The 114197-nt window shown below is 68.6% G+C and carries 106 protein-coding genes, 1 other RNA gene and 1 pseudogene (2 of these 108 running past the window's edge); 59 read left to right on the top strand and 49 right to left on the bottom strand.

What is annotated here, in order from left to right; translation table 11 throughout:
* From D892_RS0102160 to D892_RS40195, 4 genes are all read left to right on the top strand, one after another.
* Positions 1-620, top strand: partial view of an ABC transporter ATP-binding protein gene (locus tag D892_RS0102160; protein ID WP_036566639.1) — the 3' portion only. 94 nt of this gene lie to the left of the window's left edge; the window shows 620 of its 714 coding nt (coding positions 95-714); its start codon lies beyond the left edge, outside the window; the stop codon is at positions 618-620.
* A gap of 5 nt (positions 621-625) precedes the next feature.
* Positions 626-3109 carry an FtsX-like permease family protein gene (locus D892_RS0102155; RefSeq protein WP_051498958.1) on the top strand — a complete coding sequence of 828 codons (2484 nt, stop codon included), beginning with the start codon at positions 626-628 and terminating at the stop codon, positions 3107-3109.
* Between the two features lie 437 nt (positions 3110-3546).
* Positions 3547-4227: a hypothetical protein gene (locus D892_RS40200; RefSeq protein ID WP_051498957.1), complete on the top strand. Its 681-nt coding sequence runs from the start codon at positions 3547-3549 to the stop codon at positions 4225-4227.
* Positions 4212-4559, top strand: coding sequence for a hypothetical protein (locus D892_RS40195; RefSeq protein WP_156959339.1), 348 nt, complete (start codon positions 4212-4214; stop codon positions 4557-4559). The genes D892_RS40200 and D892_RS40195 overlap by 16 nt, the downstream gene beginning before the upstream one ends.
* Here D892_RS40195 and D892_RS0102145 read toward each other — a convergent pair.
* Positions 4556-4855, bottom strand: a complete 300-nt coding sequence (locus tag D892_RS0102145) for a hypothetical protein (protein ID WP_024799669.1) — start codon at positions 4853-4855, stop codon at positions 4556-4558. The two genes, D892_RS40195 and D892_RS0102145, sit on opposite strands and share 4 nt — an antisense overlap.
* A 240-nt stretch (positions 4856-5095) precedes the next feature.
* Positions 5096-5776 (bottom strand): hypothetical protein, encoded by a 681-nt coding sequence (locus tag D892_RS0102140; protein ID WP_024799668.1) that lies wholly within the window; start codon positions 5774-5776, stop codon positions 5096-5098.
* 520 nt (positions 5777-6296) lie between these two features.
* Here D892_RS0102140 and D892_RS0102135 point away from each other — a divergent pair.
* The 3 genes from D892_RS0102135 to D892_RS0102125 all read left to right on the top strand — a co-directional run bounded on the left by D892_RS0102135 (position 6297) and on the right by D892_RS0102125 (position 10937).
* Positions 6297-7490: an LLM class flavin-dependent oxidoreductase gene (locus D892_RS0102135; RefSeq protein ID WP_024799667.1), complete on the top strand. Its 1194-nt coding sequence runs from the start codon at positions 6297-6299 to the stop codon at positions 7488-7490.
* A gap of 11 nt (positions 7491-7501) precedes the next feature.
* On the top strand, positions 7502-8869 hold the full coding sequence (locus D892_RS0102130) for an NtaA/DmoA family FMN-dependent monooxygenase (RefSeq protein ID WP_024799666.1): 1368 nt from the start codon (positions 7502-7504) through the stop codon (positions 8867-8869).
* A 382-nt stretch (positions 8870-9251) separates the two neighbouring features.
* Entirely contained in the window at positions 9252-10937 is a 1686-nt protein-coding gene (locus D892_RS0102125; RefSeq protein WP_051498956.1) for a class I SAM-dependent methyltransferase, read from the top strand.
* A gap of 61 nt (positions 10938-10998) precedes the next feature.
* On the opposite strand, the gene D892_RS0102120 is transcribed toward D892_RS0102125, so the two are convergent.
* Positions 10999-11877 carry a LysR family transcriptional regulator gene (locus D892_RS0102120; protein WP_024799664.1) on the bottom strand — a complete coding sequence of 293 codons (879 nt, stop codon included), beginning with the start codon at positions 11875-11877 and terminating at the stop codon, positions 10999-11001.
* 113 nt (positions 11878-11990) lie between these two features.
* Here D892_RS0102120 and D892_RS0102115 point away from each other — a divergent pair, with 113 nt between their 5' ends.
* The 6 genes and pseudogenes from D892_RS0102115 to D892_RS43385 all read left to right on the top strand — a co-directional run bounded on the left by D892_RS0102115 (position 11991) and on the right by D892_RS43385 (position 20986).
* Positions 11991-13241, top strand: a complete 1251-nt coding sequence (locus D892_RS0102115; protein ID WP_024799663.1) for an MFS transporter — start codon at positions 11991-11993, stop codon at positions 13239-13241.
* 601 nt (positions 13242-13842) lie between these two features.
* Positions 13843-15420: pseudogene (locus tag D892_RS49110) on the top strand (ArnT family glycosyltransferase); the annotation flags it as partial.
* A 1358-nt stretch (positions 15421-16778) separates the two neighbouring features.
* Complete coding sequence (locus D892_RS0102100) at positions 16779-17921, top strand: IS110 family transposase (protein WP_036566633.1); 1143 nt, start codon at positions 16779-16781, stop codon at positions 17919-17921.
* 696 nt (positions 17922-18617) lie between these two features.
* Positions 18618-18935 carry a hypothetical protein gene (locus D892_RS0102095; protein WP_024799660.1) on the top strand — a complete coding sequence of 106 codons (318 nt, stop codon included), beginning with the start codon at positions 18618-18620 and terminating at the stop codon, positions 18933-18935.
* Positions 18936-18953: 18 nt separating this feature from the next.
* The gene (locus D892_RS46300; RefSeq protein ID WP_156959337.1) at positions 18954-20189 is read left to right on the top strand and encodes a hypothetical protein; all 1236 of its coding nucleotides are present in this window, start codon (positions 18954-18956) and stop codon (positions 20187-20189) included.
* Positions 20190-20215: 26 nt separating this feature from the next.
* Positions 20216-20986, top strand: coding sequence for a hypothetical protein (locus tag D892_RS43385; RefSeq protein WP_024799658.1), 771 nt, complete (start codon positions 20216-20218; stop codon positions 20984-20986).
* A 155-nt stretch (positions 20987-21141) separates the two neighbouring features.
* Here the strand turns inward: D892_RS43385 and D892_RS40175 are convergent, their stop codons facing one another.
* Positions 21142-22242 (bottom strand): nucleoside hydrolase, encoded by a 1101-nt coding sequence (locus D892_RS40175; RefSeq protein ID WP_024799657.1) that lies wholly within the window; start codon positions 22240-22242, stop codon positions 21142-21144.
* Positions 22243-22405: 163 nt separating this feature from the next.
* Complete coding sequence (locus D892_RS0102075) at positions 22406-22912, bottom strand: hypothetical protein (RefSeq protein WP_024799656.1); 507 nt, start codon at positions 22910-22912, stop codon at positions 22406-22408.
* Between the two features lie 731 nt (positions 22913-23643).
* On the opposite strand from D892_RS0102075, the gene D892_RS0102070 reads away from it, so the two are divergent.
* From D892_RS0102070 to D892_RS0102055, 4 genes are all read left to right on the top strand, one after another.
* Positions 23644-24501, top strand: coding sequence for a helix-turn-helix transcriptional regulator (locus tag D892_RS0102070; RefSeq protein WP_024799655.1), 858 nt, complete (start codon positions 23644-23646; stop codon positions 24499-24501).
* A 10-nt stretch (positions 24502-24511) separates the two neighbouring features.
* Entirely contained in the window at positions 24512-24889 is a 378-nt protein-coding gene (locus D892_RS0102065; protein ID WP_024799654.1) for a DUF397 domain-containing protein, read from the top strand.
* Positions 24890-25380: 491 nt separating this feature from the next.
* Entirely contained in the window at positions 25381-27654 is a 2274-nt protein-coding gene (locus D892_RS49350) for a glycosyltransferase family 39 protein (protein ID WP_051498954.1), read from the top strand.
* A 286-nt stretch (positions 27655-27940) separates the two neighbouring features.
* Complete coding sequence (locus D892_RS0102055; RefSeq protein WP_024799652.1) at positions 27941-28495, top strand: hypothetical protein; 555 nt, start codon at positions 27941-27943, stop codon at positions 28493-28495.
* A gap of 101 nt (positions 28496-28596) precedes the next feature.
* On the opposite strand, the gene D892_RS0102050 is transcribed toward D892_RS0102055, so the two are convergent.
* A complete protein-coding gene (locus tag D892_RS0102050) occupies positions 28597-29235 on the bottom strand; it encodes a TetR/AcrR family transcriptional regulator (RefSeq protein WP_024799651.1) in 639 nt (212 codons plus the stop codon).
* Between the two features lie 97 nt (positions 29236-29332).
* Here D892_RS0102050 and D892_RS0102045 point away from each other — a divergent pair, with 97 nt between their 5' ends.
* The 5 genes from D892_RS0102045 (at position 29333) to D892_RS40170 (ending at position 34487) form a co-directional block, all read left to right on the top strand.
* Positions 29333-30364 carry a hypothetical protein gene (locus D892_RS0102045; protein ID WP_024799650.1) on the top strand — a complete coding sequence of 344 codons (1032 nt, stop codon included), beginning with the start codon at positions 29333-29335 and terminating at the stop codon, positions 30362-30364.
* Positions 30365-30416: 52 nt separating this feature from the next.
* On the top strand, positions 30417-30824 hold the full coding sequence (locus D892_RS0102040; RefSeq protein WP_024799649.1) for a heme-binding protein: 408 nt from the start codon (positions 30417-30419) through the stop codon (positions 30822-30824).
* Between the two features lie 154 nt (positions 30825-30978).
* The gene (locus tag D892_RS0102035; RefSeq protein ID WP_036566630.1) at positions 30979-32763 is read left to right on the top strand and encodes a thiamine pyrophosphate-requiring protein; all 1785 of its coding nucleotides are present in this window, start codon (positions 30979-30981) and stop codon (positions 32761-32763) included.
* A 142-nt stretch (positions 32764-32905) separates the two neighbouring features.
* Positions 32906-33328, top strand: coding sequence for a group 1 truncated hemoglobin (locus D892_RS0102030; protein WP_024799647.1), 423 nt, complete (start codon positions 32906-32908; stop codon positions 33326-33328).
* A gap of 298 nt (positions 33329-33626) precedes the next feature.
* Positions 33627-34487: a glycosyltransferase family 2 protein gene (locus tag D892_RS40170; RefSeq protein ID WP_024799646.1), complete on the top strand. Its 861-nt coding sequence runs from the start codon at positions 33627-33629 to the stop codon at positions 34485-34487.
* A 350-nt stretch (positions 34488-34837) separates the two neighbouring features.
* On the opposite strand, the gene D892_RS0102020 is transcribed toward D892_RS40170, so the two are convergent.
* The 8 genes from D892_RS0102020 to hpnC form a co-directional block, all read right to left on the bottom strand.
* Positions 34838-36139 carry a hypothetical protein gene (locus D892_RS0102020; protein ID WP_156959336.1) on the bottom strand — a complete coding sequence of 434 codons (1302 nt, stop codon included), beginning with the start codon at positions 36137-36139 and terminating at the stop codon, positions 34838-34840.
* Between the two features lie 88 nt (positions 36140-36227).
* Complete coding sequence (gene hpnH, locus D892_RS0102015) at positions 36228-37229, bottom strand: adenosyl-hopene transferase HpnH (RefSeq protein WP_024799644.1); 1002 nt, start codon at positions 37227-37229, stop codon at positions 36228-36230.
* A complete protein-coding gene (locus tag D892_RS43380; RefSeq protein ID WP_024799643.1) occupies positions 37230-38114 on the bottom strand; it encodes a hypothetical protein in 885 nt (294 codons plus the stop codon).
* A gap of 3 nt (positions 38115-38117) precedes the next feature.
* Positions 38118-40064 carry a squalene--hopene cyclase gene (shc, locus tag D892_RS0102005; RefSeq protein ID WP_024799642.1) on the bottom strand — a complete coding sequence of 649 codons (1947 nt, stop codon included), beginning with the start codon at positions 40062-40064 and terminating at the stop codon, positions 38118-38120.
* Positions 40065-40066: 2 nt separating this feature from the next.
* Complete coding sequence (locus D892_RS0102000) at positions 40067-41098, bottom strand: polyprenyl synthetase family protein (protein WP_036567885.1); 1032 nt, start codon at positions 41096-41098, stop codon at positions 40067-40069.
* Entirely contained in the window at positions 41080-42459 is a 1380-nt protein-coding gene (gene hpnE, locus D892_RS0101995) for a hydroxysqualene dehydroxylase HpnE (RefSeq protein ID WP_024799640.1), read from the bottom strand. Before hpnE ends, D892_RS0102000 begins: the two co-directional genes overlap by 19 nt.
* Complete coding sequence (gene hpnD, locus D892_RS0101990; protein WP_024799639.1) at positions 42456-43349, bottom strand: presqualene diphosphate synthase HpnD; 894 nt, start codon at positions 43347-43349, stop codon at positions 42456-42458. Before hpnD ends, hpnE begins: the two co-directional genes overlap by 4 nt.
* On the bottom strand, positions 43346-44200 hold the full coding sequence (gene hpnC, locus D892_RS0101985) for a squalene synthase HpnC (protein WP_084160887.1): 855 nt from the start codon (positions 44198-44200) through the stop codon (positions 43346-43348). Before hpnC ends, hpnD begins: the two co-directional genes overlap by 4 nt.
* 104 nt (positions 44201-44304) lie before the next feature.
* On the opposite strand from hpnC, the gene D892_RS0101980 reads away from it, so the two are divergent.
* The gene (locus tag D892_RS0101980) at positions 44305-45516 is read left to right on the top strand and encodes a CdaR family transcriptional regulator (protein ID WP_024799637.1); all 1212 of its coding nucleotides are present in this window, start codon (positions 44305-44307) and stop codon (positions 45514-45516) included.
* Between the two features lie 22 nt (positions 45517-45538).
* On the opposite strand, the gene D892_RS0101975 is transcribed toward D892_RS0101980, so the two are convergent.
* From D892_RS0101975 to D892_RS0101965, 3 genes are read right to left on the bottom strand one after another with little or no spacing between them, the layout of a single operon-like run.
* Positions 45539-45847 carry a DUF202 domain-containing protein gene (locus D892_RS0101975; RefSeq protein WP_024799636.1) on the bottom strand — a complete coding sequence of 103 codons (309 nt, stop codon included), beginning with the start codon at positions 45845-45847 and terminating at the stop codon, positions 45539-45541.
* Complete coding sequence (locus D892_RS0101970; RefSeq protein ID WP_024799635.1) at positions 45844-46194, bottom strand: YidH family protein; 351 nt, start codon at positions 46192-46194, stop codon at positions 45844-45846. The genes D892_RS0101975 and D892_RS0101970 overlap by 4 nt, the downstream gene beginning before the upstream one ends.
* Positions 46191-46748: a TetR/AcrR family transcriptional regulator gene (locus D892_RS0101965; RefSeq protein ID WP_024799634.1), complete on the bottom strand. Its 558-nt coding sequence runs from the start codon at positions 46746-46748 to the stop codon at positions 46191-46193. The genes D892_RS0101970 and D892_RS0101965 overlap by 4 nt, the downstream gene beginning before the upstream one ends.
* Before the next feature lie 176 nt (positions 46749-46924).
* Here D892_RS0101965 and D892_RS0101960 point away from each other — a divergent pair, with 176 nt between their 5' ends.
* Positions 46925-47467 carry a YaeQ family protein gene (locus D892_RS0101960; RefSeq protein WP_024799633.1) on the top strand — a complete coding sequence of 181 codons (543 nt, stop codon included), beginning with the start codon at positions 46925-46927 and terminating at the stop codon, positions 47465-47467.
* 8 nt (positions 47468-47475) lie between these two features.
* Here D892_RS0101960 and D892_RS0101955 read toward each other — a convergent pair whose 3' ends face one another.
* Positions 47476-47994, bottom strand: a complete 519-nt coding sequence (locus D892_RS0101955) for a dihydrofolate reductase (RefSeq protein ID WP_024799632.1) — start codon at positions 47992-47994, stop codon at positions 47476-47478.
* Between the two features lie 253 nt (positions 47995-48247).
* Here D892_RS0101955 and D892_RS0101950 point away from each other — a divergent pair, with 253 nt between their 5' ends.
* Positions 48248-48943: an HAD family phosphatase gene (locus D892_RS0101950; RefSeq protein ID WP_024799631.1), complete on the top strand. Its 696-nt coding sequence runs from the start codon at positions 48248-48250 to the stop codon at positions 48941-48943.
* Positions 48944-49027: 84 nt separating this feature from the next.
* Positions 49028-49339, top strand: coding sequence for a hypothetical protein (locus D892_RS46290; protein ID WP_156959334.1), 312 nt, complete (start codon positions 49028-49030; stop codon positions 49337-49339).
* 24 nt (positions 49340-49363) lie between these two features.
* On the opposite strand, the gene D892_RS0101940 is transcribed toward D892_RS46290, so the two are convergent.
* The 3 genes from D892_RS0101940 to D892_RS0101930 all read right to left on the bottom strand — a co-directional run bounded on the left by D892_RS0101940 (position 49364) and on the right by D892_RS0101930 (position 52388).
* Positions 49364-50662 carry a sensor domain-containing diguanylate cyclase gene (locus tag D892_RS0101940; protein ID WP_024799630.1) on the bottom strand — a complete coding sequence of 433 codons (1299 nt, stop codon included), beginning with the start codon at positions 50660-50662 and terminating at the stop codon, positions 49364-49366.
* Between the two features lie 19 nt (positions 50663-50681).
* Positions 50682-51488, bottom strand: coding sequence for an SAM-dependent methyltransferase (locus D892_RS0101935; protein ID WP_024799629.1), 807 nt, complete (start codon positions 51486-51488; stop codon positions 50682-50684).
* Between the two features lie 384 nt (positions 51489-51872).
* Entirely contained in the window at positions 51873-52388 is a 516-nt protein-coding gene (locus D892_RS0101930) for an OsmC family protein (protein WP_024799628.1), read from the bottom strand.
* Between the two features lie 192 nt (positions 52389-52580).
* On the opposite strand from D892_RS0101930, the gene trpB reads away from it, so the two are divergent.
* Both trpB and D892_RS0101920 read left to right on the top strand, forming a co-directional pair.
* Positions 52581-53831 (top strand): tryptophan synthase subunit beta, encoded by a 1251-nt coding sequence (gene trpB / locus D892_RS0101925; RefSeq protein ID WP_024799627.1) that lies wholly within the window; start codon positions 52581-52583, stop codon positions 53829-53831.
* A gap of 10 nt (positions 53832-53841) precedes the next feature.
* Positions 53842-54906 (top strand): low specificity L-threonine aldolase, encoded by a 1065-nt coding sequence (locus D892_RS0101920; protein ID WP_036567879.1) that lies wholly within the window; start codon positions 53842-53844, stop codon positions 54904-54906.
* Between the two features lie 11 nt (positions 54907-54917).
* Here the strand turns inward: D892_RS0101920 and D892_RS0101915 are convergent, their stop codons facing one another.
* On the bottom strand, positions 54918-55703 hold the full coding sequence (locus tag D892_RS0101915; RefSeq protein ID WP_024799625.1) for a maleylpyruvate isomerase N-terminal domain-containing protein: 786 nt from the start codon (positions 55701-55703) through the stop codon (positions 54918-54920).
* Between the two features lie 262 nt (positions 55704-55965).
* On the opposite strand from D892_RS0101915, the gene D892_RS0101910 reads away from it, so the two are divergent.
* The 3 genes from D892_RS0101910 to D892_RS40160 all read left to right on the top strand — a co-directional run bounded on the left by D892_RS0101910 (position 55966) and on the right by D892_RS40160 (position 59247).
* Entirely contained in the window at positions 55966-56817 is an 852-nt protein-coding gene (locus tag D892_RS0101910; RefSeq protein ID WP_024799624.1) for a DUF6319 family protein, read from the top strand.
* A 429-nt stretch (positions 56818-57246) separates the two neighbouring features.
* Positions 57247-58989, top strand: a complete 1743-nt coding sequence (locus D892_RS0101905) for a sodium:solute symporter family protein (protein ID WP_024799623.1) — start codon at positions 57247-57249, stop codon at positions 58987-58989.
* Positions 58990-59001: 12 nt separating this feature from the next.
* The gene (locus tag D892_RS40160) at positions 59002-59247 is read left to right on the top strand and encodes a hypothetical protein (protein WP_051498952.1); all 246 of its coding nucleotides are present in this window, start codon (positions 59002-59004) and stop codon (positions 59245-59247) included.
* A gap of 62 nt (positions 59248-59309) precedes the next feature.
* Here D892_RS40160 and D892_RS40155 read toward each other — a convergent pair whose 3' ends face one another.
* The gene (locus tag D892_RS40155; RefSeq protein ID WP_232235953.1) at positions 59310-59879 is read right to left on the bottom strand and encodes a TetR/AcrR family transcriptional regulator; all 570 of its coding nucleotides are present in this window, start codon (positions 59877-59879) and stop codon (positions 59310-59312) included.
* Positions 59880-59913: 34 nt separating this feature from the next.
* Between D892_RS40155 and D892_RS0101895 the strand changes: the two genes are divergently transcribed.
* Complete coding sequence (locus D892_RS0101895; protein ID WP_024799622.1) at positions 59914-60864, top strand: DMT family transporter; 951 nt, start codon at positions 59914-59916, stop codon at positions 60862-60864.
* Here the strand turns inward: D892_RS0101895 and D892_RS0101890 are convergent.
* Positions 60821-61408: a DinB family protein gene (locus D892_RS0101890; RefSeq protein WP_024799621.1), complete on the bottom strand. Its 588-nt coding sequence runs from the start codon at positions 61406-61408 to the stop codon at positions 60821-60823. The two genes, D892_RS0101895 and D892_RS0101890, sit on opposite strands and share 44 nt — an antisense overlap.
* Positions 61409-61477: 69 nt before the next feature.
* Here D892_RS0101890 and D892_RS0101885 point away from each other — a divergent pair, with 69 nt between their 5' ends.
* Positions 61478-62476, top strand: coding sequence for a YafY family protein (locus D892_RS0101885; protein ID WP_084161437.1), 999 nt, complete (start codon positions 61478-61480; stop codon positions 62474-62476).
* Positions 62477-62598: 122 nt separating this feature from the next.
* Here D892_RS0101885 and D892_RS40150 read toward each other — a convergent pair whose 3' ends face one another.
* The 5 genes from D892_RS40150 to D892_RS0101860 form a co-directional block, all read right to left on the bottom strand.
* A complete protein-coding gene (locus tag D892_RS40150; RefSeq protein ID WP_051498951.1) occupies positions 62599-63018 on the bottom strand; it encodes a methyltransferase in 420 nt (139 codons plus the stop codon).
* A 191-nt stretch (positions 63019-63209) separates the two neighbouring features.
* Positions 63210-64667, bottom strand: a complete 1458-nt coding sequence (locus D892_RS0101875) for a PepSY domain-containing protein (protein ID WP_024799618.1) — start codon at positions 64665-64667, stop codon at positions 63210-63212.
* Positions 64668-65566: 899 nt separating this feature from the next.
* A complete protein-coding gene (locus D892_RS0101870) occupies positions 65567-66151 on the bottom strand; it encodes a hypothetical protein (protein WP_024799617.1) in 585 nt (194 codons plus the stop codon).
* A gap of 29 nt (positions 66152-66180) precedes the next feature.
* A complete protein-coding gene (locus tag D892_RS0101865) occupies positions 66181-67830 on the bottom strand; it encodes an acyl-CoA synthetase (RefSeq protein ID WP_024799616.1) in 1650 nt (549 codons plus the stop codon).
* 143 nt (positions 67831-67973) lie between these two features.
* The gene (locus D892_RS0101860) at positions 67974-69617 is read right to left on the bottom strand and encodes an acyl-CoA synthetase (RefSeq protein ID WP_036567864.1); all 1644 of its coding nucleotides are present in this window, start codon (positions 69615-69617) and stop codon (positions 67974-67976) included.
* Positions 69618-70076: 459 nt separating this feature from the next.
* On the opposite strand from D892_RS0101860, the gene D892_RS0101850 reads away from it, so the two are divergent.
* A complete protein-coding gene (locus D892_RS0101850) occupies positions 70077-73193 on the top strand; it encodes an RND family transporter (RefSeq protein WP_024799614.1) in 3117 nt (1038 codons plus the stop codon).
* A 31-nt stretch (positions 73194-73224) separates the two neighbouring features.
* Here the strand turns inward: D892_RS0101850 and D892_RS0101845 are convergent, their stop codons facing one another.
* Positions 73225-73866: an FMN-dependent NADH-azoreductase gene (locus D892_RS0101845; RefSeq protein WP_024799613.1), complete on the bottom strand. Its 642-nt coding sequence runs from the start codon at positions 73864-73866 to the stop codon at positions 73225-73227.
* Positions 73867-73970: 104 nt separating this feature from the next.
* Here D892_RS0101845 and D892_RS0101840 point away from each other — a divergent pair, with 104 nt between their 5' ends.
* Complete coding sequence (locus D892_RS0101840) at positions 73971-74477, top strand: MarR family winged helix-turn-helix transcriptional regulator (protein WP_024799612.1); 507 nt, start codon at positions 73971-73973, stop codon at positions 74475-74477.
* Positions 74478-74541: 64 nt separating this feature from the next.
* Here D892_RS0101840 and D892_RS0101835 read toward each other — a convergent pair whose 3' ends face one another.
* From D892_RS0101835 to D892_RS0101825, 3 genes are all read right to left on the bottom strand, one after another.
* On the bottom strand, positions 74542-74943 hold the full coding sequence (locus D892_RS0101835) for a hypothetical protein (RefSeq protein WP_156959333.1): 402 nt from the start codon (positions 74941-74943) through the stop codon (positions 74542-74544).
* Positions 74944-75351: 408 nt separating this feature from the next.
* Positions 75352-76590 (bottom strand): acyl-CoA dehydrogenase family protein, encoded by a 1239-nt coding sequence (locus D892_RS0101830; protein ID WP_024799610.1) that lies wholly within the window; start codon positions 76588-76590, stop codon positions 75352-75354.
* Between the two features lie 28 nt (positions 76591-76618).
* Positions 76619-78010 carry an acyl-CoA dehydrogenase family protein gene (locus D892_RS0101825; RefSeq protein WP_084160883.1) on the bottom strand — a complete coding sequence of 464 codons (1392 nt, stop codon included), beginning with the start codon at positions 78008-78010 and terminating at the stop codon, positions 76619-76621.
* A gap of 182 nt (positions 78011-78192) precedes the next feature.
* Here D892_RS0101825 and D892_RS0101820 point away from each other — a divergent pair, with 182 nt between their 5' ends.
* Positions 78193-78783 carry a trans-aconitate 2-methyltransferase gene (locus D892_RS0101820; RefSeq protein ID WP_024799523.1) on the top strand — a complete coding sequence of 197 codons (591 nt, stop codon included), beginning with the start codon at positions 78193-78195 and terminating at the stop codon, positions 78781-78783.
* 155 nt (positions 78784-78938) lie between these two features.
* Here the strand turns inward: D892_RS0101820 and hisN are convergent, their stop codons facing one another.
* The 3 genes from hisN to D892_RS0101800 all read right to left on the bottom strand — a co-directional run bounded on the left by hisN (position 78939) and on the right by D892_RS0101800 (position 81346).
* Positions 78939-79721: a histidinol-phosphatase gene (gene hisN, locus D892_RS0101815; RefSeq protein WP_024799522.1), complete on the bottom strand. Its 783-nt coding sequence runs from the start codon at positions 79719-79721 to the stop codon at positions 78939-78941.
* A gap of 38 nt (positions 79722-79759) precedes the next feature.
* On the bottom strand, positions 79760-80563 hold the full coding sequence (locus tag D892_RS0101810; protein WP_024799608.1) for an SDR family oxidoreductase: 804 nt from the start codon (positions 80561-80563) through the stop codon (positions 79760-79762).
* 198 nt (positions 80564-80761) lie between these two features.
* Positions 80762-81346, bottom strand: a complete 585-nt coding sequence (locus D892_RS0101800; RefSeq protein WP_024799521.1) for an NADPH-dependent FMN reductase — start codon at positions 81344-81346, stop codon at positions 80762-80764.
* Between the two features lie 263 nt (positions 81347-81609).
* Here D892_RS0101800 and D892_RS0101795 point away from each other — a divergent pair, with 263 nt between their 5' ends.
* The 13 genes from D892_RS0101795 (at position 81610) to ssrA (ending at position 91965) form a co-directional block, all read left to right on the top strand.
* Positions 81610-82467: a helix-turn-helix transcriptional regulator gene (locus tag D892_RS0101795; RefSeq protein WP_024799607.1), complete on the top strand. Its 858-nt coding sequence runs from the start codon at positions 81610-81612 to the stop codon at positions 82465-82467.
* 86 nt (positions 82468-82553) lie between these two features.
* A complete protein-coding gene (gene prfB, locus D892_RS0101790) occupies positions 82554-83672 on the top strand; it encodes a peptide chain release factor 2 (RefSeq protein WP_024799606.1) in 1119 nt (372 codons plus the stop codon).
* Positions 83673-83826: 154 nt separating this feature from the next.
* The gene (locus D892_RS0101785) at positions 83827-84684 is read left to right on the top strand and encodes a mechanosensitive ion channel family protein (RefSeq protein ID WP_024799605.1); all 858 of its coding nucleotides are present in this window, start codon (positions 83827-83829) and stop codon (positions 84682-84684) included.
* Complete coding sequence (locus D892_RS46285) at positions 84671-84829, top strand: hypothetical protein (protein WP_156959325.1); 159 nt, start codon at positions 84671-84673, stop codon at positions 84827-84829. Before D892_RS0101785 ends, D892_RS46285 begins: the two co-directional genes overlap by 14 nt.
* A 137-nt stretch (positions 84830-84966) precedes the next feature.
* Positions 84967-85656: a cell division ATP-binding protein FtsE gene (ftsE, locus tag D892_RS0101775; RefSeq protein ID WP_024799604.1), complete on the top strand. Its 690-nt coding sequence runs from the start codon at positions 84967-84969 to the stop codon at positions 85654-85656.
* A complete protein-coding gene (gene ftsX, locus D892_RS0101770) occupies positions 85656-86561 on the top strand; it encodes a permease-like cell division protein FtsX (RefSeq protein WP_024799603.1) in 906 nt (301 codons plus the stop codon). The genes ftsE and ftsX overlap by 1 nt, the downstream gene beginning before the upstream one ends.
* A gap of 195 nt (positions 86562-86756) precedes the next feature.
* Entirely contained in the window at positions 86757-88733 is a 1977-nt protein-coding gene (gene recQ / locus D892_RS0101765; RefSeq protein ID WP_036567858.1) for a DNA helicase RecQ, read from the top strand.
* Positions 88734-88904: 171 nt separating this feature from the next.
* Complete coding sequence (locus D892_RS0101760; protein WP_024799601.1) at positions 88905-89255, top strand: hypothetical protein; 351 nt, start codon at positions 88905-88907, stop codon at positions 89253-89255.
* Positions 89256-89411: 156 nt separating this feature from the next.
* Positions 89412-89588, top strand: coding sequence for a hypothetical protein (locus D892_RS46280; RefSeq protein ID WP_156959331.1), 177 nt, complete (start codon positions 89412-89414; stop codon positions 89586-89588).
* Between the two features lie 9 nt (positions 89589-89597).
* Positions 89598-89825 (top strand): hypothetical protein, encoded by a 228-nt coding sequence (locus tag D892_RS43375; protein ID WP_024799600.1) that lies wholly within the window; start codon positions 89598-89600, stop codon positions 89823-89825.
* Between the two features lie 305 nt (positions 89826-90130).
* A complete protein-coding gene (locus D892_RS0101745) occupies positions 90131-90778 on the top strand; it encodes a slipin family protein (RefSeq protein ID WP_024799599.1) in 648 nt (215 codons plus the stop codon).
* A gap of 225 nt (positions 90779-91003) precedes the next feature.
* Positions 91004-91480, top strand: coding sequence for an SsrA-binding protein SmpB (gene smpB, locus D892_RS0101740; RefSeq protein ID WP_024799598.1), 477 nt, complete (start codon positions 91004-91006; stop codon positions 91478-91480).
* 114 nt (positions 91481-91594) lie between these two features.
* Positions 91595-91965: a transfer-messenger RNA gene (gene ssrA, locus D892_RS44400) on the top strand.
* Positions 91966-92085: 120 nt separating this feature from the next.
* Here ssrA and D892_RS46275 read toward each other — a convergent pair.
* On the bottom strand, positions 92086-93561 hold the full coding sequence (locus D892_RS46275) for a hypothetical protein (RefSeq protein ID WP_156959330.1): 1476 nt from the start codon (positions 93559-93561) through the stop codon (positions 92086-92088).
* A gap of 404 nt (positions 93562-93965) precedes the next feature.
* Between D892_RS46275 and D892_RS0101725 the strand changes: the two genes are divergently transcribed.
* Positions 93966-95444 (top strand): ATP-binding protein, encoded by a 1479-nt coding sequence (locus tag D892_RS0101725; protein WP_198036807.1) that lies wholly within the window; start codon positions 93966-93968, stop codon positions 95442-95444.
* A gap of 186 nt (positions 95445-95630) precedes the next feature.
* Here the strand turns inward: D892_RS0101725 and D892_RS0101720 are convergent, their stop codons facing one another.
* Positions 95631-96386, bottom strand: coding sequence for a DUF899 family protein (locus tag D892_RS0101720; RefSeq protein WP_024799595.1), 756 nt, complete (start codon positions 96384-96386; stop codon positions 95631-95633).
* Positions 96387-96795: 409 nt separating this feature from the next.
* On the opposite strand from D892_RS0101720, the gene D892_RS46270 reads away from it, so the two are divergent.
* The 3 genes from D892_RS46270 to D892_RS0101705 all read left to right on the top strand — a co-directional run bounded on the left by D892_RS46270 (position 96796) and on the right by D892_RS0101705 (position 100423).
* On the top strand, positions 96796-97797 hold the full coding sequence (locus D892_RS46270) for a hypothetical protein (protein WP_156959329.1): 1002 nt from the start codon (positions 96796-96798) through the stop codon (positions 97795-97797).
* 386 nt (positions 97798-98183) lie between these two features.
* Positions 98184-98813, top strand: a complete 630-nt coding sequence (locus D892_RS43370) for a TetR/AcrR family transcriptional regulator (RefSeq protein ID WP_024799593.1) — start codon at positions 98184-98186, stop codon at positions 98811-98813.
* Positions 98810-100423 carry an MDR family MFS transporter gene (locus D892_RS0101705; RefSeq protein WP_024799592.1) on the top strand — a complete coding sequence of 538 codons (1614 nt, stop codon included), beginning with the start codon at positions 98810-98812 and terminating at the stop codon, positions 100421-100423. Before D892_RS43370 ends, D892_RS0101705 begins: the two co-directional genes overlap by 4 nt.
* Positions 100424-100480: 57 nt before the next feature.
* Here D892_RS0101705 and D892_RS0101700 read toward each other — a convergent pair whose 3' ends face one another.
* Entirely contained in the window at positions 100481-101242 is a 762-nt protein-coding gene (locus D892_RS0101700) for a 3-hydroxyacyl-CoA dehydrogenase (RefSeq protein WP_024799591.1), read from the bottom strand.
* A 240-nt stretch (positions 101243-101482) separates the two neighbouring features.
* Positions 101483-101914, bottom strand: coding sequence for an SRPBCC family protein (locus tag D892_RS0101695; protein ID WP_024799590.1), 432 nt, complete (start codon positions 101912-101914; stop codon positions 101483-101485).
* A gap of 102 nt (positions 101915-102016) precedes the next feature.
* Here D892_RS0101695 and D892_RS40135 point away from each other — a divergent pair, with 102 nt between their 5' ends.
* Together D892_RS40135 and fetB are read left to right on the top strand one after the other, a co-directional pair.
* Positions 102017-102781: an ATP-binding cassette domain-containing protein gene (locus tag D892_RS40135; protein WP_024799589.1), complete on the top strand. Its 765-nt coding sequence runs from the start codon at positions 102017-102019 to the stop codon at positions 102779-102781.
* Positions 102782-102865: 84 nt separating this feature from the next.
* Positions 102866-103642, top strand: coding sequence for an iron export ABC transporter permease subunit FetB (fetB, locus tag D892_RS0101680; protein ID WP_024799588.1), 777 nt, complete (start codon positions 102866-102868; stop codon positions 103640-103642).
* 54 nt (positions 103643-103696) lie between these two features.
* Here fetB and D892_RS0101675 read toward each other — a convergent pair whose 3' ends face one another.
* Entirely contained in the window at positions 103697-104128 is a 432-nt protein-coding gene (locus D892_RS0101675; RefSeq protein ID WP_024799587.1) for a membrane protein, read from the bottom strand.
* 95 nt (positions 104129-104223) lie between these two features.
* Here D892_RS0101675 and D892_RS0101670 point away from each other — a divergent pair, with 95 nt between their 5' ends.
* Positions 104224-104790 carry a TetR/AcrR family transcriptional regulator gene (locus D892_RS0101670; protein ID WP_024799586.1) on the top strand — a complete coding sequence of 189 codons (567 nt, stop codon included), beginning with the start codon at positions 104224-104226 and terminating at the stop codon, positions 104788-104790.
* Here the strand turns inward: D892_RS0101670 and D892_RS0101665 are convergent.
* Both D892_RS0101665 and mscL read right to left on the bottom strand, forming a co-directional pair.
* Positions 104777-105664: a hypothetical protein gene (locus D892_RS0101665; RefSeq protein WP_024799585.1), complete on the bottom strand. Its 888-nt coding sequence runs from the start codon at positions 105662-105664 to the stop codon at positions 104777-104779. The two genes, D892_RS0101670 and D892_RS0101665, sit on opposite strands and share 14 nt — an antisense overlap.
* An 80-nt stretch (positions 105665-105744) precedes the next feature.
* Positions 105745-106203 (bottom strand): large conductance mechanosensitive channel protein MscL, encoded by a 459-nt coding sequence (gene mscL / locus D892_RS40130; RefSeq protein ID WP_051499423.1) that lies wholly within the window; start codon positions 106201-106203, stop codon positions 105745-105747.
* Between the two features lie 197 nt (positions 106204-106400).
* Between mscL and D892_RS0101655 the strand changes: the two genes are divergently transcribed.
* Positions 106401-107120: a helix-turn-helix domain-containing protein gene (locus tag D892_RS0101655; protein WP_024799584.1), complete on the top strand. Its 720-nt coding sequence runs from the start codon at positions 106401-106403 to the stop codon at positions 107118-107120.
* Here D892_RS0101655 and D892_RS0101650 read toward each other — a convergent pair.
* Positions 107102-107494, bottom strand: a complete 393-nt coding sequence (locus tag D892_RS0101650) for a VOC family protein (RefSeq protein WP_024799583.1) — start codon at positions 107492-107494, stop codon at positions 107102-107104. The two genes, D892_RS0101655 and D892_RS0101650, sit on opposite strands and share 19 nt — an antisense overlap.
* Before the next feature lie 235 nt (positions 107495-107729).
* Between D892_RS0101650 and D892_RS0101645 the strand changes: the two genes are divergently transcribed.
* A complete protein-coding gene (locus D892_RS0101645; RefSeq protein ID WP_232235952.1) occupies positions 107730-108698 on the top strand; it encodes an AraC family transcriptional regulator ligand-binding domain-containing protein in 969 nt (322 codons plus the stop codon).
* Here the strand turns inward: D892_RS0101645 and D892_RS0101640 are convergent.
* The 3 genes from D892_RS0101640 to D892_RS0101630 form a co-directional block, all read right to left on the bottom strand.
* Positions 108695-108886, bottom strand: a complete 192-nt coding sequence (locus D892_RS0101640; protein WP_024799581.1) for a hypothetical protein — start codon at positions 108884-108886, stop codon at positions 108695-108697. The two genes, D892_RS0101645 and D892_RS0101640, sit on opposite strands and share 4 nt — an antisense overlap.
* Before the next feature lie 371 nt (positions 108887-109257).
* Positions 109258-110961 (bottom strand): AMP-binding protein, encoded by a 1704-nt coding sequence (locus tag D892_RS0101635; RefSeq protein WP_024799580.1) that lies wholly within the window; start codon positions 110959-110961, stop codon positions 109258-109260.
* Positions 110958-112640 carry an AMP-binding protein gene (locus D892_RS0101630; RefSeq protein ID WP_024799579.1) on the bottom strand — a complete coding sequence of 561 codons (1683 nt, stop codon included), beginning with the start codon at positions 112638-112640 and terminating at the stop codon, positions 110958-110960. The genes D892_RS0101635 and D892_RS0101630 overlap by 4 nt, the downstream gene beginning before the upstream one ends.
* A gap of 58 nt (positions 112641-112698) precedes the next feature.
* Between D892_RS0101630 and D892_RS0101625 the strand changes: the two genes are divergently transcribed.
* A complete protein-coding gene (locus tag D892_RS0101625; RefSeq protein ID WP_024799578.1) occupies positions 112699-113559 on the top strand; it encodes a LuxR C-terminal-related transcriptional regulator in 861 nt (286 codons plus the stop codon).
* A 93-nt stretch (positions 113560-113652) separates the two neighbouring features.
* On the opposite strand, the gene D892_RS0101620 is transcribed toward D892_RS0101625, so the two are convergent.
* Positions 113653-114081, bottom strand: a complete 429-nt coding sequence (locus D892_RS0101620) for a nitroreductase family deazaflavin-dependent oxidoreductase (protein WP_024799577.1) — start codon at positions 114079-114081, stop codon at positions 113653-113655.
* Between the two features lie 113 nt (positions 114082-114194).
* Positions 114195-114197, bottom strand: the 3' portion of a protein-coding gene (locus D892_RS0101615) for a YceI family protein (protein WP_024799576.1). 540 nt of this gene lie beyond the right edge of the window; 3 of the gene's 543 nt are visible here — the last part of the coding sequence; its start codon lies beyond the right edge, outside the window — the gene reads right to left on this strand; the stop codon is at positions 114195-114197.

Raw genomic sequence — 114197 nt, 5'->3', positions numbered from 1 at the left:
TCGAAGCGGGACAATTTGTCTCAATTGTCGGACAGTCGGGCGCCGGGAAGAGTACGCTCTTACATATCCTTGGTGCCCTGGATGTGCCCGACGAGGGATCGGTGAGCGTCGATGGAAATGATATCACACGGCTGACCGAGCGTGAACAATCCGAGTTCCGGCTGCACCGCGTGGGATTCATTTTTCAATTCTTCAACCTGCAGCCGACGTTGTCGGCATGGGAGAACGTTGCGGTTCCGAAATTACTCAGCGGTGTCACGACCCGACGAGCCAAGCCGGATGCGATGCGATTGCTGGATTCCGTTGGTTTAGGTCATCGCGCCGACCACCGCCCGTCCGAGTTGTCCGGCGGGCAAATGCAGCGGGTGGCGGTGGCGCGATCTCTGATCATGAAACCTCCGCTGATCCTGGCCGACGAGCCGTCAGGAAATCTCGATTCCAGTACCGGCGCCGAGATCATCGGCCTCCTCACCGACCTTGCTCACGACGCAGCCGACAGGCGAACGGTGGTAATGGTCACCCACAATGCGGACGCCGCTGAATCGACGGATCGGATCATCACGATCCGCGATGGACGTATTGCCGACAACAAATCGTTGACGGGACAGGTGCCGAATTGATCGCAGTGGTGTTGAACCGGTTGCGGCTGTTCGGCGCGCGCGAGTTCGCGGCACACTGGAGAGCTTCCGTCGCATCCGTGGGTGTGGTCGCGGTCTCGTCTGCCTTGCTCTTGGCCGTGGCAGGTGTGTCCGGGTCGATTACCGAATCGGTCGATCGCATGTCGTTGGCGATTGCGGGCAACGTCGAGCTCGAGGTCGCCGGTGTCACAGGCGGTGGATTCGACCAGTCGTTGCTCGGCGAGGTCGCGAAGGTTCCGGGTGTTGCCGAGGCCGTCCCCTTGATGCAGACCCAGCTGCGCGCCGGTGATCGGCGAATGACCGTGATCGGCGTCGACGCGAGTGTCACCGCTCTCGACAGCGATCTGCGTAATGCGATCAGGAACCCGTCCGCCCTCCTCGGCACGCCCAACGGGGTTGTTGCGGGAGCCGGGACCGGACTTTCGCCGGGCCGGTCGCTGGCGATCGGAACCTCGACCGTGACAGTGACAGAGGTGGTCGATGCGGCCGGCGGAAGGCGCATCAACGGCGGCGACTTCGTCGTTGCGCCCTTGGGGCTGGCGCAACGGCTCGCGGACCGGCCGGGCCAGCTCGACACCGTACTTGTCACCGCCGAGCCGGGAACGGACCGCGCCGCACTCCGCGCGGCGGTCGATACGGCCGTCGATGGGCGCGCGATTGTGGCCGACGGAAATTACCGCACGGCTCAGGCGCAGGACGCTGTCGCCATCCTCCGCTATGCGACATTGATCGCCGCTTCGTTGGCGGTCGTAGTGGCCGGCTTCCTCATGTTCAACGCCATGAATATGGCAGTGGTTCGGCGGCGCCCGGCCCTCTCGACTCAGCGTGCTCTGGGCGGTTCGCGATCTGCGATCGTCGGAGACCTGCTCCTCGAAGCAGGAATACTGGGGCTGATCGGTGCCCTGATCGGTATCCCGATTGGAATCGCCATGGGGCGATGGGCCATCGGCCTGTTGCCTGCGCTACTGTTCGACTCCTTCGCCGCCAAGCCCCAGTACTTTTTACCTGGGTACGCGATTCCGGTATCGGTCGTGTGCTGTGTACTGGCGAGCTTGGTGGCATCGGGTGCGGCAGTCCGGCAGGTCTATCGGGTTGCGCCGATCGAGGCGCTACGGCCGGTGGGTACCACGCCGGCGGACACGATCGGCCTGGTATCCCGCTCGATGTTCGGTGCGGTCGGAGTCGCCGCGTTCGTGGGGTCCGTTGTCGTCGCTCTCGAGGTGCCCGGCCAGTTCGCGATGGCCGCGGCGCCGCTGGTCGTGGTCGGAGCCGTAGCGTTGTCATTGGCCTTTGTAGGTCCAATCGCCCGGTCGGTCAGCTGGGTCGCGGGGTTGTTCGGAGCGGCGGGAAGATTGGGCGCCACATCGGTGCAGCGCGCGCCGCGACGTGCGTGGGCGACCGTGATGACCGCGTGCATCGTGGTCGCGATGGTCGTGGCGGTATTCGGCGCGAGTTCGAACCTGGTCGATTCGGCTCGAGCCTCGTTCTCTTCACTCGCAAAGACAGATCTGAACGTATCCACATCGTCACCGAATGTCATTCCGGCCGGACCCGCACTGCCTGCGGATCTGGCGGCAACCTTGTCGAAGGTGCCGGGAGTCGCGAAGATCGTGCCCGCGCAATACAACTATGCGACCGTCGGTGAGCGCCGGATTCTGCTCAGTGGTGTGGCAGAGGGAACCAACGGCATCCTGTTCAGTGCTGCTGAAAGCCGTGTCCGCAGCCAGCTGCTCGCTGGGGAAGGGGTGGTGCTGTCCCGAGACGTCGCGAGCGACCTGGATTTATCTGTCGGAAGCATGTTCGAGATACGGACGCCGCATGGCGTGCAGCGTCTTCCGGTGCTCGAGGTGGTCGACTGGTTCTCGGTTATCAGCGGTGGTGCGGCAATAAGCCTGGCGGCTATGCAGAGCTGGTTCGATCTTCCGCATCCGAACAACCTCGAACTCACGGTTGCGCCGGGCGCGGACGTGGCTGCTGTGGCCGACGCGGTGCGCCGAGTTGCCGGGGACTCCGCTCAGGTATTCACCGGAGACGAGGCGGTCGATGGTCTCAGCGGTGCTGCGCAGCAGGCGACAGTACTGACAGCCGCATTGACCTGCATCGTTGCGCTGGTCGGCGCGATCGCTCTGCTCAACACCTTGATGTTGGCCGTCATCGAGCGGAAGCGCGAATTGGGCTTGTTGCGAGCGATGGGAGCCAGCCGACGATTAACCGCGAAGACCGTGTTGTCCGAGGCAGCGGCGATCGGCATCGTCGGTGGGTTGTCGGGACTGATAGTGGGTGGCTTTGCTCACTATGTGTCGGCCTCGGCGCTGAGTTCGTTCGCTACGATCGATGTGCGATTCGCAGAAAGTCCGTTGGTACTCGTATTCGCTCTGGCAGCGTTGTGCTTGAGCCTCATCGGTGCACTGCCACCGGCATCGAAAGCCGGGCGAACAAATATCATCGAAGCCATTTCCATCGAGTCCTGAGAACATGCCGGGACGGCGGGCCGGAGGATGCGTGGGCGTGCGACGCGCCTACTCCTCTTGTTCGGCGCCGACCACCGGATGAATTTGGCATCACGACAGGACGCCACTCTTCGAGACACGTGGGACGCCGCGGATGCTGCGGGCGACTGGAATCCTGCTGACCTGCCAGACGGGACGCTGTGATACGCGGAGACATGCGTGGTGCCGCACCGCGCTGGCTCATAACCCCAGAGGTCGCAGGTTCAAATCCTGTCCCCGCTACAGGGAGAGAAGGTCCCGGAGCCAGCGGCGTAGGGAGTAGTCGTCGATCCGGGGTCCGGTCCACCAGGGGCCGAGCCGCCGAACCGGAGGGGTCTTTCACGAACGGCGGCACACCGGCGAGGATGTGGTCGTTGTTTCGGATCGGCGGGTGACGGACAGGTGTGAGGTGGGACGGGATGTGGTTGATCGGTGCGGTGCGGCCGCGGTGGCCGCGTCGCCGGTGGGTGCGGGTCGCTGTGGTCGGCGCGGGGCTTGCCGTCCTCGCCGCGGCTGCGATACTGCCCGTCGTGATCTCGTCACCGAGTTCTGCCGAGCAGGACGGTCCGTATCGGATCGGGACGGTGGGTTATCACTGGGTCGATCACGGGCGGCAGGAACTGTTCGACGCCGATCCAGCGGCGCGGCGTGAGTTGATGGCGCAGGTCTGGTATCCCGCCGAGGCGGGGACCACCGGGCCCGCCGCACCGTACCTGTCCGATGCCGATGCGGTGGCTCCCGTGCTGGCGGAGAAGTTCCGGCTGCCGCAGTCGGTGCTGGACCACTGGAAGCGGGTGCCGACGCGGGCGGTCGAGGGGGCGCGGGTCGCCCGTGACCGGCCGCGGTTTCCGGTACTGGTCTTCGTGTCGGGGCTCAACGGATTCCGGCAGTCCAATATGTTCCAGGTCGAGGATCTGGTGTCGCGCGGCTTCGTCGTGGTTGGTCTGGACCAGCCCTATGCGTCGGCGGCCGTGAGGTTTCCGGACGGCCGGGTGGTCCGGGGGCTGACCAAGGACGAATTGCAACCGTTCATCGAGCAGAGCATCAACCCTGTGTCCCAACCGCCGGTGCTGCGGGGAAACCCTTGCCGGACGGGATAATTCCCTACTTCGCCCGTGATATCGGGTTTGCCCTCGATCAACAGGACACGCTCAGCACGCAGCATGCGGTGTTCTCGAAAAGCCCGCCGAGGCAAGGCTATTACGTGGAGATACCCGGCATGTTCCACATCAACTTCACCGACGCGCCCGCCTGGACGCCGCTCGCACAGTCGCTGGGACTGTCCGGCCCCCTCGATGGTCGCCGCGGGCACGACATCGTCCGCGCCTACACGACGGCCTTCTTCACGGGACATCTCACCGACGGCCCGGCGGGGCTGCTGCGGCAGCCACCGCCCTGGCCCGAGGCGCGCGTCGAGACCCGGCCGAGCTAGCTGCCCGGCCTCCGTTGTCGCGGTGTCGCCCGGGTCCGCCGCCGTCTGAGTGAGATCGCGAACAGGCCGGTGATCGCGCAGACCGCGCAGATCCCGCCGACCACCATCGCCCAGGTGGTGCCGGTCAGTATCGCGGCGAGCCCGAATACGCCGAGCACGCACAACACGGCGCGGGGCACGTTGTACCCGTAATCGAAACCCTCGCCCAGATAGGTCCGTGACCTGCGGTGATACCACCGGTGGCCCGTCGTTTGCCGCTGGGTCGAGGGGGCGTCGCGGGTGCCGGATTCGGTCATGGTGCACCTCCCGTCGGCTACGTGCACGTCTTTCGGTCATCGGTACTACCCGCTGCGATGTCGCTCAACCGGCCGGTGTCGCTCAACCGGCCCCATTGGGCCGATCGAGCCGGGGTTGCGCGCCTGCGGGGAGGCCGCGGGCCGGACTCCTCCGGCACGATCGCGGGACCCGTCGGAGTGACGGTGAATGCGCCGAGGCGGGTGACCGTGGCCACCCGCCTCGGCGGTCGTTGCGATCGGTCAGTTCTCCGGGGCGGGAGGTGTGTTGACCCGCTGGAAGAACTGGACGGCGCTCGCGATGCCCACCGGTATGCCCAGCAGGAGTACGCCTGCGGCGGCACCGAGCGCGACACCGGCGGCGGCGCCGGCGATGCAGCCGCCCGGGGCGCCCAGGAAGAAGATCGGTGCGGTTGCCGCGCCGACGGTGATCGCGCCCAGTACGCAACCGCCGACCAGACCGATGACGCTGCCGACCAGGGTGCCGATGCCCGTCGCCAGGCCGAACTGGGTACCGGCCGCGGCCAGGGCCGAGTCGAAGTCGGCTTGAGCGTCGATCGGCTGTAGCGGCATGTCCACCGGATGCGCCTCGGCCGCATCGGTGCTCGGCGTCAGGATCGCCGTGGTGCCGTCGATCGTCGCCGCGATCGGATACTCGAGCCCGTCGAGCTGGTAGGCCAGCGGTAGGCCGGCCAGAACGTTGCCCGCGGCGTCGGAGACGAGGAACTGGTTGCCCCGAGCCGTGAGTGTGCCCCCGTCGGTCTCGACAATGATCGATCGTCCTGAGATATCGGCGTCCCAATGGATGCCGGGAGCCTGGCCGGTCCGGACGTCGGTGACCGGCGTGGCGGCCACCGTCCCGGCGGCGGCGGTGAGCGCCGCGACGGCCAGCGCGAACGATGTAGCGAATTTCCTGAAATTCATGAACTCGGTACTTTCTCCCGAATCTGCGTCACCGATCACCGGTGCGCAAGGCCCGAAGTGGGCCTTCTGGGAGAGTCTTGCGGTGTTGTTACCCGGGAAAGTCATCCCTGTGAACAGGCGGAAAACGCGAAGGTTGTCGGCGTGTCTTCCCGGTGTGGCGGGTCAATACAATACCAGGCGCCCATTTTCGTTGGGGGCCAAGCGAAATCGATAATAGTGTATTCCGGGATTCAACCGGTCTTGACAGCGGCTCATATTTCACCGGCGTCGGCGCCGTTTGCCGGGGCACCGGTGTGGGCGACGTCCCGAGTCGGCCCGCGCGCTGCGGCCTATTTCTCATCACTCCACCTGATCCCAATCGTTGACACCTCCGGCCGGTGTCGTCCGGCGGCGGCCGTGCGGCCCGTGGCCACGCGGAATCGTTGCGCCGGGCGGGTGGTGCCGGTAGCTGCCCGCGAGCGGTCGGTGGTCCCGGGAGATCGAGAAGCGGATCATCGAACCACTGTGCGTTGCAGGATGAATGACATCTACTCCACTGCATCTCGGCATCGCGCTGGACGGGGCGGGATGGCATCCGGCCGCGTGGCGTGAGCCGAATTCGCGGCCCGCCGACCTGTTCGCACCCGGATACTGGACCGATCTGGTCGCCGACGCACAGCGCGGGCTGCTCGATTACGTCAGCATCGATGACAGCCTGGCCGTTCCGGGCGTGCGATCCGATCCGCCCGGCGCCGTCGACCGGGTGCGGGCCCGGCTCGACGCCCACCTGATCGCCGCGCGGGTCGCGCCGGTCACCCGGCACATCGGGCTGATACCGACGGTGACCACCACCCATACCGAACCGTTCCACGTCTCCAAGTCGATCGCGACGCTCGACTACACCTCGCGCGGCCGGGCGGGCTGGCAGGTGCGGATATCCGGAACGGCCGCGGAGGCAGGGCATTTCGGCCGCCGGGAGATCCGCGAGGCCACGGCCGCACAGGTCGCGTCGCGCGAATTCCCCGAGCAGGTGTACGAGCTGTTCGAGGAGGCCGCCGACGCCGTCGAGGTGGCGCGGCGGCTGTGGGACAGCTGGGAGGACGACGCCGAGATCCGCGACGTCGCCACCCGCCGCTTCATCGACCGGAACAAGCTGCACTACATCGACTTCCAGGGCCGTTTCTTCAGCGTCCGCGGCCCGTCCATCACGCCGCGCCCGCCGCAGGGACAGCCGGTGGTGACCGCGCTGGCGCACGCCCCGCTGGTCTACGAGTTCGCGGCCCGCGCAGCGGATCTGGTCTTCGTCACACCGGGCCGTGCGGCCGGGCCGGAGCCGATCCTGGAGCAGGTCGCGTCCGCGGCGGCACGGGTGGGGCGCGCCGGGGAGCCGTTGCGGGTGCACGCCGACCTCGTCGTGTTCCTCGATACCGATCGGGAGACCGCGTCGCAGCGCCTGGCCAGACTGAACGAGAGTGCCGAATTCCTCTCCGACGCGGCGATTTTCGCCGGAAGCGCCGCCGACTTAGCCGACCTGCTCATCGATTGGAGCGACCGGGGCATCGACGGATTCCGGTTGCGGCCCGGCGTCGCGGTCGACGATCTCGCCGCGATCGTCGATCGTCTGGTGCCTGCCCTGCAACGCCGCGGCGTGTTCCGCACCGCCTACCCCGATACATCGCTGCGCGGGCTGCTCGGCCTGCCCACCACCGTCCCCAACCGCTACGCGACCGTCTGAGCGAGGCCACCATGAGCACTCCCCGTAAACAGGTCATCCTCGGCGCCTACCTCGGTGGCGTCAACCATCACACCGCCTGGTGGCACCCGGACGCGGGCAGCCAGATCGATTTCGGCGCTTTCGAACACACCGCGCGCACCGCCGAACGCGGCAAGTTCGATTTCTTCTTCCTCGCCGAGGGCCTGATCCTGCGCGAGCGCGCCGGCAAGATCTTCGACCAGGACATCATCGGCAGGCCCGACACCTTCACCGTGCTGGCCTCGCTGGCCGCGGTCACCGAGCATCTGGGGCTGGCGGGCACGATCAACACCACCTTCAACGAGCCTTATGAACTGGCCCGGCAATTCGCGAGCCTGGACCACCTGTCCGGCGGCCGCGCGGCCTGGAACGTGGTCACCTCCTTCGACGCCTTCACCGGCCAGAACTTCCGGCGCGGTGGCTATCTCGATCCGGCCGACCGCTACGAGCGGGCCGAGGAGACGCTGAATGCCGTTCGCGCGCTGTGGGATTCGTGGCACGCCGAGGACCTCGCGGCCGATAAGGCGTCCGGGCAGTTCCTGGCCCGTCCGGATGCCGGGGAATTCTCCTTCCGCGGTAGTCAATTCGACATCGCGGGCCGCTTCACCGTGCCGCGCAGCCCGCAGGGCCGGCCGGTGGTCCTGCAGGCCGGTGTCTCCCCGCGGGGACGCGCCTTCGCCGCCGCCAACGCCGATGCCATCTTCTCGCCGTACGGTTCGCTGCCGGAGGCCGCGAACTTCTACCGCGACATCAAGTCTCGGGCGGTCGAGGCGGGCCGCGGTGCCGACGACATCAAGATCCTGCCGTCGGCCAGTTTCGTGCTCGGCGACACCGAGGCCGAGGCGATCGAGAAGTATCACGTCCTGCGCGACGAACAGGTCACCGGACAGACCGCGCTGATCCTGCTGGAGCAGATCTGGAACCGCGACCTGTCCGGCTACGACCCGGAAGGGCCGGTGCCGGCGATCGACCCCGATCCCGACGGCCCGCCGATCATCCAGGGCCGCGCCTTCGTGCATCAGGACCGCTTCGCGACCGCGGAGCGGCTGCGCCAGGTCGCCGAGGCGAAGAAACTCACCCTGCGCGAGGTCGTGGCGGATCAGTTCGAACGCGGCCCGCTGGTCGGCACACCCGCTCAGGTCGCCGAGCAGATCGACACCTTCGTGCAGAGCGACGGCTCCGACGGCTTCATCCTCGGATCGCACCTGGTGCCCTGGGGGCTGGACGAATTCGTCGACCGCGTCGTCCCGCTGTTGCAGGACCGCGGTGCGCTGCGAACGCATTACACCGGAACGACCCTGCGCGACAACCTGGGCCTGCCGAATGTGCGGTTCGACACAAAATTCTCGGCCGACGTATGACCCTAGGGGAGCCGCCGTGAGCTGCGATTTCGAGCCTACCGAGCGGTCGGGTAAGTCCGGTGTCGTGTCATCTTCGAGTTGCCCTCTTCGGTTTCCCTTCCTACGTTTGATGCGGGCGGTGTTGTGGTCGGTCAAGGGTGATCTGCCGCGAGAGTGACTCTGGTCGGGGGCGCAGAGACCGAGTCCGGCGACTCGACGATTGAGCGAGGTGCCGGGCACGGCCGTGCTGCGCACACCCGATGTCGAGTCACGCGGCTGGACGTATTGCGGCAGATCACGGCGTCCCGGGTTCGGCTCGAGGCGCCGCATCTTTGTGTACCCGGCCTGCGTCCGGAGAGATAACGCAATGAACGAAACGACGTCCAGCGGAACGGATGTGGGTATGACCGAGAAACCCGGTAACGGCGGCTCCGGCCCCGAGGGAGATGTCCGAGCTCATCCGGAACAGGCGTTCGGAGAAGACCCGTTGCTCGTCCGAGACACGGATCATTACACGGACGAGTACGTCAAAGGGTTCGTTGAGAAGTGGGACGACCTGATCGACTGGAAGAAGCGGTACGAGAGCGAAGGCCGGTTCTTCATCGATCTGCTCAAATCCCGTGGTGTGAAGTCCGTTCTGGACGTCGCGACGGGTACGGGGTTCCACTCGGTGCGGTTGATCGAGGAGGGCTTCGACACGGTCAGCGCGGACGGCAGTCCGGAGATGCTGGTCAAGGCCTTCGAGAACGGGCAGACCTACGGTGGTCACGTCCTGCGGGTCGTGCACGCCGACTGGCGCTGGCTCAACCGCGACGTGCACGGTGAGTTCGATGCGGTGATCTGCCTCGGCAACTCGTTCACCCACCTGTTCTCCGAGCGGGACCGCCGCAAGGCCCTCGCGGAGTTCTACGCGGTGCTGAAGCACGACGGCATCCTGATCCTGGATCAGCGCAACTACGACTCGATCCTGGACAACGGGTTCTCCAGTAAGCACACCTACTACTACTGCGGTGAGGAGGTCAGCGCCGAGCCGGAGTACGTGGACGAGGGGTTGGCGCGGTTCCGGTACAGCTTCCCGGACAAGTCGGAATACCACCTGAACATGTATCCGTTGCGCAAGGACTACACCCGCAGGCTGCTGCGGGAGGTAGGTTTCCAGCGTGTCGAGACATACGGTGACTTCCAGGACACCTTCTCCGCGGACGAGCCGGACTTCCTGATCCACGTGGCGGAGAAGAACTACTCGCCGAGCATCGATCCGGCTTCGGGCTACTCCACCGCCGTGAACGTCGCGCGGGATTACTACAACTCGCAGGACGCGGACAACTTCTACTTCAACATCTGGGGTGGCGAGGACATCCACGTCGGCCTGTACGACACGCCCGACGAGGCGATCGCGCCGGCGAGCCACCGCACCGTGGAGCGGATGGCGAGCAAGGTGCAACTGTCCAAGGACAGCACCGTGCTCGACGTCGGGTCCGGTTACGGCGGCGCGGCGCGGCATCTCGCCCGGACCTACGGCTGCAAGGTGACCTGTCTCAACCTCAGCGAGGTGGAGAACAACCGCAACCGGGAGATGAACGAGCAGCAGGGCCTCGCCGACCTGATCGAGGTGGTGGACGGTTCGTTCGAGGATCTGCCGTTCGAGGACAAGCAGTTCACGGTCGTCTGGTCGCAGGACGCGTTCCTGCACAGCGGCGACCGGGTGCGGGTGCTGCAGGAGATCGTCCGGGTGCTCAAGCCGCGCGGTGAGATCGTCTTCACCGACCCGATGGCGGCGGACACGGCCGAGAAGGCGTCGCTCAAGCCGATCCTCGACCGGCTGCACCTGGATTCGATGGCCTCGCCGGCGTACTACCGGCGCGAGCTGAACCGGCTGGGTGTCTCCTCGATCGACTTCGAGGACCACACCCCGCAGCTGCCGACCCATTACGGCCGGGTGCTCGAGGAGACGGAGCGGCGGACGGCGGAGATCGCCGGCGCCGTCAGCGACGAGTACCTCGGCCGCATGAAGGTGGGCCTGCAGCACTGGGTGGACGGTGGCAACACCGGCAGCCTCGCGTGGGGCATCTTCCACGTGCGCGCCTAGTTGTTCCGCACGAGACGAGGGGCCACGCCGTTCTCGGCGTGGCCCCTCGCTTGTCGGGTGCTCATCGGCTCCAGGTGCGCCGGAGTTCGGCGAGCACGACCTCGAGTGCCGGGCTGTGGTGGCGGCGCGGATGCGTGGCCACCCGGATCTCGCAGTCCGGGAGGGCCGGACCGTCGACGACGCTCAACGTGCCGGAGCCGATCTCGGATTCGGCGCTGACGGCCGGGAGCACCGTCCAGCCCAGCCCCACGGCGACGCAGCGCTTGATGGCCTCGATGGTCCCGAACCGGGATCGGCGCCCGGTGGCCGTGCCCGTCGCCGCGAGGTGGTCGGCGACGTCGTCGCTGTAGCCGCAGCCCTCCTCGATCAGCAGGGCGTCGCGCTCGGCCAGATCGGCCCAGGTCATGGGGATTCCGGTCGGTGCGCCGCGGTCGAGGATGAGCAGCGGTTCGGTGCCGAGCCGCTCCAGGGTGAGATCGGTGGCCGGGGTCCGGGGTTCCATGGTGAGCGCCAGATCGGCCGTGCCGCGGCGTACCGCGTCCAGGGCGTCGCCGAGACCGCCCGGGCCGAGCCGGACCTGCACATCGGGTTCCGCGGCGCGCACGGCGCCGATGACGGCCGGTAAACGGTATGTGCACAGCGACTCCGGAGCGATCAGCCGCACCGTGCCGGCGGGCCGGTCGGTCCGTTCGCGCGAGAGCGACCGGAGGCGGTCCTCGGCGGCGAGTACGGCCTCCGCGTGTTCGATGAGACGTGCGCCGAGTTCGGTGACCAGGACGCCGGAGGGGAGCCGGTCCAGCAGCCGGCCGCCGAGTTCTCGTTCGAGCTTCTGCATGTGGCCGGTCACCGTCGATTGGGTGTAGCCGAGTTCGGCGGCCGCCTCGGTGAAGCTGCCGCGCTGGGCGACCGTGAGAAAGCTGCGCAGGAATCTGGTGTCCACCCGACGCCCTATCGTGATTCGTGATGGCCTGTATCGGAACTCATCGTTGGACAGAATACCTTGCGGGGCCCGACGGTGGAGTCGTGACCGGCGACAGGGAGCGAGGTGGACCGATGGCGGCGAGGATCGACTCGACCGGTGGTGTGAAGGAAGGGCGGCCAGGTCCGGCCGCCTCCGGCGGGTTGTTGTCGGGTGGTCTTCCGGTGCTGCTGGTGGTGACGTTTCTCGCGTTCGTCGACTACGCCGCGCTGCTGTCGGTCGTTCCGCTGTGGGCGGCCGAGGGTGGCGCCGCCGGCGCCGGCGTGGGGGCGACGACGGGCGTCATGATGGCGGCCACCGTGGCCACCCAGCTGGCCGCGCCCTGGTTGTTCCGGATCTTCCCGCTGCGGACGATGCTGGTGGTCGGCGCGGTGCTGCTCGGGGGACCGACGCCGCTGTACGTGCTGTCCGCGGACATCGCACCGATCATGGCGATCACGGTGGTGCGCGGCGTCGGGTTCGCGTGTGTGGTCATGGCCGGGGCGACGTTCGTCGCCGACCTGGCCGCCGACGGGAGGCTGGCCTCGTCGGCGTCGCTGTACGGCGTGGCCGCCGCCCTGCCGAATCTCGGTGCACTCGCCGGCGGCGTATGGGCCGCGCGGACTTGGGGTTTCGCGCCGGTGTTCTGGGGTTCGGCGGCGGCGTGCCTGGCCGGTGCGCTCCTGGCGCTGCTGCTGCCGGAGGCGAATCGGGGGACGTTCCGTCTCGCGTCGACGGCCGACGTGCGCTCCATCGCGGTGCCGATCGTGCTGTTCGTGCTGACGGCCGGGTCGTTCGGTGCGGCGACCACGTTTCTGCCGGTGGCGCTGCCGGACGCCGGGACGGCGTCGTGGGCGCTGCTCGCGGCATCGGTCGCGCTGGTCGCGGCGCGGCTCGGCGCCGGAGCGGTGGGTGATCGTCGCGGCGCGGGCAGGCTGTTGCCCGCCGCCATGCTGTGCTGTGCGGCCGGTCTGGTGCTGACCGCGGTCTCGCTGACCGGGATCCCGTATCTCGTGGTCGTCGGGGCCGCGCTGCTGGGCGCGGGTTTCGGTGCGTGCCAGAACGATTCGTTCGTGCTGACCATCCAGCGCCTCGGCGCGGGGCGGAGCGGCACGGCGAGCACGATCTGGAACATCGCCTACGACGGCGGTCTGGGACTCGGGGCCGTCGTGGTCGGGTGGTTCGTCGGCAGCGCCGGCTATGCCGGGGCGTTCCTCGGCGCGGGTATCGGCGTGGCCGTCGTCTCGCTACTGCTGTTCCGGCACTGGGGATCTCGGCCGGAAGCGCGCCGGAACGGCGGGCCGCAGTCCGAAATGTCGACGGAACGTCTCCGCGGTCCGGAATAGCGGAGGTACCGGTGCGCTGTACTACCCCGTGGCGGCCTCGAGCCAGCTGCCCACGACGGGGTCCGAGGCCGAGGTGGCGAAATCCACGTGGTCCGGTCCGGCGGAGCGCCACCGCTCCACCAGCGCCATCATCCGGATGGAATCCAGTCTCGATGGTGGTGGCGGGATCGCCGATTTCAGCCACGATGAGCACCCGGGGCGCGGTGAATTACGTTGCACGCCGGTGTGGTTCGGTCAGCGGCGCGGATACGGTGTTGCATCGGCTCGGGCTTACGCCGCGGTGGTCCGTTGTGCTGAGCGGGGGAGTAGTCCCGCACCGATCTCACAGCCGATCCCCAGGATTGTCCTCACGATAGTGGAGCGACCGTCGATTTCAGCTGCGACGAGTACCTGGGCGCGGTGAATTATGTTGCTCGCCGGTGTGGTTCGGTCGTTGGTGCGGATGCGGTGCTGTACCGGCTTCCGCCGCGGTGGGCGAGCGGTCCGTCGCGCTGAGTCGGGAGTAGCGCCGCGCCGGTCTCACAGCTAATCCCCAGGGAGTGCCGACCTGGCCCCCAGCCGATTGCCGGACGATGGGTGCGACCGACCCGAGAGGATTGCTATGACGACGACCGAGGCGCCCGCGCGGGACGAGGGTGCCGCATCGCCGGAGCCTGCGCGGCGCTCACGGGCCGAACGCCTGGTGTTCGGGCCGGCCGAGCAGCCGCTGTGGGCGCGGCCGGCGCTGTGGGCGCTGCTGGTGGCGACCGCCGTGTTCTACCTGTGGGGTCTGAGCGCGCTCGGCTGGGCCAACGAGTTCTACGCGGCGGCGGTCCAGGCGGGCACGCAGAACTGGACGGCGTGGCTGTTCGGATCGCTCGACGCCGGCAACGCGATCACCGTCGACAAACCGCCCGCGGCCATGTGGTTGATGGGCCTGTCGGGGCGGCTGCTGGGATTCGGCACGTTCTCGATGCTGCTGCCGCAGGCACTGATGGCGGTGGCCTCGGTCGGCCTGCTGCACGCGGCCGTGAAGCGGTGGGTCGGACCCGCGGCCGGGCTGCTCGCCGGCGTCGTGCTGGCGCTCACGCCGGTGGCGGTGACCATGTTCCGGGACAACAATCCCGATGCGCTGCTGGTGTTCCTGATGGTCGTCGCGGCGTACTGCGTGGTGCGCGCGACCGAGCGGGGCAGCGGGCGCTGGCTGGCGCTGGCCGGGGTGGCGATCGGATTCGCCTTCCTCACCAAGCTGTTGCAGGCGTTCCTGGTGCTGCCGGCGTTCGGGCTGGTCTTCCTGATCGCCGCGCCGATCGGGCTGTGGCAGCGGATCTGGAAGCTGCTCGGCGCGTGCTCGGCGGTGGTCGTCTCGAGTGGCTGGTTCCTGGTACTCGGAACGTTGTGGCCGGCGGATTCGCGGCCTTATATCGGCGGCTCCACCGACAACAGCCTGTTGCAGCTGGCGCTCGGATACAACGGGCTCGGCCGGGTGTTCGGCGGCGACGGCAACCACGGTCCGGGCGGACACGGTTCCGGCGGCGGTGGCGGGCCCGGCGGTGCCATGTTCGGTGGCGAGACCGGATTCGGCCGATTGTTCCGCGACACGATCGGTACCGAGATCTCCTGGTTGCTCCCGGCGGCGCTGATCGGTCTCGTGGCGGTGCTGTGGTTCACCCGGTCCACGCCGCGCACCGGCCGCACTCGCGCGGCGCTGATCCTGTGGGGCGGATGGTTGCTCGTGACCGGGCTCGTCTTCAGCTTCATGCAGGGCATCTTCCATCCCTATTACACGGTGGCGCTGGTGCCGGCCGTCGCCGCGCTCATCGGCATCTCGGTCGTCGAATTGTGGCGTGCGAGAGAAGGTTTCGCGGCTCGTGCCGTTCTCGCCGGGATGTCGGCGGTGACCGGGATCTGGGGCTTCGTCCTCCTCGACCGGACCCCCGGCTGGTTCCCCTGGCTGCGCTGGGTCGTGCTGGTCGGCTGCCTGGTGGCCGCACTGATCGTCGCTGTCGGCGCGCACCGGCCGGGACGCCGGACCGCGATCGTGGCGGCGGTGGGCCTGCTGTGCGGCATCGCGGGTCCCGCCTCCTTCGCGATCAACAATGTGGCCGTGGCGGATTCGCACACCGGCGGCATGCCCACCTCCGGGCCGAAGACCGATCGCGGTGGGTGGGGTGGCGCCGCTCCGTGCGACGCGAACGGGTCCGGTGGTAGTGCGCCCGGCAGTTCTACGGGATCCGGTGCGCCGGGGGTTTCGCCCGACGCGGATGCGCCCGGTACCCCTGGTAGTGGTGGTGTTCCCGGCGGCGGCACGCCGGGTGGAGTTGTGCCGAATGGCAGTGTGCCGGGCGGTGGTACGTCGGATGGCGGTGTGCCGGACGGCGGGCTGCCGGGGGGAGGAACACTGAGTGACGGTGGTCCTCCCGGTTCGGGTGTTCCCGGCGGCAGTGCAACTGCCGGTCCCGGCACGCCGGATGGTTCGGCTGGTCCCGGGGCACCGGATAACGACGGAGCCGGATGTGGCGCCGGCGCGCCGGGCGACGGTGGCGCACCTGGTACGGGCGTGCCCGGTTCCGGCGATGCGGGTGTTCCCGGCGCAGCTCCCGGAACCGGCGGCGCGCCCGCCACACCGGATGCCGGTGGCGACGCCCAGCGCCGCACAGGCCCGCGCAGCTCCGCCGACAACACGGCCCTGCGTCAACTCCTGGAGCAGACCGACAACCGTTGGGCCGCAGCGTCTGTGGGCTCGATGCAGGTGAGCGGCCTCGAGCTGGCCACCGGCAAGTCCCTGATGGCGATCGGCGGCTTCACCGGCAGCGACCCGTCACCAACGCTGACCGAGTTCCAGAAGTACGTCGCCGACGGCGACATCCACTACTTCCTGGGCGGCGACGACCGCGGCGGCCCGGGCGGCAGATCCGGCGTCGGCGCCGACATCACGGCATGGGTGAAGGCCCACTACACCGCCACCGACATCGGCGGCACCACGGTCTACGACCTGACCGCCCCGATCGCATAACCACTGGTGCGACGAGCCCTCCGAGAACGGATGGTCGTGCGGTCACGACCGCCCGGTGGGACGCGATCTCGGAGAACGGTTGGAGCGGCTCGCGGGCTCGAGCCCGCGAGCCGCGACCCCGTACAATCGTGCAGCCGAGATCCGTTCCGCCGGAAGGCTTCTCGAGCGTGCAGTGACGGTGCGATACGCCCCCGAAACAATCCGCATTGCATGCACGCTCGACGTGGTTCACCGCAGGGGGAATTGATTTGTCAGTTGATCTTCGGATCGGCCCGAGCAGCCGGTTGTCACGCTCGCTCAGCGGCTACTTAGATTGACCCCAGGGCCAGTTCCCGGCCAGGATCTGGTCCAGGTGCCCGGTGGGCCGCTCTCTAATCGGCTGCCCGCCGCGGTCTGGTGTGGCTCTCTAATGGCTTGCAGCCCACCGGGTGCCGTGCGGGGGTGGCTGGAAAGGGGTGTGCCCTGGCTCGAAGTAGCGGTGCCTTCCCGCACGGATACCTGCACGTTGCGACGGAAGGATACCGGTGGGAGTCATCATCGGCATGGACCCGCACAAACGCTCGGTCACCATCGAAGTCATCGACCGCCACGAGAAGGTCCTCACGATCGGCCGCTACGGCACAGACAGTGCCGGCTTCTGCGAAATGCTCACTGCTGTCGAGGGTTTCGAGGGTCGTGTGTGGGCGATCGAGGGCTGCAACGGTATCGGGCGCCACCTGGCGCACCGGCTGGTCAGCGACGGCGAGACCGTGATCGATGTGCCAGCGAAACTCTCGGCGCGGGTGCGGGTGTTCGCCACCGGCAACGGCCGCAAGACCGATCCCGTGGATGCGCATTCGGTCGCGGTGGCGGCGTTACGGGCCCCGAACCTGCGCCGGGTGCAGGCCGATCCACAGCTGGAGGCACTCGGGATGCTGGTCGATCGGCGCGACGAACTCGGCCGGGTCCGCACCGAGCTGATCAACCGGATCCACCGGATGCTGCTCGAGCTGGTGCCCGGTGGTGCCAAGCGCTGGCTGTCGGCCCGCCAGGCTCGTGCCATGGTCGCAGGGGTCGCCCCGGCCGGGCCCGCGGTGCGGATGCGGCTGCGCGTGGTGGGCGAGCTGATCGACGACCTCGAGATCGTCGACGCTCGGATCAAGACTGCGAACAAAGAACTGCGGCAGCAGGTTGCCGCGACCGGGTCCACCCTGATGGAACTGCCCGGCATCGGACCTGCCGGCGCGGCCCGGCTACTCGCCGATGTCGGGGATATCCGCCGGTTCGCTACCCGAGACCGGTTCGCGTCCTGGAACGGCACCGCGCCCTTGGATGCGTCCTCGGGAGATCAGACGAGGCACCGGCTCTCCCGTGCCGGAAACCGTAAGATCAACCGGGCGCTGCACATCATGGCCGTGGTTCAACAGGGCGGCTACGGCGGCGGTCGCGACTACGTCAAGAAACGTAAAGCCGACGGCAAGACCCAGAAGGAAGCCCTGCGCGCCCTGAAACGACGCCTGTCCAACACCGTTTACACCCGCATGCTCGCCGACCAGCGCCGACGCGAGGAGGCAAGCCCGGGAGGGCAATCGGGGGCGACTACTGACTCCTGCGCGACCGGCTCGACCCCGTACACCGGTCCTTCGGATAGGCCACTGCCCGGACCTGCCATCCACCAGCCTAACGAATTACAAACTGCCCCTTGACGCGAAAGGGGTAGCCATTACCGGGCGCTGTGAGTAGCTGAAATGATCTCAGCGCGTTGATCTTTGCGATGCGCGCTGACGGTGGGATCCGGGCCGAGTCTCGGGAAGTCGGATTGCGTCGGCGATCGGGTCGGGGCCCCGTGTCGGGTTTCGGCGTGCCCGTGCAGGGCTGATTTCAGGGATCCTCGGTGTCGGGGATCCTCTCGAGGCTGCTGTGGCGGCAGTACATACGAATCCTTCATCGGTCGAGTTCGGCGTCTGTGGTTCACACCATGCGGCGGCCTCGCTCGCTGGGCGCAGCCCTTCCATGGGGCGACCCGATCCAGCTGGTAGCGGAGCCGGCGAGAGCCGGATAGCGAGCGGATATCCGCTGCGTCACAGTGCATTTCGATGGGATCGATCCATGGCAAGCTCAGTGTGGCCCGAGGCAGCGCCGCAGCCGATCGCATGATCACTCCGTGCGGCATGGCACCCAGCGCCAGCATGCACGGACCAACGCGGTCGTGGATGCCGGTCGCACCGAGTGCATGGCCCTGCACGTCGAAGATGCCGGACTGGCCCTTCGGCGATCGGTGTGTCTCTCGGGACGTCCGCTGGCTTCCGTTACGACTCGTCGCAGTGCCGGGGTCTCGTTCCTATTACCTTATGCCGTTGCGCCGCAAAGGGTATAGTCGTATCGGGATCAGGAGGGGGAGTATGGGGCTGAAGGTCGATCCAGTGACGTTGACCGACTGCGGTCGTGCACTCGCCTTCCTGGGTGATGACATCAAGGACACCAGACGGGTACCGCATTTGTATGCGGACGATTGCGTGAAGGCGATGCGGGATTCGCCGATGGCAGCAGCGCTAGCCGATGCTGACGGAGCAAGTACTCAGGCGAAAAATGTGGTGCAGAACCGCTACTACTGGATCGCTCATCTGCTCTATATGACAGCGAAGAACTTTCATGACACCGATGCGGAACTAGCCCTCTACCTGGCAGGAATGGGCGATCTGATCAAGGACGGCAAGTAGCTCGTGTGGAAACCGCAGTTGAAGGACCTCATCAGCTATTCCGGTACCGCAGGCCAATCGTTGGACGTTTCTGCGCTGCAGGCTGTGGCGACACGGGCCAGGGAGATCGAGAAGGGGCTCAGCGACACCACCGAGATTCTGCGCCGCCAGATCTACGACTTGGACTGGTCAGGTGCGGCGCGTCAGGCTGCGTCGAATCGGGCTGACCAGGAATATCAGGACGTGCGGAAGGTAGCGGCAGCGTACGGGCGGCTCGGCGAACTCTCCATCAATGCCTACAACGACATGTCCTATGCAGTTGCGTTCCTGACGGCGACCGCCCTCCAGTTGATGGCCGACGGATTCACGGTGGACCAGGACTGGACGGTCCACGCACCTGAGGGCGGCGACAAGGAGCGCGCAGCCAACGACACCACCAGCCTGAAGTCCCAGGCCGATCAGATCGGCACCGCCATGGAAAAGTGGGCGCCGCAGATCAAGGCGCTGATCGGGGAGTTACGCCAGTTCGCACCGGCGTCGGCGGGGAATTTCACCGTTGATCCGACCGAGATAACGGAGTTGAAAGGCCGCGGACCGGGCGCCGGACCACCATCGCTGCACGAGCAGTTGCTGGCCAAGTACAACGTCACATCCGACCCCAACGGGATGGTCATGTTTCCGGTAGACCCGGACAGTGCGATCGGAAAGTTGCTCGGCTCGATGGGGATCGAGCCGAAGGAGATCACCGCCGGTGAGGCAGACATGCTCGGACGGTTGAATTTGCACGGGGTTGCCGCTGCATACAGCATTGAGCAACTGGCTACCGACGGCGGCAAAGAGGTATTCAAGGGAGAGTTCCGCGCCGGCGGCGTCGGTGACGGGCATGCCGACGCCTTCCGGCATGCGTACTGGAACGCGATGCTGACCAAGGAGTTCGGGGAGGATTGGGCCAACGCGTACACCACCGCGCACGAGCGCACTGAAGATCCGGCCAAGACCCATGCCAGCGCGGAGGCTATGGATCTGTACAACAATGAGGTCGGCCGCCGGATCGCCATGCAGCATCCACACGCATCGAATACCGAGTTGTACACGCTCGTGAAACAGGCTGTGCTCGACGGGCAGACGGTTGTGCTCGATCCGAACGGAAAGCTGGCGCACAGCAATGAGGTTCGGTTGGGGTATACCGGTCAGGCGGATCATGAGCTGCCGGCTCGGGGTGGCCGCGATCCTGATGTGCGTCCCGGAAATCCGAAGAACGGAACTTACTGGTGAGAATGGGTGGGAAGGCGTTTCGGGGGATGGTTCTGGTGGCCGTTTCCCTGGTGATGGCTGGGCTGCTGAGTGCTTGCGGTAAACCCTGGCAGCCAGGGCTCGAGCAGGATCGGGAGCTGTCCGAGCGCTTGGATCGGTTGTGGCGCGACGGGGGGACGGCAGCACTGCATGATCTCGTCGGCGGGGACTGGGATCGGGTGCATATCTATCACCAGGAAGTGCTCGGCAAGGATCAGGTGGAGCGTGAGGTGGGTGCTTCGGTGCCGATGAAGGACACTTTCGATCGGCCGGGCGCGAGCGTGCTGGTATTCATGAAAGGCGTCGAGTTGCAACGGGCCCTGTGGGTGAGCGTTCCGCTACCCGCAGGTGTGCATTCGGTGGCGGTGACGGTCACCGCTCCCGGATATCCGGCGTATCTCGAGTTCGACGAGCCGGAACCGGCGGGCCCCCATCTGGTGGCGGATATCGAACTGGAGTCGAGACTCGACGGACTCGTGCGCGCGCGGGGCACTGCGCTGCTGCGGGATTTGACCGGCGGCGACTGGGACCGCGTATACATCCTCACCGCGAATGCCCGTGCGAGCGTGGAGGAATTCGTCGGCGCACCGGTCGAAATGGAGTCCGTGTTCACACATGAGGGCAGCATCCTGGTATTTCGCGCGGGCGATGCGGTTCAGCGCGCAACCTTCATCCCAGGATTCTTGCCGAAGGGAATCTACAGTTCCGCGGTGCGCGTCGACGGCACTGCGGGCATGCCCATGAACCCGACCTTGTCGGACCCCGAACCTCCCAAATAGCAGGTCTGTCGCGCATCTATGCTCGGTGCTCTGGTCGAGGGGCTGAGGGCATAGCCTGTGATGGGAACCCGAGTTCGAGGATTCCGTGTCGGTGGCCAGGCGGCGGAGTGGGAGGCCGTCGATGGTGCCGATGAAGGCTGTCGCCGCTTGGGATCTCACATATCCTTAATTCTTCGCCAGGGGGCAGCTCGGTCACGTTGAGCCTCAACAGCTTTGAATTGGGTGTAATGCGGATGAACTGGTTGGGTTCCGGCAGCGCTTCGCGTTTCGGCGAGTTGGCGCAACCCGGCGACCATCTCGGCGAGAGTGCCGAGCGTGTTGGTCCACATCGGTGGTCGAGCTGGTATTCGGTCGCGCAGAGTGGTCAGGACCCAGTTGACGAATCGTCCGTAGTCGGCGCCGGTCGACAGCCACGCGACATGATCAGTGCCAGGGGACATTCGGGAGTCCGGCGCCAGATGGAACTGCCGGCGTTCGAAGCTGACGCAGTCCATCCCGATGGCTGCCGTCATCGCCAGCGGGTCGTGCATTTTGCTGGCCGGGTAAAACTCCGAGAACCATTGATCTAGATGCAGCCGGACGAGGCCTGCCCACGGTTTGTCGGCCTCGGATGCAACGAGCAGTCGGTATATCGGGCTGTGTGCGTCGATGTCGATGGCTGTGGTGAAGGTGTGGTCGGACATCACCAGTGACACGTAGCGGGCGCGCGCCATGACCTCATGCACTGCCGGTGGGTCGAGCCGGAAGTTGTGTTCTGCCCGGCGTGGGTCGCGGTAGTTGAGTGCGCCGCCCATCTGCCACACGCGCAGGATCTGGTTCAGGTGCAGCGGATTACGTTGGGTTGCATCGGTTGTCAGCAGGTGGGCCAGGTCGGTCATCGGGCCGATGCCCAGATATCGCACCGGAGTGCGGTGCGGGTTCCAGCACACCGCCGCAACGGCCTGATACAGATCGGCCGCTCCGATTCCGATGCCGGATGGGGCCAGGCCGTCCGCGGCCCGGTAGCGGCTGTGCCCGAGTACTTGCCCCGGAACCACTCGTACGTCGTTGCGGCCGAGCAGCTTCAGCAGATGGCGTGCGAGTTCGGCTCGGCGGAAATCGGCGAACTCGTCGCTGGTGATGACCAGTTCCAGCCGTGGTTCGAGTAGCGTCAGCAGGATCAGTGCGAGCATGTCGTCGGGGTCGCCGCCGATGTCGGTCGACACGATCAGCGGCGTGTCCAGCAGTGCGCGTCGTGCCAGTTCGAGATCATCCACGCCCGGAACTCCTTCGCATCGGTGGCGGGGCATTTACGGTCGGTACCCGTCGTCGCTGCGCCCCGGCCGAATTCGGCCGGGGCGTGGACGCGCGGTGGCTGCGGCCAAGACCGCGCCGAGTCGGTCGGGCCGCGATGGCAGGTGCCGTTCGAGGTTCGAGGAGTCATCGCGCGAGATCTCGCTCCACGTACTCGATGCCGGGCCAGGCCTTCGGCAGGGCGATAGCCCCGGACAAGGCTCGTAGTCTGAATTCGCCGTAGGCGTCATGCATTTCCGCCAGGTGATCCCACGTTCGGTGTACGCGGAAGTCAGCGGGGGAGTAGTGCAGCAGCGCCCACCACGCCACCTCCCATGCCTCCGCCACGCGGCTGACCACGCCCCCGACGGAGTCCACGACCAGATACGCCCCCGGACATGGTCTCGGCAGTCGACCCGCGATCCAGCTGTCGATCTCGCCGGCAACGACACCGATCTGTGCTCGAAGCTGTTCTCCGGCAAGTGGATCGGCGACCAGTTCCCGGAATAGACACCCCAACCGGCGTGCGGCATCGGTCATCGGAGACCAGGCATCCAGATGCCCGCGGATCGCCAGCAACAGCACCTCCGGAACCGGAAACAGCTCAGCCTCTCCTGCTGGGGGCGCCGTACCGACCTGGTGCACGACGATCACCGCCGCCGCCCAGGCAGGAGTTGCTGTCGGTCGCTCGAGACGCCGGTCTCGCCGCAGACGACGTGAGCAGGACCGTTGGGTGCGTTCGTCATGGGCCGCGCGGCATCCTCGGCCAGATTTTGCTGCCATCCCTGGAGCGAGCCAACCGGCGACATATCGCTCACAGGGATCGACCTCATTTTCGGCCTGCCTGGATCAATCCGCGCGGCAGCCACAGGGAACTGCGCCGCGCCGGCTCGGATGGGTCCGGGACTTCGCAGTCCACGCCGAGAATTCCGGCGAGATCGCGGGTAGTGATCCCGAGCATCCTTGCACCACTATGGATTCCAGACCACCGAGGGTCGGACACCGGCGGTAGCTGCCGAAGCGTCTCGCCTGCCAGTGTTGCCGCAACCATCACGTCAGTGCTGACCGTGCGGCCCGGCAGCCAACGCGGAGTCCACGATTCGTGCCCGACATACAACGCCGATAACGGTTCGACGGTCACGGTTCCGGAGACGAGCTGCATGATTCAACCCCCTTGCCGATGGTCGCGGGGCCGACGTGGTCCCGCAGTGAGAGCGTCGGCTGCGCGGTTCCAGCTGAAGTGACGGCCGACACAGTTACGGTAATGCAGCAACATTTGCAGCGTCAACATCTACGACTGATGCTGCATTAGAAGTAGCATCTGCTATTGACGCAAGATGCAGCCCACCCTCGGCATAGCTGCACTGGTAGGGAAGGATCCACCTATGGCGCCGACGTCGCCCACAGTCGCAAAGTGGGAGCTCAAGCTGCGGTTGGGAAGACTCCGCGGCGAGTCCGGTCTCGACGATGCCGACGTCATGCGATCGGTTGGCATCTCGCGGCCGTACTGGTCGCAGATCTTCAACGGGTCGCGCATACCCACCGACGACAAACTCCGGGAACTCGGCAAGGCCTACGGGTGTGGCCACGACGAGCAGGACGAGCTCGTCGCTCTCCGCGCGATCGCCACGGAGAAGCGTGGATGGTGGAACAAGTACCCCGCGCTGATCAGGCCCGAGATGCAGCGCTTGTACGGACTCGAGTTCGGCGCGCACAGCATCCGCTGCTACAACAGCTTGCTGATTCCCGGCCTGCTGCAATCCGAGGGGTACGCGCGAACCATCATCGCCGCGAACACAAACATCCGACCGTTCGAAGTCGACCAGCACATTGCGGTACGCATGCAGCGACAGAGTCGGCTGACCGATGCGGACCCTCTCCACCTGACGGCCGTGTTCAGCCAAGCGGCTTTGATGCAGCAGACCGGCGGTCCCGACGTACTGCGAGAGCAGTTGCTCCATCTGGTCTCGCTCATCGAAGAGCATCCGGACACGATCGAGATCCGGATCATTCCGTTCACTGCCGCCGAAGGCACAGCTCTCGGTGGCTCAACCTTCCATCTGCTCGATTTCGACAGCCCTCAGCTACCAACGCTCGGATGGTCCGAGACACCTACGCGAGCCGACATCGTCGAGGACGAGTCCGAGGTCAACCGCCTGGTCTACGCATTTGCCCAGACCCTGACGCAATCGCTCAGTGCCGCAGAATCTCTGGCACTGATCAAGGAATTCGTGCGTGGGTAACATTCACATTATGAACGCTTACGAACCCACGCCGACCGGAAGATCCGGCTGGTTCAAGTCCACCTACTCCGACCACGGCAACGCCTGCGTCGAGGTGCGGTTCGCCGGCGAGGAAGTACTGATCCGCGACAGTAAGTATCAGGGCGATCAAGCCCAGCAGCCGACCATCGCCGTCCCTGCTTGCGCCTGGGGCCAGTTCCTCGCCATCGTGGCAGGCGAGACCAATACAACCGCCGCGCCCGGCATCCCGGACATCCTGCACGACACGCAATCTGGCGAAACGACTCTGCAAGATACGGCCGGTAGGACTCTCACCTTCACCCCCGCCGAGTGGGGTGCCTTCACCAGCGGCGTTCGCCTCGGCGAGTTTTCACCCGTCGCCGCCTGATGACAACCCAGCTGTAGCAGGTCGGCGAGTCGCCTCGGTCTACTCGCCTCCGTTCTCGACAGCTCTCCTCATGGTGCTGAGTGGAAGGCGTTGCACCAGTTGCGAATCGGAGAACTTGGCGATTCTCGACGGATGTGATGGTGTACGACCGCACCGCGCCTGTGGCGTAGCGGCTACGACGAAGGCACGCGACGCCGTCGCCCCGAGTACGGCCGGGGCGGATCAGCTCCCGGGAAAGCCGCGACTGAGTCGGCGCTGAGCGGTGGTGGCGAACCTTGGTTCATGTTTCCTCTCATCTTCGACGGCGTCGAGACCGCCGCACAGGAGCACGGCGCCGGGTGGGCGCCGTGACGTAAGGGTTACCGGTGGTGGGACTGGCCGGCTTTCGGATTGGTCTATCAGGGAGAACCCGGTGCGGGGTTGCGCGGCTCCCAGGGAATACACAGCCTGGCCCCAGGTGGCTTCCACCAATGCTGGGAAAGATCGGAACGGTGACTGCGACCGTACTGGCACCCGTGGATCTGCCCGCCGAGGACGCGCGTCCGGAAAATGGCCGGGCGCGGCTGTGGCGGCGGTTGTCGCTGGTGGGGCTGCTGGCGGTGACGGCGGTGCTGTATCTGTGGAATCTCGGGGCGAGTGGCTGGGCCAATCAGTTCTATGCGGCGGCGGTGCAGGCCGGGTCGACGAGCTGGAAGGCGATGCTGTTCGGGTCCAGTGATGCGGCCAATGCGATCACCGTGGACAAGATTCCGGGGGCGCTGTGGCCGATGGACCTGTCGGCGCGGTTGTTCGGGTTCAATTCGTGGAGTCTGCTGGTGCCGCAGGCGCTGGCGGGGGTGGCCGCGGTGGGCGTGCTGTACGCGACGGTGCGGCGGGTCGGCGGGCACTGGTCGGCGATATTCGCCGGTGCGGCGCTGGCGCTGACTCCGGTGGCGGCGTTGATGTTTCGGTACAACAACCCCGATGCGCTGCTGGTGCTGCTGCTGACGGTGGCCGCCTACTGCGTGCTACGGGCGATCGAGAAGGATTCCGCCGCTTGGTGGTTGCCGCTGGCCGGGGTGGCGGTCGGCTTCGGCTTCCTGACCAAGATGATGCAGGCGTTCCTGGTGCTGCCGGCCTTCGCGCTGGTGTATCTGCTTGCGGCACAGGTGCCGTGGCGGGCCCGGATCGTCCGGTCGGTGGCCGCGGTGCTCGCCCTGGTGGTGTCGGCGGGGTGGTATCTGGTGCTGGTCGAGCTGTGGCCGGCGGATTCCCGGCCCTACATCGGCGGTTCGCAGGACAACAGCATCGTAGAATTGACGTTGGGGTACAACGGTTTCGGGCGGCTCACCGGCAACGAGGTCGGCGGCCTGGGCAACACCAACTGGGACGCCGGGTGGGATCGCCTGTTCGGCAGCCAGATGGGCGGCCAGATCGCCTGGCTGCTGCCGGCGGCGCTGGTGCTGGGCGTGGCCGGGCTGTGGGCGCTGCGCCGGGCCCCGCGTACGGATGCCCGGCGGGCCGCGCTGCTGCTGTGGCTGGGCTGGCTGATCGTCACCGGCGCGGTGTTCAGTTTCTCCGACGGCATTCTGCATCCCTACTACACCGTGGCGCTGGCCCCGGCGATCGCCGGCGCGGTGGGCCTCGGCGCCGGCCTGATGTGGCAGCGGCGCAAGGATATTCGGGCCGCCGCCGTGCTGTCCGGGGCGCTGGTCGTCACTGTCGTGCTCGCCTACGAGCTGCTGCGCCGCGCCTCGGACTGGTTGTCCTGGTTGGCGCCCGCGATCGTGGTGGTCGGCGTGCTCGCGGCCGTGCTGCTGTTGGCGCAGACCCGGCTGCCGAAGGCCGTCGCCGTCGTCGCGGTCACCGGGGCGCTCGTCGCGGGTCTGGCGGGCCCGGCTGCTTACACGCTGGCCACGGTGTCTACCACGCAATCCGGTGCGATGCCGTCCGCGGGACCGGCGGGTGTCGGCTTCCCCGGACCGGGTGGCGGCCCGCGCCGGGACGGAGGCGGTCCCGGGATGCACGGCCGGGGTGGTCCGGCAATGCACGGCCGCGCCGGTGCGGCCACTCCATCGGGTACGGACGGTACCGCCGGACAATCGGGAACTGCGGGGCAGCCCGGTGCGGCCGGTACTGCGGGGCAGTCGGGTGCGGCCGGTACTGCGGGGCAGTCGGGTGCGGCCGGTACTGCGGGGCAGTCGGGTGCGGCCGGTACTGCGGGGCAGTCGGGTGCGGCCGGTACTGCGGGGCAGTCGGGTGCGGCCGGGACCGCTGAACAGTCCGGCGCTGCGGGTCAACCGGGAACGGCCGGGACCGCCGGGCAGTCCCGCACGACCGGTGCCGCCGGACAGCAGGGCACGGCCGACCCCGGCGGCACGACCGGTCGGACCGGCGGCGCACCGATGGGTGGACCGTTCGGCTCGACGAAGCCCGGCGCGAACCTCGTCACGGCGCTCCAGGCCGATGCGGGCGACTACACCTGGGCCGCCGCCGTGATCGGTTCCGACAACGCCGCCGGATACCAGCTGGCCATCGACTCTCCGGTGATGGCGATGGGCGGGTACAACGGCACCGATCCGTCACCCACGCTGGAACGGTTCGAACAGTATGTGGCGCAACACGAGATCCACTACTTCATCGACGGCTCGGTGATGTTCGGGATGCGCGGCGCCACCAGCGGCAGCCGAGCCTCCGGCGAGATCGCCGCCTGGGTGCGCGAACGTTTCACCGCACAGACCATCGACAGCGTCACCGTGTACGACCTGACCGCTCCGCGGGAATGAGCCGGGCGGAGCGACCGAATTCCCCGCAACGGCCGGGTCGGCGTCGAGAAACCGCCGGACAACAGGCGCCGAATCGTCGGCGACAGCTCACGACCACACGATTCACCGTCCACACCCGCACCGCCGGGAGCCGACACTATCGCGGCCGCGTGGTTGCCGACATGGACCGAAGTAGGAGCCGGTATCGGCCCGGCGGCCGATGTGGTGGGACGGCGCGGGCCGCCGGCCGTGGGCCGGGCGCCTCGAAGATCTGCCACTTGTCCGTTCCGGCAGGTATTTTGGAGGCGTGTCGGACCGGGGGATCGTGTACAAGCCGGATGCGGATGATCCCAAGCGAGTGAAGCTGTCCAGGGGCTTGCCGGCGGGTATCTCTCGGGCGGAGATCACCTTCCGGGTCGAGGGCGGTCTGCGCGGCACCCGCGTGGTGCGGCGCTCGGAGGCGGCCTTCGCCCATCTCCGGACGGGCACCGACCGGATGTACGAGGGGGAGTGGAGCGAGGCCGAGTGGCTGACGCCCGATTCGGCCATGCGCTACATCCACCAGGCGCAGCGCCGGATCGACCACGAGGACAACGAGATTCGCCGCAGGCGCGAGTCGGTGGACCTGTCCTGCCCGTGGTGCGCGCGGCAGCGCACCTACATCGGCGTCCTGGGCTTCGTGACCGCGGAGACCGGCTGGCTGACCGACCACCCGAGCGAATGGGGCCAGCAGGTCGTCAAGCAGCACGCGTACCGCTGCGATCGGTGCGGATCGATGATGTTCTTCGCCGACGGATTCCTGGCGCATCCCCTGCCCGGCCGCCCGGCCACCGGCGAGCCCGATCGTCCGCCACCGAGCTGATGCCCTCGGCTGCCGGGGCCCGCTCCAGGACGGCGTCGAGGCTCGGCAAGGTATCGCGCAGCTCGTCGAGGGTCGAGGCGGCTCACCGCCGTGCTTGCTGATCACCGCCGTGCTTGCTGCTCGGCGGCGTCGAGTGCGGGCTCCAAGGGGTCGAGCGCGGTCCGGAGCAGGTCCGGTAGCGACCCCGACATCACGACGAGACCTGTTGCGCGCGAACCGGTTGCGGGTTGCAGCCATCGTTCCAGGGCGACGCGCACCGCGGCGGTCACGGCGGCCGCCAGCACCCGGGCGGTGTGTTCGCCGGTGGTGCCGAGCCGCCCCGCGATCGCGTCGGCCAGGGGCACCTCCATCGCGGCGGTCGTGCCGGTGAACGCCGCGCGCAGCGTGTCGCTGGTGGTGATCAGCAGCAGCGCCTCGCGGCCGGACGCGCCGGCGTCGGTGTACTGCTCCACGATCGCGTCGGTGACCGCGGCGGCGAGCCGGACGCCGGGCGGCCGGGCCGCCACCGCCGCCGCCACCCGGGCCTCTCGCTCGGCGGTGACGGCGGCGACGATCGCCTGCTCGCGACTGGAGAAGTAGTTGTTGTAGGTCCGCGGTGAGACGCCGGCCGCCTCGGCGATCTCCTCGACGCGCACATTCTCCGGTCCCCGTTCGAGGGCCAGTCGCAGCGCGGCCGCCCGCAGCGCCTCGCGGGTGGCCTGTTTCTTCCGCTCGCGCAGACCCGGCCGGTTCGTCGTCACGGGACCATCATGCCCGATAAAGGTGCTTACGCGAAAAATTGCGTGCACGCAAGTTTGTGGATAGCCTGGGACGGCACCGACGGAAAGGACCGAGCGCATGCGGGGCAAGGGAATGACCTACGACACGGGCTTCATCAGGGGCGGCGACACCTCCCGGAAGCTCTTCGACCGCGAGACGGTCGCCCGGGAACTGGCGATCATCCGAGACGACCTGCACTGCAACGCCGTTCAGATCACCGGCGGCGATCCGGACCGGCTCGACCTGGCCGCCGCCTGCGCCGCCGAACTCGGGCTGGAGATCTGGTACTCGCCCTACCCGCTGGAGTCGACGCCCGGCGAAATCCTGGCGCTGTTCGCCGACTGCGCGGCGCGGGCCGAGCGGTTCCGGGAGTCCGGTGCCGAGGTCGTCTTCGTCGCCGGTGTCGAACTGAGCCTGATGAATCGCGGCTTCCTGCCCGGCGACACTGTGCCGGACCGGCTCGACGGCCTGCTGAACGCCGACGACCGACAGGAGCGGATCACCGAGATGCGCACGCGGCTCGACGATTTCCTCGCCGAGGCCGTGGCGGTGGTGCGCGCACGTTTCGGGGGCCGGATCACCTACGCCTGCGTGCCGTTGGAGAACGTGGACTGGGCGCCCTTCGACATCATGTCGGTCGAGCTCATCCGGTCCGCCCAGGTGGCCGATCACTACCAGGAGGGCGTGCGCAGCCTGGTCGCGCGGGGAAAGCCGGTCGCCATCACCGGATTCGGCGCGGCCACCTGGCGCGGTGCGGGCGATGCGGGCGCGCGCGGCATGGAGATCGCCGAGTACTCGGACACCGGTGCGCCGATTCGCCTGAACGGGAACTACATTCGCGACGAGGAGGGCCAGGCCCGGTGTCTGCGTGAGGTACTGGAGATCTTCGAGGCCGAAGGCGTCGACAGCGCCTTCGTATTCCTCTTCGCGCTCTACGACTTTCCGCACCGCCCCGACGGCGATCCGCGCGACGATCTCGACCTCGCCGGCTTCGGCATCGTCAAGGTGCTGGAGGGGCGGCACGGCGAGACCTATCCCGACATGCCCTGGGAACCCAAGGCGGCCTTCACCGCCGTCGCCGAGCACTACCGCGACCATCCCGCGCCATGACGGATCGGTGTCGAAGCGTGACCTCGGCGGCCGGCGATGCGAGGATACGCCCATGGCGATTTCTCTGGGGGAGGCCGACCGCGTGATCGCGGCGGGACGGGAGGCGGCTGTCGAGCGGGGGGAGCTGGTCTCGCTCGCGGTGGTGGAGCCCGGCGGCACCCTGGTGTCGTTCGCCCGGATGGACGGTGCGCCCACGTTCACGGTGGATTCCGCGAAACGCAAGGCGGACTTGGCCGTTGCGCTCGGATTCGACACCGTGCACATGTCCGCGCCGGGGGCGGAGGGGCAACCGCTGTTCGGCGGACCGGCACCGTCGGGCGTGCCCGCGCTGGTCCCCAACGGGGGCGGCGTGATCATCCGGGCGGACGGGCGGGTCATCGGCGCGCTGGGCGTCTCCGGTGCGGAATTCTCGATCACCGATCACCAGATCGGCACCGCCGCCGTCGAGCGGCTGAGCTGACCGCACCCGGCCCACGCGGCTGGTCCGAATTGTGCACGGGGAGTGTGCCCGGGCCGGGCACACCCGTGATTGACCCACCGGTTCGCGGGTATCCGCGCGAATACGCCAGGACGCTCGGTACGGGCAGGACCACGCGACAGGGACAGGAGGGGCGATGGCTCAGCAACAAGTGGGCGACCACATCGTGCGGCGGCTGCGGGAATGGAACGTCGACCAGGTCTTCGGCTATCCCGGCGACGGGATCAACGGCCTGGTGGCGGCGTTCGGCCGCGCCGACGACGAGCCGGCGTTCATCCAGGCGCGGCACGAGGAGATGGCGGCGTTCCAGGCCGTCGGATACGCGAAGTTCAGCGGCCGGGTCGGGGTGTGCGCGGCGACGTCCGGTCCGGGTGCCGTCCACCTGCTCAACGGGTTGTACGACGCCAAGCTCGATCACGTCCCGGTGGTCGCGCTCGTCGGGCAGACCGCGCGCAGCGCCATGGGCGGCAGCTATCAGCAGGAGATCGACCTGCAGAGCCTGTACAAGGATGTCGCGAGCGACTACCTGGTCGAGGTCAACGTCTCCGAGCAGCTGCCGAACGCGCTGGACCGCGCGATCCGGGTCGCGATGACGCGCCGCGCGCCGACCGCGGTGATCATTCCCGCCGACCTGCAGGAGGAGCCCTACGAGCCGCCGACGCACGAATTCAAGCAGGTCCCGTCGAGCCCGCCCGGTCCGATCCGGTCGACGGTGATGCCGCCGTCCGACGAGATCCGCCGCGCCGCGGAGATCGTCGACGCCGGATCCAAGGTGGCGATCCTGGTCGGCCAGGGCGCCCGCGGGGCGGCGGCCGAGATCGCCGAGCTGGCCGGCCGCACCGGCGCCGGCGTGGCCAAGGCGCTGCTGGGCATGGATGTGCTGCCCGACGATCTGCCGTACGTCACCGGCCCGATCGGACTGCTCGGCAGCCGCCCCAGCTACGAGCTGATGCGCGATTGCGACACCCTGCTCATCATCGGCTCGAACTTCCCGTACTCACAGTTCCTGCCCGATTTCCGGCAGGCCCGGGCGGTGCAGATCGATATCGATGGCACCTTCATAGGGATGCGCTACCCGACCGAGGTGAATCTGGTCGGTGACGCCAAGACCACTGTCGCCGAATTGAATTCGATGGTCCGGCGCAAGGAGGACCGGTCCTGGCGGGAGACGATCGAGGACAATGTGGCGCGCTGGTGGCAGGTCGTGGAGCGGCAGTCGATGCTGGCGGCCGACCCGGTCAATCCGATGCGGGTGGTGTGGGAGCTGTCGCGGCGGGTCCCCGAGAACGCGATAGTCACCGCCGATTCCGGCTCGTCCACCAACTGGTACGCCCGGTGCCTGCGGATGCGCGGGGATATGCGCGGGTCGCTGTCGGGCACGCTGGCCACGATGGGCCCGGGCGTCCCGTATGCGATCGGGGCGAAGTTCGCCCATCCCGACCGCCCGGCGATCGCACTGGTCGGCGACGGCGCCATGCAGATGAACGGCATGGGGGAGCTGCTCACCGTGGCCCGCTACCGGCAGCGGTGGCCGGATCCGCGGCTGGTCGTCTGCGTCTTCCACAACAACGACCTCAACCAGGTCACCTGGGAGCTGCGCGCGATGGGCGGGGCGCCGAAATTCGAAGAGTCCCAGGACCTTCCGGACGTCTCGTACGCCGATATGGCGCGCTGCGCCGGATGGTCCGCCCTCGCCGTCGACGATCCGGACGAACTCGGTCCCGCCTGGGACCGCGCCCTGAGCGCCGACGAGCCCGTGCTGCTCGACGTTCGCTGCGATCCGGAGATGCCGCCGATCCCGCCGCACGCGACCTGGGAGCAGATGAAGGACACCGCCGAGGCGCTGCTGCGAGGCGACCCCGAGGCCCGGCATCTGGTCTTGCAAGGGGCGAAAACCAAGGCGCAGGAGTTCCTGCCGTGACGGAGTCGTTCCTGCCGTGGCGGGATCCTCACAGCGGGCCCGGCCCCGCTGTGAGTGTGAGGTAACGCACAGGTGCTGACCGAAAAACCGCCGCGACCGGCAACTAACGTCCGCGAAACCGCTCGGTGCTGTCCTGTGAACCATGGGTATCACATCATGGTTCAAATCCGGTAAGGCCGAGTCGGCGGCGGCCGCCGTCGCCGAGCCCGGCACCATCTACGACCAGATCGGTGGCCACGAGGCGATCGAGGCGGTGGTCGAGGACTTCTACGTCCGGGTGCTCGCGGACGCGCAGCTGGCGCCGTTCTTCAGCGGCACCAACATGTCCCGGTTGAAGGGCCGCCAGGTGGAGTTCTTCGCCGCGGCACTCGGCGGTCCCGAGCCGTATACCGGTGCCCCGATGAAACAAGTTCATCAGGGCCGGGGAATCACCATGGACCATTTCAATCTGGTCGCCGGGCATCTCACCAATGCGCTGACCGATGCCGGTGTGCCCCCAGAACTGGTGGCACAGATTATTGCGGCAATTGCGCCGCTGGCCGACGACATCGCCTCGGGAAGCTGATAATCGGACCGCCGATTCGGACAAATCGATACGTTGCCACGGAGTTCTCCACAGCCCGGTCCGTGGCACATCGATGCAGGTCGGAAAGGATTCGGTAGGACGGAGGCGGAGCCCGGCCGACTCGCCTTCCGGTTCGTCTGATATGGGATCGTGATGTCACCTTTGATTTCCGCTCCGGACCGGCCGCACTCCTGCCGCGCTGCCGCGGAGTGGTTTTCGCCGCAGTGCGGCTTCCGCATGAAAGGGGTAGGGTCGAGCGCCCACTTATTTCGAAGGGAGTGCTGTCCTGAGCGCGCGATTGGTTTCTGTTGTCGTCCCGGCTCATGTCACCTCGATCGAGAGCAGGAAGCTGCTCGACGTCGAACTCGATGCCCTTGCCGGACAGGATCATTCCGGCAGCTTCGAGGTGATCGTCGCTGACAACGACTCCCCGGTCGGGCTGCGCGAGCACATCGAGGGTCATTCGCTACGAGACCGCCTGAACCTCCGGTACGTCGATGCGTCCGGAGCGCGGGGCGCGGCGCATGCCCGCAACGTCGGCGCCGAGCAGGCGAGCGGCGAGATCCTGCTGTTCTGCGACCATGACGACTGGGTGTATCCGGAGTGGATGCGCCGCCTGATCGCCTTTCTGGAGACCGGATACGACCTGGTGAGTTCGGCCGTCGAGGGCCGCACGCTCAACAGGCACAACCCGCGCAAGGTCGCGGAGGTCCCCCCGCCCGAGTCCTTCCAGCCGGCGGGCGTGGCGGTGCCGGTGGTGGTCGCGGGGAGCATGGCCTGCCGCGCCGAGGTCTATCGGAAGACCGGCGGCCTGGACGAGACCTACCCCGCCAACGAGGATGTCGAATTCGGCTGGCGCGTACACCGTCAGGGTTACCGCGTCGGCTATCTGCCCGCCGCCCTGGTCGCCTACCGCTACCGCCGCGGCTTCCGCGCCGGCCTGCGCCAGGGCCGCCCCCGCGGCCGCGGCCTGGCCCGCCTGCACGCCGACTACCCCGGCAACGGCCTCCCCGAAATCCACCTGCCGATACTCCTGCGCGACCTCATGGGCCTGACGGTCGCCCGCGGCCTCACCGGCGAGGAACGAGGGCTCCTGATGGGCATTCTGCTGGGCCAGCTGACCGGCGGCCTGCGCCATCGAACCCTCCACTGGCGCTAGGCAATTCGCGTTCCGCGTGCCGGTCGGCAGCGTCTCGTCACGACCGGGTTCGAGAGGGTCGTGCTCGTTTCGGCCTCTCGGTTCCGTTCGGCCGGTTGATCATCGAGCGGAAGGTCTCGACGGTGTCCAGGACCGCGAGCCGGCACTATGGACAGAATGAACCGCCCCGAAGCGTGGAGAGTGTGGGAGTCACTGGTTCGGGGCGGTTCCGGTGGATCTTCCGGGCGGGTGAAGATCCGAATCGAGCCTACGATGATCACGATCGGTAATGAAGTGCTGTGAGGGCCATTTCATCAGCGGGTAACATCCGAAACGGCCTGGTAAGCAATGGTTTCGCGGTCACCGGGCGGTCAGCGGTCGACCGTCGCCTTGTCGACGCGGCGGCGCAGCACATGGGCGAACAGCGCGCATCCGGCGACCATCGTGAGGGCGGCCCATCCCGGGACCACGGAGGCGTGGCCGTCGTATTCGCACACCACGCCGGCGCCCGGCTGGGCGACCTCGGTGCACGCGCCGAAGCTCAGGGTGGTGCGCAAAGCGAGCACCGCGGACGGGCCGATGACGAGCGCGGCACCGAGTACGCGGGCCGAGGCGCGGCGCGGCACGGTCGAACCGAGACCGAAGCCGATGACGACCGCGAGTATCAGGTTGGTGACATTGTCGACCGGTCTGCTGCCGTTGCGCAGATACCCCAGCACGATCGAGCAGAGCGCCAGGACCGCGAACGCGCCGAACGCGACATCCGGTCTCGGCCATCGCATTCCGGCCGCGAGCCCCGCGCCGGTCAGCAGCACGAACAGCGGCACCGACCAGACCGGCAGCGTCGCCGCGATCGTCGCGTTGCCCGCGGCCGTGACGGCGACGGCCATCAGCACGAACTCGCCGTCCCGGCCGGGCAGCAGCAGTGCGGCGCCGCCGGTGACCAGTGTCGAGAGGGCGACCGCGGCGACGATCATGGCCGTGCCGCCCTCGCCGTTGGTCACCCAGTTCGTCGTCAGCAGCCCGGTGGCCAGCAACAACAGGCCGGCCACGATCGGCGCCAGCGGCAGCTCCACCGTCATCCGCACCGTCGAGACGCTGCGGCGGTTGAGGTAGGTGCTGATCGCGACCAGCACGAGCGCCACGACGATCAACCAGACCGGCGGCGAGTCGGAGGCGACGGCCCAGCCCGGCCGCAACGGGTCGCTCTCGGCCTGCTGCGGCGTCGGCAGGGCCACGGCGACGGAGACGCTGGCGACCATCCCGAGAATCCAGCCGGCGGTCGGCGCCGCGAACCTGGCCACGGCCGCGCCGACACCGCCGAGCAGAATCCCGCCGACCACCGTGCCGAGGAAATTCATGGTGGTCAGGGTCGTCGCCGGGTGCGGGGAGCGGCCGAGCAGATGGCCGGCGGCGATCACGGCCGCGGCACCGAACGCCGTGCACCACGACACCAGCTCGCTGCCCGCGGCGGTGAGCACGGTGGCGATGACGACCGCCACGATCGCGCCCGCGGCCACGGCGGTGGGCTGATTGTGGGCGAGCAGATTCAGCTGCAGGGGCGACGAATCGCTGGTCCACCGGAAGTCGATGGGTACGGCCAGCGACAGTCCGGCAACGAGGGTTGCCAGGAATGCCGTGACGGTGTCCACTCCCGTGTGGATGCGTCGCACTCGGCCAAAGTAGCCGCATAGGGGCAGATCGGCCGGTTGAAACGCCGATCAGCGCACGGTTGCCGGTGGTGCCGCGTCCGGGCTGCGGTCAGCTCGCGGCGGCGCGGATCGTCTCTTTCAGCGAACCGAGGGTGGCGACGACGGCGGTCGGCTCGTACCCGCAGTGCGCCATGCAGTTCGCGCAGCGCGGATCGTTGCCGCGGCCGAAGCTCGACCAGTCGGTGTCGTCGATCAGTTCCCGGTAGCTCTGGGCGTAGCCGTCGTCGAGCAGGTAGCAGGGCCGCTGCCAGCCCTTCAGCGAATACGACGGGATGGCCCAGGCGGTGCAGTCGAAATCGACCTTGCCCTCCAGGAAGTCCAGATACAGCGGGGAGTGGTTGAGCCGCCACTTCTTGCGCCGGCCGTTCGCGAACGCCTTGGCGAACAGCTGATGGGTCTGCTGGACGCCGAGCCAGTGCTCCTGGTCCGGGGCCTTCTCGTAGGCGTAGCCGGGCGCGATCTGCATGTGATCGATCTCGAGCTCGTCGTTGAGATAGTCGAGCACGTCGATGACATCCTGCGGCGAATCCAGGTCGTAGAACGTCGTATTGGTCATCACCCGGAATCCCGCCGCCTTGACCTGCCGGATGGCATCCACGGCCTGATCGAAGACGCCGTCCTTGCAGACCGAGGCGTCGTGCCGCTCGCGCAGGCCGTCGAGGTGCACCATCCACGCGAAGTTCCGGTGCGGCGTGAACTTGTGCAGGTGCTTGGGCAGCAGCACCGCGTTGGTGCACAGGAACACGATCTTGTTGCGGTCCAGCAGCTGTCGCACGATCTCGTCGATCTGCGGGTGCATCAGCGGTTCGCCGCCGGCGATGGAGACCATCGGCGCGCCGCACTCCTCGATCGCGCCGACCGCCTGCTCCACCGGCATCCGCTGCTTGAGCATGTCGTGCGGGTGCTGGATCTTGCCGCAGCCCGCGCATTTCAGGTTGCAGGCGAACAGCGGCTCCAGTTCGACCAGGATGGGGAACTTCTCCCGGCGCAGCAGCTTCTGCTTCGCGAGATAGGTTCCCAGACGCAGGGATTGACGTAAGGGCATGCCCATTCAACTCACCTCCCGAGGGTGGAACGAAAGTTCATCGGTGACCGTGGCCTCGCGTGCCCGGACCGGTCCCAGGCCGGACAGGGCGTCGAGCAGGTCGGATGTCAGGGACGGCGGCACGGTCGGCGTGACCGAGACCGCGATGCGCCGGGCGGCCGCGAGCAGCCCCAGGTCGACCTCGTCGACCCGGTGCACCGCCTGCACCGGAATGCCCTGGCCGGCAGCGGCTTCCGTCAGGGCCGTAGCCGGGGAGCCGAGCGCCAGGACGAGATCGATACGGGACGAGAGGTCCGGCGGATCCGAGTCGGTGGCCGACGGCCCGGCCAGCAGTACCTCCCGCTCGCCGAGCGCGGCCGACCACTGATCGAGAACCGGTGCGGCACAGCGCAATGCGTGCAGCGCCCGGATTCCGCGCAGCACGGTCCCGGGATGGACCAGCGGCGCGTCCCGGGTGTCCACGATGGCCCGGATGACCACCGTGCGGCCGTCCGGGACCGCATCGGCCAGGAATGCCGACTCGGTGTCGACGGCCAGCGCGCCGGTGGCCGCCAGGCGATCGCGGGCCGGGCCGTCGACGATGTGCTCCGCGGAGAAGATCGGGCCGAGGTGCACGCGCAGGCCGAGGCGCCGCAGCGCCGAGTAGAGCAGCGGCGCCGCATTGCTCGGCAGCACCGTCCCGGCGCGGCGGATCTGCTGTGCGACAACCAGATCCCCGGGACGCAGCGACGGATCCAGCGCACCGGCCACCCCGGCGACGGCGATCGCGCCCGCCGGGGTGTCGAGCCGCTGGGTGGGGCCGCGGCCGGTGCGCACCGTGTGGGCGGTGGTCGCGCCCCGCAGTGCCGCCCGCTCGCTTCGCAGTGGGGCGCAAACGGTTCCGGGTAGCATCGCTCAGCCGCCCCGGTGCCCGTTGCGGGCCGGCTCCGCCGCCCGCAGGTACCGCCCGAGCGCCCAGATCGGGAACACGATGCGATACAGGTGGTAGTTGATGTAGAAGTCGCCGGGGAAGCCGGTGCCGGTGAACAGGTCCTCGTCCCAGCCGCCGTCGGGGCGCTGCGTGCCGATCAGCCAACCGATCCCGCGCTCGACCGCGGGGGAGTGCTGCTCGCCCGCCGCCAGCAGGGCCAGCAGCGCCCAGGCGGTCTGCGAGGCGGTCGACTCGCCGTGCCCGATCCAGGCCGGATCGCGGTAGGAGCGCAGATCCTCGCCCCAGCCGCCGTCCTCGTTCTGGTGCGCTCGCAGCCACCGCACGGCCGACCGGATCGGGCGCGATCGCGGATCCTCCCCGGCGGCCACGAGGGCGGGCACGACCGCGCCGGTGCCGTAGATGTGGTTGGCCCCCCAGCGGCCGTACCAGGAACCGTCGCGTTCCTGATGGTCGAGCAGCCAGCGCACGCCGCGCCGGCACCGCTCGTCGGATCCGCGTCCCAGCTCCGCCAGCATCTCCACCACGTGCGCGGTGACGTCGGCCGACGGCGGGTCGGTGACGGCGCCGAAATCGCAGAACGGGAGCTTGGCCGGCAGCGCCGACGTGTTGTCGGCGTCGAAGGCGCCCCAGCCGCCGTCGGCCGACTGCATGCCCACCGTCCAATCGGTGCCGCGCCGGATCGCGGCCCGCAGCCGCTCCGGGTCCGGATGCGAAACCCGGTGCAGCGCAAGGATGATCAGCGCACTGTCGTCGGTGTCCGGATAACAGTCGTTGGCGAACTCGAAGGCCCAGCCGCCGGGCGCCAGGTCGGGGCGGCGGACCTGCCAGTCGCCGCCGGCGGTGATCTGCTCGCCCAGCAGCCAGTCGGTGGCGCGCAGCACCGCCGGATCGTCGCCGGGCGCCCCGGCCTCCAGCAGCGCGGCGGTCGCCAGCGCGGTATCCCACACCGGCGACTGGCACGCCTCCAGCCGGCGCAGCTCGCCGGCGGGCGTGTGCTCGTGGACCACGAATCCCTCGAGGCCCTCCAGCCCGGCCCGCATCGCCGGATGGTCCACGGAGTAGCCCAGCAGATGCAGGGCGAGCAGCGAATACACCCATGGCGGCTGGATTCCGCCCCACCCGCCGTCGGCCTCCTGGCGAGCCAGGATCCACTCCGCCGCCTGCCGCATCGCCATCTCGCGGACCCAGCCGAGCGGGCGCCGGGCGTAGGTGTGCAGCACGGTGTCCAGCCGCTGGAACATGCCCGCGATGCTGACGATCGAATTCCGCCGCGGGGCAGGGGATCCGGTGCGCAGCTCGTCGATGCCGAACGACAGCGGGCGCACCGGGCGCAGGGTGGCGACCACCGTCAGCGGCACCACCGTCTGCCGCGCCCAGCAGCCCCAGTCGTAGATGTTCAGCGGGAACCAGGACGGCAGGAAGATGAGTTCCGGTGGCAGATTGGGCAGATCGTCCCAGGGCCACAATCCGAACAGCGCCAGCCAGATTCGGGTGAACACCCGGGTGCCCTCGATGCCGCCGCCGGTGCGCACGAACTTCGCGGCGGCCCGCATGTGCGGCTCGTCCGCGCCGTCGCCGGCCAGCCGCAGCGCCACCCATGCCTCCGCGGTGGTGGACAGGTCGCCGGGGCCGCCGTGGAAGGTTGCCCAGGTGCCGTCGGCCCGCTGCTGGGACCGGATCCAGCGGGCGGCGGGTTCGGTCACCTCCGGGGTGGCGATGCCCAGGAACGCCCGCAGCAGCAGATCCTCGGCGTCCATCGTCACATTGGTGGCCAGTTCGCCCTTCCACCAGCCCGTGTCGTCCTGCAGTGCGCGAAGGTGCACCTGCGCCGTCCGCAGCGCATCGCGGACGAGAGCGGGATCGGCTGTCGCCCTTGCGGTCTCGCTCGTGCCGGAATCGATCACAGTCATACTCACGCACTCCGTTCGATGATGAACCTCGCGAGGTCGGTCAGTTCGCCGCGGCATTCGGGGGGCATCGGCACCGGGGCCAGCGACTCCTCGGCCAGCGCGACCCGGCGCTGCGCCTCCGTCCGCGCCCAGCGCCGCCCGCCGGCCCGGTCGACGAGTTCGGCCGCGCCCCGCAACTCGTCCTCGTCCGGTGTGTCGGGCCGGGCCAGCCACCGTGCCAGTTCGCGTCCCGCCGATCCGCCGGCCTCCAGCGCCCAGACCACCGGCAGCGACTTCTTGCGGGAACGCAGATCCGACCAGACCGGCTTGCCGGTCACCTCCGGTTGCCCCCATATCCCGAGTAGGTCGTCGACCAGCTGAAATGCCAGGCCGACGTGATGGCCGTAGCTCTGCATCGCCGAGACGGTGCGGTCCGGCGCACCCGCCAGCAGCGCGCCGACCCCCGCGCTCGCCGCCAGCAGCGCGGCGGTCTTCCCCGTCGCCATCCGGACGCATTCGGCCAGGCTCACGTCGTCGCGGTGCTCGAAGTCGACGTCGGCGGCCTGCCCCCGGATCAGCTCGGTGGTCGCGGTGGCGATGATCTTGGCGGACGGAATCGCCTGCGGCGAACCGGAATCCAGCAGGACCTCGTGGGCCAGCGACAGCATCGCGTCGCCCGTCAGCACCGCCACCGCATCGCCCCAGACCGCCCACACCGTCGGCCGGTGCCTGCGGGTGGCGTCGCGGTCCATCAGGTCGTCGTGCACAAGGGAGAAGTTGTGCACCAGCTCCACCGCCACCGCGCCCGGTAGCGCGGCGGCACCGCCGCCGCCCACCGCCCGCGCGGCGAGCAGCGCCAGCCGGGAACGAATGGATTTGCCGCCGTTGCCCCGTACGGGGCGCCCGTGCTCATCGCACCATCCGAAGTGGTACGCGACCACGGGACGGATCGTGTCGTCGAGCCGGTTCACCGCATCGCGTAATGCTTCCCGCACCGCGTCGCTTCCGGTGTCGACGGCCGACAGGGTCGTTGTAGTCACCGAATCACCTCCCATTCGGGTGTACGGGTGTTGTTGTCCGAAACAAGTTCTGCCACAGCGGATTCGCCGCTGCGGACGGCGCCCTCCATGGTCGCGGGCCAGCCGGTGGCGGTCCACGCGCCCGCGAGATACAGGCCCGGCAGCGCGGTGCGGGCGCCCGGGCGCAGGCGCGCGCAGCCCGGGGCCGGGCGGAAGGTGGCGTGCCGTTCCCGGGTGACGAAGAAATCGCGCAGCCGGGCCGTCCCGGTCGCGGGCAGCAGCTCCCGCAGCGCGGGCAGGAAACGCTCGCGCAGCTCGGCGGTGGGCAGGTCGACGAGATCGTCGGCGGCCGAGACCGATACCGCGAGATACTGTCCGCCGGAGGCGTCGTGGTCACCGAGCCCCGAGGCCGGGGTGCGGTCGAACACCCACTGCGCATCCGTCCCGAGACCGGCCACGAACGGGGTGTTCATCACCTTCCGGTCGTAGACGGCGTGCACGTTGATGATCGGCGCGCTGCCCAGCGCCGCGGCCCAGCCGGCCGGCAGATCCATCGCACCCGGCGGCAGCAGCGCGGACGCCGGGCCGGGCGGAACGGCGAGTACCAGAGCGTCCACGTCCACGCCGTCGCCGTCGGCGCGAATCGTCCAGCCGTCCGGATTCCGCTGTACCGCGGATACTTTCGTGCGGGTCAGCACGGTCGCCCCGGCGGCCGCCAGCGCCTTCTCGGCCGATTCCCCGTGCAACCGGCCCAGCGGCACCCGCGCCCAGCCGATATCGGCGGCATCGGACCGGGTGAGCAGGCCGATCTGAAAGACCGTGGCGGCCAGCGCCAGCGAGACGTCGTCGGCGCGGGCGTTCAGGGTGGCGATGCCGACCAGATCCCACAGACTCTCGACGGCGTCGCGGTCCTGCCCGTGCGCACGCAGCCACTCGCCGAAACTCGCGGCGTCACTGCGCGGATCGCCGGGGTCCACGGCGCGCAGGGCCAGTGCGGCGCGGACGAAACGCGCGCGGGCGGCCGATGACAACCAGGGATATCGTGCCAGTGCCCAGCTCAGATGCAGCGGCGCGGGCAGCGGGAGCCGCCGCAGCCTGCCCGCTCCGGTGGCGCCGCCGGGCAGCGGGCCGCGCACCGGGATATCCAGGCGCGCTTGCAGATTCACGTCGTCCTCGACATCGAGCCGGGCCAGCAGCGCGCGGTAGCGGTCGCAGCAGCGCAGGAACACGTGCTGGCCGTTGTCCACCCGCAGCCCGCCGCGGTCGAACGAGTAGGTCAATCCGCCCAGCCAGGGCCGGGATTCGAACAGTGTCACCCGGTGTCCGGCGTCGGCGCAGCCCAGCGCCGCGGTGATACCCGCGAGGCCGCCGCCGACCACCGCGACGCGGGCGGTCACGGCGTGCTCCGCGACGTTCTGGTCGCCGAGGACCGCAGCAGCGCGCCGGAGGCCACCCGGGCCTTCTCCCAGCCCGACAGCGACAGCCGCCGGTCGTACACCGCCGCCGGATTCGCCCGGATCCGGGTGTTGAGCTGGCGGTAGATGCCCGCCATGGCGGCGCAGCACGCGGCGCTGCGGCTGTCGAGTTCGGGGAGCAGCCGCAGCCCGAGGCAGTACCAGTTCTCGGCGCGCTCGGTGGCGTCGCGGATCAGCGCCGCGAGCCGCCCGTCCGGATCGCTCAGCGCGCCGGTGTCGTCGAATTCCAGCCGCACGCCGTACCGGTCGAGTTCGTCGCGGGGCAGGTAGATCCGGCCGTTGCCCAGATCCTCCCGGATATCGCGCAGAATGTTGGTCTGCTGCAGGGCAATTCCCAGCTGGTCGGCGAACAGCGGTGCGCGCGGGTCGGTCCCGGCGCCGAAGATCGACAGGCACAACCGGCCCACCGCACCCGCGACACACCGGCAGTACGTGGTCAGTTCGCCGAAGTCGGCGTAATCGATGCCGTCGACGTCCCTCTGCACGCCGTCGATCAGTTCGCCGAATGCCGACAGCGGCACCGGATAGCGGCGCGCCGCATCGGCCACCGCCCGCAACACCGGATCGTCCTCGCCGCCCGGGTCGTCGAGGGACTTGCGCAGCCCGGTCAGCGCCTCGGTCTTGGCCGCCGGTGCCAGGTCGCCGTCGCCGATGTCATCGATCCGGCGCGCCAGGGCGTACAGCGCGCACAGCGCGGATCGCTTGTCCGGGGGGAGTAGTCGTATGCCGTAGTAGAAGTTCTTGGCCTCGGTGCGGGTGATCCGTTCGCAGGCGGCGTAGTCCTCGGAGACCGCCGGGAGCACGGTCGTCATCGCGGCACCACCGCCGCCCGGCCGAGCAGCGTCACCATCGAGCGCACGGTGTCGACGTGCTTGGGCTTGGCCTCCCGCGCCCAGACGTCGCCGCCGGCCGCCCGCAGCGCCCGCGCCGTCGCATAGCCGCCCCCGACGTATCCGGCCACCGCCATCCGCGCCCACCCCGTGAGCCGGGCGACCAGTGCGGCGCCCTCGTCGAGCAGGTCGGCGGCCCGGTCCACCTGCCGCAACACCACCGAACGGCACCCGGGTTCGGCGGGTCCGCCGGTCGCCAGTTGTTCGGTGCGCACCCCGAACTCGGTCAGGTCCTGTTGCGGCAGATAGACGCGCCCGGCCCGGTAGTCCTCGGCGACGTCCTGGCAGTGTTCGAGCACCTGCAGCGCCGTGCACACCCGGTCCGACAGCGCGATCGTCTCGGGCGTGGCCTGACCGAACACCGCGAGCACCAGCCGCCCGACCGGATCGGCCGACAGCCGGCAGTACCCGAGCAGATCCTCGAACGTCGCGTACCGGGTGACCCGCTGATCGACCAGATTCGCCTCGATCAGGCGCTGGAACGGTTCCTGGTCCAGCGCGCAGGCGGAGACCGTCGGCGCCAGCGCCGCGAATACCGGCTCGGCCGGCGAGCCGCCGCTCCACACCAGCGCCAGGTCCGCGCGCAACGCCAGCAGCCGTGCCGTGCGGTCGCCCGGCGCCTTGTCGCCGACGTCGTCGATCAGGCGGGCCGTGGCGTACACCGCGTGCAGGTGTTCGCGTTGGTCGCGGGGCAGCCAGCGCAGCGCGACCGGGAAGTTTTCGTCCCGCTCCTGGGCCCGCAAGCGACGGGGCCCCGCTGTCGCTGCGTCCATGGTTCGATAGTGAGCGCTACGTCACACGCAAATCTTCAACCTGCATGGTGATTTCGGTCGGTCGTTTTTGTCACGGCGCGATAATCGAGGCCGGAGGTAGTCGAATGAGCGTCTCCGATGAAGAACTACAGGTTAAACCCGACGCGATCGAGCGGCTGGCGTCCGAACTCGATGCTAGAATGCCCGCTCTACTCTACGAGGTGCGCGACGCCCTCGCCGCCGAATGGCCCGACTACGCGAGCTTCCTCGACCAGCACCACCCCGACGTCGCCGAGGCGGGTGTGCTGTTCGTGCACAGCCTGCTCGAGATGGCCGAGCACGGCCCCGGGCCGCAGGCCCGCGACGGTGAGTACACTCGCGCCCGGCTCATCTTCGAGCAGATCGGGCGGCGGCACTTCGCGGACGGCACGGAGCTGTCCTACCTGCTCACCGCGTATCAGGTCGGGGCGCGGGTGGCATGGCACCACGTCGCGGCGACGGCGCTGGAGCTCGAGCTCGAGCCGCATGTGCTGGCGGCGCTGGCCGAGGCGGTGTTCGTCTTCGTCGACCAGTTCTCCACGGCCTCGGCGCACGGGTACGTGCTGGAGCAGTCGGCCGCCAGCGCCGCCCGCGAGCGGCTCCGGGAGGAACTGGCCGAACTGCTGTTGTCCGGCCGGTCGGACACCGTCGGCCTGCGCGCGGCGGCGGCCCGGGCCAGCTGGCCGTTGCCCGAGGACACCGCGGTCGTGCTCGCCGATCCGGAGGACACCGAGGCGCGCACCGCCCTGGATCGGATCGGGTTCAACGCGTTGCCGATCCGGCGTTCCGATGCGGTCGGGCTGATCGTGCCGCATGCCGGTCGGGGCGGCCAGCTGCACCGGTTGACCACCGGGCTGCACGGGCTGGCCGTCGTCATCGGCGGTCCGCTCACGCTCGATGTGCTGCCCGCGGGGATGCGGATCGCGCAGACGGCCCTGCGGTTGCGGCGCAGCGGCGTGCTCGCCGGCAGCCCGGTCCTGGTCGGCGATCAACTCGACACCATCATCGCGAACCGGGACGAATGGCTGCTGTCGGTGCTGAAGGACCGGGTGCTGGAGCCGCTGCGCGAGGTGCCGGCGGGAACGCGGGACCGCCTGATCGAGACGTTGCGCAGCTGGCTGTGGCATATGGGCGACCGGCACGAGATAGCGCACGAACTGCACATCCATCCGCAGACCGTGCGCTACCGGATGACCCGGCTCCGGGAGCTGTACGGCGACCGGCTCGACGAGCCGCGCGAGCGTGCCCGGTTGTTCCTGGCACTGATCTGGGACGAACCACACGAGCCATCGGAGTGATCGGACGAATGCCGTGGCCGCACTAGATCAGGGGTGCGGCGACGGCGATCACGGCCGCCACGATCATGACGGTGACGATCGCGGCCGTCGTCATCGCGATCACCCGGGCGCCGTGGCCCCAATGCCCGTGTCGCAGTGAGCGATTGCGCAGATAGCTCATGGCCGCGACGATCACCAGCACCAGTGCGGCCGCCAGCGCCGCTGTCACCGCGGCGGCCCGCTCGGCGACGACGGCCTCGTGCGTGAACAGCGCCGCGGTGGCCGCGGTGCCGACCGCGGTACGGCGCCAGGCCAGCGCGGTGCGTTCGGCGGCGAGCGTCGGCGCCGTCACCGCAGCACCGCCACCGCGGCGAGCACGGAGATCACCGCGATGCCCGCGGCCAGCAGCGGCACCATCACGGAGTGCGCGAGCGGCTCGCCGCGCCGCATCCGCCGCTGCACGTCCCGCCAGTGCGTGTAGGCGCCCACGCAGATCATCACCGCCAGCACGATGCAGCTCAGCGCCAGCGCCCGCCGCAGCGCGGCGTGGTGGAACGACTGCGCCAGGGTGTGCACGGCGACGCCGCCGGCGAGCAGGCCCAGGGCGGTCCGGATCCAGGCCAGGTAGGTCCGCTCGTTGGCGAGCGTGAAGCGGTAGTCGGGCTCGCTCTCCTCGCGATCGGTCTCGTCGGCCGTCATGGGACCCGAGTCTGCCGGTCGGTGCGCAGGCCGGCGAGGGTGACCTCGATCAACCGCCCGGCGGCCTCCGGCGCTGTCTCGCAGGCCGCGCCGATGCCGTGGCCCAGCCGCAGCAGATCGCGCGGCTCGATGTCGGCGCGGATCAGGCCGGTCTCCTGCACCGGCCGCAGCACCGCGCCCGCGGCGTCGGTGATCAGGCCCGAGCACAGCGTGAAGGTCTCGGAACTGCGGTCGATCGCCGCCTTCAGGGTGGCCGCCAGGCTGCGCTTGTCCATCACGAAATCGACCTGTGCACGGAACCACTGGTCGAGAGCCTCGGCGGGAGAAAGTGTTTCGATGAGTTCGTAAGCGCGGGCGGCCAGCGCCTCGATCCTCGACCGGTAGACGGCCTCGATCAGCGCGTCCCGGTTCGGGAAGTGGCGGTAGAGCGTGCCCGGGCCGACGCCGGCGCGGCGCCCGATCTCGTCCAGCGGGGCCTCGGGACCGTGCTCGGCGAACGCCTCGCGGGCGCATTCGACGATGCGCTCGTAGTTGCGGCGTGCGTCGGCGCGCATCGGTCGTGCCGTCGGCGACGTTGTCGGCGGTACGTCCACGGTCCCTCCCATGAGAACGGACGAACTCCGCTCGGCTCGGACAAGCGGAGATATTCTCCACATGTTAATCGCAACGTCTCCCGTCGTGTTTGCCCGTCTTCGATGCGGCGTTCCCGCACCGTTAAGCTGCTGCTGCTATGGCCCTGAGCGCGACCGTGTACACCTTCTCCGTCCAGCTGGCCCTCGTGGACCGCGACGTCTACCGGGAGGTGGAGCTGCGGGTGGCGCGGCATCCGTCGGAAACGGCCGAGTTCATGCTGACCCGGCTGATGGCCTACTGCCTCGAGTACCGGGAGGGTATCGCGTTCAGCGACGGCGGCGTGTCGTCCACGGCCGAACCCGCGGTGCTGGCCCGCGACCTCACCGGGCGCCGCACCGCCTGGATCGAGGTCGGTGCGCCCGATGCCGAGCGGGTGCACCGCGGCAGCAGATCGACCGAGCAGGTCGCCATCTACACCCATCGTGAGCCCGCCAAGGTGCTGGCGCAGTTGGCCGGCAAACGCATTCATCGCGCCGAGTCGATCCCGCTGTACTCCTTCGACCCCGGCTTCGTGGAATCCGCCGCGGCGGCGATCGAACGCCGCAATGCCGTCACCGTATCGGTCACCGAGGGGCAGCTGTATCTGGATCTCAACGGTACGAACCTCGATACCGCGATCCACGAGCACCGGCTCGGGTGATCGCCCGGCTACTTTCGGGCGTAACTGCGGAACACGTAGGAATCCCGGCCGTTGGCCGAGCGCTGCACCCCGGTGGTGAACGCCATGATGAACTCGCCGGTGATCTCCGGCGCGTACACGTCGCCGGCCACGTCGGTGCTCACCTCGGTCAGCGAGATGACCGTCGCGTACGGCATGGCCGCGCGGAGGGTTTCGCCGCCGCCGATCACCCACACCTCCTCCGGATCGGTCAGCGACAGCGCCTCCTCGATGGATCCTGCCCGCTCGGCACCGGCGGCGTACCACTGCGGATCGCGGGTGACGACAATATTGCGCTGCTCCGGCCGGGCGCGGGCCTGCTCGGGCAGCGCGTCCCAGGTCCGGCGTCCCATGATGACCGTGTGCCCGGTGATCACTTCCTGGAAATGCTCGAGATCCTCCGGGATGTGCCACGGTACGGTGCCCTTCGCCCCGATGACGCGGTCGCGGGTCTGCGCCCAGATCAGCCCGACGGTCCGCTTGCCGGTAGGGGTCGTCGCTGAACTCACCAGACCAGGATAGCCATCGCTACAGGCAGGACAGTTATTGACTGGCAATCATTTCTGCGGGGTGGAGAAGGCATCTCTGTGGGTTGGCGAACGCCGCCGCGGGCATCGGCGGTCGGGCCTCGACCGGTCGGCGATCATGGTCCTGGCTACGCTGGTTCGATGCCGGCCGGCGCAGTGGCCGCGCGGCCGATCGGTGGGCGGGCCGGTTCCGGCCGGGCGGGCGGCGGGCGCCGGAATTCGAAGGGAGTGTCGGGTGAGCGCCGAAAAACCTGTGCGCGCAGTGATTTTCGATATGGACGGGTTGCTGCTGGACTCCGAGCGGCTGGCGCTCGAATCACTGATCGGCACGGGGAAGGAGTTCGGTTACGAGCTGTCGCCGGAGTTCTGCTGCGGCATGATCGGGCAACCGGCCGACCGCAGCCGCGAACTCGTCGCCGCCGCATACGGTCCCGGCTTTCCGGTCGACGACTTCTTCGCCCGGCACGAGGCCACCCTCGGTCGTTTCGTCGACGCCGGGCGGCTGGGTCTCGAGCCGGGCGTGCCGGAACTACTGGACGCGCTGGACGCCGGGGCGATCGCGCGGGCGATCGCGACGTCGTCCAGCCGCGATCGGACCGACCATCACCTGCGGGCGGCCGGGATCGCCGGGCGATTCGACGCGGTGGTGACCCGCCAGGACGTGCGCCGGGGCAAGCCGCATCCGGAGCCGTATCTGACCGCGACCGCCGCGCTCGGCGCCGACCCGGAACATACTCTCGCGCTGGAGGATTCGCCCAACGGTCTGCGCTCGGCGCACGGCGCGGGCCTGCGTTGCCTGCTGATCCCGGACCTGGTCGAACCCACCGAGGAAACCCGGCGGTTGGCGCACCGGGTGTACCCGGATCTGTTCCGGGCGATGGCCTACATCACGGCGGCGAACACCGCGGCCACCGCCGCCGAAGGCGCGTGACCCTCGAAACGACAGCCGCGCATAGCTCTCCCCGGCCGGGGTATGCCCGACCTTGACCGACTCTTTGTCGCGAGGAGAGTGCGCATGCGAGCCATAGCTGACACCTGGCAGCGGATCACGGCCCTGGCCCGGCGGGTTCTCGGCCGCGAGCGCCCCCGCACGCTCGTCCCCGTCTCGTCCCACGGCGCTGATCGCCCGACATCCCGTGGTGCGCGTTCCGGGGTGTCTCGTCGTGGGCGTTCCCCTCTGCGGTTGGTCTCGCCGCCGGACGTCGATCTGGGTGACGAGCACAGCTCCCTCACCACCGAGCGCCCGGGCCGGTCCGGCGGCGAACCCGAGGCGTCGCCGCGCGGGCTCGGCGGCATGGATTTCCGGGAGCGTCGCCGTCCGCTGTAGGACGGCGAAACAGTCTGGGGCGCATCAGGGTTGGTGCTGACGGCGGCGGGTCCTCGGTCGGTGCCGCGTGGACTTGTCGCGATACATGGCCGCATCGACGGTGTGCATCAGGTCGTCGATGGCCTCCGGGTGCCGGGTGACCAGCGCGGTGCCGGCCGACGCGCCCACCGAGATCGCTCGACCGGTGACGGTGATCGGCTCGGTGAGCGCGGCCAGCAGCCGGCCCGACATCGAGACCAGCTGTTCGGTGTCGATGCACCGCGGCAGCAGCACGATGAACTCGTCGCCGCCGAGCCGCGCGGCCAGCCCGTCGGGTTCGGTGGCGGCGCGCAACCGGTCGGCGACGGCCCGCAGCACCCGGTCGCCCACCGTGTGGCCGAACTTGTCGTTGATCTCCTTGAATCCGTCCAGATCCAGGTAGCACAACCCGATCGGCGGGGTGGACCCCGCGAGCCGTTCGAAGAACAGCACCCGGTTGGCCAGGCCGGTGAGGTGGTCGTGACGCGCGTCGTGCCACAGCTGGTCGGCCAGCGCCTTGCGCTCGGTGATGTCGACACAGACGCCGACCAGGAACCGCGCCCGTCCCGTGGCGTCGCGCACGGCCGTCATGGACAGGTCGATGATGGTCCGGTCGCCGTCGGGCCGGGCGTGGTCGGTCTCGATCCGGAAGCGGTCGATGGTGCCGGCCCGCAGCTGTTCGAACTGTGCGTAGGCCCGGCCGATGTTCTCCGCGCCGAGCACCTCGGCGACCGATCTGCCGAGAATGAGATCGGTTGGTACGCCGAGCATTTCGGCCATGGCGGCGTTGACGTCCAGGACCTTGCCGGTGGTGACGTCGACGGTGCCGATGCCGACCGAGGCGTCGGCGAAGATGGCGGCGAACCTCGCCTCGGACAGTTGCCGCTGTGCCCGCGCCTCCTCGGCCGCCGCCAGCGCGGCCGTCAGCGTCGCCTCCTGCTCGGCCAGCGCGGTGGTGCGCAGCGCCGCGGTGAAGCCGGCCGCGAATTCGGCGGCGACGGTGATCGCGCGCTCGCGCAGCCGCTCGAACTCCGGGTCGTCGCGGTCCGGGCACAGCGCCGTCACCATGTCGCGGCAGATGATCGGCACCGTGCGACCGACCGCTGCCTCGTCCCGGTAGTTGGCCGCGACCAGCGCCGCGGCGGCCGTGCGGGCGGTCACCGGCTCGGCCGATCCGCGCAGCGCCGCCAGCAACTCCTCGGCCAGGCCGGTCAGCAGGTCCTCGATCCGGCTTCGGGTCAGCGTCGGGGCGACGACGCCGTCGAGGGCGTCGGCCCACCGTCGTGCCACCTCGTGCGAACCCACCTGCTGTGCCGTCCTCCGCCTATCTGTATCCGACGCCGGCCAGGCCGAGCGAGCGGCCGGGGCTCTCGTGTAGATCGCGCTCGGATTCCGGGCGCCACTGCGGCAGTTCGACCACCCCGGGCTCGACCAGTTCCCAGCCGGTGAACATGGCCTCGATGGCCGGCCGGTCGCGGAAGCGGATGCCGACGCGACTCCGGTTGGCGGAGTGGTCGCCGAGCCGGGCGGCGTCGTCCGGACGCAGCGCCGAGGTGAGATGCGAGATGGCCGCGTAGCTGCCGGGCGATACCGACTCCCGCAATGCCGCGACCTTCTCGGCCGGTTGCTCCTCGTCCTGCAGCAGGTGCAGCACCGCCACCAGCAGCAGGCCGACCGGCCGGGTGAAGTCGATCAGCCCGGTGTCGGCGGCCGCGGCCAGCAGTTCGTCCGGCTTGCGGAGATCGGCCCGGATGGCGTCGGCATGCTCGTTGCCGTCCAGGATGGTGCGCGAATGCGTGACCGCGACCGGATCGATGTCGACGTAGAGCACCCGGATCCGCGGGTCGATCGCGTGTGCGGCCTCGTGCACGTTGCCGGCGGTCGGGATGCCCGAGCCGATATCGAGGAATTGGCGGATGCCCTGGTCGGACAGGTACCGCACCGCCCGGCGCAGGAACGCCCGATTGCTCAGCGCCAGCCGCGGCAGGTCGGGGACCAGCCGCTTGGCGGCCTCTGCCGCGGACCGGTCCACCTCGAAATTGTGCGACCCGCCGAGCAGGGCGTCGTACATGCGTGCCGGGCTCGCCCGAGACGCATCCACGCCCTCGGGCGCCCATGCCGGCCTGTCCATTACCAGAAACCCCTCATCGCTTGCCGATTTCGGACCGCCTCCGGCAGGCGGTCAGGGCCCTCGCGGAGGAATTGTGAACGTTCACCCGCGGGGGCGTACCGCGAATATTAGTCCGCGTTCCTGTGAATCGGCGCCGTGGTGCCGTGCCGCCCGCCCGCTCGCCGAATGACGACTGTGGTGCGGGTCTCAGCTGCGGGTTTCCCGGGTGGTGCGAGTCGGGCCGGGAGTGCGAAACAGGCCGTGCTGTGATTCAAGTGGAGGGAGGATTCCGGTGTCGACATTCTTCCCGGTATTTCGGGAGTCATCGCCTCCGAAAATGCCCATTCGACCGGTCAATGGATCTCACGGTGCGCGGTCGGCGGGTCGCAATCCGGGTTTCGGACGTCAGTCCGTGACCAGCGTGGTGTGCACCGGCGTCTTGCCGGTGGTGAGGTCCAGGACGGGGCAGTGGGCGTCGACGGCGCGCTGCAGTTCGGCATAGCGGTCGGCCGATTCCGGGCCGCCCAGGCGTACGGTCAGCCGGACCGCCTGGAACCCCGGACGCACCCCGTCGTCCAGTCCGAAGAAGCCGCGGACGTCGAGGTCGCCCTCGGCCTCGATGGACAGATCGTCCACCGCGATGCCGAGCCGCTGCGCCCAGAACCGGTAGGTCACCACCTGGCAGGAGATCAGCGACGACAGATACACCTCGACCGGGTTGGGCGCGGTGTCGTCACCGCCGAGGGCCGGCGGCTCGTCCACGCGCACGGTGTACCGGCCGAGCCGGACCACGCTGCCCACCGTGCCCTCGGGCGACCCGGACGCGCGGAACACCGCCCGCGCGTTCGACGGATCGGCGGCCACCGCGGTCGCGGTCGCGTCGACGATGGCGTTGAGCGGCGTACCCGTTTCGGCTGTCATGGCCGCCGATGGTAGAAGTCCGCCCGGCACGGACACGACGGTTGTGCTCGCCGTGAACTCAACGGTGGCATCCCGTTCCGCCGCTTCCGCGGCAAACTGTTAACTAAATCATTGCCGTTGGGAAGTACGCCGCTTGCTCGAATGGGACAGAATCCCTGACGTGGTGCTCGGTAGTGAAACGCGTTCGTGCTGATGGTGGTGGATCAGGGTGTGGCGCAGGAGGCGGGAGGCCACACCGTTCTACCGGATGATCGGGGAAGATTCGGCAGATTCGGCGGGCGGTACGTGCCCGAGGGCCTGATGGCCGCGCTGACCGAACTGGACAGGGCCTATCGTGTCGCACGGGCGGATCCGCGATTCACCGGCGAACTCGGGGAGTTGCTGCGCGACCGCGTCGGCCGTCCGACGCTGTTGCACGCGGTGCCGCGCTTCGCGGAATCGCTGGGGGTGCAGGGGGTCCGGGTGCACCTCAAGCGCGAGGATATGGCGCACACCGGCGCGCACAAGATCAACAATGCCCTGGGCCAGGCGCTGCTGGCCCGGCGGATGGGCAAGACCCGGGTCGTCGCCGAGACCGGCGCGGGCCAGCACGGCGTGGCCGTGGCGACGGTATGCGCGATGCTCGGGCTGTCCTGCGTGGTCTATATGGGTGCGCACGACATCCGCAGGCAGAACTCGAATGTCGTGCGCATGCAGCTGCTGGGCGCGCAGGTGCGGGCGGTACGTACCGGACGGCAGCGGCTCAAGGACGCGGTCACCGAATCGGTCCGCGACTGGGTGACCAACGTCGACAGCACGCACTACCTGTTCGGGACGGCGGCCGGGCCCGCGCCCTACCCGCGGATCGTGCGCGACTTCCAGACGACGATCGGCCTCGAGGCCCGGGCGCAGATCCTGGGATCCGAAGGGCGGCTACCGGATTACGTGCTGGCCTGCGTGGGCGGCGGCAGCAACGCCATCGGCCTGTTCCGGCCGTTCCTCGACGATCCCGGGGTCCGGTTGATCGGTGTCGAGGCGGCCGGCTACGGGGTCGACACCGGCCGGCACGCGGCCACTCTCGGCGCCGGAAGCCCGGGGGAGATGGACGGATCGTTCAGCTACCTGCTGCAGGACGAGGACGGGCAGATCGCCCGGACGCACAGTATCGCGGCGGGCCTGGACTATCCGGGCGTCGGCCCCGAACTCAGTCACCTGAAGGACAGCGGCCGGGTGATCTGTCGCGCGGCGACCGACGCCGCCGCCCTGCGCGGGATGCGGGCGCTCACCCGCAGCGAGGGCATCATCGCCGCCCTCGAATCCGCCCACGCGGTCGGGTATCTGCTGGAGTCGGCCGAACGCGGTGAGCTGCCGGACGATTCGGTGGTGCTGGTATGCCTGTCGGGCCGCGGCGACAAGGATCTCGACATCGCCGCGCAGCGCCTCGGCCTGTCGCCGCCGCGCTAACGTGGGCACGATGACCGACGCCATTCGCCGACACGATACGACCGCCCGCGGCTTCGCCAGCGACAACTGGTCCGGGATCCATCCGGAGGTGCTGGCGGCGCTGGCCGTGGCCAACGGCGGCCACCAGAGTTCGTACGGCTCCGACGAATACACCGTCGCGCTGCAACAGATTTTCGCCCGGCACTTCGGCGACGGGGTGGCCGGGTACCCGGTCTGCACCGGAACCGGCGCCAATGTCGTGGCGCTGCAAGCCCTTCTGCCGCGCTGGGGTGCGGTGATCACCGCCGAGTCGGCGCACGTCAACTCCGACGAATGCGGCGCCGCGGAGAAGGTGGCCGGAATCAAGATCTATCCGGTGGACGCCCCCGACGGCAAGCTCACCCCGGAACTCGTCGACCGCCAGACCTGGGGACGGGGCCACGAGCATCGCGCCCAGCCGCTGGCCGTCTCGATCACCCAGACCACCGAGCTGGGCACCTGCTATTCGATCGACGAGATCCGCGCGCTCTGCGAGCACGCCCACGACCGGGACATGCTGGTGCACGTCGACGGCGCCCGGCTGTGCAATGCGGCGGCCACGCTCGATGCCCCGCTGCGCGCGTTCACCACCGACGTGGGCGTGGACATCGTGTCGTTCGGCGGCACCAAGAACGGCCTGATGCTCGGGGAGGCCGTCGTGGTGCTCGCCCCGCAGCGCATCCACGACATCGAATACCTGCGCATGCTGACCACCCAGCTGTCCTCCAAGATGCGTTATCTCTCGGTCCAGTTCGAGGCCCTGCTGGGCGGCGACCTCTGGTTGCGAAATGCCGTGCACGCCAATGCCATGGCCACTCGGCTGGCCGAGGCGGCGGGTGCCGTCGAGGGCGTGCGGATCGCCCGCCCGGTGCAGTCGAATGCCGTATTCGCCGTGCTCCCAGCGGAAGTCACCGCCCGGCTGCGGCGGCGGTTCCCGTTTCACGTCTGGGACGAGGACACCGGCGAGGTCCGCTGGATGTGCGCCTTCGACACCACCGCCGAGGACGTCGACGCCTTCGCCGCGGCCGTCGCCGAGGAGATGAGCGTCCGGGCGTGAGGCCGCCGGCTTCACGCCAGATCGATCGAATCCAGTACGCGCGCACCGAGTTCGGTGTCGCCGGTCACGGCCACCGCGCAGTCCCGCCAGGCCAGCCGCCGGGTGCCCCACTGCGGGAACTCCGGCGCCAGCGCGGCGATGTGGGCCGCGGCGGCGGTCGCCCGGCCGGGGCGCACCCGGATCCGGCCGCGGCGGGGTTCGATGCGCCAGGTGCCGCCGCCGGGGCCGGTCAGGGTGAGCGCCACCGGTGCGTCGAGCCAGCCCAGGGCCTCGCGATGGGAACGCTCCAGCAGGGCGATGAGCCAGGTCAGCACCGTCGTCATGCGCCGGGGATCGGTGGCGGGTACCGGGCGGTCCAGGGCGGGAGCGATGTCGTGGCGCAGGTGGGTATGCCAGTCGGCCACCAGCATGGCGGGGACGAGTTCCATCGGGTACCAGCCCAATTCGCCGAGGCGCAGCCGGAGCCGGCCGAGTCCGGGGGCGGTCGCCACGCTCAGCCCGCCGCCGCAGCGCCGGCTCCAGGTCTCGAAATCACCGGGGATGTGTTTGGTTGTGTGCGAACGTCTTTCGTCCACCCATTGCGCATTCGCCCGCTCGATGTCGCGGGTCAGCGCGAGAGCGACAACCCTGGGCGTCACGAGCGCCCGGGCCGTCGCGGTCATATGGATCAGCACATCGCCCACCGACCAGCCCGGTGCCGCGCTCTCGGCGGCGAGATCGGCGTCGCTCAGCCGCGCGGCGAACTCGACGACGGCCTGTCTTTCGTCGCCCAGCGCGAGCAGGTGCAGTGAACTCACCGGGCGGTCCCGCCGACCGCCGAACTCCTCATGAAGGCTGCAGGTTACCGGCAGTGGGCGGGCGCCCGCAGAGATATGACCTCGACGCGATGACAGAAACGACCACCCGTGCCGGCATCCCGACGCACCGCATGAGCTCCCGGGCCTGTGCCCGTCCGCTGCTGATGGGGATCGGCCGGCGATACCGGCGATGTGGATTTGTCGGTGCCATGGGGCATGCTCTTGGGCGAGGCAGATGTCCACGAACCGCCCGGAGTACACCATGTCGTCCCGACGAGCCAAGCCGCAACCATTGTCCGACACCGAGATCCGGCAGATCGCCGCCGGCATCGAGGAGGGCCGGCCGCCAATGGTGTGGTTCACCGCCGCCGCCGTGGGCGTGCCGGAGGGCCGGTCGGGCAAGGTGGTCGCGCTCGGTGATCCGTCCGAGGGCGATTTCCTGCAGGTGCGGCCCACCGGGTCGAAGGACGTGCTGCCGTTCTCGCCGACCGAGGTGACATTGGCGAAACCACCGAAGAAGGCGAGCCCCGCCAAGGCGGCACCGAAGAAGACGGCTCCGCCCGAGAGCGAGCCACCGAAAAGCGAGGCAGCTCCAACCGGGACAACCGCAACGAAGACATCTGCGACGAAGACATCTGCAACCAGGACATCGGCAACCAGAAAGGACACCGCAGTGAGCATGCCGTCGACCATGAGCCCGTCGCCGACGCCACCGGGCCCCGCATCGGTGCAGCACCCTGCCGCCGGGGAGGCCGAGTCGAAGCCCGCCGGCCCGAAGCCCGCGGCCAAGCAGAGCCCGAGCCCGCGGCCGGCGCGCGAGAAGGGCCCCGCCGCCACCCGCAAGTCCAAGACCCCGGAGGTGACGGTGACGCTGTCCGGCACCGCCGACGGCGAGTGGACCGTAGACGTGGTGCACGGGAAGAAGCGCACCACCCGCGGCCTGTCCGTGCCCGGTGCCACGGTGGCCCAGGCCGCGAAGATCCTGCACCCGGAGGTCGCCGAGGTGGTGGATGCGGTGCTCGAATCGGTGCGGAGTTCGCAGCGCGTCAAGGTCGAACAGCTGCAGGCGGAGCTGGAACAGGCGCGTCGGGTGCTCGACGAGTTGTCGGGCTGAGGTCCCGGCATGCACGCGACCCGGGAGCTGCCGTTGGTGCCCGAGCCCGGGCCGTCGGTGGTGTCCCAGCCCCGGGCTGCTGGTGATGCCCGGCCTCAGGCTGTTGGTGATGCCCAGTCCGGGCTTCGGTGAGGCCCAGCCGGGCTGTTGGTGGTGTCCCAGCCCTGGGCTGTTGGTGATGCCCAGCCCGGACTTTAGGTGATGCCCAGCCCGGCACTCGGTGAGGTATAGCCCGGGTCGTTTCGGTGAGCCCCCAGTCCCGGCGCTCGGTGAGGCCCTGTCCGGGCGCTCGGTGAGACACACCCCGGGCCGTCGGCGAGACACAGCTCGGCCGAGTCGCTGGTTCTGACCCTGTGAGCGTTAACAACCGGATAGGATCCGGATCGGCCGATTGGTCATCCGGTGATCCCATCGACAGGAGAAAGCTCTATGCCGCCCGCTGCTGACCCGCCAGGCGTAATCAATACGGTGCTGGCAGGGGGTAACCCGCACGCGATCCTCGCCGACGGCGGCCAGCTCCGCCTCGACGCCGCACCCGTCGACTACGTTCTGGTCGCTCTCTATTTCGTTTTCGTCCTCGGCATCGGTCTGCTGGCCCGGCAGCGGGTGTCGTCGAGTATCGACTTCTTCCTGTCCGGTCGCTCGCTGCCCGCGTGGGTCACCGGCCTGGCGTTCATCTCCGCCAATCTGGGCGCGGTGGAGATCATGGGCATGTCGGCCAACGGCGCCCAGTACGGCATGCCGACCATGCATTACTTCTGGATCGGCGCGGTGCCGGCCATGCTGTTCCTCGGCGTGGTGATGATGCCGTTCTACTACGGCTCCAAGGTGCGCAGCGTGCCGGAGTTCATGCGCCGGCGTTTCGGTACCGGCGCCCACCTGGTGAATGCGCTCAGCTTCGCGATCGCGCAGGTGCTCATCGCCGGGGTGAACCTGTATCTGCTGGGGTCGATCCTGAACGTGCTGCTGGGCTGGCCGCTGTGGGTCTCCATCATCGTGGCCGCCGTGATCGTGCTGTCCTACATCACCCTCGGTGGCCTGTCGGCCGCGATCTACAACGAGGTGCTGCAGTTCTTCGTCATCGTCGCCGCGCTGCTGCCGCTGACCCTGGTCGGCCTGCACCGCATCGGCGGAGTGGACGGATTGAAGGACAAGGTGCTGGGTCAGCCCAACGGGGCCGAGCAGTGGCACTCCTGGCCCGGTAACGAGCTGAGCGGATTCGGCAACAACTTCCTGTCCGTGCTCGGCATCGTGTTCGGCCTGGGTTTCGTGCTGTCGTTCGGTTACTGGACGACCAACTTCGTCGAGGTGCAGCGCGCGCTGGCGACGCATTCGATCTCCGCGGCGCGGCGCACCCCGATCATCGGCGCCTTCCCGAAGATGTTCATCCCGTTCATCGTCGTGATCCCCGGCATGATCGCCGGCGTCCTGGTCCCGCAGATCGCCGATCTCAAGGCTGGCGGGGACAGCGACGCCACCTACAACCAGGCGCTGCTGTATCTGATGAAGGCGGTGCTGCCGAACGGGCTGCTCGGCGTCGCGCTCGCGGGCCTGCTGGCCGCGTTCATGGCCGGTATGGCGGCGAACATCTCGGCGTTCAACACGGTCTTCAGCTACGACCTGTGGCAGCAGTACGTGAAGAAGGACAAGCCCGACCAGTACTACCTGGGCGTCGGTCGGCTGGCCACGATCGGCGCGACCGTGGTCGCGATCGGCACCGCGTTCATCGCCGGCAACTTCTCGAACATGATGGACTACCTGCAGACGTTGTTCAGCTTCTTCAACGCGCCGCTGTTCGCGACGTTCATCCTCGGCATGTTCTGGAAGAAGATGACACCCACGGCCGGTTGGGTCGGCCTGGTGTTCGGCACGCTGTCCGCGGTGGTGATCTTCATCCTGCATCAGTCCGACGTATTCCACCTGTCCGGTCAGGGGTCGAGCTTCCTCGCCGCCGGTGTGGCGTTCGTGGTCGATATCGTGCTCAGCGTCATCGTCACTCAGGTGACGACGCCGAAGCCCGCCGCCGAACTGGTGGGACTGGTGTACTCGGAGACACCGAAGGATCAGCTGACCGATCCGGAGGCCGCCTCGCTGCCCTGGTACCAGCGCCCGGTGCTGCTCGCCGGTATCGCGCTGGTGCTGGTGATCGTGCTGAACGTAATCGTCCGATAAGGAAGTGACGCAATGCTTTTCGATATCCGCACGATCGTCGGCGCACTGATCGGCCTGTACGGCGTCATCCTGGTGGTCACCGGGCTGGTGAGCGACACCGCCGAGGACCGGGCCCGCACGGGTGACTGGAACATCAACCTCTGGGCCGGTATCGCCATGCTGGTCGTCTCCGCGGCCTTCCTCGCCTGGGCCGTCCTGCGTCCGGTGAAGGAGCTGGTCCACAAGTCGGAGGCGCAGGCGACGGACGCGCCCGAATAACCGAACGGGCCCGAGCCGGGTGCGGTGTGCTGAGGGGCACCACACCCGGCGGGCCGAGGTCGTCAGCCCAGCATCGCCAGCGCGGTGTCCCGCGCGAACGCGATCGGGTCGGGCATGACGTGCATGCCGTGGCAGACCAGGGCACCCTCGTGCAGCAGGGTGACGGCGTCGGCCACGGCCTCGGCGTCCCGGGCGCCGGCCTGCTCGGTCAGCGAACGGAACAGCTCGCGCATCCACTGTTTCTGCGCCACGGTGACCGCGTGACCGGGGTGCTCGGGTGGTAGTTCCCCGTGCGCCCGGATCATGCTGCACCCCTTCGCGCCGCGCTCGCGCATCCAGTCGGCGGAGACGTCGAACACCGCGCCGAGCCTCGCCCGGGGATCGTCCGGCAGCTCGGACAGCCGCTGCCGCAGCCGTTCTCGCCATTCCTGGTCGCGGGCGCGGAGGTACTCCGCCGCCAGCCGTTCCTTCGAGCCGAACCGGTCGTAGAGCGTGCGTTTGGTGACGCCCGATTCGGCCGCGATCCGATCCACGCCGACCGCGGTGATGCCGTCGTCGTAGAACAGGCGTGACGCGGTCTCCAGGATCTGCCGCGCTCGGGGCGTCCAGTCGATCGGCGTAGTCGTGTCCACGCCCTCGACTATACAGATCTGTATAGTCGAGCTCATGGGTATACAGATCGGTGAAGTCAGCGGGCGGCGCGCGACGGCGATCGGGTTGTCGGTGCTGTTCGTGGTGTGCTGGAGTTCCGGATTCATCGGGGCCAAGCTCGGTGGCGCGGGTGCTCCGATCGCGACGGTGCTGATGTGGCGGTTCGTGCCGTTGGTGTTCGTGCTCGTGCCGGCGGCGCTGTGGTTCGGGGGAGCCGTCCACCGCCGTGCGCTCGGATGGACCGCGGTCGTCGGGTTGCTGTCGCAGACCGGCTATCTCACGACGGTGTACTGGGCCATCGCGCTCGGGGTGAATACGGGAACGACCGCGCTGATCGACGGTATTCAGCCGCTCGTCGCGGCGGCGCTCGTCGGGCCGCTGCTGGGAGTGGTGGTGACGGCGCGACAGTGGGTCGGCCTGGTGCTGGGGGTGGCCGGTGTAGCGCTCGTGACGCTGTCCGATGCCGTCCATGCCGCCGGCGTGCCGTGGTGGGCGTATCCGATTCCGCTGATCGGCATGCTGGCGCTGGTCGGCGCCACCGTGCTGCAGCGGCGGATCGCCGCGCCGCCGCCGATGGTGACCGGTCTGGCCGTCCAATGCTGCACCAGCGCAGTGGTTTTCACCGCCGCCGCGCTGCTCACCGGGGCGGCCGTCCCGCCGGCCGAGTCCGGGTTCTGGCTGTCGACGCTGTGGCTGATCGTGTTCTCGACCCTGGGCGGTTACGGGCTGTACTGGTATCTGGTCGCGAAACAGGGTGTCACGCGGGTCAATTCGCTGATGTTCCTGATGGCGCCGACGACCGCGGTGTGGGGTGCGGTGATGTTCGGGGAATCCATCACGATGGTGACGGTGGTGGGGCTCGCCGTCGCCACCGCCGCGGTGATCGTCGTGAGCTCCGCGGCGGAGCGTCCGCGGGCGCCGCTCACGGGTGAGCGGTCGCCGATGGGGGTTCGCTCGGGCGGTTGACGTACAGGTCGCGCAGCAGCGCGATCTCGGCGCCGTGGTGGATCACCTCGCGGTTGACGTGCAGCACGAGCCCGGCCATCGGCCAGTCCGCGTAGGGCCCTTCGGCCGGGCCGCACGGCTTGGTCAGCCCTTCCTCGCCGAGGCCGCGCACTCCCTCGACCCATGCCGCGTACTGCGTATCGAGTTGGGCGAGTGCCTCTTCGGCGGTGGTGGCGTATTCGAACGAGTAGTAGTCGATGGGCGGGCCGCCGAAGTGCGAGGCGTTCCGTGCGCCGAACACTCCGACGATGATGTGCGCCAGCCGCCAGGCGATCGTGGTGACCGGCACGGGCGACGGCTCGGGCATGGCGAATTCAATTGTGTAGGGACCGGATCCGCCTTGAATGGGCGCCGTGCTCGTGCCGCGGGGCCGCAGGCTCCAGCTGTTGCCCGCGGGCTCCCAGAAGTATTCGTCGTCGGTCAGCCCGGACAGGCGTTCGCGCAGCTGGTGTTGCCAGTGCCAGTCGAGCTGGGCGATCAGTTGGTCGTTCCACTGGAGACTCATGCGGGTTACGCTAATCGCCTATGTGGACACTTCCGGTCCGCATATGGTTCGTGTTTTCCGGTGGTGCCGATGCCCGAGTCGCGATTGCTGAGCCTGCTGACGTTGTTGCAGGTCAGGCCGCAATGGTCCGGCGCCGAACTGGTCGATCGGCTGGAGGTCACGCCCCGCACCCTGCGCCGCGATATCGAGCGGCTGCGCGGGCTGGGCTATCCGGTCGACAGCGTGCCCGGCCGCGGTGGCGGGTATCGGCTCGGCCGGGGCGGGCGGCTGCCGCCGCTGGTGCTCGACGACGAGGAAGCGGTCGCCGTGGCGGTCGGCCTGCGCACGGCGGCCGGTGGATCCGTCCAGGGCATCCGCGAGGCGTCGGTGCGGGCGCTGACCAAGCTCGACCAGGTGCTGCCGTTGCGGCTGCGTCACCAGGTCGCCGCGCTGCGCGACGCGACAACACCCCTGGACGCGGCGGCCGACATGGTCGACGCCGGCGATCTGGTCGTGCTGGCGCGGGCGTGCGCCGACACCGAGATGCTGCGTTTCGACTACGTCGACGGCCGCGGCCGGACCAGCCACCGCCGCGTCGAACCCCACCGGCTCGTCCCGACCGGACGCCGCTGGTATCTCGTCGCGCGCGACATCGACCGCGCCGACTGGCGATCCTTCCGGCTCGACCGCCTCACCGACCCCCGGCCGACCGGCGACACCTTCGTGCCCCGAAACCCGCCCGACGCAGCGACTTTCGTTTCGTCCGCGGTGGGCTCCGCGCCGTATGCCCATCGCGCTCGCGTCATCGTGCACGCCCCGGCGCACGTGGTCCGCGCCAAGGTGCCACCCACGGTCGCCACGATCACCGAACTCGCCGGGGATCGCACCGAACTCGTCACGGGCTCGGACTCGTTGGAGGCCATAGCCATCCACCTGGCCATGCTCGGCGACGACTTCGACATCCTCGATCCCCCCGAACTCGTCGCCGTCCTGGGGAAGCTCGCCGACCGACTCCATCGCGGGAGCATGGCCCACCGGTCCGTCTCGAGCGACGAAACGCGGTGTGCGTCGGGTGAATCGGCCCTGTGATCCTGCCGGTCTCGAACGGTATCGGCCCGACCGAGACGGAGTCGCTCCATCAACCGCTGCGCCAGCGGCGAAACCTTTCGCGTGCGAGCAGGATCGGCTTACTCGCCGAATATCCTCAGGAGTTACCGGTCCCGGCACGATGGTCGGCGTGGTGGCGCCGGGCGTATCCGGTGTGGATTGCCTACGACGAGGACCTTTCCCGTCGGTGGGACCGCGTCGGCGCACCGTCGCAGGATGCGGAGGGCGTCCTCGTCGGGCCAGTCGTGCAGAACGCCCGAGAGCACGTAGCCACCCGCCCCGGCGGGCAGCGGATCGAAGAAGCTGCCGGCGTGGTCGCCGAGATCGGTTGCGGCGAGGGCGTGTTCGGCTCGCGCGATCGGTCCGGGCAGGTCGAGCGCCGTCCCGCGCAGCGCGTCGTGAGCGTGCAGAAGGGCTATCAGCAGGCTCGCGTTGCCGCCGCCCACATCGACCACGTGGCCGAGGGCGCCCCAGGGATAGGCGCGGGCGATCACGGGTGCCTCGGTCGCCATCCGGGCGCCCATCAGCGCGTCGAACGAGGCCGCCAGAGATCGCCACGCTGCGCCGATGCCGCCGGGCGGGGACGTGAGAGGAATGCGCGCAGGCAGCCGGAGTCCATATCGCGATCGCTCTACGGACGTCCGGCCCGAGGCGCGTCCGGTATGGCATACCGGACGCGCCCGGACGGCGGAGGTGCCGTGCACCGGTCAACCGCTCACGGTGCGGTGCGCCTGCGCTGGACCGAGCCCACGATGACATCGATGGCCAGGAAGGCGACGAGGCTGATGCCCATCAGTGGTGCGAACCAGCCGAGTACGGCGGCGACCGCGATCAGGGGTGTGGTGAGGTACAGGGGCGTGCGCCGCAGGACTCCGCGGCGGGGGCCGCGGCCGAGGGCGAACCCGCCGACCACCGTGGGTCGCCGCCGCCACCACATCAGGTATCCGCGGACGATCACGGTGATCAGCGCGAGCATCGTTGCCAGCAGCAGCAATTGGTTGGCGAGCCCGAACAGCAAGCCCATGTGCAGCTGGATGCCCCAGTTGGCGAGCTGGGCCATCAGGGGCCACTCGGCGAACCGCAGTTCGTCGGTGACGGTGCCGGTGGCGCCGTCGACGGCGATCGAATCCTGGGTATATACCCCGGGCACCCGGCGTTCCTGTGCCACGTAGGCGGTGCCGTTCCCGGACGGGATGGTGATCTCGAGCGGGCCGTCCAGCCCGTGTTCGCGCGCGGTCGCGTGCACCCTGTCCACCTGTGCTGCCGCATCTTTCGGCGCGGGCATGGTCGGATGGTGGCCACCGCCGTGCTCGGCGTGCTCGCCGCCCGCGGTGCCGGCGGCGCCCGGAAGTTCGTCGCCGACAGTAGGTTTCGACCAGCTCAGTTCCGCGCGCAGCTTCTCGATGTGATCACCGGCGTAGGTGGACCACGTCATACCGGTCGCGGACAGGAAAAGCAGCGGCAGCAAGACCCACACGCCCACGGCCGCATGCCAGTTCATCGTCCGTCGGCGGCCGGAACCGGAGCGGTCGGGCCATGCGAGCCGTACGAGGCCGCGCCGCCGCGCCCGGCGCATCCACACGACCAGCCCGGCCAGCGCGATGACCCACATCCAGGAGGCGGCCAGCTCGCTGTAGAGCCGCCCGGTCTCGCCCAGGTGAAGATTCCTGTGCAGCAGGTCGATCCACGTCCGGGTGGGCAGCGCCCCGCCGCTGCCGTAGACGACACTCGTTCCGACCGGCCGCGCGGACGCCGGATCGACGAACACCGCCCGCCGCTCCGATTCGCCCAGGGCCGGGTCGGTGAAGAGCACCCGGGTCGTGTCGCCCGGCTGCTGTGCGGGCGCGACCGCGTTCAATGCCAGGTTCGGCCGCTGCGCGACGGCTACCGCGATCTGTTCCGACAGCGGCCGCGCCGGCCCGGCCGAATCCACGTGCAGCAGATCGCGATCCACGACCGACTCCAGCGTGGGGGAGATCGCGTACAGCGCGCCGGTGACCGCGGCGATCAGGATGAACGGAGCGACGAAGAGGCCGGCGTAGAAGTGCAGCCGCATGGCCAGCGCGTGCAGCGAGCGGCGTGGTACGGAGCCGGGTTCGGTAGAGGACGGGCTATCGGATGACTCCGGTGGTGGTTGCGTGGGATCGGTGGTCGGGGTGTCGGCGATACTCAAGGGAATTGCTCCTGTTCGAGAGGAACACCCGTGCGCCGTGATCGGTACGGCGGTCGCCGATCAGCATCCGTGTCCGGGCGGGACGTGCCCCGCACCGGTCGGATGCGTTCGCCGGATCCGCTCGGCCCGGTCGGGAACCCCTGTACCGACGAGATCCGCCGTGCCGGCGGGTCCGCCATGCTGTCGAGATCCGTTGTGCCGCAGTATCCGTTGTGCCGCAGTATCCGTTGTGCCGCAGCATCCGCGTGCCGTCGGGGTCCGCTGTACCGAGTGATCCGCCGTGCCGACAGGATCCGCGTGCTGACGGGAACCGCTGTACCGAGGGTCCGTGTGCTGACGGGAACCGCCGTGCGACGGGGCTGCCGTACCAAGGGCCCCGGGGCGACCGGAACGGGCGGCCGACCTGAAACCGGCAGCCCGATGGTCGGCCCGGGACCGATGATCACACTGCCGCGTGCGGTTGGACACTGAGGATGTGGGGACGCCCCGGGCCACAGGCTGCGGTCCGGTCGAGCCCGAGTTCACGTCCGGGCGCGTGTGCTCCGCCGATACTCCCGGTGCCGGCATCAGCCGGGGACCGACGGAGCACGGCCGGACACCTGGTGCCGACAGGACTGCGTCACCACATTCCCGCCACCGACGGATCCTCTGCCCGGCAAGGGTTTCGCCCGGCCGGACCCCCTCGCTGTGGTGATCGCCCGTCGAATATCCGCGCCGACGAATGCCCCTATGCAGCAGCATCGCCACCACAACCAGAACTCCACACCGGACGAATGGCTTCCGCCGGACGGGCCGGACGCGGTCCGGGGCACCGGCATCCGCAGGGTCAACCGCAACAGCAGCGGATTACAGCACTTCCCGCACGAAAGACCTTCGTGCGTACGGGTGTTGGGAAATGTTCAGCCTCGAACGAGCAGCGGCGGCCCGCGGGTGCGCAACGTATCCGCGGGAAGTATCCGCGGAACGACCCGATCGCGGTACGCGGTCCGCAACAGCGAGGGCCCGGCGATCGCGGGGGACCGGAACAGCCCCGGCAGCATCCGCGACAGCACCGTCGACCCGGTCCGATACGCCGCCTCGGCCGCGCGAATGACCAGCGCGGCGCCTGCGGCCGCCGTGATGTGGGCGCCGACCATGGCCGGTGACCACGTCGACACGGTGTGCGGCATGGCCGCCATCCCGAACGACAACACCGCGTGGCCGAGCAGCTGCCCGCCGATCAGTGCGGCGATCAACCCGCCGAGGGTGTGCCGCAGCGAGCCGACGCTCGTCACCAGCGCGCCGACCACCGTGCAGGAGGCCACCAGCAGCGCCAGTGTGCTGGTCCCGACCGGCATCCCGCCCGAGGCCCAGCCGTGCGCCGCGACGGACAACGCGCCCGACACCGATCCGGCCGACCCCCCGCGCAGCCGCGCCACCGCCGTGCGGCGCGTTCGCACCGCCGCGGCGTCGCGGGCCGGGGATCGGCCGGAATCGATGAGCACGGGCAGATAATAGCGGACCGTACTGCCGCTTATTCTGCGGCCGGTTCCATTTCCACCAGCGGCTTTCGCAGCAACTTGCCGGTGGCGTTCCGGGGCAGCTCGTCCAGGAAGATCACCTCGCGGGGCACCTTGTAGCGGGCGAGGTTGGCCTTCACGTAGTCCTTGATCTCCTGCACGTCGCGCTTCGAGTCCGGGCCCGGAACGACGATGGCGCGCAACCGCTTTCCGAACTCCCGATCGTCCACCCCGACCACGGCCGCCTCCAGCACATCGGGCCGGTCGGCGATCAGATGTTCGACCTCCTGCGGGAAGACGTTCTCGCCACCGGACACGATCATGTCGTCGTCGCGGCCGTCGATGAACAGCAGGCCGTTCTCGTCGAAATGACCGACGTCGCCCGAGGACATCATGCCGTCGACGGTCTCCTTGGTGCGGCCGTCGGTGTAGGCCTTGAACGAGTGCGCGTTCTCGATGAAGATCGTGCCGGTCACGTTCGGCTGGGTGATGCGCTTGCGGTTCTCGTCGTAGAGCGCCAGCCGGATGCCGACCGGCGGGCGGCCCGCGGTGGTCGGCGCGATGCGCAGATCCGCCGGGCTCGCGACGGTGATGACCGCGCATTCGGTGGAGCCGTACACGTTGTAGAGCACGTCGCCGAAGTAGTCCAGGGTGCGGGTGACGACGTCCGGCGGGATGGCCGAGCCGGCGGCGAAAAGCATGTTCAGCGAAGACATGTCGTACTTGGCCAGCGTCTCGGCCGGCAGGTCGAGCATGCGCTGCAACATGGTCGGCACCACCACCAGCGAGGTGGCCTGGTACTCGGCGATATTGGCGAGGGTCTTCTCCGGATCGAAACGCCGCTGCTGGAACACCATTCGGTTACCCAGCGCCAGCCCGAGCGTGAACTGCGACAGGCCGGTGGCGTGGAAGACCGGCGCGGCCACCACCATGGTTCCGTTGCGCGGCAAGGGAATTCGGTCCAGGAACTGCGCGGAGATGAAGACGCTCACCTTCTCGCGCGGCGCGCCCTTGGGGGTGCCGGTGGTGCCGGAGGTCAGGATCACCATGCCGCCCGGCTTCTCCGGTGCGGGTACCGGATCCGGCGACCGGTCGTCGCGCAGCGAATCCAGCGTCGGGATCGACGGATCCACGCCGTCCTGCTCGTCGACCCAGGTGAGGATGCGCGGGATCTCGGCCGGGATGGCGCTCATCAGCTCGACGAACTCGCTGTCGTGCAGGACCGCCTTCACCTTCTCGCGCGCGGCCACGTCGGCCAGCTGCGGCTTGGCGAAGCCGGTATTCATCAGCACCGCGCGCACGCCCAGCTTCCCGGTGGCGGTCAGGCTCAGCACCATGCCGCGGTGGTCGCGGGCCAGCACCGCCACCACGTCGCCCTGCCCGAGGCCGCGGGCGGCCAGGCCGCGCGCGAGCTGATTGGACTGGGCGTCGATCTCCGCGAAGGTCAGCTCGCCGCGCTCGTCGACGATGGCCGGCGCGTTCGCGTTGGTCTTGGCGGCATGCATGATGACGCCCGCGAACGGCCCGAACTTGCCGACGTTGACCGCGGAGCTGAGCGCGTGGTCGGGGCGCAGCGGGCTGAACAGTCCGCGCTTGCGCATGGCATTGACTCCGAGGGCCATATCTCCGGCCTTGCGGAGGACTGACGGAAGGGAAGCTGACATAGGTACAACCTTCCGCGGAAACCGCCGACGAGACTGGCGGACCGCAACATCGAGATCCAGTGCGCTGCTAACCCTAGCAGGCATTATGCCGCGTGGTTCAGGTCTGTGTTACCGAGAGTACGCCCTACAACTGGACACTTGACCTAATGCGTGACCGGATAGTCGATCAACGCGCGGCGGACCAGTTTGCCGGTCGTGTTGCGGGGGAGTTCGTCGAGGAAGACGACGTCGCGGGGGACCTTGTAACGCGCCAGGTTGCTCTTGACGTGGGCCCTGATCTCCTCGGCGTCCGGCGTGCCGCCCGGCTCGGGGACGACGAACGCGCGCAGGCGTGTGCCGAACTCGGCGTCGTCCACGCCGATCACCGCGGCGTCGAAGATGTCGGGGCGCTCCAGCAGCAGGTTCTCCACCTCCTGCGGGAAGACGTTCTCGCCGCCGGAGACGATCATGTCGTCGTCGCGGCCGTCGATGAACAGCAGGCCGTGCTCGTCGAAGTGGCCGACGTCGCCGGAGGACATGTAGTCGCCGATGATCTGCTTGTGCCGGCCGTCGGTGTAGCCCTTGAACGGGGAGCCGGAGCGGATGAACACGCGGCCGGTGACGTGCCTGGCGTGGATGCGGCGGCCGCCGTCGTCGAACAGCGCGACCTCGCAGGTGATCGGGGGCCGGCCCGCGGTGCCCGGCGCGAGGGCCAGGTCGGCGGGCCGGGCGACGGTGGCGACCGCGCATTCGGTCGAGCCGTACAGGTTGTAGACGACGGGGCCGAACGCCTCCGCGGCGCGCACGCTCAGTTCGGGCGACAGCGCCGAACCCGCCACCACGATGGATTTCAGCGACGACAGGTCGTACTTCGCGCGGATCGCCGGATCGAGCTCGACCATCCGGTGCAGCATGGTCGGCACCGCCACCAGCATCTCGACCTCGTGCTCGGCGATCTTGCACAGCGTCGCCTCGGCGTCGAACCGGCGGATCAGCACCACCGTGTTGCCTCGCCCGGCGGCCACCAGCCAGGTGGCCTGGCCGGTGCTGTGGAAGATCGGCGAGACGATCATCATCGTGCCCTGCCGCGGGAACGGCAGCCGGTCGATCACCTGAACCGTGGACAGCGGCGAAACCTTGTCGCGCGGAGCGCCTTTCGGCAGTCCGGTGGTTCCGCTGGTAAGGATGACGAAGCCGCCGGCCTTGCCGGGCAGCGGCAGCGGAGCGCGCGAGTTCGCGGCGACGAGTTCCTCGACCGTGGTGGCGCCCTCGGGCAGCTCATGCCCCTCGTCGACCCACGTGAGAACCCGGGGCAGCCGGGGTGGCAGTGCGTCGAGCAGCCCGACGAACTCGCTGTCGTGCAGCACCGCCTCGACGTTCTCGCGCTTGCACACCTCGGCGAACTGCGGCTCGGCGAAACCCGTATTCATCAGCGCCAACCGGGCGCCGAGCTTGCCGGACGCCGCCATCGCCAGCAGCAGGCCGCGGTGATCGCGCGCCAGGATGCCGATCACGGCGCCCGGCCCGACACCCAGGCCGCGCAGCCCGTGCGCCAGCGCGTTCGATGCCTCGTCGAGCTCCCGGTAGGTGATCGATCCACGCTCGTCGACCGCCGCCGCCCCGCCCGGCCAGGTCCGCGCGGCATGCCGCACCATCGTCGCCTGCGGCCCCAGCACCCGCGACTCCTTGATGGTCCGCACCGTCTCCAGTGGATCGCGCGGATCGATGAATCCCTGCCGCACCAACACATTCAGGCCGCGCAGGGCCTCCACCGTATGCGCCGCCCTGCGCTGCACCCCATCCAGCATCGACACCACCTCGACCACCTCCACGCGCCCATCGTGCTCACGCACACAACCAACCGTGTGTGTGGAAGGTAGCAGCGGAGTGTGACGTGGGATACACAAAAGCGGCCAACTAGGGCAGAGAGAACGACCGTCATTCACTTCGGTTGCGGGCGGGGACAGTCGGCGGACCCGTAAGAGACTGTGGGGCAGGTGGCGGTCCGGCCGATGAATGGGCCGACCGATGCAATCCACGTCGGAATGGACGGGGAATTCGCTGAGACGATCATCTTTGCGATCGGTTTCAAGACCCCGAATTCCTCCACCGCCGGCGCACTCACAAAATTCGACGAGCGGACTTCCTATTGACTGCGATCACGGCGGAACGGCGGGAGCCGGCTCGTAATAGTCGCTGAAGAATAGCCGTGGAAAAGCGAAGTGCCGATGTACTCTTCGATGGAGCCAGGCGAAGGGGGACCAGTGATGACCTGGAGAGTGAACAATCCGGTGGTCACCGTCCGGAACATGCGGGCCGCGCTGTCGAACGGCAGTACGCTCGCTTCGGAATCCGAAGGGTCTCGGGCCGGCCGCTTCATTGTGCGGTGGCGATTCGTCATCATCGGCATGTGGCTACTGCTCGCCGGTGGGTTGAATCTTTTTGTGCCACAGATCGAATCGGTGATCGCGAACCGGTCCATGGCGTTCATACCGCCCAGTGCACCGTCTCTGCAGGCGATGAGCGAGATCGGTCCGAACTTCGGCGAACCCGGCAGCAGCGGCATGGCCTATTTCGTGCTGGAGCGTGACAGCGGGCTCACCGACGCCGACCACCGGTACTACGACGCGGTCCTCGCGAATGCCCGCAGCGACCGCGCGAACGTGGCAATGGTGCAGGATCTCTGGTCGTCACCGGATACGGCGCAGTCCGTCGTCAGCAAAGACGGCAAGGCCGTCTACGCGCTGATCCGTTTACGAGCGGATACCGGAACGACCGATGCCGCAACGGCTGTCGGTTCGCTGCGATCGCATGCCGGCTCCGTCGACAAACCCGCCGGCCTCGCCGCGGAGGTCACCGGCATCGGTCCGACCGTTGTCGACGAATTCGACGGTATTCATCATTCGCTGACCATCATCACCGGAATCACGGTGTTGCTCATCGCGGCACTGCTGCTCGCGGTTTACCGCTCTCTCGTGGTCGCGGGCATAGCACTGACCACCATCGGTCTCGGATTGGCCGTAGCGCGACCGTTGGTCGCGCTAATGGGCCTGAACGGCGTGCCGATCTCGATCTTCTCGCTCGCCCTGCTGTCCGCGCTGATCCTGGGCGCCGGAACCGATTACGCGGTATTCCTGATCAGCAGATTCCACGAGGAGCGTAATGCGGGCCACGGCTCGCGCACCGCATTCCAACGCTGCTACCGGCGGATTTCGACCGTCGTCCTCGGGTCGGCCGCCATCGTCGCGCTGTCCGCGGCCATCATGAGCTTCGCCAAGATAGGAATCTTCCGCGCGACGGGCCTGCCGTCGTCGGTGGGTGTGGCCGTGGTGGCCGCGGCGGCGCTGACGCTGACCCCGGCCCTGCTGTCGGTAGCGTCGGACCTGCGGCTTGCCGAGCCGAAATCCCGTGCCGCGACCGACTATTGGCGGCGCATCGCGGCCGCGGCCGTGGGCCGGCCGGTCCGCTCGCTGGCCGCCTCGCTGGCTCTGGTGGCGTTGCTGGCGGCGATCGCGCCGACGTTGGTGCTGTCCTACGACGAGCGCGCCACGCAGCCGGCGAGCACTCCCAGCAACCGCGGCTACGCGCTTGCCGCAGAGCATTACGACGGCAACGAGCTGACGCCGACCTTTCTGGCGATCCGGTCCGATCATGATATGCGCACGTCCGCCGACCTCGGCGCCATCGAAAAGATCACGGCGGCGGTCGCACAGGTACCGGGTGTGATCTCCGCGCGCGGTGTCAGTCGCCCACTGGGGCAGACGATCCCGGAGAGCGCCGTCGGCTACCAGGCCGGTCTGGTCGGCGATCGGCTCGATGCCGGCGTGGCCGAACTCGCCGCCGCGCAACCGCGGCTGACCCAACTCACCGACGGTTCGGCCCAATTCTTCGACGGGGTGCGGCAATTGGCGGGCGGCACCGGGCAGCTCGCGGAGGGCGGCAGGCAAGCGGCCGCCGGATCGGGCCAACTGGTCGACGGTGGCCGCCGGCTCGACAATGGCCTCGGTCAGCTGTCCGCCGGTGCGCTGCAACTCTCCGCGGGCACCCGCCAGGCCCGCGAGGGCGCAACGGCGCTCTCGTCCGGCATCGACACTGCCACGGCGCCGATGGCCGACCTGCTGAACCGGCTCCAGCCGCTGCGGGACCTCGTCACGAACACCGCGAACTGTGACGACGATGCCCTGTGCGCGGCCGCCCGGTCCGCACTCGGCGCCGTCGACCAGTCGGCGATCAACGAGCTGATCCGGCTCCGTGACGGTGCCCGCGCGCTGGCCGCCGGAAGTACCCAGATCGACACTGGCGCACAGGATCTGCTGTCGGGAGCGCAGCAGTCGAAGGACGGTTCGGGCGCGCTGGTCGCGGGCCTGCTCGCACTCGACGGTGGATTGCAGACCTTGAACAACGGTGTGCAGCAGGCCGATGCGGGGTCGCGGCGGCTGGTCGACGGAATCCCGCCGTTGCAGGACGGGATCAACCAGGTCACCGGAGGCATGAGTGCCCTGTTCCCGGGGCTGCGGGAGGCGAGCGGCCCTCTGGCGGAGCTGAGGCGGAATGCGGGCGCCTCGGCCAACGGCGGCTTCTACCTGCCACAGAGCTCGCTCTCCGATGCGCGGATGAAATCCGCAGTGCAGCTGTTCTTCTCGCCCGACGGTCGAACTACCCGGGTGGTGATCACCGACTCCGGCGACCCGTTCAGCTCCGAGGCCAACGAGCGCGGCCACGCGATCCTGGACGCTGCCAGGCGGGCGACGGGCGATACGTCACTGTCCGGCGCCCGCATCGACGCGTTCGGCAGTACTGTGGCCACCGCCGATCTGCGGTCGATGGTGTCCGGCGACCTTGCAATGATCATCATCGCCTCCTGCCTGGTCTGCTTCTGCGTGCTCGTGCTGATTCTGCGCAGTCTCGTGGCGCCGTTCTATATCGTCGCCACGGGGGTGGCGTCGTACGTGGCTGCGCTCGGCCTGAGCACGCTGGTGTGGCAGCACCTCCTGCACATCGAGCTGCATTGGGCGGTGCCGTCGATGTCGTTCATCGCCATGATGGCCCTCGGCGCCGACTACAACCTGTTGCTGATGTCGCGCGTGCGTGAGGAACTCGTCGGCGACCCCGCCGGAGGGACCAGGGCGGCCGTCGTGCGCGCGGTGTCCGGTACCGGGGGTGTCATCACCGTCGCCGGGGTCATCTTCGCCATCACGATGTTCGCCCTGCTGAGCTCCTCGGTCACGAGTATCGGTCAGGTCGGGTTCACCATCGCCACCGGTCTGCTGATCGACGCGATGATCGTGCGCACGGCGCTCATCCCCGGGCTCGCCGTCCTCTTGGGCAGGGCCAACTGGTGGCCGAGACACATTGTGGCCGAGAAGAAATCGAGTGCCACGTAGAAGTCGCCGACGCCTCCGGGCTCGCCGGATCTCAGGCCGCGAGTTCGGCGAGCGTTGTTCCGGTCTCCCGGGCCGTCGTACGGTTCTGGGCGCGCAGCTCGACGGCCTTCTCACGCAGGTGCGCCATCGCCGGGCTGTGGTCGGCGAGCGCCAGCTGGTTGTCGATGTGGGTGACCTCGCCGCCGAACACCGTGCCGAAGGTGTGCAGCAGGTACGGCACGGAATGGTCCCAGCCGTGCTGGGGTGCGCCCGGGGAGGTGCCGCCACCGCAGGAGGTGATGAGCGTGATCGGCTTACCGGTCAGCGGATAGGTCCGCGGCGCGAATCGCGGGTCGGCCCACAGCATGTCGATCCAGCACTTGATGTGCCCGGAGACGCCCCAGTTGTAGAGCGGGGCGCCGATGACGATCGCGTCGGCGGCGAGCATCTCGCCGGCGAGGTCTGCGGCCAGGCCGAGGGCTGCCTGTTGGTCGGGGGTGGGCTCGTCTGCTTCGCGAGCGGCGAGCGCGTCGGTCCACGCGGCCGGGGACAGCGGCGTGGTGACCAGGTCGCGCCGGCTGACCACGCCGCCGGGGAGCGCGGCGGACCAGGCGCGTTCGAGCTCGTCGGTGATCTCGCGGGTCACGGACCTGTCGCCCTGGACGCTGCTGTCGACGCGGTACAGGGTGCTCATGATGTCGTCCTCTCGGTCTTTCTCGCCTACCGATATGTTCTGGTGTACAGATGTTCTTGTCAACAGATCATATTCCGTACTGCATACCGAGCTAGGATGAGGCGGTGACCACACCGGAGAATGTCGAGACGGATTTCGGCTGGACGCTGTTCGCCGTCGTGCGCCGGTACCGGCACCTCACCGATGAACTGCTCGCCGATCTGCCCGGCGGCCCGCGCGGCTACCAGGTACTCATGGCGTCGCAGCAGGCCGGGCCGAGGAGCCAGCTCGCGCTCGCCCAGTACCTGGGCCTCGACCGCACGGTGATGACCTACCTGCTCGACGACCTCGAGTCGGCCGGCCTCGTGGCACGCCGACCCGACCCCGCCGACCGGCGTGTCCGCCGCGTCGAGCTGACCGAGGAGGGCCTGGCCGTTCTGGCCGACGCGCGGCACCGCCTGCGCGGAATGGAAGCCACCCTCCTCGCCCCGCTCACCCCACGACAGGGCGAAACCCTGCGCACGCTGCTACACCAACTCGCAACGCACGACGACTCCGCCGACAGCGCCGACGAGGCCGAGCGGCGCGACGAGCCCGTCGCCGCGCCCAGGGGCGGTCGGCGACGCTCATAGAAGGCCGGGTAGGCAACGGCATCGGCGGCCACGACCGGAATGCCGTGGCCGCTCCGAGTAGCCACTACGAGCGCTCCCCGGCGACGCGGTTCGACGGCAGCCGCGCAGCGACGACCAGCCCGGCGATACCGAGCACGCCGAGCCCGATGCCACCGATCCGCCGCGGCGACTCGACGCGCGAGCAGGCCACCTCCCCTCCGGGGCTGGCCTGCTCGCGCCCGCCGGAAGTAAAGACGGTGTCGCAGTTGAGCCGAACGCTGGTGACCAGCACACTCCGCGGATCGACCGGCACACCTTCGTCCGCCGGCCACGCACTCGGCAAGATCATGACCTGATCACTGGTACCCCGCCCCCACGCGTACTTGGCACGAATATCGAAGGGCCCTCCCGTGTCGCCCACGTAGTACAGCACGATTCTCGAAACCAGGAGCACCCAGAGCGCGACGCCGAGTACGAGAACGGACACGACCCGCACCCAAAGTCGCGGTCGCCGAAGCGGATTCATGCCGCGAAGCTAACCCGCCCACGGCGGGACCGGTCCCGGACCGACACCACAGTCCTGAGCACAGCGTCCGGACGCCGACCGCTGGAGCATGTGCCGAGCTGGATAGCATCGAGACTCGAAGATCAGGGCTGGACGAGCGAGTCCGTCCTGCTGGGCGAACTTGCGGCGGTATCTGTAGCCGACCGGATGGATCAGCGGAGATTCGATCTGCCGACAGCGGCCACGCATCCCGCACTGCGCTGAAGGTTGTTCAGCGGCGGTCGAATTCTCCGTCGGCAACGCCCAGCGATCGAACAGACCCGGTTGTATCAGGAGCACGAACCGGTGCGGGGTTCCGAATGGACCCGCACCGGTTCGTTGTGCGACAGCCTATTTCAGCTCGGCGCTGCTCAGTTCCAGCACCCGCCGCGCCACGATCAGCTGCTGGATCTGCTGGGTGCCTTCGAAGATGTCGAGGATCTTGGAGTCGCGGGCCCACTTTTCCAGGAGGGTGCGCTGGGAGTAGCCGATGGCGCCTGCCAGTTCTACCGACTTGAGGGTGACGTCGGTGCCCATGCGGCCGGCCTTGGCCTTGGACATGGAGGCTTCCAGGGAGTTGGGCTTCTTGTTGTCGGCCATCCAGCCGGCGCGCAGCGACAGGAGGTAGGCTGCCTCCCAATCCGCTTCCAGGCGAAGGAATTCCGCGGCGGCGGCGTGCTGGCTGTTGGCGGGGCGGTCGTAGTCGATCTCCACGCCGGCCTCGGTGAGGATCTTGCGCAGCTCCTCGAGGGCGGCGCGGCCGACGCCGATGGCCATCGCGGCGACCAGCGGGCGGGTGTTGTCGAAGGTCTGCATGACCCCGGCAAAACCCTTCTCCACGTTGACTTCCGGATTGCCGAGGATGTTGTTCTTCGGGATCCGGCAGTCCTCCAGCCGCAACTCGGCGGTGTCGGAGGCCTTGATGCCGAGCTTGTGCTCGAGGCGGGCGACGCTGAGCCCCGGGGCATCCCGCGGCACCACGAACGACTTGATGGCGGCGCGGCCCTTGGTCTTGTCGACCGTCGCCCAGACCACGATGTGGGTGGCGCGCGAGCCGGCGGTCACGAAGATCTTGGTGCCGTTGAGCACCCACTCGTCACCGTCGAGCACCGCGGTGGTCGATACGGCCGCGGAGTCGGAGCCGAAGGACGGCTCGGTGATCGCCATGGCGGCCCACACCTTGCCGAACCGCTCCAGCTGCTCGTCGGTGGCGACCGCGGCGATGGCGGCGTTGCCGAGGCCCTGGTAGGGGATCGACAGCATCAGGCCGACATCGCCCCAGGACGTCTCCAGGGCGTTCATCAGCGCGGACATGTTGCCGCCGTTGGTGTTTCCGAGTAGCTCGGTGGCGTGCGAATCGCCCTTCTCGCCCTCGGTCTTGCCCTTGCGGCCGCCGCTGGCGCCGGAGATGTCCTGGGTGCCGGAGTCGGCCAGGCCCTCCACCATGGCGGCCATGGTGTCCAGCTCGACCGGGTACTCGTGCTCGGCGAGGTCGTATTTGCGCGAGACCGGGCGGAAGATCTCCGAGGCGACCTGGTGGGCCTGGTTGGCGCTGGCCCGCAGCTTCTTGGGGAGTTCGAGATTGATCATGGCAGTGGCTCCGTCGAAAGTCGTTGGGTCAGACCAGCACTACGCCCTCGGCGACGCCGACGGCCCGCAGATCGCGGTACCAGCGCTCGACCGGGTGCTCCTTGGTGTAGCCGTGGCCGCCGAGCAACTGCACGCCGTCCAGGCCGATCTGCATTCCCTTGTCGGTGGCCAGCTTTCGGGCCAATGCCGCCTCGCGGGCGAAGGACAGACCCTGCTCGGCGCGTGACGCACCCCGCAGGGTCACGAGCCGCAGGCCGTCCAGTTCGATCGCGATATTGGCGACCATGAACGCGACCGCCTGCCGGTGGGCGACCGGCTCGCCGAACGCCTCGCGCTCCTTCACGTACGGAATCACGTAGTCGAGCACGGCCTGGCCGGTGCCGATGGCCAGGGACGACCAGCCCAGGCGGGCCAGCCGCACCGCGTCGGCGTACTCCTCGGTGCGCTGGGCGGCGTCACCGTCGCCCAGGATCGCCTCGGTGGGCACCGCGACGTTGTCGAGGATCAGCCGGCCCAGCCCGGCCGCGCGCAGACCCATGCTCGGGTCCGCCTCGATCACGACGCCCGGGGTGTCGGACTCGACGACGAAAAGCGCCGGGCGGCCGTCGAGTTCGGCGGCAACGATGAACAGTTCGGCATCACCGGCGGCCGGGACGAAGCTCTTCACGCCGTTGAGGCGGTAGCCGCTGGGGGAGCGGGTGGCCTTGGTCTGCAGGGCGAACGGATCGAACAGCGCGCGCGGTTCGCTGATCACCACCGACGCCTGCGGCACGTTCTCACCCGTGAACGCGCCCAGGTAGGTCTTCTGCTGTGCGTCGGAACCCCACTGCGACAACGCGATCGCGACACCCGAGGGCGCCAGGATCGGCAGCGCCAGGCCCATGTCGCCGTGCGCGAGCGCCTCGGCGACCATCGTGTTGGTGACCGCGCCGCGCTCGGCGGCCGCGCCCTCCAGCTCCTCGGGCACGTTGATCAGCGTGATGCCGAGCTCGGCGGCGCGCTCCAGCAGATCGCGCGGCGCCTTGGCGGCGCTGTCGGCCTCGAAGGCGGCCGGGCGCAGGATCTCCCCGGCGAACTCGCGCACCGTCTCGACGATCATCTGCTGCTCGTCGCTCGGCGTCAGGTCGAAGTAGTCCTTGGTGCGAGACTCGTTGGTGGGCAACCGCTTCGGCTTGCCGCCGCCGGACACCCTGGTGAAGGCGCGGGTGGCGGCGCCGAGCGTGCGGAAGCCGGTCTTGGTGCCCTCGTAGGTGAGTCGGTTGATCGGCTCCCGCAGTTTGTACTTCTCGGCCAGCTCGGAGCCGGTGAGAGCGGTCATGAACCGCATGGCAGCGCCCATGATGTCGCGCTTCTGCGGGTTCAGCCCGACGGCCGAATCCGGACGTCGCTTCGTTGCGGTGTCTCGAGTGCTCATAATCACCAGTCTTCTCGGGTGGGGGGTGATCGGGGGTCCCAGCTTCCTACTTTCGAGTAAGTCTATCTTACTCCAGAGTAAGAAATGCGTCGAGCGGCAGCATACACAGGGCGATCTCCGCCACAGCGCCACGCGAGCACGGCCGGTGCTGATACGACCCGCAGGGTCTCTGCCGATAGTGTCGGACGATGGGTCAGTTTCATTTCGATCCCGATACCTACGACGAGCTGATGGCCGCCGAGGTTCCGGCGTACGTGCGGTTACAGGCGGCCGTCTGTGATGCGACGATCGGGGTCGGCCGAGTCGGGCGGATCCTCGATCTGGGGACGGGTACAGGGGTGACGGCGCGCGGCGTGCTGCAGGCGCATCCGGGGGCGACATTGGTCGGTGTGGACGCCAGCGCCCCGATGCTCGACCATGCCCGCTCGGTGCTGCCGGCGGATACCGAGCTACGCGTGAGCCGACTACAGGACCCGTTGCCCGGAGGGCCGTTCGAACTCGTCGTCTCGGCGCTGGCGGTGCACCACCTGGACGGCGCGGGCAAGGCCGACCTGTTCGGCCGGGTGGCCCGGGAACTCACGCCGGGGGGCCGGTTCGTCTTGGGAGACTTGGTCGTTCCCGACGACGCTGCCGACACGGTGACGCCGATCGACGGCGACTACGACACTCCCAGCAGCGCCGCCGACCAGGTGAGCTGGTTGTGCGAGGCGGGGTTCTCCGTCGAAATCGTGTGGGAAAACAAGGATCTCGCCGTGCTCGTCGGTGATCTCACGAACTGAACGGGTCGATGGGGCGCCCTCGAGTTGCTTCGGCCGCCGCACACCCATGCCGCCTCGCCGCGTGAGCTCCCGACGGTGCCGGCACGACCGCGTCGGGCATGCCGGGTATGGAGAATTCCGGCTCGGTCTTCGAAGACGGCTCGCGGCAACCGGTTTCAGCGACTCAGCTTCGCCACAACCTCGTCGTGCAGCAATCCATTCGTGGCGACTGCGCTACCGCCGTGTGGCCCCGGACTGCCGTCGAGCGCCGTGAACCTCCCGCCCGCCTCGCGCACCAGAACGTCCAGCGGCGCCAGGTCCCAGAGCGACACCTCCGGTTCGGTGGCGATGTCGACCGCACCCTCGGCGAGCAGGCAGTAGCCGAAGAAGTCGCCGTACCCCCTGGTGCGCCACACCTCATCGGTGAGGTCGATGAGCCGGTCGCGCAGGCCGAGATCGCGCCAGCCGGACAGGCTGGAGATGGCCAAGCTCGCGGCCCCGATCTCGCGGACCGCCGAGACCGCGATCGGCTTCGGCGGTTCCGGCTCGAACCGGGTCCACGCGCCGGAACCCGTTGCGGCCCACCAGCGCCGGGCCAAGGCCGGGGCGCTCACCGCACCGACCACCGGCACCCCGTCCTCGAGCAGCGCGATGAGCGACGCCCAGACCGGAACCCCGCGCACGAAGTTCTTGGTGCCGTCGATCGGGTCGAGCACCCACTGCCGCCCGGTGAACTCGACCTCGCCGCCGAACTCCTCGCCCAGCACCGCATCGCCCGGCCGCTCGCGTTCGAGTTCCGCGCGCAGCGCCCGCTCCACCGCCAGATCCGCGTCCGAGACGGGCGTCAGATCCGGCTTGCTGTCGACCTTCAGATCCAGCGCCCCGAACCGGGCGCGGGTGATCGCGTCGGCCGCGTCGGCCAGGCGCAGGGCGAGTTCGAGGTCCGCGGAGTCGGTCACGCCGCAACGGTAACCGGTGCGCGCCGCACCGCCGCCCCCTACCCGACCTGCCAGACGGCGGGCCAGTCCCTGCCCCGGAAGGAGGCGTCGATACCGCCGTCGCAGAACACCACCGAGCCGACGAAGAACGTGGCCTTGTCGGACACCAGGAACGCCGCCAGATTCGCGATCTCCTCCGGTCGCCCGGCGCGGCCGATCGGCGTGGCGGCGAGGTAGCCCTTCATCCCCTCGCGGATCAGCTCGTTCTCCGTGCCCTCCTGCGTCATCGGGGTGTCGATATAGCCCGGGGCGATGGCGTTGAGCCGGATGCCCTCCTTGATGTACTCGGCCGACTTGGTGCGCGCGTACCAGGCCAGGGCCGCCTTGGTGGCCGGGTAGGTGTGCAGCGCGGCCAGATCGCCGAGCGATTCGGCCAGGCCGCGGGCGCGCTCCTCGTCGCCGGCCAGGCACGCGTCGGCCAGCTCCACCGGCCAATTCGGTTGGGTGGTGGTGGAATTCGACGACACCAGCACGACCGAGGCGGCGTCGGCCGCGCGCAGCAGCGGGCGCAGGTCCTCCAACAGCTCGATCGCCCCGAAGTAGTTGACCGACACCAGCAGCCCGGCGGCGCGGCCGGCCGTGGGCGCGACACCGGCGAACGGCAGGAAACCGTCCAGCCGCCCCTCGGCGAGCCGGGTGATCGCGGTGACGGCGTGCGCCCGGCCCGCGGCGGTGCCCAGGTCGGCGGTTACCTCGGCATCGTGCAGGTCCACGCCGATCACTCGATGTCCGTCCTGCTCGAGCTGCGCGGCCACGGCCGCACCGATCCCCGATGCGCTCCCGGTCACTGCGATGGTGTTCATTCGGCCTCCTCGTCGACGGCGAACTGTCATCTCATCACGCGAAACCGCAACCGGCGACGGCGCGTTCGTCGGCGGTTGTCGTGCCCGACGGAGCGGTCACCGGCCGCCGAGCGCGTTGCCGAATCCGATCCGGCCGGTAATCGTGACGGCCGTGTACCGCTCCTGTGGGGTGCGGCGTGCACGGATGCCGGCCACTCCTCAGTCGGCTACCCGGGCCGCGGCCAATGCGCTTGCCCACCAGTGCAACTGGTCGAGCATCGCGGCGGCGGCCTCCTCCGGTTCGGCCGGTTCGGCGAGCTTGCCGTCGGCGTCGAACAGCAGGTAGTAGCGGGGGAAGGACACGTATTCGCGGACCGTGTGCGCGTTCAGTTCGTTGAACACCTCACGGAGGTGGTCGATCGCGAACAGACCGCCGCTCATGCCGCTGTAGCCGACGAAACCGATCGTCTTGCGGTCCCACTGAGTGAAATGCCAGTCGATGGCGGACTTCAGCGACGCCGGGTAGCTGCGATTGATGTCGGGGGTCACGACGACGATCGCGTCGGCCTGCTCGAGACCGCGGGTGAGGGCGGACATGCCCGCCGGTCGCGTCGGATTCGGCTCGATCCTCGGCGAGGTGGCCGGCAGCGCGAGCGGCAGGTCCGCCTCGGCGAGGTCGATCACGTCGACGTCGAATTCGCCGTGCTTGCGGGCCTGTTCGGCGAACCAGTTCGCCACCACCGGACCGAACCGTCCGTTCCGGACGCTGGCGATGAGCACGGCGAGACGCGGGGTGCTGGTCATTCATGGCTCCTTCGGATGCGGTTGTCGTATCGCTTGCTACGACTCTTCCGATCGCCGCGCCGGTCAGGGAGCCCGCGGCGAGAGTGGTAGTGGCAGGGACACCCTCCCCGGCCTCCGCGCTGCTAGCGTCGAGCGAGGGGGAGCGTGGCGAGCGAACCGAGTAGTACTCCGCGGAACCTGCCGCGCACCCGGACGACGAGCGAGGTGCGGTAGGTGCGGACATCCTGCGGAGGGCCCCGGGCCGTGAGCGACGGCGCCCGGCCATGAGCGACAACGAGTTCGGCCTGTTCCTGCGCACCCGGCGAGAGGCCGTCACCCCGGCCGCCGTCGGGCTGCCGGCCGGCACGCGCCGCCGCACGCCGGGGCTGCGCCGCGCCGAATTGGCCATCCTCGCCGGCGTCAGCGTCGAGTACCTGATCCGGTTGGAACAGGGGCGCGACCGGCACCCGTCCACCGCGGTGGTGTCGGCGCTCGCCGATGCCCTGCGGATGCCGCCCAGCGAGCGTGTGCATCTGTACCGGTTGGTCAAGGGGGCCGACCCGAGCTTCAACTGCCTGGGCGGCGCCGCCCCGAACCGGGAGGTGCGCCCGGCCGTACGAGCCGTGCTGGACCAGCTCGCGCCGGCGCCCGCGGCCGTGATCAACCGCCTCGGCGAGGTGCTGGCCTGCACCGACGGATACGTGCGGGTGCTGGGTCCGATCGGGCTGCTCGACGGCGGGTTGCCGGCCAGCATTCCGCGCTACCTGTTCACCGATCCGCGTGCCCGCGACGCGTACCCGGACTGGGAACACTGGGCCGACAAGACCGTCGCGAATCTCAAGGAGGGCCCGTATCGGTCGGATTCGCACGTCGCGGAGCTGATCGACGAGCTGACCGTCACCGTCGGTGCGGAGTTCACCGGCCGCCTGGAGCGGATTCCCGGCTTCGCCGACGCCAACGGCATCGCGCGCATGAACCATCCGGACGCGGGATCGTTGCGTTTCGCCTACGAGCGGCTGGACCTGTCCGCCGACGACGACCAGCACATTCTCGTCGGTCTCCCGGCCGACGCCGGGACCGCTGCCGCGCTGGACGGTCTGATCGGCCGCCGTCCGGGAGGCTTGCGGGCCGTATCGGGCTGACCGGTGCTCGCGCGCCCGGCCGACGATATCCACCCTGGCCTCGGCGTATTTCGCGGCGCAGAGCGAGACCGGTAGATTGGACCATCGTGCATCCTGACGTCTCCGCTGATCTCGCCGAACTCGACAACACGCTGAAGACCGTCGAGTCGGTACTCGATATCGACGAGCTGCGCCGCCGGATCGACGAGCTCGAACAGCAGGCCGCCGATCCGGAGCTGTGGAACGACCAGGAACACGCACAGCGGGTCACCAGCGAGCTGTCGCACTCGCAGAGCGAGCTGCGCCGCGCCACCGAGCTGCGCCAGCGCCTGGAGGATCTTCCGGTGCTCTACGAGCTGGCCGAGGGCGAGGAGGGCGAGGCCCACACCGCTGCGCTGGCCGAGGCCGACGCCGAACGTTCCGCCCTGCACGCCGACGTGGAGGCGATGGAGGTGCGTACCCTGCTGTCGGGCGAGTACGACAAGCGCGAGGCGCTGGTCAACATCCGTTCCGGCGCGGGTGGCGTGGACGCCGCCGACTGGGCCCAGATGCTGATGCGCATGTACGTCCGCTGGGCCGAGCGGCACAAGTACCCGGTGGAGCTGTACGACACCTCCTATGCCGAGGAGGCGGGCATCAAGAGCGCCACCTTCGCGGTCAAGGTGCCCTACGCCTACGGCACCCTGTCGGTCGAGATGGGCACGCACCGGCTGGTGCGGATCAGCCCGTTCGACAACCAGGGCCGCCGCCAGACGTCCTTCGCCGAGGTCGAGGTGCTGCCGGTGGTGGAGACCACCGACCACATCGACGTGCCGGAGTCCGATATCCGCGTCGATGTCTACCGCTCGTCGGGCCCCGGCGGGCAGAGCGTCAACACCACCGACTCCGCCGTCCGCATCACGCACGTCCCCACGGGCATCGTGGTCACCTGCCAGAACGAGAAATCGCAGCTGCAGAACAAGATCTCGGCGATGCGGGTGCTGCAGGCGAAGCTGCTGGAGCGCAAGCGGCTGGAGGAGCGCGCGCAGATGGACGCGCTCAAGACCAACGAGGGCGCCTCGTGGGGCAACCAGATGCGCTCGTACGTGCTGCACCCGTACCAGATGGTGAAGGATCTGCGCACCAACTACGAGGTGAACAACCCGAGCGCCGTACTGGACGGCGATATCGACAGCTTCATCGAGGAAGGAATCCGCTGGCGGATGCGGCAGGGCGCCGAACAGTAATAGCGGGAATTCGTCCTGCCGTTGCTATCACGGCGCAATCACGACGTATCGGGCAGTGCACGCGCCGTAGTAGCCTGTCTGACGTGCATTTTGGTGGTAGGGCTCGGGGCATCGGCGTTCGGGGTATTCGGTTCACGCCGGGGAGGGCCGGCCGATGACGACCGAACTTGCCGCCGCCACCGGTACCCAGCTCACCACCTGGCTGCGCGGCAGCGGGCTGGAGATCGTGCTGCTCATCGTGGGCGCGGTGCTGCTCAGCCGGCTCGCGACGTTCGTCCGGGACCGGGTCACGCGCCGCATCGATGCCGGGTTCCGCAGCAGCGACTCCCTGGTGCGCTCGGAGGCCGCCAAGCATCGGCACGCCCTGGCGCAGGTGCTCACCTGGGTGCTGCTGTCGATCGCCTACTTCATGGTGGCCCTGGCCGTCGTGCAGCGCTTCGGATTTCCGCTCGGCGGCCTGGTCGCGCCCGCCGCCGTGATCGGTGCCGCCGTCGGTTTCGGCGCGCAGCGCATCGTGCAGGATCTGCTGGCCGGGTTCTTCCTGATCACCGAGCGGCAGTACGGGTTCGGTGATGTGGTGAGCATCGCCGTCACCGGGCAGACGACCGCCGCCGAGGGCACGATCGAGGACGTCACGCTGCGCATCACCACCCTGCGTAACGTGGACGGCGAGGTGATCACGGTGCCCAACGGCCAGATCGTGAAAGTCACCAACCTGTCGAAGGATTGGGCGCGGGCCGCGATCGATGTGCCGGTGCCCGCCACCGCCGACATCACCAAGGTCAACGAGATCCTGCACGCCGTGGGCGCCAGGGCGTTCCAGGATCACAAGCTGAAATCGCTGCTGCTGGACGAGCCGACGGTGATGGGTCTGGAGGATCTGACCGTCGACCAGATGAATATCAGAATGGTTGCCCGAACCTTGCCCGGTAAACAATTCGAGGTGGGGCGTGAACTACGCGTACGGGTGGCCGCGGCACTGCGCCGGGAGGGTATGAGTGAAACCGCGTAAGTCCACGGCGATCCTGCTCGCCGTGTGGGTGGCCACGTTCGTGTTGTACGTGTTCGTCAAGCCGGGTACTGCCGAGCACGCCGGCTTCGCACCGCTGTCGAATACCATTTCGCAGACGGCCGTGACGACGTCGCCGGGCAGGTGACCTGAATGTGACAGGGGGCATTTCCCGGGCGTGCCGCGTCTGACTGCCGCGTTTGCGGAGGGTACGCCCTTCCCCCTCCGGATACGTCGCAAACGCGACGGCGAATGGCTGTTCTCCGCTGGCTACACTGGCTGCTCGTGATCACCCTGCGGAACGTCACCAAGTCCTTCCCGACCTCGACACGGCCGGCGCTGGACAATGTCTCCGTCGAGATCGGCAAGGGCGAGTTCGTCTTCATCATCGGGCCGTCCGGTTCGGGGAAGTCGACGTTCATGCAGTTGTTGCTCAAGGACCAGAAGCCGACGGCGGGCGAGGTGATCGTCGCGGACTTCCGGGTGGACCGGCTGCCCGGGCGCGGGGTGCCCAAGTTGCGCCAGCGCATCGGCTGCGTATTCCAGGACTTCCGGCTGTTGCAGCAGAAGACGGTGGAGCAGAACGTGGCGTTCGCCCTGGAGGTGATCGGCAAGAACCGCAGGTTCATCCAGCGCGCGGTCCCGGAGGCGCTGGATCTGGTGGGCCTGTCGGGCAAGGCCGACCGATTGCCGAGCGAGCTGTCCGGCGGTGAGCAGCAGCGGGTCGCGATCGCGCGGGCGTTCGTGAACCGGCCGCTGGTGCTGCTGGCCGACGAGCCCACCGGCAACCTCGACCCCGAGACCAGTCAGGACATCATGATGCTGCTGGAACGCATCAATCGCGTCGGCACCACGGTGCTGATGGCGACCCACGACAACCACATCGTCGACGCGATGCGCCGGCGGGTGGTGGAACTCGACCGCGGCCGCCTGGTGCGCGACGAGGCGACCGGCGTGTACGGGGTGGGCCGGTAATGCGCGCGAGCTTCCTGTTCGGCGAGATCTTCAACGGCCTGCGCCGCAACGTCACCATGACCATCGCGATGATCCTCACCACCGCGGTGTCGCTGACCATGCTCGGCGGCGGCTTGCTGGCGGTCCGGATGGCCGACAAGACCGAGCAGTACTTCCTGGACCGGCTCGAGGTCCGGCTGTACCTGACCGAGGACGTGTCGGCCAACGACCGGGACTGCTCGCAGAATCCGTGCAAGACGCTGATGGCGGATCTACAGCGGACCGACGGCGTGGTGTCGGTGCAGTTCCTGAGCCGCGAAGACGCCATCCACGAGGCCAAGGAGAAGACCTTCAAGGATCAGCCGGAGCTGGCGGCGTATGTGAGCGAGTCGCCGCTGCCGGCCTCGCTGCGGGTGAAAATGACCGACGCGGAGGAGTATCCGCGCATCTTCCAGGAGTTCCAGACCCGCGAGGGCGTCGGTTTCGTGCGCAACGACAAGGAGATCGTGGACCGGCTGGTGAGCCTGTTCGACGGCCTGCGCAACGCGGCGTTCGGCCTGGCGGTGCTGCAGGCGCTGGCCGCGCTGCTGCTGATCGCGAACATGGTGCAGATCGCGGCGTTCACCCGCCGCACCGAGGTGGGCATCATGCGACTGGTCGGCGCGACCCGCTGGTACACCCAGCTGCCGTTCCTGCTGGAGGCGGTGGCGGCCGCGCTCGTCGGCTCGGTGCTCGCGGTCCTGGGCCTGCTCGCCGCCCGCCCGCTGGTCATCGACCGCGCGCTGGGTGACCTGTTCGCCTCCAAGGTCTTTCCGCGCATCACCGGCGACGACATCACCATCGTCGCCATGACGATTTTCCCGATCGGCATCGTCTTCGCCGGTCTCACCGCCTACGGCACGCTGCGCTATTACGTCCGCGAATAGGGCTCATACCAAGAGCTTTCGAACGGGACAACGGTGTGGCGGCCGCTGGCGCACCCCGCGCATGTTCTCGCACCGATTTCGTAGCTTGTGCGGGGTGCGGGAACCGGGACGGGGTGCGGGAACCGGAGGGGGGTCGCATTGTCGGCGCGCATCCGTAGGATGGCCAGGGTGAGTTCCCCGGAGACGCTCGAGACGGTGGTCGACCAGCCCGGTGTGGGCGCGAATTCCGATGCGGCGCATGATGTTTTGCGTCGGGTGTTCGGGTACGACAGCTTCCGCGGGCTACAGGCCGACATCGTCGGGCAGGTGGTCTCCGGCGGCGACGCGCTGGTGCTGATGCCGACCGGTGGCGGCAAATCGCTGTGCTACCAGATCCCGTCGCTGGTGCGGCCCGGCGTGGGCGTGGTGATCTCGCCGCTGATCGCGCTGATGCAGGATCAGGTCGACGCGTTGAACGCGCTCGGTGTGCGTGCCGGGTTCCTCAACTCCACGCAATACCCCGACGAGCGGCGCACGGTCGAGGCGCAGTTCGTCGCCGGCGAGCTGGACCTGCTGTACCTCGCGCCGGAGCGGCTGCGCATCGACTCCACCCTGCAACTGCTGGACAAGGGCAAGGTCGCGGTGTTCGCCATCGACGAGGCGCACTGTGTCTCGCAGTGGGGCCACGACTTCCGGCCCGACTACCTCGCGCTGTCGGTCCTGCACGAGCGCTGGCCCGACGTGCCGCGCATCGCGCTGACCGCCACCGCCACCGAGGCCACCCGCAAGGAGATCGCCGAACGGCTGGACCTGACCGGCGCCGAACATTACGTCGCGAGCTTCGACCGGCCCAACATCCAGTACCGCATCGAGCCGAAGAACAAGCCCGACCAGCAATTGCTGAACTTCATCCGCACCGAGTACCCGGGTGAGGCCGGCATCGTCTACTGCCTGACGCGCAATTCGGTGGAGCGCACCGCGGAGTTCCTGTCCCGCAACGGTGTCGAGGCGGTGCCGTATCACGCCGGGCTGGACGCGCGGACCCGCGCCACGAATCAGGCCCGCTTCCTGCGCGAGGACGGCCTCGTCGTCGTGGCGACCATCGCCTTCGGCATGGGCATCGACAAGCCCGACGTGCGCTTCGTCGCCCACCTCGATCTGCCCAAATCGGTGGAGGGCTACTACCAGGAGACCGGGCGCGCCGGGCGCGACGGGCTGCCGTCCACGGCGTGGATGGTGTACGGCCTCAACGACGTCGTGCAGCAGCGCAAGCTGATCGACAACTCCGAGGGCGACGCCGCGCACCGCAGACAACTCCAGCTGCACCTGGACGCCATGCTCGCGCTGTGCGAGACCGTGCAGTGCCGCCGCACCCAGCTGCTGGCCTACTTCGGGCAGAGCGGCGAGCCGTGCGGCAACTGCGACACCTGCCTGAATCCGCCGGAATCCTGGGACGGCACGGTCGCCGCGCAGAAGGTGCTCTCGGCCGTGTGGCGGTTGAAACACGAGCGTGGCCAGAGCTTCGGTTCCTTGCACATCACCGATATCCTGATCGGCAAGTCCAACCCGAAGGTGTTGCAGCACAACCATAATGAGCTGAAGGTGTTCGGTGTCGGCAACGATCTGCGGGACACCGAATGGCGCGGCGTCATCCGCCAGCTGCTCGCCCAGGGCCTGCTGGCCGTGCACGGCGAGTACGGCGTGCTCACGCTCACCGAGGCCAGCAGAGAGGTGCTGCGCTCCGGCCGCACGGTGATGCTGCGCCGCGAGCCCGAGCGGGTGAAGCCCGCCAAGGCCCCGCGGGCCAAGGGATCCCGTCTCGCCGCCGCGGATCTGTCCCCGGCCGACGCCGACCTGTTCGAGCGGCTGCGCGCCTGGCGGGCGTCGGTCGCCAAGGAACAGGGCGTCCCCGCCTACGTCGTCTTCCACGACGCCACCCTGCGCGAGATCGCCGCCCGCAAACCGGCCGATCTCGCCCAGCTCGGCGCCATCAGCGGCATCGGCGAGAACAAGCGGGCCAAATACGGCGAGGGTGTGCTCGAGGTCGTGACGGCCGGAGGAGGCGGGGCGGCCGAGAATGGGCCGGCGAGCGCAGGCCGAGCCACCGCTGCCCAACCGGCAGTAGCACCCGCAGCCGATCACGAACCCCCGCCGGACTGGGATTTCGAGCCCCCACCCGACGACGGGTACTGACTTTCCGCGCCACCGGAATTCGGTCCGGGCACGCCCGGATTCGGACGGTTTTCGAGAGACCGGGTCCGGCGGGCATCGGTGCGTTCGCCGGTGCTCCGGTGACACATTCAGCGAGTTGTGCTGCCGTCTCGAGTGTCTCGAGGTTCCGTCCCGAGCGCTGACACCTCGGGCGTGCTCGCGATACTCTGCTCTCGGTGGCCGCACAGGAGGATCGTCCGAGCGGAGTCGGAGCGGGCGCTGATCGGGACGATCGTCGAAGGAACCGTTCAGGGCGTCCATCTTCCGCACTGCGTCTACGTCGACATCGGATTGTCTTGCCCCGCCTACATCGACGCCTTCTACCTCGACGACCGACAGTACGCGGTGGGTGACCGGATCGAGGTCCGTCCCATCGGCTTCGAACCGATCCGAGGGGGCCGCTTCCTGCTCCGGCCACCGCACATGACCTCCGCCGCCGAGAAGTTCGGCTGGACGACGGTCGACACCACCGTCGCCGAGGATCCCCCGGGGCGCGACCGCTGAGCGATCTTCCCGAATCCACGCAGCCCTGCTCGCGCGGGGCCGATTCGTGTCGTTCGTGTTCATCCGGGCACGGCGTCCGGGTACGGTCCCCGTATGGCACTCGGTGCAGACGACGGGAACAGCGGGAATACTCCTCCCACCGGTCAGGGTGCCGTCATGCCTTCGGAGAGCACGATCGAGATCGTGTCACCCGACAACGCCGACCTCTCGGTGGTGCCCGGCAGGTCCGCCTCGCGGCAGCCGCTCGGCAGGCCGCGCGTGTCGACCGTGGTGCTGATGTCGGTCTGGGTTGCCGCGCTTGTCCTCTATCTCCAGGTGCGGCCGGGCGGGTAGCGTGCTGCCATGACAGATGCCCAGGGTGGGCCCGATCGCCCCGACCAGGGGTCTGATGCCGGTTCCGCTGACGCACCCGCCGCGCCGCCGCGCAGCGGCCTCACCGAGGGCACCGTCGAGGCGGGCTGGCTGCGGCCGCACACTCGGCGCTCGTTGGGCCGCCCGCGGGTGTCCACGATCGTGCTGATTCTGCTGTGGGTCGGGGTTCTCGTTCTCTACCTCCAGGTGCACCCGTAGCGCTCGACGGAAATTCGCTCGCGGACCGGCCCGCCGTTCCTTATCGTTGTGCGTGGCCGTCACCAAGGGGCGCACCGGAATCTCCGGCCCGCGTTTCCCCGCGTCGGGGGCGGCATACCATCCTGGCGTACAGACCTGATCAGTCTGTTGGGTTCGATTCCCAATCGCGGTGCGTCCTGTCCGGTCGCATGCGGTGCCGCGGCTCTGCGGGCTCCCCGTCCCAGTACGGGGGACGCCCCCGCCGCGCTGCCGTGACCGGGTAGGACGTGCTGTCTGAATATTCTTGTGGGGGAAGGAGTTTCGTGATGTACACGACTGTCATGGAGTGGCAGCGCACGCTGCTGTACCGCGACGGCCGGCTCGACAAGGTGCTCGAGCCGGGCCGGCACCGCTACGACCAGCGCCGGTGCACGCTGGTCCCGGTCGATATGCGCCCGCGTCAGTTGCAGGTCACGGGCCAGGAACTCCTCACCCGCGACGGCCTGTCGCTGCGGGTCAGCCTCACCGTGAACTGGGTCGTCACCGATCCGGTCGCCTTCACCACCGGCGCCCAGTACTCGGAGACCGTGCTGTACGCGGCCGTCCAGGAGGCCGCCCGCGACAAGGTTGCCGCGCACACCCTCGACGAGCTGATCGCCGACCGCGCCCTGCTCGCCGGTGCCGACGAGGCGGCCGCGGCGGTCGCCGACCTCGGCATCCGGGTGTCGAGCGTGCGCGCCCGCGACCTGATGCTGCCGGGTGAGCTGCGCAAGGCCGCGCTGGAGACGGTGCTGGCCAAGGAGCGCGGCCGCGCCGACCTGGAGCGGGCCCGCGCCGAGGCGGCCGCGCTGCGGTCGCTGGCCAATACGGCGCGCCTGCTCGAGGAGAACCCGGCGTTGCTGCGGCTGCGTACGCTGCAGGTCGCGGCCGTTCCGGGCACCCAGGTGGTGCTGGATCCGCGGGAGCGGACGTGATCGGCGGCCCGGCCGACCAGTTCCTCGCCCGGCGCCCCGATGGGCGGCCGGGCGAGGGTGCTGATCCGAGTAACGGTTCGCGCTCGTCGCACCGGGCGGGGGCACGTCAGGTCGTGGCCGGGGCGGAGTCGCGGGGTCTCGCCCGTGCGGCGGCTCGTGTGGGCGGTGCGCCGTGAGCGAACGCGCGGAATATTCGATTGCCCGCGGCCATTACTGTTGATCGCTATGAAGGAGCACGGGCGCAAGGTGATCGCCACCAACCGCAAGGCGCGGCACAACTACACGATCCTGGAGACCTACGAGGCCGGGGTCGCGCTGGTCGGCACCGAAGTGAAGAGCCTGCGCGAGGGCAAGGCGTCGCTGGTCGACGCCTTCGCCACCATCGACGACGGGGAGGTGTGGCTGCGCGGCCTGCACATCCCGGAGTACGGCCACGGCACCTGGACCAACCACGCACCGCGCCGCAGCCGCAAGCTGCTGCTGCACCGCCGCGAGATCGACAAGCTCACCGGCAAGATCAAGGAGTCCTCGCAGACGCTGGTCCCGCTGTCGATGTACTTCTCCGACGGCAAGGTGAAGGTCGAGCTGGCGCTGGCCAAGGGCAAGCAGGAGTACGACAAGCGCCGTGATCTGGCCCGCCGCACCGCGGAGCGGGAGGTGACGCGCGAGCTGGGCCGGCGGGTCAAGGGCATGCGGGGATGACTGTCCCGCCCGTTCGCGTCTGTTGCGGATGGGGCAGGAATGTACGGATGGATGTCGGTGTTAAGATAGGAAGTCCGGCCATGAGCCGGGATCATCTGAATCGATGATGCGCACGGGGCTGAACGGTTTCGACTACGTGCGTCGATTCAGGGGAAGCGTGTCGGTGCAGGCAGGAGACCACCGTAAGCGTCGCTGTAACCCAATAAGCGCCGATTCCAATCAGCGCGAGTACGCTCTCGCTGCCTAAGCAGTAGAGCGTCTCTGTCAGCCCGGGTTCGCCCTCGGCCCGGTCCCTGGCATCAGCTAGAGGGCTACACCGTCCGCCTCGGTCGCGGAGCCGGACGGGACATCGAACAGCGACTGGGATCGCCATCTCGGCTCGTTCGCGTGACCGAGAGATCCGAGCAGAGGCACAGCGAACTGCACACGGAGAAGCCCTGAAGAAGCGGCGGAGGACCCGGGTTCAATTCCCGGCAGCTCCACAGAGAAGGCCCGGTCCACACGGACCGGGCCTTCGTCGTCGCCCAGCACGGTCGCCGTTTATGTCTGATGAACAGCTTCCACCAGTGTGGCGTTAGGTCATTCAGAGATCCAGTTCAGTGCATCTAGTACGCGCCTGGCAGGGTGAACAGCAGCCGATCCAGCTGCGGCACCGTTTCTTCGAGACGCTTCTTCAGGTGCTCGTACCGCTTACGAAGCACCGCTACATCGGCAGTGCGCGGTAACGGCACAGGCCGTTGCGACGACGGTAGTGCATTCTCGACTCGAGTCAGGCGACCGTGTGCGAGGGCGCGCGCCGCCTCCCGCTGCGGTGGTGCCAGTCTTTCGAGTTCCTCGTATAGTCCATTCCACTTCGTCGCGGCTACCACTGCGTAGGCGGCCCAGCCGTCTTTCGCCGGGGCGTTCTCGTTGAGGCTGGCGACGATTCGCCAGGCGAGGGTGATGTCTGGCTCCAAGGCTTCTGCTCGTGCGTAGGCTGTCGCCGACAGCAGCCGATAGAACGCTGCCTGTTGCCATCGTTCGATCCGACTCCGCTCACGATCTCGCCACACGTCCACTGCGGCAACAAACCCCGCCAATGCAACCAGATCTCGCACCGCTGGCCCACCGCATATGCCACACAATCGCCGCCCGTCCTCCAGCATCACCCGCCACCATGGCAAGTGGTCGGTCAGCAGTACTGGGCGAGATCGCACTGACCGACATCCGGGTGAGTGCAGGCTTTCTCCACTGGTGTCTCCGACGGCCAGGCGAAGCCAGCCGAATACAGGAGCCATGTCTCGTTCTTGTTCATCAACCCAGTTCGGCAGCGTTGGCACCGGAGGCAGCACAAGCTCGCCGCCTGATGCCGCGACGTCCTCGAGTAGTGCATTGACGAACGCGACATCGGTCTCGCCGAGCAGTCGCCCGGGCTGCGGAATGTCGCCGCGGACTCGACCGGATCGATCCCTCGACGCGATACGGGCGACATCGAGAAGTTCGGCAGCACGCGGGAAGGTGGACGCGACAGTTCCAGCCCTCCCGGGGCGCCCATGCCGATCGGCGGCAAGAATGTCACGCAGGACCGGGACTGGCAAATCAACAAGCAGTGGGTCCAGCTCGTCGACTGTGACGTACTGGCCGAGCCCACGCGCCTTGATGTACGCCTTGCGGAGTTCGACGCGCTCCTCGGCATCGGTTTCCTCATCGAAGTACTCTTCGTCGTACCGCTCCGGCAATGCACGCCCCTCGTCAACAACCAAGCGATCGGCACGACGTCGCTCGTAATCCTCGTGCCGGGCCCGCTGTTCCGCGACACGAGCCTCCCGCTCGGCACCGATCGATGCAGCACGATCCGTCCATTCGTGCCATGGGCAGGCGATGTCACGCGTAGCAACCTGCCGTTGTTCGTTTCGCTTGACTGGTCGGGCACGCCACGCATTCGCGGGCGGCTCCTTACCCGGGGCCACCACTTTCACAGTTACCTTGTCGTCTCCGTCGACGGAGACGACACGGACGCGCGCCGCCGTGGGAGCGGCGTTATATGGCTCATGCGTGGGAAATGCATACTCGTGCCCCACCTGAAGGTCTGCCTGCCTCACGATGGCCAGCATCTCACGGGCGGGCGACAAGTTCGTCGCCCCTTGCGCCGGTGCAGACGAGAGTTACGGACGTGCACTGCGCCCATATGTCCCGTCGGGCGTCGTGTCGGTTGCCTTCGCCACCGTCCGCTTGGCCATGTGTGCTATGACGTCGGCATCATCCGGTGGCTCATCGATGGCGCCAAGTCGATGGGTTGCGGGCGGTAGTGGCGGAGCCGGTTTCGAAACCGCTGGCGCACTGGAACGTTGGTGGCCAGAGCGTAGGCATGGTTCGGTTCGATCTGGTCTCGGACCGAAGCGATCGCCGGACAAAGCCTGCCGGGGAGTTGGTCACGTTTTGTCGGTCGACGGATCGCAGGCCGTGTGGAAGGTATAAGTGTAGTTATAAGAAGTATAATTATACTATGAGTATGCCGGTTAAGCCTGATCGTGTGTTCGATCGTGACCGTGAGTGGGGCGGGCTCGTGCGGTTCGCGACGTCGTCCAGCCCGGATGTGCGGCTGGGTATCGTCAGCGGGCGGCGGCGGCAGGGGAAGACATACCTGCTCGATGCGCTGGCCGAGGAGGTCGGGGGGTTCTTCTTCACTGCGACCGATGCGACCGAGATCGAGTCCCTCGAGGGGTTCGGGCAGGCGGTGGCCGAGCACGCCGGCGGAGGGCGGTATGCGTTCCGGGATTGGGGCGAGGCGCTCGAGCGGCTGTTCGCGGTGGTCGGAGACGGACTGGTCGTCATCGACGAGTTCCCCTACCTGAGCAAGGCGAGTTCGGTGTTGCCGTCGGAGTTGCAGCGTGCGCTCGACCCGCGTGGTTCTGCTCGCCGGGCCGGAACCCGCATCCTGCTGTGCGGCTCGGCGATGTCGGTCATGGGCAGGCTGCTGTCCGGGAGTGCGCCGCTGCGGGGCAGGGCAAGTATGGAGTTGGTCGTCAGGCCGCTGGGATACCAGAGTTCTGCCAGGTTTTGGGGGATCGATGATCCGCGGCTGGCGGTCCTGGTGCATTCGATCGTCGGTGGTACGCCCGCTTATCGGCGAGAGTTCGTCGCCGGAGATGCTCCGGATTCGTTGGCGGACTTCGACTCCTGGGTTCTGCGGACGGTGCTGAATCCACAGGTGCCGCTCTTTCGCGAGGCCCGCTATCTGCTGGCCGAGGAGGCCGAGATCCGGGATGTCGCGCTCTACCATGCGGTTCTCGGAGCTATTGCCGGCGGGCACACGACCCGCGGCGGCATCGCCAACACGATCGGCCGCACGTCCACCGATATCGGCCACCCGCTATCCGTTCTCGAAGATGCCCAGCTGATCACCCGGGAAGCGGACCCGTTCAACCGCGGGAAGTCGACGTACCGGATAGCGGAACCACTCATCGTGTTCTACGAAGCAGTCATGCGGCGCGAATGGACTCGGCTGGAACGCGGGAATGCGGATGCCGCGTGGGCTAATTCGCAGGCAACGTTTCGATCCCAGGTAGTCGGACCGCATTTCGAGGGGCTGTGCCGTGACTGGGCGATGTCGGCCGACGCCGAAGTTTTCGGTGATCTCCTCGGGCAGGTGGCATCGGCCACCGTCAACGACCCGAAGGATAGGTGCCAGATTCAGATCGATGTCGCGGTGCTGGGGCCCGAGGAAGCCGGTACGCCTCGCCGCATCTTGTCCCTGGGCGAGGTGAAGTGGGATCAGACGATGACCCTCGGCCACGTCGACAAGCTGCGACGGGCCCGGGATCTGCTGTCGGCCAAGGGGTATGACACCAGCGAGACGGTGCTCGCCTGTTATAGCGGTGCGGGATTCGACGAGAATCTCCGCGGGGTCGGGAGGGCTGTCGGCCGACGGTCGTCCGACAGCCCGATGCTCGTCGATCTGAAGGATTTGTACTCACAGTCTTGACGGCTCGGCTGAGCCGTTGCTGCGGCGGTTCGCATGCGCGAGTGCGCTCGCTGTGATCGCTGACAGCTGTTGTAGTTGCCGGGGTTCTGCACATCGCGGTCTGATCGTGCCGTGCGTCCGCTGTCGATGGTGAGGCTGGTGTCGGTGATGAGGCGGGCGTCGGGGCGCTCCGAGACTGGACGGCTATTACGTACCGCGCCAGCTGAATTCGGGGATATGAGACAGTGGCGCGGCGCTCGTCGGCTGGGCGTTCAGGCGCTCGGGTCGCCGTAAGGCTTCGGCGATGTCCTCGGAGCCGCTCCAGCGGCTGTAGGTGGGGGACTGGGGCCAACCCTCGGGGGAGTCCTGCCACTCTTCCTGGCGGCCGTAGGGGAGGGCGTCGATGAGGGCGAAGGTGTAGCTGAGTTGTTCTGTGCCGCGGCCGTTGGTGTGCCAGGTGCGGTAGACCTTGTCGCCGTTGCGGAGGAAGATGTTGACCGCGAATCCTCCGCCGGGTGGGGCGTCGACATCGGTGCCGAAGGGGCTGTTCGCCGTTGAGTACCAAGTCATTTCGTTGCCTACCCGGCGCTTGTAGGCGAGGGCCTCGCCGATCGGGCCCTGGGTGACGATGACGAAACGGGCGTCGTAGTTGTTCAGGAACTCCAGTCGGGTGAACTGTGAGGTCAATCCGGTGCAGCCGCCGCATTGCCACTTCTCGCCCGGGAACCACATGTGGTTGTAGACGATGAGCTGTGACTTGCCGTCGAACAGATCCACCAGGCGGACCGGCCCCTCCTCACCCTCGAGGGTGTAGCCGGGCATCTCCACCATCGGCAGCCGGCGGCGCTGGGCGGCGATCGCGTCGAGCTCGCGGGTCGCGGCCTTCTCGCGGATACGCAGCGCTTCGAGTTCACGCTGCCAGGTATCGGCGTCGACGACGGGCGGCAATGCAGTGGTGCTCATAGATTCCTCTCCAACCGTGCTCACACTGTGCGGGCTGTAGATGTAGACGCCGCGCGCCCGGCGAACTCATCGGTGCCCGATACTGCCAGCCGACCGGGCATCAGCCTCGTCTCGCCCAGGGTGTGATTCGCGGCACCGATCGCCCGGACATCCTGAGTAGCCGATCGTCTAAATCCCTTGCGTCGGAGAATGGATCGGATGACCTGGCTCGTCCAGGTTTAGAATGTGGATGTAGTAGATCGCTCGACGAGGTCGTCGACGCTGGGCTCCTGCTCGGTCCGATCTTCGGCGCATCCGCAGTACCTACTCCCGGCGGTGGTTCGACCGCGCGGAAGGTGGGAACGTGATGGGTCGCTTGTCTGCGAGGCTTCGGAATGATCTTCTGTGGGTCAAGAGTAATGCGGAGAGTGTGGTCGCCCTGGCGCTCGCCGTGACGATGAGTGTTCTGGGAATCGTTGATCTTCTGCCGGCCGACCTCATTTCCAAGGTTATACCGCTGACGTTGGGAGTGGTCGCGTTCGCGATGCTGCGGGAACGTTGGCGCCAGGAGGCCCTGAATACACGAACGCAAGAGACCACCGCGAGGACCGAAGAGACTCTGAGTCGACTGGACGAACGCTTGGAACGGGCCAAAGATGCTGATGATCACCTGGCCGGTATTCATCGCGCAGTGGAGAGCCTGACGACAATACGTACCGGGGTGGGGTCCGAGGTGACGAAGGCATTGGCTACTGCCCGAGGCAGTACCGATCGGTGGGTCTTCAAGGGCGGAACCGGCGCTTATACACGTAGTGTCCTGCCGAAATATGTCAGTCGTGCGGCATATCGTCACACGTCGGTAAGAATCGAGATTCTGGATCCCGCCGATGAGGACGCGTGCGAGAGGTACGCGCGGCTGCATCGATCTCTTGCAGAGGGAGAAGATGACGACGCCAGAAGTTGGACGGCCGAAGGTACCCGAATCGAGTCCTATGCGACCATTCTGGCGGCTTGTTGGTTCAAAGAGCGGTACGATACTCGTCTCGATCTCGAGCTCGCAGTCACCTCGACGGTATCGATATTTCGCTGGGACCTGTCATCGAGCAACCTGATAGTGACGCAACGGGGGCCGTGGTTTCCGGCGATGATCATCGGGTCGGATCATCCGTTCTACGATTCCTTCGACATCGAGCTGAGTACGAGTTTCAGTCAGGGGCGCCCGGTTCCACTGGAAAGGGCACGCGAGTTCGGGTTGCTTCCGGAGCCCGATGTCGACACGGTGAGAATTCTATTCGGAGTACTCGGATCGGAATTGCCCAGAGATTTCGACGACAAAATTGTTCGGACCATCATCGAGAAAGCGCTCCGAGATCCGAATCCCGCCCCGCTCGGTGCAGGCAATCGCGCTCGGCCCGAGTCGATCACCGGCTGAACGTTGCCGACGAGGGCGCTTGATCATCAAGCCCTTTCATCCTCAGCGGTATCGGTCGGCTTGCGACTTTCGCAACATCAGTCCAGCCATCCGCTGAACTTCCTGTTCGATCGTAGAGTTTCCGGGTCGTTCGATGTATCGAATCGTATGGGCCGGTAGGTGTGTCCACCACATCCAAGACCTTGTTGTTTCGTGACTGTGTCGGCGGTGCCGTTCAGTACTGCGTGGCGGAGGGCCGAGTAGGTCGTCTGCACAGGGCGCAAAGGTACATGCGGCGGTCAGGGGAAGTGTGCGACGCGGGGGTGATCGCTCCCGAGCGCTGACGTGCCCCACATCACACCAACTTGCAGTTTCTGAAATATTTCAGTTTGTGCTAGTTTTTGCCCATGTCCGAGGGGAAGGTGGAGTTGGGTCTGCGGGAGCTGAAGAAGCGGCAGACTCGGCTGGATCTGTGTACGGCCGCGCGGCGGCTCACCGTCGAGCGGGGGCTGGATGCCACCACCGCCGAGGATGTCGCGAAGGCGGTCGGGGTTTCGCCGCGGACCTTCTTCAACTACTACGAGACCAAGCTGGATGCGGTGGTCGGGCCGGTGGGGGAGATCGGGACGCCGGAGGCGCAGGAGCGGTTCGTGTCCGGTGGGCCGACCGGTGTGCTGATCGACGATCTCACCTGGCTGTACGCCTCCGGGTACGAGCCGGACGACGAAGTGCGGGAAAGCATTTCGCTGGTGGCCGAGATCATCAAGAACGAGCCCCGGGTGCTGGCCGCCTTCGTCGCCTCCGGGGTGCGGCACGAGGCGGCCGTCGTGGACCTGCTTTCGGCGCGAACCGGCTCGGATATCGATCCCCAATTCGCCGTGATGGCAGCGCATCTCATGTCCGCTATCGCCACTCGCGCGGCAATGTCGCTGGCCGACAACCCGAATGGCTCGCTGGCCGCAGCCCTGCACGACCAATGTGACCTAGCCGCCCGCCTGTTCGACCGCGGGCGACAGCAGAAGGAGAACCACCCATGACCACGACGGCTGACGCGCCGCCGGCCCCGATCGTCCTGACGCAGAAGAGAATCTGGCTCATCTTCTCCGCGTTGATCGCGGGCATGTTCCTGGCCAGCCTCGACCAGACCATCGTCGGCACCGCGATGCCGACCATCGTCGGACAGCTCGGCGGCGTGTCCGAGATGGCCTGGACCGTCACGTCGTATCTGCTGGCCACTACCATCGTCATGCCGATCTACGGCAAGTTCGGTGACCTGTTCGGGCGGCGCCGGCTGTTCCTGTTCGCGATCGGTGTCTTCACCGCCGCGTCGGTCGGTGCGGCCCTGTCGACCGGGTTCTGGGAGTTCATCGTGTTCCGCGGCCTGCAGGGCGTCGGCGGCGGTGGCCTGATGATCCTGGCGCAGGCCATCATCGCCGACGTGGTGCCGGCCCGCGACCGCGGCAAGTACATGGCGCCGATGGGTGCCGTCTTCGGTATCACCTCGGTGGCCGGGCCGCTGCTCGGCGGGCTGTTCGCCGACCATATCGGCTGGCGCTGGTGCTTCTGGATCAACGTCCCGATCGGTCTCGCCGCGATGGTGATCGCCTTCCGCTACTTGAGCATTCCGAGTCACCGGCCGAAGACCCGCCCCGACTATCTCGGCATCCTGCTGATGTCGTCCGCGACGGCGCTGCTGATCCTGATCACCGACTGGGGCGGCAAGCGCTATGCCTGGGACTCGGTGACGATTCTGACGATGATCGTGGCGCTGGTGCTCGTGGTGGCGGCGTTCGTGCTGGTGGAGCGGCGGGCCGAGGAGCCGATGCTGCCGCTGTGGCTGTTCCGCAACCGCAGCTTCGTGCTGACCTCGGCGATCGGCCTGGTGGTCGGCCTGGTGATGTTCGCCGCGCTGGCCTTCCTGCCCACCTATCTCCAGATGGCCACCGGCACTTCGGCTTCCGTGTCCGGTCTGCTGTTGATCCCGATGATGATCGGCATGATGCTGACGTTGATCACGTCGATGGCGGCGATCACCCGCACCGGCCGCTACCGGATCTATCCGCCGGTGGGTGCGCTGGTCATGGTCGCGGGCATGCTGTGGATGACCACACTGAACGCGGGCACCTCGATCTGGGTGATCTCGGCGATGCTGTTCGTGATGGGTGGCGGTCTCGGACTGATCATGCAGGTCATCGTGCTGGTGGTGCAGAATGCCGTGGCGCCCGACCAGATCGGCACCGCGACCAGCGCCAACAACTACTTCCGGGAGATGGGCGGCGCCATCGGCGTGGCCATCTTCGGTTCGATCTTCACCCACCGGCTCACCGAGGGCCTCACCGACGTGTTCCGGGAGCACTGGCAGGAGGCGGCCCAGGCCGGCCTGCAACCCGGCGCGCTGGTGCCGACGGTGGTCAAGCATCTGCCGAGCGGCCTGCACGACGCGATCGTCGGTGCCTACGTCGACGCGCTGGTGCCGGGGTTCTGGTACCTGATTCCCGGTGCGGCCCTTGCCTTCCTGCTCGCGCTGTTCATCCCGCACATGAAGCTGTCCGACGAAGCGGGCATGATCGCCCGCGGCGAGGCGGTGCTGGAAGGCAGCGAGGCGGCGCCGGAAGACAACGGCGAGCCGGCAGAAGCGAAGCGCTGAACTACGCGAAGAGCCCGGTCCGATGACGGACCGGGCCCTCGCCGGTGGTGCCGGCGCTCAGCGCGGGGCCATGCGGATGGCGCCGTCCAGCCGGATGGTCTCGCCGTTCAGCATCGGGTTCTCGACGATGTGCCGCGCCAGCGAGGCGTATTCGGTCGGGTCGCCCAGGCGCGACGGGTGCGGGACCTGGGCGCCGAGGGAGTCGATGGCCTCCTCCGGCAGCGTGGCGAACAGCGGCGTGTGGAACAGGCCCGGCGCGATGGTGTTGACCCGGATCTTCAGGTTCGACAGGTCGCGCGCGATCGGCAGCGTCATGCCGACGATGCCGCCCTTGGACGCGGAGTAGGCGGCCTGGCCGATCTGGCCGTCGAAGGCGGCGACCGAGGCCGTGTTGATGATCACGCCGCGCTCCTCGCCGACTGGCTCGGTGGCCGAGATGCGCTCGGCGGCAAGGCGGATCACGTTGAACGTGCCGATCAGGTTCACGTTCACGACCTTGGTGAAGTCGGCCAGCGGGAACGCGCCCTTCTTGCTCACCGTCTTGATCGCGTTGCCGATGCCGGCGCAGTTCACCGCGATACGCAGATCGCCCAGGGCCTGCGCGGCGTCGAGGGCGGCGGTGACCTGCTCCTCATCGGTGACGTCGGTCGGCGCGAACACGACACCCTCGCCCAGCTCCTTGGCGATCGTCTCGCCGTTGGAGGACGGCAGGTCGATGATGACGACCTTGGCGCCCTGGCCGTGCAGTTCCTTGACCGTCGCCAGGCCCAGTCCGGAGGCGCCGCCCGTCACCACGGCAACGGCATTGTCGATCTGCATGAGACCTTCCCTTCTGCTCTACGTCCGCGCAAGATTAACCGGCACGCGAGAATTAAGTAAATAGTGATTCGCGTGAGCGGCTTCTTGGTGCACGAAGAGTGAGGCCGGTCAATGCCCGACTGAACTGCGAGTATTCCTGGCGATTCACTCCAGGTAAGAGAACGAATGTTCTGTCGAGTTCGCCGCTTCACCCGCTCCCGTCCATATTAGAACACGTTACATTTAAAGTCCGGCGCGGGGTCAGCCGTACAGCTCGACGAAGCGGTCCAGCGACCGGTCGATATCACCCTTCAACGCCCGGGCCACCGCCGAGCCGATCGGCCCGAACAGCGGGCGGCCGCCGAGGTCGATATCGACGGTGACTCGTGCGCCGTCACCTTTCGGCTCGACCAGCAACTCCAGGCCGATCCTCGTACCGCCCTTCCCGGAACCGCTGAGTACCAGGCGATTCGGCGGCTCGGCGGTGCGCACCGTCCAGCGCACCCGGTTGCGAAGTCCCTTCGCCGTTACGACACCGACGATTTCGGTACCGGGAGTCAGCTCGTCCGGGACCGTGCCCCGCCATGCCTCGTGCATGAGTAGCCACTGATCCAGCGTGTGCAGATCGGCCGCATGCGACCATGCCTGATCGGGGGAGATCGGCACGTCGGCCGATACCTTGAGATTTGCCACGGGTGCATGCTAGCGATTGCCGTCGACGGCGGCGTTACCCCAGGCCAGCGGGAGTGTGACGGCAGATCGGCGCTCGGGCTGCGGCGGGTGTGGGAGTGCGGCATGCTCGGGTCCGTGCACAGCATCGTCCTGGAGCGGATCGGCGTGGTCTTCGGCGGGCGCACGCTGTTCGACGGCATCGATCTGACCGTGACCGCCGGCCGGTGTACCGCGGTGGTGGGGCCGAGCGGAGTGGGAAAGACCACGCTGCTGCGGCTGCTCAACCGCCTCGGCGAACCCTCCGGCGGCCGAATACTTCTCGACGATGTTCCGATCGTCGAACTCGACGTGCTCGAGCTGCGCCGGCGGATCGGGCTGGTGCCGCAGCAACCCGTGCTGCTGGAGGAGGTCGTGGTCGACGAGGTTCGGGTGGGCCGGCCGGCGCTGTGGGACGAGCAGGTCGGTGCGTTGCTGAACCGGGTCGGCCTGCCGGAGGCCTTCGTGCACCGACGCTGCGCCGAACTGTCCGGCGGTGAGTCGCAGCGGGTGTGCCTGGCCCGCGCGCTCGCCGTCGCCCCCGAGGTGCTGCTGCTGGACGAACCGACCTCGGCCCTGGACGATTCCGCCGCGGCGATGGTCGGCGACCTGGTGCGGGCGCACTGCCGGGCGGGCGGCAGCGCCGTAGTGGTCAGCCACGACAGCACATTCACCGGCTCGGTCGCCGACGATATCTTCCTGCTGGAAGCCGGCCGCCTCGCCCCGCTGGGCGCCCTGAGCATGCCGACCCCCGAAACCACCTCCCCGCCAGGCGAACTCGGTGAGGGCACCGCTCCGGGTGCCAGGGACGCGGCGCGATCCCGTGCGGCGACGCCCGGTGGACCGGGGTGAACACCGTCGCGTGCCGGTGGATCGGCGACGGCGGCGACGTGGCGGACAGCTGGATCTCGATCGAATCTGAGAACGGATGACCTGATGGCAGAAGGACTTTCGGTGCCGGACTGGCCGGGTGTGGCGGCGTCGCTGCTCTTGGTCTGCGTGGCGGCGCTGATCGCCTATCGGCAGCAGCTGAAGCTGACCCGCGAGCTGCTGATCGCCGCGGCACGCGCCGCGGTGCAGCTGGTCGCGGTGGGTGCGGTGCTGCTGGTCCTGTTCCGGCACACCGGACTACCGGGCGCGCTCGGCTGGGTGGCGCTGATGGTGCTCGTGGCCGGCCAGGTCGCCGGCCGGCGGGGAGCCGGTGTGCCGCACTCGATCCGGGCCGCCACCGTCGGAGTCGCCGTGAGCACCGCGGTCACGCTCGGCGCCCTCATCGTGCTCGGCGTGATCGCCACGCAGGCCCGGGTGGTGGTGCCGGTGGGCGGGATGATCGTCGCGGGGGCCATGCAGGCTACCGGCATCGCGCTGCGGCGGGTGCACGAGGACGCCCGCACGGCCCGGGCGGCCGTCGAATCGCGGCTGTGCCTGGGATTGCCCGCGCGACAGGCGTTTCTGCCGTACCGGCGGTCGGCGCTGCGCACCGCGCTGGTGCCGGCGATCGACTCCACCAAGGTGGTCGGCCTGATCAGCCTGCCCGGCGCCATGACCGGCCTGATCCTGGCGGGCGTCGAACCGCTGACCGCCATCCGCTATCAGATCGTCGTCATGTACATGATGCTCGCCGCCGCGGCCTTGGCCGCCCTGGCCGCCGCCCGGGTCGCCGAGCGCTGGTTGTTCGACGACGCCCAGCGCCTGATCTCGTTGCCTGCCTGAACGTCTCGCGCCCCGAGACGGCCGGCCGTCACCGGTCCCCGATCGACGTCGGCTTCAGAACACCGCGACGACGCACGCCCCGATGAACAGCACCTGAACCAGCGTGCGCAGCGGCAGCGGCATGGACTTGATCCCGAGATCCGCCCCGGCGGCACGCACATTGGCCGGGAACATCGCGACCATCAGCAGGGCCAGGAAGATGGCCGAGGCCGGGGCGACCGGAGCTATGAGAAGCCCTACGGCACCGGCGATTTCGAGGATTCCGTTCGCGGTCACCAGTGCGGGTGCGGCCGGTAGCGCGGTCGGCACCATCGCGATCAGCGCCGCGCGGCGCGGTGGGAAGAAGTGCGCGCTCGCGGTGAGCGCGAACATGGCGGCCAGGCCGATGCGGACGGCGTGCGGCCAGGAATCGAGCCAGCCGTCCCGGATCGGTCCGGCGAGGCGGGCCACTGCGGTGACGACGATGAGAACGATGAGCGGTGCCATCGGGGCTCCTGAGGTTCAACCCAATCTTGACAGCGGCTAGATTAGGCTCGAGCAGGAAACTTGTCAACGTCTACATTATTCGGGACCATCGAGACGTGACGAAGACCGCCTACCACCACGGTGACCTGCGTGCCGAGCTGCTGCATGCGGCGGCGGAACAGATCGCCGCCGACGGTGTGGACGCGGTGTCGCTGCGCGCGCTGGCGCAGCGGGCCGGCGTCTCGCACGCCGCGCCGGCCCATCATTTCGGCAACCGGCAGGGCCTGCTGACCGAGCTCGCGATCGAGGGCTTCGACCTGCTGGCCGCGGAATTACGTTCCGCGGCGGGCGATTTCCGCGAGGCGGCCGTGGCCTACGTGCGTTTCGCGCACCGTTACCCCGGCCATTTCGATGTGATGTTCCGCCGCGATCTGCTGCGCCACGGCGACGAGCGGCTGGTCGCGGCGCGGGAGCGCTCCGGCGACGAATTGCGTTCGGGCATGACGGCGTCGGCGGTGGCGCCGGACGACAGCCGTGCGGCCCGGCTGGCGGCCTGGTCGCTGGTGCACGGGCTGGCCACGTTGTGGCGCGAGGGCGCGCTGGAGGGGTCGCAGCTGGGCGGGGACGATCCGGAGGAGCTGGCTCGCCGGATGGTCGCCACGGTCGAGTTCAGCGGTGCGTGACCGCCAGGTGCTCCGCGCTGCCGACCCGCGGCCCCCAGAAGTTCAGGTGGTTCGCCGAATGCCGCAGGGCCGTCGTGCCGGGCAGGACCTCCCGCACGGCGTACTTGTCGTGCGGGTGATTCTGCAGAAAGGTCGCCAGCGTCGCCGCGGTGATGCCGGCCTTGCCGACCACCAGCGCCGGATCCTCCCCGAGCGCGGCGATGACATCGCGCAGCCGGCCGCGCAGCAGGCTGTCGGTGCACCCGGCGATCATCACGAACGGGTCCACCAGCGGCTGCTCGACGGCCAGGTGGTAGGCCCGCGCCAGATAGGTGTCGGTGAGGTCGGCGTCGCCGTGGATATCGCCCGGCAGGCAGTAGTCGAACCAGTCGATGCTGCCGGTATCGGTGACGGGATCGCCGGAGATGCCCTGTCCCGCCAGCTGATTGCCCAGCGGGAAGGTGCGCCCGCCGGCCCGGTGCGGTGAGGCGATGGTGTGCAGCCAGTGGCAGTCGCGCATCCGGTCGCGCAGCGAGCCCGACACCAGTTCCCGCCCCACCAGCGAGGCCACCGCGGCGCCCTGGCCGTAGCCGAGAATGCCGAAGCCGCCGGGGTGTTCGTGGATCAGGCGGATCAGTTCGGCCACCGCCATATCGCGCGCGGCCCGGTACGAGGGCTGTCCGAGCAGTTCGAGCAGGCCCTCGCCGCCGCCGGTCAGCGGGCCGAAACCGGCCGGATAGTTGAGGTAGACGACGTCGAAGACGCGGCGGTCGAGTAGATCGGTGACACCGGTCAGCATGCCGATCTCGGTGCGCGGTTCGATCCGCCCGAATTCCTCGGCCGTGGTGACGGCCTCCCAGGTTCCCGGAATGCAGAAGAGTCTGTGCTGTGCCACCTCTCGACAGTGCGCCGGGATGTGGCGGTGCGGCGCGAGTAGCGCGGTACTCGAATTCGGCCGACGGCCGAGCCGACCGGTCAGTCGAGTGCCCGTGCCGCCTTGCTCAGGGCGGCCTTGTCCAGGGCCTTCTCGGTGGCGTCGGACGACCGGTCGTCATCGGCCCGGACGGCCAGCAGGTCGCGGATCTCGATCAGCAGTTCGGTCTGCGTCGGCTCCGCCGACTTCTTGCCGCCGAAGCGCCTCTTGAGGCTGTTCATCGGCATGATGAGCACGAAGTACAGCACGGCCGCCACCATCACGAAGTCGATGGCCGCGCTGACGATCGGGCCCACCGCGACGAAGGTGGCCGGCTTGCCCGGGACGATCTGGAAGCCCAGTCCCAGCTGGCTGTTGCCGCCGAGCACGGCCAGCAGCGGTTCCACGATTCCCTTGGTGACCGACTTGACGATGGCGGTGAACGCCGTGCCCATGACGACCGCGACGGCCAGATCGATGACGTTTCCGCGCATCAGGAAGTCTTTGAAGCCCTTGAGCATGTCGCCCCGCATCCCCAATCTGAACTGTTGACGTTTATCTTCGACGGAGTGTAACGACCGGCGGCGAACGGTCGGCAATCGACCGAGCCGGTTCGTCGGTGGGGGATTGTCCCAGGCATCGGCGCAGCGCGCCGGTCGTGCGGGGACCGCGGCCCCGGGCATGGGTTTCTGTCGGGGCGGCGCGCTAGTCTCGGGCGGTGGAGCCCCAGCCGTCCGCCTACCGGGAGCGCCCGTCGGCCGTCGTCGACGGTGCGGTGGTGTGGACGCGGGTGCTCGGCGACGGCGACGAGGCGCCGGTGCTGCCCGATGGGTGCATGGACGTGCTGTGGACCGGGGAGCGGCTGCTGGTCGCGGGCCCGGATACGCGCGGCCACCCGGCGGGCGCGCTCACCGGCGGCCCGATCTCCGGAATTCGCTTCTTCCCGGGCACCGCACCGCCCCTGCTCGGCGTCCCGGCCCGCGAACTGCTGGATCGCCGGGTGCCGCTGGCGGATCTGTGGCCGGCCGGGCGCGTGCGGGCCCTGGCGGCCGCGGTGGCTCGGGCGCCGGACCCGATGACCGGCCTGGAGGAGCTTGCCGGCCGCACCGCCGCGCCGGCCGATCCGGTGCTGCGCCACATCGTGCGGCGGCTGGCGGCCGGGGCGCCGGTGGCGGCCACCGCCGACGAACTCGGACTCGGCGCCCGCCGGCTGCACCGGATGTCGCTGGCGGCCTTCGGCTACGGCCCGAAGATGCTGGCGCGGGTCCTGCGCCTGCAGCGCGCGCTGACACTGGCCCGCGGCGGAGTCCCGTTCGCGGAGACGGCGTTCCGCGCGGGATACGCCGATCAGGCGCATCTGGCGCGCGAGGTCCGCGAACTGGCCGGACGGCCGCTGCGGCGGCTGGTGCCCGGCGGGGGTCAGGTCAGCGGCGCGTAGAGGTCGACGCCGTTGCCGTCCGGGTCCTGCACGCCGGCGTAGCGCTGCCCCCAGAAGGCGTCGAACGGCTTCAGTTCGCCGTGGTACCCGGCGCCGGTCAGCTCCTCGAACAGCGCGTCCACCGCCGCGGCCGTTTCGCACCGGAACGCCAGGCCGATCCGTCCGGACCGGCCGCTCAGATTCCGGGGCGGGTTCGGATGGAAGGACCGGATGTTCTCCTCGGTGTCCAGCGTCAGCCGGAAACCGCCGGGCAGGGCGGCCTCCACGTGGCCGCCGAAGTCCTCGCCGAATTCCAGGCCGAGACGGCGGTAGAAGGCGAGCGCTGCCGTCATATCGGAGACGACCACGCCGATTACGTCCAGTTGAACAGTCATGGTCGCTACCGTAGAAGCGCGCACGCCACGCGGTCTTGAAGGAATCGGACACGGGCGTGCCCAGTGCGGGTTTACGCCGCGCCGGTCCGCCCGGGAGTGCCGACGACCACATATGGTTCGTTTCGGGAAATGAAACAGCCCGGGCGGTATAGCGTTCGTGTATAGACCTTGCTTGTGGAGCCACCGGGCAGGAGGGGTGTTGGGGACGGACCAGACATTACTGCACCGTTTCGTATTGTCGCAGTTCACGGCCGCCGGAGCGGACCGGGATCGCGTGCTGCGCGAATGCGGCGTCCCGGAGTGGACGCTGGACGGGGCGAGCGTGCAGATGCCCAGCGATACGTTCTCCCGACTGTGGGAGGCGGGTGAGCGCATCCTGGACGAGCCCGGCGTGGCGCTGTACGTCGCGAGGCAGTACCGGATGCCGGCGCTGCGGCTGTACGACTACCTGTTCGCCAGCGCGCCGACGGTCGGTTCGGGATTGGCGACCTGCGGGCCGTATGTCACGGCGGTCACCACCAACCACCGTTTCGACCTGGTCGCCGAGAACGACGGCGAGACCAGCCTGTACATCGACATGATCGAGGGCGACGGCCGCGGCCGCGACCACACCCAGCTGTGGGGGCTGGTGGCCGTGCTGACGCGGGCCCGCAACGTCGTGGATGCGCCGTTGAACCCGATCCGGGTGGCGCTGCGGCAGCGGGCCCCGCGCGACCGGAGCCTGTTCGTGGAGGTGTTCGGCACGACCGCCATAGAATTCGGCTCGCCGGTGGACGTCATGACGTTCCGGGCGGCCGATATGGAGTTGCCGCTGGCCACGGCCGATCCGGCGCTGGCCGAGGTGCTGCAGCCGCTGGCCGACGCCCTGCCGCCGCCCCCGCCGCTGGAGTCGGCGTGGCCGGAGCGGGTCGCCACCGCCCTGACGCAGGCCTTCGACGAGGGTGAGGCGTCGCTGGATCGGGTCGCGCGCCGGTTGGCGACGAGCCCGCGCACGCTGCAGCGCCGCCTCGCCGAGGCGGGGACCACCTGGCGGCGGGAGCTGGACCGGGCGCGGCTGGCCCGGGCCGAGGCGGCGGGGCCGATGAGCCGCGAGCGACAGGCCGAACTGCTCGGCTACTCCGATGCGGGCTCGATGCGGCGGGCGGCGCGGCGATGGTCGGTGGTCGCGCACACCCGCCACAGCAGCGAACTGGACCGGTCCTAGAGCTTCAGATTGCTGGCCGCGATGTTCCAGAACGTGCTGCGGTCCATCGAACGAAGGTCCCAGCTCTCGGCGATCGCATGCGAGGCCGTCACGATGGCCTGGACGTCGAAGTCGTCACGAGTGGCCGTGCCCTTGGCCTCGAGCTCGGCGATCACGTATTCGGTCGCCGATTCCATGGTGTTCAACACGCGTACTCCAATCGGTCGTAGTGACACGTACGGTCGATCACGGATCGTGTTGCCGCGGGAGGTGTTCCGCGGCACCCACCGAACCGACACCGCGCGAGCGGTGCCCGCCGTCCGGACGATCCGACCGCGTCCGATGGAGGGGTGGCGCGGTCCGGGGACGACGGGTACCGGTGCCACGCGGCGGGCACTACGCCAGTCTTGTCGTCGGCGGTGGGGTGGACCAGCACAGAATGCGTCACACTCGGGCAAACGTGCCAAAGTTCTTCTGTCCTGACGCGATCGGTGCAGTTCCTCGCGGCGAGTTGAGCCGCGGGGCCGGGTCCGGAGCGGGCTCCGGGTGGCCGATTCGGGTGGATCCGGCACAACATCGGCTACCCGGCCGGGCGCGGGAGCAGGTCCTCGTACCGGAACTCGGTGTCGATGGGTGTGCCCGCCGCATGCGCCGCCTCCTCCCGGCGGCGCAGTTCGACCCGGCGGATCTTGCCGGAGATCGTCTTCGGCAGATCGTAGAACTCGAGACGACGCACCCGCAGGTAGGGGGCGAGGTGATCGCGAGCGTACGCCAGGATGGCGCGCGCGGTCTCGGGCCCGGGCTCCCAGCCGGCGGCCACCGCCACGTAGGCCTTGGGGACGGCCAGCCGGGTGTCGTCGGGCTGCGGCACCACCGCGGCCTCCACCACCGCCGGATGCTCGATGAGCACGCTCTCCAGTTCGAACGGTGACACCTTGTAGTCGGAGGATTTGAACACGTCGTCGGTGCGGCCGATGTAGGTGATGTAGCCGTCGGCGTCGCGGGCGGCCATGTCGCCGGTGTGGTAGTAGCCGTCCGCCATGGCTGCCGAATTCCGTTCGGGGTCACGCAGATATCCGGTCATCAGGTTCACCGGCCGCGCGCTCAGGTCCAGGCAGATCTCGCCCTCGTCGGCCGGCCCGCCGGCGACCGGATCGATCAGCACCACCGGCACCCCGGGCGCGGGGCGGCCCATCGACCCCGGTTTGACCGGCCGGCCGGGCGTGTTGCCGACCTGCAGGGTGGTTTCGGTCTGGCCGAAACCGTCGCGAACGGTGAGCCCCCAGGCCTTCTCGACTTGCGCGATGACGTCCGGATTGAGTGGCTCACCGGCGCCCAGTATTTCGCGCAGTCCGTCCGGGCGGGGGCCGAGATCGGATTGGATCAGCATGCGCCACACCGTCGGTGGCGCGCAGAACGTGTTCACCCGGGCCCGGCGCAGCTGCCCCAGCAGGGCGGCGGCATCGAATCGGCCGTAGTTGTAGACGAAGATGGTGGCCTCGGCGATCCACGGGGCGAACAGGCAGCTCCAGGCGTGTTTCGCCCAGCCCGGCGCGCTGATGGCCAGGTGTACGTCGCCGGGGCGCACGCCGATCCAGTACATCGTGCTGAGATGTCCGACCGGGTAGCTGATCTGACTGTGCTGCACCATCTTCGGCCTGCTGGTGGTGCCGGAGGTGAAATACACCAGCAGCTCGTCGGTGACGTCGGTGACGGCCGGGAACGGGCCGGCGGAGGTGATCGCGGCGGCGTCGGCGTAGTGCGCCCAGCCCGGCGCCGCCGCGCCGACGGCGATGCCGGTGTAGTCGCCGGCCACCCCGTCGAACTTGGCGGTGTCGGCCGCGTCGGCGATCACGAAACGCGCTGCGCCCCGGTCGATGCGGTCGGCGAGGTCCTCCGGTCCGAGCGCGGCCGTGGTCGGTACCACCACCGCGCCCAGCTTGGCGATCGCCAGGACCGACTCCCACAGCTCCACCTGGTTGCCCAGCATCACGATCACCCGGTCGCCCTTGCGCACACCGAGTTCGGCGAGCCAGGTCGCGACCTGGTCGGAGCGCCGGGCCATCTCGTCGAAGGTCACCCGCCGTTCGCGCCCGTCCTCCTCGACGATCCACAGGGCGATCGCGTCGCTACCGCGGGCGATGACGTCGAACCAGTCGGTGGCCCAATTGAATTCGCCCGTCAGCCGCGGCCATTCGAAGCCGGCGCACGCGGCGTCGTAGTCGGTGGCGGCGTCGAGGAGCCGGTCGCGCGCGGCGCGGTACAGCTCGGTGTTGGCGATCATGCTGTCTCTCCTGTCTGGCTCGCGCCCGCCGCGGTCCGGTCCTGCCCGAACAGCTGCGCGGACACCTCGCGCATCTCGACCTTGCGGATCTTGCCGGTCACCGTCATCGGGAACTCCTCGACGATGTGCACGTAGCGGGGGATCTTGTAGTGCGCGAGCCGTCCGGTGCAGAATTCCCGCAGGGACGCGGCGTCCAATGCCGGTGCGCCCGTGCGCATGCGCAGCCAGGCCACCAGCTCCTCGCCGAACTTCGGATCGGGCACGCCGACCACCTGAGCGTCGAGGATGTCGGGGTGGGTGTAGAGGAACTCCTCGATCTCGCGCGGGTAGATGTTCTCGCCGCCGCGGATCACCAGATCCTTGATCCTGCCGGTGATCGCGACGTAGCCGTCGTCGTCCATGGTGGCCAGGTCGCCGGTGTGCATCCAGCGGGCGGCGTCGATGGCCTCGGCGGTCTTCTCGGGTTCGTTCCAGTATCCGAGCATCACCGAGTAACCACGAGTGCACAGCTCGCCGGGTTCGCCGCGCGGCACGGTCCGGCCGGTCGCCGGGTCGATGATCTTGATCTCCAGATGCGGGCCGACCCGGCCGACGGTCGCGGTGCGCTGGGTGAGGGTGTCGTCGCGGCGGGTCTGGGTGGACACCGGCGAGGTCTCGGTCATGCCGTAGCAGATGCAGACCTCGGCCATGCCCATCCGCTCGATCACCTGCTTCATCACCTCGACCGGGCAGGTCGATCCGGCCATGATCCCGGTGCGCAGCGTGGACAGGTCGTAGGAGTCGAATCCGGGTTCGGCGAGTTCGGCGATGAACATCGTCGGCACCCCGTACAGCGACGTACAGCCCTCGGCGGCAACGGCTTCCAGGGTGGCTCGCGGGTCGAAGGCCGGGGCCGGGATCACCATCGCCGCGCCGTGGCTGGTGGCGGCAAGATTGCCCATCACCATCCCGAAGCAGTGATAAAAGGGAACCGGCAGGCAGATCAGGTCTGCCGATGTGTAGCCGCACAGCGCGCCGACGAAGTAGCCGTTGTTGAGGATGTTGTGGTGCGACAGGGTGGCGCCCTTCGGGAATCCGGTGGTGCCCGAGGTGTATTGGATGTTGATCGCGTCGTCGGGGGACAGCGTGGCCTGCCTGGCCGTCACCTCGGCCGGGTCTCGGGCGCGGCCGGCTTCCAGCAGCGCGGTCCATTCGGGGGTGTCCAGCAGGATCACCCGCTCCAGCTCCGGGCAGTCCGGGCGGACCTCCTCGATCATCGCGGCGTAGTCCGAGGTCTTGAACTCCCGGGCCGCCACCAGCAGGCGAGTTCCCGACTGTCCCAGCACATGACGCAGTTCGTAGGCGCGATAGGCCGGGTTGATGTTCACCAGGATCGCGCCGATCTTCGCGGTGGCGTACTGCACCAGCGTCCACTCGGCGCGGTTGGGCGCCCAGATTCCCACCCGGTCGCCCGCGCCGATCCCCGCGGCGAGCAGTCCGAGCGCGACCGCGTCCACCTCCGCGGCGAACTCGCGGTAGGTCCATCGAGCGCCGGTGACATGGTCGATCAGCGCCGGACGGTCGCCGTGGGCGGCCACGGTGCGGTCGAGGTTCGCGCCGATCGTGTCGCCGAGCAGCGGCGTGTCCCATGCCCCGTGCGTATAACCGGCCCGCCGGAACCGGTCCGTAGTCGAACTCACCCGAACTAGGATCCACGTCACATTCCCCTGCCCACTACCCCCGGAAAGGGGTACCGAGATGAATCTGCTGCGTCCCCGCGATGCCGATGCGCTGCGTGCCGAACTCCGGCAGGTCGCCACCGCCTCCGGGCTGCCTGTGGTGTTCGGTGGTCAGGTGCACGAGCAGACGCTGGTGCTCAGCGAATTCCTCGGCACCCGGACCAGCGCCATGCGCGGGCTGGCGGTGTCACCTTCTTCCGGAGTCGGCGGTGCCGCCGTGGCCACCAAGCGGCCCACCTCGGTCGCCGACTACCGGGCCGCCTCCACGATCACCCACCACTACGACGCCCCCGTGCTGACCGAGGGCCTGCGGGCCGTCGTCGGGGTCCCGGTGGTCGTCCGGGGCGAATCGCGGGCCGTGCTCTACGTCGCCAGCCGGGATCCCGGGCCGCTCGGCGGCCGCGCGGCCGATCTGGCGGTGCAGGCCGGTCGGCGGCTGGCCGTGGAGCTGGCCATTCGCGACGAGGTCGACCGGCGCGTGCGGTTGCGCGAGGCCGATGCCGCGGCGACCGAGCGCCCCTGGTCGGCCGCCGACGTCGCGGTCGCCGAGCAACTCCGCGACATCCACGCCGAGGTCCGTGGCATCGCCCAGGCGGTCGCGGATACGGCGACGCGCACCCGGTTGCGAGACCTGTCGGATCGCCTGACCCGCCTGCTGTCCGGGCCCGACCTGACGGACGAGGCGCCGCCGCTGGCGCCCCGGGAGGTCGACGTGCTCAGCCACGTGGCCCTCGGCTGCACCAATGCCGAAGCGGCGCAGCGCCTTTCGCTCCGGTCCGAAACGGTGAAGAGCTACCTGCGCAGCGCCATGACGAAGCTGGGGGCGCACACCCGCCACGAGGCCGTCGTGCGGGCCAGGCGGACGGGTCTGCTGCCCTGAGTGCTCTGTCGCCTGGTGAAGCACGCGCTGAGATGGTGGCCGGCACGATCATCACCGCGGTGATGACGGCAATGCCGGTCGGAGGTCACCGCATTACGCGGGACTGAGCGCGAGCACCGGAATGGTGCGGATGCCGGCGGTTTTCTCGGCGTATCCGGCGAAGCCCGGATAGCGGCTCGCCTGTTCGGCGTAGATCCGGTCGCGGTCGTCGCCGGTGATCTCGCGGACCGTCACGTCGTAGCGATCGGTGCCGCGCTCGACGTTCGCCGTGCCGGCGGAGGTCAGGTTGTAGTACCAGTCCGGATTGGTCGGGGCCCCGGCCTTGGAGGCGAACACGTAGATCGTGTCCGGGTCCCGATCGTCGGCCAGGTACATCATCGGCGTGGTGAACTCGCGGCCGGACTTGCGACCGCGGTGGTGCACCAGAAGCATCGGCGCACCCTCGAACTGGCCGCCGACCCGGCCCTGATTGGCGCGGAACTCGTCGATGATGCTGGTGTTCCAGTCTTCGGCAGTGCTCATCGGGACTCCTTCGCTCGGAGGGATACCGCTCGTCGTACTGCTGGGTGGAACGCTCGTCGATCGGCCACCGGCCCGGGGTGAACCTGCCGGACCGGTGACCCGGTGCCGGGAGGTCA

The sequence above is a fragment of the Nocardia sp. BMG51109 genome (assembly GCF_000526215.1).
Lineage (GTDB): Bacteria > Actinomycetota > Actinomycetes > Mycobacteriales > Mycobacteriaceae > Nocardia.
The sequence above is the reverse complement of the archived record's forward strand: the minus strand, read 5'-3'. Positions and strand labels throughout refer to the sequence as shown.

Bases quoted from the DNA above. Each gene is read 5' to 3' on its own strand.
- D892_RS43385 (WP_024799658.1), top strand. From the start codon at position 20,216: ATGGTTCTGGTGGCCGTTTCCCTGGTGATGGCTGGGCTGCTGAGTGCT.
- D892_RS0102145 (WP_024799669.1), bottom strand. From the start codon at position 4,855: ATGACCGAATCCGGCACCCGCGACGCCCCCTCGACCCAGCGGCAAACG.
- D892_RS0101625 (WP_024799578.1), top strand. From the start codon at position 112,699: ATGAATCTGCTGCGTCCCCGCGATGCCGATGCGCTGCGTGCCGAACTC.
- D892_RS40150 (WP_051498951.1), bottom strand. From the start codon at position 63,018: ATGGGCGCCCGGATGGCGACCGAGGCACCCGTGATCGCCCGCGCCTAT.
- hpnH (WP_024799644.1), bottom strand. From the start codon at position 37,229: ATGGGCATGCCCTTACGTCAATCCCTGCGTCTGGGAACCTATCTCGCG.
- hpnC (WP_084160887.1), bottom strand. From the start codon at position 44,200: ATGGACGCAGCGACAGCGGGGCCCCGTCGCTTGCGGGCCCAGGAGCGG.
- D892_RS0101920 (WP_036567879.1), top strand. From the start codon at position 53,842: ATGACCGACGCCATTCGCCGACACGATACGACCGCCCGCGGCTTCGCC.
- D892_RS0101705 (WP_024799592.1), top strand. From the start codon at position 98,810: ATGACCACGACGGCTGACGCGCCGCCGGCCCCGATCGTCCTGACGCAG.
- D892_RS0102135 (WP_024799667.1), top strand. From the start codon at position 6,297: ATGACATCTACTCCACTGCATCTCGGCATCGCGCTGGACGGGGCGGGA.
- D892_RS0101935 (WP_024799629.1), bottom strand. From the start codon at position 51,488: ATGGACAGGCCGGCATGGGCGCCCGAGGGCGTGGATGCGTCTCGGGCG.
- D892_RS0102070 (WP_024799655.1), top strand. From the start codon at position 23,644: ATGGCGCCGACGTCGCCCACAGTCGCAAAGTGGGAGCTCAAGCTGCGG.
- D892_RS0101725 (WP_198036807.1), top strand. From the start codon at position 93,966: ATGAGTATGCCGGTTAAGCCTGATCGTGTGTTCGATCGTGACCGTGAG.
- D892_RS0101970 (WP_024799635.1), bottom strand. From the start codon at position 46,194: ATGACGGCCGACGAGACCGATCGCGAGGAGAGCGAGCCCGACTACCGC.
- D892_RS0101965 (WP_024799634.1), bottom strand. From the start codon at position 46,748: ATGCGCGCCGACGCACGCCGCAACTACGAGCGCATCGTCGAATGCGCC.
- D892_RS46290 (WP_156959334.1), top strand. From the start codon at position 49,028: ATGCGAGCCATAGCTGACACCTGGCAGCGGATCACGGCCCTGGCCCGG.
- shc (WP_024799642.1), bottom strand. From the start codon at position 40,064: ATGACTGTGATCGATTCCGGCACGAGCGAGACCGCAAGGGCGACAGCC.
- D892_RS46280 (WP_156959331.1), top strand. From the start codon at position 89,412: ATGCCTTCGGAGAGCACGATCGAGATCGTGTCACCCGACAACGCCGAC.
- D892_RS43370 (WP_024799593.1), top strand. From the start codon at position 98,184: ATGTCCGAGGGGAAGGTGGAGTTGGGTCTGCGGGAGCTGAAGAAGCGG.
- D892_RS0101795 (WP_024799607.1), top strand. From the start codon at position 81,610: ATGAGCGACAACGAGTTCGGCCTGTTCCTGCGCACCCGGCGAGAGGCC.
- D892_RS43380 (WP_024799643.1), bottom strand. From the start codon at position 38,114: ATGCTACCCGGAACCGTTTGCGCCCCACTGCGAAGCGAGCGGGCGGCA.
- D892_RS0101905 (WP_024799623.1), top strand. From the start codon at position 57,247: ATGCCGCCCGCTGCTGACCCGCCAGGCGTAATCAATACGGTGCTGGCA.
- D892_RS0102130 (WP_024799666.1), top strand. From the start codon at position 7,502: ATGAGCACTCCCCGTAAACAGGTCATCCTCGGCGCCTACCTCGGTGGC.
- hpnD (WP_024799639.1), bottom strand. From the start codon at position 43,349: ATGACGACCGTGCTCCCGGCGGTCTCCGAGGACTACGCCGCCTGCGAA.
- D892_RS0101895 (WP_024799622.1), top strand. From the start codon at position 59,914: ATGGGTATACAGATCGGTGAAGTCAGCGGGCGGCGCGCGACGGCGATC.
- D892_RS0101720 (WP_024799595.1), bottom strand. From the start codon at position 96,386: ATGAGCACCACTGCATTGCCGCCCGTCGTCGACGCCGATACCTGGCAG.
- smpB (WP_024799598.1), top strand. From the start codon at position 91,004: ATGAAGGAGCACGGGCGCAAGGTGATCGCCACCAACCGCAAGGCGCGG.
- D892_RS40135 (WP_024799589.1), top strand. From the start codon at position 102,017: ATGCTCGGGTCCGTGCACAGCATCGTCCTGGAGCGGATCGGCGTGGTC.
- D892_RS0101830 (WP_024799610.1), bottom strand. From the start codon at position 76,590: ATGATCAATCTCGAACTCCCCAAGAAGCTGCGGGCCAGCGCCAACCAG.
- D892_RS0101890 (WP_024799621.1), bottom strand. From the start codon at position 61,408: ATGAGTCTCCAGTGGAACGACCAACTGATCGCCCAGCTCGACTGGCAC.
- D892_RS0101810 (WP_024799608.1), bottom strand. From the start codon at position 80,563: ATGAACACCATCGCAGTGACCGGGAGCGCATCGGGGATCGGTGCGGCC.
- D892_RS0101930 (WP_024799628.1), bottom strand. From the start codon at position 52,388: ATGACAGCCGAAACGGGTACGCCGCTCAACGCCATCGTCGACGCGACC.
- D892_RS0101800 (WP_024799521.1), bottom strand. From the start codon at position 81,346: ATGACCAGCACCCCGCGTCTCGCCGTGCTCATCGCCAGCGTCCGGAAC.
- D892_RS0101850 (WP_024799614.1), top strand. From the start codon at position 70,077: ATGACCTGGAGAGTGAACAATCCGGTGGTCACCGTCCGGAACATGCGG.
- D892_RS0101960 (WP_024799633.1), top strand. From the start codon at position 46,925: ATGGCCCTGAGCGCGACCGTGTACACCTTCTCCGTCCAGCTGGCCCTC.
- D892_RS0102100 (WP_036566633.1), top strand. From the start codon at position 16,779: ATGGACCCGCACAAACGCTCGGTCACCATCGAAGTCATCGACCGCCAC.
- fetB (WP_024799588.1), top strand. From the start codon at position 102,866: ATGGCAGAAGGACTTTCGGTGCCGGACTGGCCGGGTGTGGCGGCGTCG.
- D892_RS0101700 (WP_024799591.1), bottom strand. From the start codon at position 101,242: ATGCAGATCGACAATGCCGTTGCCGTGGTGACGGGCGGCGCCTCCGGA.
- D892_RS0101980 (WP_024799637.1), top strand. From the start codon at position 44,305: ATGAGCGTCTCCGATGAAGAACTACAGGTTAAACCCGACGCGATCGAG.
- ftsX (WP_024799603.1), top strand. From the start codon at position 85,656: ATGCGCGCGAGCTTCCTGTTCGGCGAGATCTTCAACGGCCTGCGCCGC.
- D892_RS0101860 (WP_036567864.1), bottom strand. From the start codon at position 69,617: ATGCTGGATGGGGTGCAGCGCAGGGCGGCGCATACGGTGGAGGCCCTG.
- D892_RS0101675 (WP_024799587.1), bottom strand. From the start codon at position 104,128: ATGGCACCGCTCATCGTTCTCATCGTCGTCACCGCAGTGGCCCGCCTC.
- trpB (WP_024799627.1), top strand. From the start codon at position 52,581: ATGGTGGTGGATCAGGGTGTGGCGCAGGAGGCGGGAGGCCACACCGTT.
- D892_RS0102115 (WP_024799663.1), top strand. From the start codon at position 11,991: ATGGCGGCGAGGATCGACTCGACCGGTGGTGTGAAGGAAGGGCGGCCA.
- D892_RS0102065 (WP_024799654.1), top strand. From the start codon at position 24,512: ATGAACGCTTACGAACCCACGCCGACCGGAAGATCCGGCTGGTTCAAG.
- D892_RS0101820 (WP_024799523.1), top strand. From the start codon at position 78,193: ATGGGTCAGTTTCATTTCGATCCCGATACCTACGACGAGCTGATGGCC.
- D892_RS0101650 (WP_024799583.1), bottom strand. From the start codon at position 107,494: ATGACTGTTCAACTGGACGTAATCGGCGTGGTCGTCTCCGATATGACG.
- D892_RS40160 (WP_051498952.1), top strand. From the start codon at position 59,002: ATGCTTTTCGATATCCGCACGATCGTCGGCGCACTGATCGGCCTGTAC.
- mscL (WP_051499423.1), bottom strand. From the start codon at position 106,203: ATGCTCAAGGGCTTCAAAGACTTCCTGATGCGCGGAAACGTCATCGAT.
- D892_RS0102095 (WP_024799660.1), top strand. From the start codon at position 18,618: ATGGGGCTGAAGGTCGATCCAGTGACGTTGACCGACTGCGGTCGTGCA.
- D892_RS0102040 (WP_024799649.1), top strand. From the start codon at position 30,417: ATGGCGATTTCTCTGGGGGAGGCCGACCGCGTGATCGCGGCGGGACGG.
- D892_RS0101845 (WP_024799613.1), bottom strand. From the start codon at position 73,866: ATGAGCACCCTGTACCGCGTCGACAGCAGCGTCCAGGGCGACAGGTCC.
- D892_RS0102140 (WP_024799668.1), bottom strand. From the start codon at position 5,776: ATGAATTTCAGGAAATTCGCTACATCGTTCGCGCTGGCCGTCGCGGCG.
- D892_RS0101635 (WP_024799580.1), bottom strand. From the start codon at position 110,961: ATGATCGCCAACACCGAGCTGTACCGCGCCGCGCGCGACCGGCTCCTC.
- D892_RS0101865 (WP_024799616.1), bottom strand. From the start codon at position 67,830: ATGTCAGCTTCCCTTCCGTCAGTCCTCCGCAAGGCCGGAGATATGGCC.
- D892_RS0101885 (WP_084161437.1), top strand. From the start codon at position 61,478: ATGCCCGAGTCGCGATTGCTGAGCCTGCTGACGTTGTTGCAGGTCAGG.
- D892_RS0102045 (WP_024799650.1), top strand. From the start codon at position 29,333: ATGCGGGGCAAGGGAATGACCTACGACACGGGCTTCATCAGGGGCGGC.
- D892_RS0101620 (WP_024799577.1), bottom strand. From the start codon at position 114,081: ATGAGCACTGCCGAAGACTGGAACACCAGCATCATCGACGAGTTCCGC.
- D892_RS0102000 (WP_036567885.1), bottom strand. From the start codon at position 41,098: ATGGGAGGTGATTCGGTGACTACAACGACCCTGTCGGCCGTCGACACC.
- D892_RS0101745 (WP_024799599.1), top strand. From the start codon at position 90,131: ATGTACACGACTGTCATGGAGTGGCAGCGCACGCTGCTGTACCGCGAC.
- D892_RS0102030 (WP_024799647.1), top strand. From the start codon at position 32,906: ATGGGTATCACATCATGGTTCAAATCCGGTAAGGCCGAGTCGGCGGCG.
- D892_RS0101910 (WP_024799624.1), top strand. From the start codon at position 55,966: ATGTCGTCCCGACGAGCCAAGCCGCAACCATTGTCCGACACCGAGATC.
- D892_RS40200 (WP_051498957.1), top strand. From the start codon at position 3,547: ATGTGGTTGATCGGTGCGGTGCGGCCGCGGTGGCCGCGTCGCCGGTGG.
- D892_RS0102035 (WP_036566630.1), top strand. From the start codon at position 30,979: ATGGCTCAGCAACAAGTGGGCGACCACATCGTGCGGCGGCTGCGGGAA.
- D892_RS0102125 (WP_051498956.1), top strand. From the start codon at position 9,252: ATGACCGAGAAACCCGGTAACGGCGGCTCCGGCCCCGAGGGAGATGTC.
- D892_RS43375 (WP_024799600.1), top strand. From the start codon at position 89,598: ATGACAGATGCCCAGGGTGGGCCCGATCGCCCCGACCAGGGGTCTGAT.
- D892_RS0101785 (WP_024799605.1), top strand. From the start codon at position 83,827: ATGACGACCGAACTTGCCGCCGCCACCGGTACCCAGCTCACCACCTGG.